Annotated in this window: 118 protein-coding genes, 2 tRNA genes and 1 pseudogene (2 of these 121 only partly in view); 45 read left to right on the top strand and 76 right to left on the bottom strand. The window is 55.6% G+C overall.

All coding sequences use genetic code 11. The features are described 5' to 3' along the window. A pseudogene (gene codB, locus GM154_RS15125) lies at window positions 1–823 on the bottom strand (cytosine permease) (it extends 452 nt beyond the left edge of the window). A 349-nt stretch (window positions 824–1172) separates the two neighbouring features. On the opposite strand from codB, the gene GM154_RS15120 reads away from it, so the two are divergent. Next, a complete protein-coding gene (locus tag GM154_RS15120) occupies window positions 1173–1397 on the top strand; it encodes a hypothetical protein (protein WP_010795154.1) in 225 nt (74 codons plus the stop codon). A 174-nt stretch (window positions 1398–1571) separates the two neighbouring features. On the opposite strand, the gene GM154_RS15115 is transcribed toward GM154_RS15120, so the two are convergent. From GM154_RS15115 to GM154_RS15080, 8 genes are all read right to left on the bottom strand, one after another. Then, complete coding sequence (locus tag GM154_RS15115) at window positions 1572–2318, bottom strand: TerC family protein (protein WP_010795155.1); 747 nt, start codon at window positions 2316–2318, stop codon at window positions 1572–1574. Window positions 2319–2455: 137 nt separating this feature from the next. Beyond that, complete coding sequence (locus tag GM154_RS15110; protein WP_219652655.1) at window positions 2456–3286, bottom strand: glycine betaine/L-proline ABC transporter ATP-binding protein; 831 nt, start codon at window positions 3284–3286, stop codon at window positions 2456–2458. Next, window positions 3283–4134, bottom strand: a complete 852-nt coding sequence (locus GM154_RS15105; protein ID WP_010795157.1) for a proline/glycine betaine ABC transporter permease — start codon at window positions 4132–4134, stop codon at window positions 3283–3285. Before GM154_RS15105 ends, GM154_RS15110 begins: the two co-directional genes overlap by 4 nt. A 66-nt stretch (window positions 4135–4200) precedes the next feature. Continuing rightward, complete coding sequence (locus tag GM154_RS15100; RefSeq protein WP_219652654.1) at window positions 4201–5148, bottom strand: ABC transporter substrate-binding protein; 948 nt, start codon at window positions 5146–5148, stop codon at window positions 4201–4203. Between the two features lie 135 nt (window positions 5149–5283). Continuing rightward, entirely contained in the window at window positions 5284–6072 is a 789-nt protein-coding gene (locus tag GM154_RS15095) for a phosphate/phosphite/phosphonate ABC transporter substrate-binding protein (protein ID WP_219652653.1), read from the bottom strand. Window positions 6073–6082: 10 nt separating this feature from the next. Next, complete coding sequence (locus GM154_RS15090; RefSeq protein WP_219652652.1) at window positions 6083–7111, bottom strand: ABC transporter substrate-binding protein; 1029 nt, start codon at window positions 7109–7111, stop codon at window positions 6083–6085. Window positions 7112–7222: 111 nt separating this feature from the next. Beyond that, window positions 7223–7975: a carbon-nitrogen hydrolase family protein gene (locus GM154_RS15085; protein WP_219652651.1), complete on the bottom strand. Its 753-nt coding sequence runs from the start codon at window positions 7973–7975 to the stop codon at window positions 7223–7225. 123 nt (window positions 7976–8098) lie between these two features. Next, on the bottom strand, window positions 8099–8410 hold the full coding sequence (locus GM154_RS15080) for a hypothetical protein (RefSeq protein WP_019367186.1): 312 nt from the start codon (window positions 8408–8410) through the stop codon (window positions 8099–8101). A gap of 222 nt (window positions 8411–8632) precedes the next feature. On the opposite strand from GM154_RS15080, the gene treA reads away from it, so the two are divergent. Both treA and GM154_RS15070 read left to right on the top strand, forming a co-directional pair. Beyond that, window positions 8633–10288: an alpha,alpha-trehalase TreA gene (treA, locus tag GM154_RS15075; RefSeq protein ID WP_219652650.1), complete on the top strand. Its 1656-nt coding sequence runs from the start codon at window positions 8633–8635 to the stop codon at window positions 10286–10288. Between the two features lie 129 nt (window positions 10289–10417). Beyond that, window positions 10418–10654 carry a hypothetical protein gene (locus tag GM154_RS15070; RefSeq protein WP_010795164.1) on the top strand — a complete coding sequence of 79 codons (237 nt, stop codon included), beginning with the start codon at window positions 10418–10420 and terminating at the stop codon, window positions 10652–10654. A gap of 51 nt (window positions 10655–10705) precedes the next feature. On the opposite strand, the gene GM154_RS15065 is transcribed toward GM154_RS15070, so the two are convergent. From GM154_RS15065 to dapA, 5 genes are all read right to left on the bottom strand, one after another. Then, window positions 10706–10795 (bottom strand) — tRNA-Ser (locus tag GM154_RS15065). 96 nt (window positions 10796–10891) lie between these two features. After that, window positions 10892–11602 (bottom strand): phosphoribosylaminoimidazolesuccinocarboxamide synthase, encoded by a 711-nt coding sequence (purC, locus tag GM154_RS15060; RefSeq protein WP_219652649.1) that lies wholly within the window; start codon window positions 11600–11602, stop codon window positions 10892–10894. 29 nt (window positions 11603–11631) lie between these two features. Then, window positions 11632–12390 (bottom strand): MBL fold metallo-hydrolase, encoded by a 759-nt coding sequence (locus GM154_RS15055; RefSeq protein WP_010795166.1) that lies wholly within the window; start codon window positions 12388–12390, stop codon window positions 11632–11634. Further along, the gene (gene bamC, locus GM154_RS15050) at window positions 12329–13510 is read right to left on the bottom strand and encodes an outer membrane protein assembly factor BamC (RefSeq protein WP_219652648.1); all 1182 of its coding nucleotides are present in this window, start codon (window positions 13508–13510) and stop codon (window positions 12329–12331) included. Before bamC ends, GM154_RS15055 begins: the two co-directional genes overlap by 62 nt. 14 nt (window positions 13511–13524) lie before the next feature. Further along, the gene (dapA, locus tag GM154_RS15045) at window positions 13525–14403 is read right to left on the bottom strand and encodes a 4-hydroxy-tetrahydrodipicolinate synthase (protein ID WP_010795168.1); all 879 of its coding nucleotides are present in this window, start codon (window positions 14401–14403) and stop codon (window positions 13525–13527) included. A gap of 153 nt (window positions 14404–14556) precedes the next feature. Between dapA and GM154_RS15040 the strand changes: the two genes are divergently transcribed. Then, window positions 14557–15117: a glycine cleavage system protein R gene (locus GM154_RS15040; protein WP_010795170.1), complete on the top strand. Its 561-nt coding sequence runs from the start codon at window positions 14557–14559 to the stop codon at window positions 15115–15117. Window positions 15118–15144: 27 nt separating this feature from the next. Next, window positions 15145–15615, top strand: coding sequence for a peroxiredoxin (locus GM154_RS15035; RefSeq protein WP_010795171.1), 471 nt, complete (start codon window positions 15145–15147; stop codon window positions 15613–15615). Between the two features lie 31 nt (window positions 15616–15646). On the opposite strand, the gene GM154_RS15030 is transcribed toward GM154_RS15035, so the two are convergent. Beyond that, complete coding sequence (locus GM154_RS15030; RefSeq protein ID WP_010795172.1) at window positions 15647–15898, bottom strand: sulfurtransferase TusA family protein; 252 nt, start codon at window positions 15896–15898, stop codon at window positions 15647–15649. A gap of 104 nt (window positions 15899–16002) precedes the next feature. Here GM154_RS15030 and GM154_RS15025 point away from each other — a divergent pair, with 104 nt between their 5' ends. Then, the gene (locus GM154_RS15025) at window positions 16003–17436 is read left to right on the top strand and encodes a M48 family metalloprotease (protein ID WP_219652647.1); all 1434 of its coding nucleotides are present in this window, start codon (window positions 16003–16005) and stop codon (window positions 17434–17436) included. Window positions 17437–17461: 25 nt separating this feature from the next. On the opposite strand, the gene nadA is transcribed toward GM154_RS15025, so the two are convergent. The 16 genes from nadA to aspS form a co-directional block, all read right to left on the bottom strand. Further along, window positions 17462–18520, bottom strand: a complete 1059-nt coding sequence (gene nadA / locus GM154_RS15020; RefSeq protein ID WP_219652646.1) for a quinolinate synthase NadA — start codon at window positions 18518–18520, stop codon at window positions 17462–17464. Window positions 18521–18604: 84 nt separating this feature from the next. Further along, window positions 18605–18680: transfer RNA gene (locus GM154_RS15015), tRNA-Lys, on the bottom strand. Window positions 18681–18740: 60 nt separating this feature from the next. After that, window positions 18741–19415 (bottom strand): 7-cyano-7-deazaguanine synthase QueC, encoded by a 675-nt coding sequence (queC, locus tag GM154_RS15010; RefSeq protein WP_219652645.1) that lies wholly within the window; start codon window positions 19413–19415, stop codon window positions 18741–18743. Between the two features lies 1 nt (window position 19416). Beyond that, on the bottom strand, window positions 19417–20067 hold the full coding sequence (queE, locus tag GM154_RS15005) for a 7-carboxy-7-deazaguanine synthase QueE (protein WP_219652644.1): 651 nt from the start codon (window positions 20065–20067) through the stop codon (window positions 19417–19419). Window positions 20068–20151: 84 nt separating this feature from the next. Then, window positions 20152–20973 (bottom strand): tol-pal system protein YbgF, encoded by an 822-nt coding sequence (ybgF, locus tag GM154_RS15000; protein ID WP_074824557.1) that lies wholly within the window; start codon window positions 20971–20973, stop codon window positions 20152–20154. Between the two features lie 5 nt (window positions 20974–20978). Then, window positions 20979–21494, bottom strand: coding sequence for a peptidoglycan-associated lipoprotein Pal (gene pal, locus GM154_RS14995; RefSeq protein WP_010795178.1), 516 nt, complete (start codon window positions 21492–21494; stop codon window positions 20979–20981). 54 nt (window positions 21495–21548) lie between these two features. Beyond that, window positions 21549–22847 carry a Tol-Pal system beta propeller repeat protein TolB gene (tolB, locus tag GM154_RS14990; protein WP_019366311.1) on the bottom strand — a complete coding sequence of 433 codons (1299 nt, stop codon included), beginning with the start codon at window positions 22845–22847 and terminating at the stop codon, window positions 21549–21551. Beyond that, window positions 22844–23953 (bottom strand): cell envelope integrity protein TolA, encoded by a 1110-nt coding sequence (tolA, locus tag GM154_RS14985; RefSeq protein ID WP_026004016.1) that lies wholly within the window; start codon window positions 23951–23953, stop codon window positions 22844–22846. The genes tolB and tolA overlap by 4 nt, the downstream gene beginning before the upstream one ends. Then, a complete protein-coding gene (gene tolR / locus GM154_RS14980) occupies window positions 23950–24399 on the bottom strand; it encodes a protein TolR (protein ID WP_010795181.1) in 450 nt (149 codons plus the stop codon). The genes tolA and tolR overlap by 4 nt, the downstream gene beginning before the upstream one ends. 12 nt (window positions 24400–24411) lie before the next feature. Beyond that, entirely contained in the window at window positions 24412–25104 is a 693-nt protein-coding gene (gene tolQ, locus GM154_RS14975; protein WP_010795182.1) for a protein TolQ, read from the bottom strand. A 14-nt stretch (window positions 25105–25118) separates the two neighbouring features. Continuing rightward, window positions 25119–25553, bottom strand: coding sequence for a tol-pal system-associated acyl-CoA thioesterase (ybgC, locus tag GM154_RS14970; protein WP_010795183.1), 435 nt, complete (start codon window positions 25551–25553; stop codon window positions 25119–25121). Between the two features lie 51 nt (window positions 25554–25604). Next, window positions 25605–26657, bottom strand: coding sequence for a Holliday junction branch migration DNA helicase RuvB (gene ruvB / locus GM154_RS14965; RefSeq protein WP_219652643.1), 1053 nt, complete (start codon window positions 26655–26657; stop codon window positions 25605–25607). 2 nt (window positions 26658–26659) lie between these two features. Continuing rightward, window positions 26660–27265 carry a Holliday junction branch migration protein RuvA gene (gene ruvA / locus GM154_RS14960; RefSeq protein ID WP_219652642.1) on the bottom strand — a complete coding sequence of 202 codons (606 nt, stop codon included), beginning with the start codon at window positions 27263–27265 and terminating at the stop codon, window positions 26660–26662. An 11-nt stretch (window positions 27266–27276) separates the two neighbouring features. Further along, window positions 27277–27801, bottom strand: coding sequence for a crossover junction endodeoxyribonuclease RuvC (gene ruvC / locus GM154_RS14955; protein WP_010795186.1), 525 nt, complete (start codon window positions 27799–27801; stop codon window positions 27277–27279). Window positions 27802–27915: 114 nt separating this feature from the next. Continuing rightward, a complete protein-coding gene (locus tag GM154_RS14950) occupies window positions 27916–28662 on the bottom strand; it encodes a YebC/PmpR family DNA-binding transcriptional regulator (protein ID WP_010795187.1) in 747 nt (248 codons plus the stop codon). Between the two features lie 58 nt (window positions 28663–28720). Then, window positions 28721–30496, bottom strand: a complete 1776-nt coding sequence (gene aspS / locus GM154_RS14945; protein ID WP_219652641.1) for an aspartate--tRNA ligase — start codon at window positions 30494–30496, stop codon at window positions 28721–28723. A 328-nt stretch (window positions 30497–30824) separates the two neighbouring features. Here aspS and GM154_RS14940 point away from each other — a divergent pair, with 328 nt between their 5' ends. After that, a complete protein-coding gene (locus GM154_RS14940) occupies window positions 30825–31295 on the top strand; it encodes a Dps family protein (RefSeq protein ID WP_219652640.1) in 471 nt (156 codons plus the stop codon). A 192-nt stretch (window positions 31296–31487) separates the two neighbouring features. Then, window positions 31488–32114, top strand: a complete 627-nt coding sequence (locus GM154_RS25990) for a cold shock domain-containing protein membrane protein (RefSeq protein ID WP_374940321.1) — start codon at window positions 31488–31490, stop codon at window positions 32112–32114. Window positions 32115–32156: 42 nt separating this feature from the next. Here GM154_RS25990 and GM154_RS14930 read toward each other — a convergent pair whose 3' ends face one another. Together GM154_RS14930 and GM154_RS14925 are read right to left on the bottom strand one after the other, a co-directional pair. Next, complete coding sequence (locus GM154_RS14930; RefSeq protein WP_010795191.1) at window positions 32157–32363, bottom strand: SlyX family protein; 207 nt, start codon at window positions 32361–32363, stop codon at window positions 32157–32159. After that, a complete protein-coding gene (locus GM154_RS14925) occupies window positions 32353–32784 on the bottom strand; it encodes an HIT domain-containing protein (protein WP_219652639.1) in 432 nt (143 codons plus the stop codon). Before GM154_RS14925 ends, GM154_RS14930 begins: the two co-directional genes overlap by 11 nt. A gap of 382 nt (window positions 32785–33166) precedes the next feature. Between GM154_RS14925 and GM154_RS14920 the strand changes: the two genes are divergently transcribed. From GM154_RS14920 to GM154_RS14910, 3 genes are all read left to right on the top strand, one after another. Next, on the top strand, window positions 33167–34468 hold the full coding sequence (locus tag GM154_RS14920) for an OprD family porin (RefSeq protein WP_219652638.1): 1302 nt from the start codon (window positions 33167–33169) through the stop codon (window positions 34466–34468). Window positions 34469–34627: 159 nt separating this feature from the next. Beyond that, complete coding sequence (locus tag GM154_RS14915) at window positions 34628–36343, top strand: proline--tRNA ligase (RefSeq protein WP_219652637.1); 1716 nt, start codon at window positions 34628–34630, stop codon at window positions 36341–36343. A gap of 8 nt (window positions 36344–36351) precedes the next feature. After that, a complete protein-coding gene (locus tag GM154_RS14910) occupies window positions 36352–37299 on the top strand; it encodes a hypothetical protein (RefSeq protein WP_219652636.1) in 948 nt (315 codons plus the stop codon). Between the two features lie 15 nt (window positions 37300–37314). Here the strand turns inward: GM154_RS14910 and GM154_RS14905 are convergent, their stop codons facing one another. From GM154_RS14905 to GM154_RS14895, 3 genes are read right to left on the bottom strand one after another with little or no spacing between them, the layout of a single operon-like run. Further along, a complete protein-coding gene (locus tag GM154_RS14905) occupies window positions 37315–37590 on the bottom strand; it encodes an acylphosphatase (protein WP_074824588.1) in 276 nt (91 codons plus the stop codon). After that, window positions 37587–38051: a TlpA disulfide reductase family protein gene (locus GM154_RS14900; RefSeq protein ID WP_010795197.1), complete on the bottom strand. Its 465-nt coding sequence runs from the start codon at window positions 38049–38051 to the stop codon at window positions 37587–37589. Before GM154_RS14900 ends, GM154_RS14905 begins: the two co-directional genes overlap by 4 nt. Then, complete coding sequence (locus tag GM154_RS14895) at window positions 38048–39298, bottom strand: YihY family inner membrane protein (RefSeq protein WP_219652635.1); 1251 nt, start codon at window positions 39296–39298, stop codon at window positions 38048–38050. The genes GM154_RS14900 and GM154_RS14895 overlap by 4 nt, the downstream gene beginning before the upstream one ends. Before the next feature lie 118 nt (window positions 39299–39416). Between GM154_RS14895 and arsC the strand changes: the two genes are divergently transcribed. Together arsC and wrbA are read left to right on the top strand one after the other, a co-directional pair. Continuing rightward, complete coding sequence (gene arsC / locus GM154_RS14890) at window positions 39417–39770, top strand: arsenate reductase (glutaredoxin) (protein ID WP_150346916.1); 354 nt, start codon at window positions 39417–39419, stop codon at window positions 39768–39770. Beyond that, window positions 39767–40369 (top strand): NAD(P)H:quinone oxidoreductase, encoded by a 603-nt coding sequence (gene wrbA, locus GM154_RS14885; RefSeq protein WP_197871052.1) that lies wholly within the window; start codon window positions 39767–39769, stop codon window positions 40367–40369. Before arsC ends, wrbA begins: the two co-directional genes overlap by 4 nt. Before the next feature lie 35 nt (window positions 40370–40404). On the opposite strand, the gene hda is transcribed toward wrbA, so the two are convergent. The 3 genes from hda to GM154_RS14870 form a co-directional block, all read right to left on the bottom strand. Then, on the bottom strand, window positions 40405–41109 hold the full coding sequence (gene hda, locus GM154_RS14880) for a DnaA regulatory inactivator Hda (protein ID WP_010795201.1): 705 nt from the start codon (window positions 41107–41109) through the stop codon (window positions 40405–40407). Continuing rightward, window positions 41106–42197 (bottom strand): AI-2E family transporter, encoded by a 1092-nt coding sequence (locus tag GM154_RS14875; RefSeq protein ID WP_074824598.1) that lies wholly within the window; start codon window positions 42195–42197, stop codon window positions 41106–41108. The genes hda and GM154_RS14875 overlap by 4 nt, the downstream gene beginning before the upstream one ends. 113 nt (window positions 42198–42310) lie before the next feature. Next, complete coding sequence (locus tag GM154_RS14870) at window positions 42311–43375, bottom strand: DUF2066 domain-containing protein (protein ID WP_219652634.1); 1065 nt, start codon at window positions 43373–43375, stop codon at window positions 42311–42313. Between the two features lie 293 nt (window positions 43376–43668). Between GM154_RS14870 and purM the strand changes: the two genes are divergently transcribed. From purM to GM154_RS14850, 4 genes are all read left to right on the top strand, one after another. Continuing rightward, complete coding sequence (gene purM, locus GM154_RS14865; protein ID WP_019366330.1) at window positions 43669–44727, top strand: phosphoribosylformylglycinamidine cyclo-ligase; 1059 nt, start codon at window positions 43669–43671, stop codon at window positions 44725–44727. Beyond that, a complete protein-coding gene (purN, locus tag GM154_RS14860) occupies window positions 44727–45377 on the top strand; it encodes a phosphoribosylglycinamide formyltransferase (RefSeq protein ID WP_219652633.1) in 651 nt (216 codons plus the stop codon). The genes purM and purN overlap by 1 nt, the downstream gene beginning before the upstream one ends. 12 nt (window positions 45378–45389) lie before the next feature. Then, complete coding sequence (locus tag GM154_RS14855) at window positions 45390–46106, top strand: DUF3108 domain-containing protein (RefSeq protein ID WP_010795206.1); 717 nt, start codon at window positions 45390–45392, stop codon at window positions 46104–46106. A gap of 220 nt (window positions 46107–46326) precedes the next feature. Further along, on the top strand, window positions 46327–46497 hold the full coding sequence (locus tag GM154_RS14850) for a hypothetical protein (protein ID WP_019366332.1): 171 nt from the start codon (window positions 46327–46329) through the stop codon (window positions 46495–46497). A gap of 61 nt (window positions 46498–46558) precedes the next feature. Here the strand turns inward: GM154_RS14850 and GM154_RS14845 are convergent, their stop codons facing one another. Genes GM154_RS14845 through GM154_RS14835 form a run of 3 tightly spaced genes read right to left on the bottom strand, consistent with a single transcriptional unit; the run spans window position 46559 to window position 50276 of the window. Then, window positions 46559–48766, bottom strand: a complete 2208-nt coding sequence (locus GM154_RS14845) for a xanthine dehydrogenase family protein molybdopterin-binding subunit (RefSeq protein ID WP_219652632.1) — start codon at window positions 48764–48766, stop codon at window positions 46559–46561. After that, on the bottom strand, window positions 48763–49752 hold the full coding sequence (locus GM154_RS14840) for a xanthine dehydrogenase family protein subunit M (protein ID WP_219652631.1): 990 nt from the start codon (window positions 49750–49752) through the stop codon (window positions 48763–48765). The genes GM154_RS14845 and GM154_RS14840 overlap by 4 nt, the downstream gene beginning before the upstream one ends. Then, window positions 49749–50276: a (2Fe-2S)-binding protein gene (locus GM154_RS14835; protein WP_010795210.1), complete on the bottom strand. Its 528-nt coding sequence runs from the start codon at window positions 50274–50276 to the stop codon at window positions 49749–49751. The genes GM154_RS14840 and GM154_RS14835 overlap by 4 nt, the downstream gene beginning before the upstream one ends. 270 nt (window positions 50277–50546) lie before the next feature. Between GM154_RS14835 and GM154_RS14830 the strand changes: the two genes are divergently transcribed. Then, window positions 50547–50867, top strand: coding sequence for a DUF3509 domain-containing protein (locus GM154_RS14830; protein WP_219652630.1), 321 nt, complete (start codon window positions 50547–50549; stop codon window positions 50865–50867). Window positions 50868–50905: 38 nt separating this feature from the next. Here GM154_RS14830 and GM154_RS14825 read toward each other — a convergent pair whose 3' ends face one another. Then, window positions 50906–51460, bottom strand: a complete 555-nt coding sequence (locus GM154_RS14825) for a DJ-1 family glyoxalase III (protein WP_219652629.1) — start codon at window positions 51458–51460, stop codon at window positions 50906–50908. Window positions 51461–51849: 389 nt separating this feature from the next. Continuing rightward, window positions 51850–52083, bottom strand: coding sequence for a hypothetical protein (locus GM154_RS14820; RefSeq protein ID WP_010795213.1), 234 nt, complete (start codon window positions 52081–52083; stop codon window positions 51850–51852). Window positions 52084–52422: 339 nt separating this feature from the next. Here GM154_RS14820 and GM154_RS14815 point away from each other — a divergent pair, with 339 nt between their 5' ends. Beyond that, the gene (locus GM154_RS14815; RefSeq protein ID WP_219652628.1) at window positions 52423–53832 is read left to right on the top strand and encodes a DHA2 family efflux MFS transporter permease subunit; all 1410 of its coding nucleotides are present in this window, start codon (window positions 52423–52425) and stop codon (window positions 53830–53832) included. A gap of 7 nt (window positions 53833–53839) precedes the next feature. Here the strand turns inward: GM154_RS14815 and GM154_RS14810 are convergent, their stop codons facing one another. From GM154_RS14810 to GM154_RS14800, 3 genes are read right to left on the bottom strand one after another with little or no spacing between them, the layout of a single operon-like run. Beyond that, window positions 53840–54520 (bottom strand): Fe2+-dependent dioxygenase, encoded by a 681-nt coding sequence (locus GM154_RS14810; protein WP_219652627.1) that lies wholly within the window; start codon window positions 54518–54520, stop codon window positions 53840–53842. A gap of 11 nt (window positions 54521–54531) precedes the next feature. After that, a complete protein-coding gene (locus GM154_RS14805; protein WP_258019853.1) occupies window positions 54532–55320 on the bottom strand; it encodes a tetratricopeptide repeat protein in 789 nt (262 codons plus the stop codon). A 17-nt stretch (window positions 55321–55337) separates the two neighbouring features. Next, window positions 55338–57635, bottom strand: a complete 2298-nt coding sequence (locus GM154_RS14800) for a TonB-dependent siderophore receptor (protein ID WP_219652625.1) — start codon at window positions 57633–57635, stop codon at window positions 55338–55340. A gap of 191 nt (window positions 57636–57826) precedes the next feature. Here GM154_RS14800 and GM154_RS14795 point away from each other — a divergent pair, with 191 nt between their 5' ends. After that, window positions 57827–59122 (top strand): NCS2 family permease, encoded by a 1296-nt coding sequence (locus GM154_RS14795; protein WP_219652624.1) that lies wholly within the window; start codon window positions 57827–57829, stop codon window positions 59120–59122. Window positions 59123–59337: 215 nt separating this feature from the next. Continuing rightward, complete coding sequence (gene trmA, locus GM154_RS14790; protein ID WP_219652623.1) at window positions 59338–60426, top strand: tRNA (uridine(54)-C5)-methyltransferase TrmA; 1089 nt, start codon at window positions 59338–59340, stop codon at window positions 60424–60426. A 34-nt stretch (window positions 60427–60460) separates the two neighbouring features. Here the strand turns inward: trmA and GM154_RS14785 are convergent, their stop codons facing one another. After that, window positions 60461–61390 carry a Gfo/Idh/MocA family protein gene (locus GM154_RS14785; RefSeq protein ID WP_074824634.1) on the bottom strand — a complete coding sequence of 310 codons (930 nt, stop codon included), beginning with the start codon at window positions 61388–61390 and terminating at the stop codon, window positions 60461–60463. Window positions 61391–61483: 93 nt separating this feature from the next. Further along, entirely contained in the window at window positions 61484–62368 is an 885-nt protein-coding gene (locus GM154_RS14780; RefSeq protein ID WP_010795221.1) for a LysR family transcriptional regulator, read from the bottom strand. Window positions 62369–62475: 107 nt separating this feature from the next. Here GM154_RS14780 and GM154_RS14775 point away from each other — a divergent pair, with 107 nt between their 5' ends. Next, window positions 62476–63621, top strand: coding sequence for a YbfB/YjiJ family MFS transporter (locus GM154_RS14775; protein ID WP_074824637.1), 1146 nt, complete (start codon window positions 62476–62478; stop codon window positions 63619–63621). Between the two features lie 3 nt (window positions 63622–63624). Here the strand turns inward: GM154_RS14775 and GM154_RS14770 are convergent, their stop codons facing one another. After that, window positions 63625–64062, bottom strand: coding sequence for a DUF4345 family protein (locus GM154_RS14770; RefSeq protein WP_010795223.1), 438 nt, complete (start codon window positions 64060–64062; stop codon window positions 63625–63627). Between the two features lie 195 nt (window positions 64063–64257). Here GM154_RS14770 and GM154_RS14765 point away from each other — a divergent pair, with 195 nt between their 5' ends. Together GM154_RS14765 and pdxY are read left to right on the top strand one after the other, a co-directional pair. Continuing rightward, window positions 64258–64683, top strand: coding sequence for a DUF411 domain-containing protein (locus GM154_RS14765; protein WP_219652622.1), 426 nt, complete (start codon window positions 64258–64260; stop codon window positions 64681–64683). Window positions 64684–64746: 63 nt separating this feature from the next. Further along, entirely contained in the window at window positions 64747–65643 is an 897-nt protein-coding gene (gene pdxY, locus GM154_RS14760) for a pyridoxal kinase PdxY (protein WP_219652621.1), read from the top strand. 54 nt (window positions 65644–65697) lie between these two features. Here pdxY and GM154_RS14755 read toward each other — a convergent pair whose 3' ends face one another. Continuing rightward, complete coding sequence (locus GM154_RS14755; protein WP_219652620.1) at window positions 65698–66081, bottom strand: hypothetical protein; 384 nt, start codon at window positions 66079–66081, stop codon at window positions 65698–65700. A gap of 82 nt (window positions 66082–66163) precedes the next feature. After that, complete coding sequence (locus tag GM154_RS14750) at window positions 66164–67222, bottom strand: SDR family oxidoreductase (RefSeq protein WP_219652664.1); 1059 nt, start codon at window positions 67220–67222, stop codon at window positions 66164–66166. A 133-nt stretch (window positions 67223–67355) separates the two neighbouring features. Here GM154_RS14750 and GM154_RS14745 point away from each other — a divergent pair, with 133 nt between their 5' ends. Both GM154_RS14745 and GM154_RS14740 read left to right on the top strand, forming a co-directional pair. Continuing rightward, window positions 67356–68261 (top strand): PhzF family phenazine biosynthesis protein, encoded by a 906-nt coding sequence (locus GM154_RS14745; protein ID WP_219652663.1) that lies wholly within the window; start codon window positions 67356–67358, stop codon window positions 68259–68261. Between the two features lie 65 nt (window positions 68262–68326). Continuing rightward, a complete protein-coding gene (locus GM154_RS14740) occupies window positions 68327–69193 on the top strand; it encodes a neutral zinc metallopeptidase (protein WP_073449416.1) in 867 nt (288 codons plus the stop codon). 45 nt (window positions 69194–69238) lie between these two features. Here the strand turns inward: GM154_RS14740 and GM154_RS14735 are convergent, their stop codons facing one another. Further along, window positions 69239–69835 (bottom strand): HAD family hydrolase, encoded by a 597-nt coding sequence (locus tag GM154_RS14735; RefSeq protein ID WP_219652619.1) that lies wholly within the window; start codon window positions 69833–69835, stop codon window positions 69239–69241. A gap of 86 nt (window positions 69836–69921) precedes the next feature. Here GM154_RS14735 and GM154_RS14730 point away from each other — a divergent pair, with 86 nt between their 5' ends. Together GM154_RS14730 and GM154_RS14725 are read left to right on the top strand one after the other, a co-directional pair. Further along, entirely contained in the window at window positions 69922–70659 is a 738-nt protein-coding gene (locus tag GM154_RS14730; RefSeq protein ID WP_197871027.1) for a haloacid dehalogenase type II, read from the top strand. Continuing rightward, window positions 70656–71495, top strand: coding sequence for an NAD(P)-dependent oxidoreductase (locus GM154_RS14725; protein WP_122041995.1), 840 nt, complete (start codon window positions 70656–70658; stop codon window positions 71493–71495). Before GM154_RS14730 ends, GM154_RS14725 begins: the two co-directional genes overlap by 4 nt. Window positions 71496–71526: 31 nt before the next feature. Here the strand turns inward: GM154_RS14725 and GM154_RS14720 are convergent, their stop codons facing one another. The 8 genes from GM154_RS14720 to GM154_RS14685 form a co-directional block, all read right to left on the bottom strand. After that, complete coding sequence (locus GM154_RS14720; protein ID WP_219652618.1) at window positions 71527–71967, bottom strand: S24 family peptidase; 441 nt, start codon at window positions 71965–71967, stop codon at window positions 71527–71529. A gap of 68 nt (window positions 71968–72035) precedes the next feature. Next, complete coding sequence (locus GM154_RS14715; RefSeq protein WP_219652617.1) at window positions 72036–73766, bottom strand: ABC transporter ATP-binding protein; 1731 nt, start codon at window positions 73764–73766, stop codon at window positions 72036–72038. 9 nt (window positions 73767–73775) lie between these two features. Then, window positions 73776–74723, bottom strand: coding sequence for an acetamidase/formamidase family protein (locus tag GM154_RS14710; protein WP_197871023.1), 948 nt, complete (start codon window positions 74721–74723; stop codon window positions 73776–73778). Continuing rightward, window positions 74724–76331: an ABC transporter substrate-binding protein gene (locus GM154_RS14705; RefSeq protein WP_219652616.1), complete on the bottom strand. Its 1608-nt coding sequence runs from the start codon at window positions 76329–76331 to the stop codon at window positions 74724–74726. 24 nt (window positions 76332–76355) lie between these two features. Next, on the bottom strand, window positions 76356–77282 hold the full coding sequence (locus tag GM154_RS14700) for an ABC transporter permease (protein ID WP_258019851.1): 927 nt from the start codon (window positions 77280–77282) through the stop codon (window positions 76356–76358). Continuing rightward, window positions 77282–78130, bottom strand: coding sequence for an ABC transporter permease (locus GM154_RS14695; RefSeq protein WP_122041989.1), 849 nt, complete (start codon window positions 78128–78130; stop codon window positions 77282–77284). Before GM154_RS14695 ends, GM154_RS14700 begins: the two co-directional genes overlap by 1 nt. Continuing rightward, entirely contained in the window at window positions 78127–78723 is a 597-nt protein-coding gene (locus GM154_RS14690) for an ANTAR domain-containing protein (protein ID WP_219652615.1), read from the bottom strand. The genes GM154_RS14695 and GM154_RS14690 overlap by 4 nt, the downstream gene beginning before the upstream one ends. Next, entirely contained in the window at window positions 78720–79862 is a 1143-nt protein-coding gene (locus GM154_RS14685; RefSeq protein WP_219652614.1) for a transporter substrate-binding protein, read from the bottom strand. The genes GM154_RS14690 and GM154_RS14685 overlap by 4 nt, the downstream gene beginning before the upstream one ends. A 496-nt stretch (window positions 79863–80358) precedes the next feature. On the opposite strand from GM154_RS14685, the gene GM154_RS14680 reads away from it, so the two are divergent. Continuing rightward, window positions 80359–80580, top strand: coding sequence for a hypothetical protein (locus tag GM154_RS14680; protein ID WP_037029664.1), 222 nt, complete (start codon window positions 80359–80361; stop codon window positions 80578–80580). A 222-nt stretch (window positions 80581–80802) separates the two neighbouring features. Here GM154_RS14680 and GM154_RS14675 read toward each other — a convergent pair whose 3' ends face one another. Next, a complete protein-coding gene (locus GM154_RS14675) occupies window positions 80803–81273 on the bottom strand; it encodes a copper chaperone PCu(A)C (protein ID WP_074824681.1) in 471 nt (156 codons plus the stop codon). An 82-nt stretch (window positions 81274–81355) separates the two neighbouring features. After that, on the bottom strand, window positions 81356–81751 hold the full coding sequence (locus GM154_RS14670) for a DUF2946 domain-containing protein (RefSeq protein WP_219652613.1): 396 nt from the start codon (window positions 81749–81751) through the stop codon (window positions 81356–81358). A 418-nt stretch (window positions 81752–82169) separates the two neighbouring features. Here GM154_RS14670 and leuA point away from each other — a divergent pair, with 418 nt between their 5' ends. The 5 genes from leuA to GM154_RS14645 all read left to right on the top strand — a co-directional run bounded on the left by leuA (window position 82170) and on the right by GM154_RS14645 (window position 88082). Next, window positions 82170–83828: a 2-isopropylmalate synthase gene (gene leuA / locus GM154_RS14665; RefSeq protein WP_219652612.1), complete on the top strand. Its 1659-nt coding sequence runs from the start codon at window positions 82170–82172 to the stop codon at window positions 83826–83828. Window positions 83829–83987: 159 nt separating this feature from the next. Next, a complete protein-coding gene (locus GM154_RS14660) occupies window positions 83988–84935 on the top strand; it encodes an aldo/keto reductase (protein ID WP_125887678.1) in 948 nt (315 codons plus the stop codon). Window positions 84936–85217: 282 nt separating this feature from the next. Further along, window positions 85218–86333, top strand: coding sequence for a glycosyltransferase family 1 protein (locus GM154_RS14655; protein WP_010795246.1), 1116 nt, complete (start codon window positions 85218–85220; stop codon window positions 86331–86333). Continuing rightward, window positions 86326–87090 carry a DUF2334 domain-containing protein gene (locus GM154_RS14650; RefSeq protein ID WP_219652611.1) on the top strand — a complete coding sequence of 255 codons (765 nt, stop codon included), beginning with the start codon at window positions 86326–86328 and terminating at the stop codon, window positions 87088–87090. The genes GM154_RS14655 and GM154_RS14650 overlap by 8 nt, the downstream gene beginning before the upstream one ends. Then, window positions 87087–88082 (top strand): lysylphosphatidylglycerol synthase transmembrane domain-containing protein, encoded by a 996-nt coding sequence (locus GM154_RS14645; RefSeq protein ID WP_125887680.1) that lies wholly within the window; start codon window positions 87087–87089, stop codon window positions 88080–88082. Before GM154_RS14650 ends, GM154_RS14645 begins: the two co-directional genes overlap by 4 nt. Here the strand turns inward: GM154_RS14645 and GM154_RS14640 are convergent. Together GM154_RS14640 and purU are read right to left on the bottom strand one after the other, a co-directional pair. Further along, window positions 88051–88233: a hypothetical protein gene (locus GM154_RS14640; RefSeq protein ID WP_219652610.1), complete on the bottom strand. Its 183-nt coding sequence runs from the start codon at window positions 88231–88233 to the stop codon at window positions 88051–88053. The two genes, GM154_RS14645 and GM154_RS14640, sit on opposite strands and share 32 nt — an antisense overlap. 16 nt (window positions 88234–88249) lie before the next feature. Next, complete coding sequence (gene purU, locus GM154_RS14635) at window positions 88250–89101, bottom strand: formyltetrahydrofolate deformylase (protein ID WP_010795250.1); 852 nt, start codon at window positions 89099–89101, stop codon at window positions 88250–88252. A gap of 227 nt (window positions 89102–89328) precedes the next feature. On the opposite strand from purU, the gene mvaT reads away from it, so the two are divergent. Further along, a complete protein-coding gene (mvaT, locus tag GM154_RS14630) occupies window positions 89329–89715 on the top strand; it encodes a histone-like nucleoid-structuring protein MvaT (RefSeq protein ID WP_010795251.1) in 387 nt (128 codons plus the stop codon). A gap of 62 nt (window positions 89716–89777) precedes the next feature. Here mvaT and sbcB read toward each other — a convergent pair whose 3' ends face one another. Further along, a complete protein-coding gene (sbcB, locus tag GM154_RS14625) occupies window positions 89778–91211 on the bottom strand; it encodes an exodeoxyribonuclease I (RefSeq protein ID WP_074824695.1) in 1434 nt (477 codons plus the stop codon). A gap of 363 nt (window positions 91212–91574) precedes the next feature. On the opposite strand from sbcB, the gene GM154_RS14620 reads away from it, so the two are divergent. Genes GM154_RS14620 through GM154_RS14595 form a run of 6 tightly spaced genes read left to right on the top strand, consistent with a single transcriptional unit; the run spans window position 91575 to window position 98362 of the window. Further along, window positions 91575–92267: an RDD family protein gene (locus GM154_RS14620; RefSeq protein ID WP_074824698.1), complete on the top strand. Its 693-nt coding sequence runs from the start codon at window positions 91575–91577 to the stop codon at window positions 92265–92267. Next, a complete protein-coding gene (locus tag GM154_RS14615; protein ID WP_074824701.1) occupies window positions 92264–93250 on the top strand; it encodes a stage II sporulation protein M in 987 nt (328 codons plus the stop codon). Before GM154_RS14620 ends, GM154_RS14615 begins: the two co-directional genes overlap by 4 nt. Continuing rightward, a complete protein-coding gene (locus GM154_RS14610; RefSeq protein WP_219652609.1) occupies window positions 93237–94799 on the top strand; it encodes a DUF4129 domain-containing protein in 1563 nt (520 codons plus the stop codon). Before GM154_RS14615 ends, GM154_RS14610 begins: the two co-directional genes overlap by 14 nt. Then, a complete protein-coding gene (locus tag GM154_RS14605) occupies window positions 94796–95974 on the top strand; it encodes a DUF4350 domain-containing protein (protein ID WP_219652608.1) in 1179 nt (392 codons plus the stop codon). The genes GM154_RS14610 and GM154_RS14605 overlap by 4 nt, the downstream gene beginning before the upstream one ends. A 43-nt stretch (window positions 95975–96017) precedes the next feature. Then, a complete protein-coding gene (locus GM154_RS14600; protein ID WP_219652607.1) occupies window positions 96018–97019 on the top strand; it encodes a MoxR family ATPase in 1002 nt (333 codons plus the stop codon). Between the two features lie 11 nt (window positions 97020–97030). After that, window positions 97031–98362, top strand: coding sequence for a DUF58 domain-containing protein (locus GM154_RS14595; protein ID WP_219652606.1), 1332 nt, complete (start codon window positions 97031–97033; stop codon window positions 98360–98362). Between the two features lie 24 nt (window positions 98363–98386). On the opposite strand, the gene GM154_RS14590 is transcribed toward GM154_RS14595, so the two are convergent. Together GM154_RS14590 and GM154_RS14585 are read right to left on the bottom strand one after the other, a co-directional pair. Next, complete coding sequence (locus GM154_RS14590; RefSeq protein WP_010795259.1) at window positions 98387–98746, bottom strand: PilZ domain-containing protein; 360 nt, start codon at window positions 98744–98746, stop codon at window positions 98387–98389. A 92-nt stretch (window positions 98747–98838) separates the two neighbouring features. After that, window positions 98839–99228 (bottom strand): tol-pal system YbgF family protein, encoded by a 390-nt coding sequence (locus GM154_RS14585; RefSeq protein ID WP_010795260.1) that lies wholly within the window; start codon window positions 99226–99228, stop codon window positions 98839–98841. 227 nt (window positions 99229–99455) lie between these two features. Between GM154_RS14585 and pyk the strand changes: the two genes are divergently transcribed. Beyond that, entirely contained in the window at window positions 99456–100907 is a 1452-nt protein-coding gene (gene pyk / locus GM154_RS14580; RefSeq protein WP_010795261.1) for a pyruvate kinase, read from the top strand. A 43-nt stretch (window positions 100908–100950) separates the two neighbouring features. Here pyk and GM154_RS14575 read toward each other — a convergent pair whose 3' ends face one another. Continuing rightward, window positions 100951–101889, bottom strand: coding sequence for an iron-sulfur-binding ferredoxin reductase (locus GM154_RS14575; RefSeq protein WP_219652605.1), 939 nt, complete (start codon window positions 101887–101889; stop codon window positions 100951–100953). 1 nt (window position 101890) lies between these two features. Beyond that, window positions 101891–103000 carry a GGDEF domain-containing protein gene (locus GM154_RS14570; RefSeq protein ID WP_219652604.1) on the bottom strand — a complete coding sequence of 370 codons (1110 nt, stop codon included), beginning with the start codon at window positions 102998–103000 and terminating at the stop codon, window positions 101891–101893. A gap of 303 nt (window positions 103001–103303) precedes the next feature. On the opposite strand from GM154_RS14570, the gene GM154_RS14565 reads away from it, so the two are divergent. Beyond that, window positions 103304–104827 (top strand): fumarate hydratase, encoded by a 1524-nt coding sequence (locus GM154_RS14565; RefSeq protein ID WP_010795264.1) that lies wholly within the window; start codon window positions 103304–103306, stop codon window positions 104825–104827. 61 nt (window positions 104828–104888) lie between these two features. On the opposite strand, the gene GM154_RS14560 is transcribed toward GM154_RS14565, so the two are convergent. The 6 genes from GM154_RS14560 to GM154_RS14535 all read right to left on the bottom strand — a co-directional run bounded on the left by GM154_RS14560 (window position 104889) and on the right by GM154_RS14535 (window position 111894). Continuing rightward, window positions 104889–105473: a DJ-1/PfpI family protein gene (locus tag GM154_RS14560; RefSeq protein ID WP_010795265.1), complete on the bottom strand. Its 585-nt coding sequence runs from the start codon at window positions 105471–105473 to the stop codon at window positions 104889–104891. 96 nt (window positions 105474–105569) lie between these two features. Continuing rightward, window positions 105570–106847, bottom strand: a complete 1278-nt coding sequence (locus GM154_RS14555) for an acyltransferase (protein WP_219652603.1) — start codon at window positions 106845–106847, stop codon at window positions 105570–105572. 65 nt (window positions 106848–106912) lie between these two features. Beyond that, entirely contained in the window at window positions 106913–108073 is a 1161-nt protein-coding gene (locus GM154_RS14550; RefSeq protein ID WP_219652602.1) for a phosphatidylserine/phosphatidylglycerophosphate/cardiolipin synthase family protein, read from the bottom strand. Between the two features lie 26 nt (window positions 108074–108099). After that, window positions 108100–108684 carry a YceI family protein gene (locus GM154_RS14545; RefSeq protein WP_219652601.1) on the bottom strand — a complete coding sequence of 195 codons (585 nt, stop codon included), beginning with the start codon at window positions 108682–108684 and terminating at the stop codon, window positions 108100–108102. A gap of 190 nt (window positions 108685–108874) precedes the next feature. Beyond that, window positions 108875–111040 carry a putative bifunctional diguanylate cyclase/phosphodiesterase gene (locus GM154_RS14540; protein ID WP_374940320.1) on the bottom strand — a complete coding sequence of 722 codons (2166 nt, stop codon included), beginning with the start codon at window positions 111038–111040 and terminating at the stop codon, window positions 108875–108877. 173 nt (window positions 111041–111213) lie between these two features. After that, the gene (locus GM154_RS14535) at window positions 111214–111894 is read right to left on the bottom strand and encodes an OmpA family protein (RefSeq protein WP_010795270.1); all 681 of its coding nucleotides are present in this window, start codon (window positions 111892–111894) and stop codon (window positions 111214–111216) included. 361 nt (window positions 111895–112255) lie between these two features. On the opposite strand from GM154_RS14535, the gene GM154_RS14530 reads away from it, so the two are divergent. Together GM154_RS14530 and GM154_RS14525 are read left to right on the top strand one after the other, a co-directional pair. Continuing rightward, window positions 112256–112552, top strand: a complete 297-nt coding sequence (locus GM154_RS14530; RefSeq protein WP_219652600.1) for a helix-turn-helix transcriptional regulator — start codon at window positions 112256–112258, stop codon at window positions 112550–112552. A gap of 28 nt (window positions 112553–112580) precedes the next feature. Next, a protein-coding gene (locus tag GM154_RS14525) for an MFS transporter (RefSeq protein ID WP_219652599.1) crosses the window boundary here: on the top strand, window positions 112581–113315 show its 5' portion. 429 nt of this gene lie beyond the right edge of the window; only the first 735 of its 1164 coding nucleotides appear in the window; the start codon lies at window positions 112581–112583; the stop codon falls past the right edge of the window.

The raw sequence follows: 113315 nt of genomic DNA, 5'->3' as shown, positions 1-113315 counted from the left end.
CTGCCAGCGAGAAACCCTGAAGCAGCAAGACCTCCACCACGTCCGGTTGCTGGTACACAATGGCGCCATAGGCGCCGATCAGCACCATCAGGCCATTGCCGATAAAAAAACCAGCCAGGCTGGCCAGAATGGCAACTCTCCCAGTCCGAGCAAAACGTGTCCAATTGGTAGCCTGTGTCGCCCCGCTGACAAATGTGCCAAACACTAATGTCAGCGCTGTGCTATACTCCATCGTGTTGACTGGTTGTATGGCCAGCAGGCCTTCCAGCCCACCAATCTTTCGTGTTGCAACCCACATGGATAATGCCAGTAGGCCACACATGGCGGGTACAGCAACATAAGACAGGATCTCCAAGCCTCGGTAGCCAATATAGGCTGTGGCACAAAAGCCAAAACCGAAGATCACCATCAGCAACAGCACAATGCCTTCGGGCAATCCCAGAAACTTACCCAGCACGACTGCCGCCGTCGCCGTGCCCCAGGCATACCAGCCAATCTGCGTGAATCCCAACACCAGATCAGACAACTTGCTTCCTACTTCGCCAAAGCAGAACCGGCCCATCAGAACAGAATTAAGGCCGCTTCGATACGCGATATATCCCAGCAAGGCGGCATAAAGACCAAGCAGCAGATTACCTACCATAATCACGCTCAGCAGGGTCTTGAAATCGAACGCCGTGCCGATCTTACCGCCTGCAAACATCGTCGCGGTAAAGAAGGTAAAGCCCAGCAGCACCAACGTTGTCGACCAGATGCCCCGACGGGCTGACATAGGCACTTCACTTAACGGATAGTCGTTCGCGCTTGCGTTCGTCTCGCTCATTTCGCTATTCCCGCTTGGTCATGGACCTGAGAGCAAGTGCGAAGCGCATGCCAAACGCTGTAACGCTCTGGTGCAACCCAATGACTGCGGCAGGAAGGTGCTAAACAAGAGGCCAACGCACAAAAGCGGCTCATTGTCCTTTAGCTTTGCCTTGAAATGGTTCACTGCAGCGGCAAACACAACACTGTGCTGAAGCAATTTGAAGCACATGAAAAAGAGACATTTCCTATTCAGCGACTTAGCTTAATGGGAAAAGTTGGCAAAAAACTTGCTAAAGCAGGTTATCAATGCAGCAAATTGACGCCGCTGCTGTCATAAGCGCGTCACGTGATTCAACTAAAAGAAGATTATGAATACACATCAGCAAACTCAAACCGCAATCCAAATGCTTTCCTCTGCTTTCGCTCCGTTCGATTGTGTAATCGCTGCGCCCAGCAAGAAAGGCTTTTCATTCATCATCGTTAATGAATTCGGCGTTGCGCGCCATACTCAGCGACTTTACCGTGAGGAATACAGTTGCCCGACTCGTCTGCAGTCCGTTATCGAACGTGCACGCAAAGCCATCAGCGCCTGATTCATTCCCGCCTTACTTTTCCTAATACGATGCCCGACACGCGCCTGACAGGCAGCGTGCAACGGTGCATGCGTGCCAGCGGAATCCTCCCCTTTCCGGCAGGCACAAAAAACCCGTAGCGGTCACAGACGCACTACGGGAAGACGAGGAAACTCTCGCGCGGTTCTACAGGATCTAACGCTTGCGCTTTGCGCGGCGAGCCAGCATGTTCAGGCCTTCGATAACGGCCGAGAATGCCATGGCAGCATAGATATATCCCTTGGGCACATGAGCGCCAAAGCCTTCAGCGATCAGGGTCATGCCGATCATGATCAGAAAGCCCAGCGCCAGCATGACAACCGTGGGATTGTTATTGATGAAGCGCGCCAGCGGATCAGCGGCGACCAACATGACGGTCACCGCGACGATAACGGCGATGATCATAATGGGCACATGCTCGGTCATCCCGACAGCCGTAATAATGCTGTCGATGGAGAAAACCAGATCGAGCATGAGAATCTGGACGATGGCCGAGGTAAACCCGAGGGTAACGGCCTTTTCGCCGCTTTTACCTTCGAATAGGTCGCCTTCTGGGTCAGGATCCACGTTGTGATGGATCTCCTTGGTTGCTTTCCAGAGCAGGAAGAGACCACCTGCTATCAGGATGATATCTTTCCATGAGAAGCCCTTGCCAAAGAGTTCGATCACCGGCTCGGTGAGCTGAACGATCCAGGCAACCGTTCCCAAAAGGCCCAGTCGCATGACCAGCGCCAGGCCTATTCCAATACGCCTGGCCTTTTGCCGATGCTGCTCGGGCAGCTTGTTGGTCAGAATGGAAATAAAGATAAGGTTATCAATACCAAGCACCACTTCCATGGCGATCAGCGTTGCCAAGGCAACCCAGGCGGTAGGATCCGAAATCAACTGCTGGAGGTAATCCATGAACCTTTTTCTCAGAAATAGGAGAGTTAAGGCGCCTATGAGTTACCAAAGGCACCCGGTTACCCTGAACTATAGCCAAAAGAAAGATGTGAAATTTTTGTCGTATCGCTGATTTGTTTTTGTTTCAAATCATTGAGCTAGACATTTGCCCCGGAGATACTCCGGTTTCGATATCGTCGAACGAAACGATCAACATATTCGTCTGCCGGTTCGTTGAGAATGTGCTGCGAGCTTCCCACTTGAATCAGCTGGCCGTCCCGCATGATTGCAATCCGGTTTCCCAGCCTGACCGCCTCGTCCAGATCGTGGGTAATGAACACGATGGTCTTGTGCAGGCGCTGCTGTAACTCCAGCAACTGATCTTGCATCTCGGCACGAATCAGTGGATCGAGCGCCGAGAACGCTTCGTCCATGAGGATGATTTCTGTGTCAGCTGCTAACGCCCTGGCCAGCCCGACTCGCTGGCGCATACCGCCTGACAGCTGATGGGGACATTTGCGCTCATACCCTTTGAGCCCTACCGCTTCAATCCAGTGCTGTGCATGCGTTTCTCGTGCAGTCCGGCTTTCGCCACGCAGTTTCAAGCCGTAGGCCACATTACCCAGTACGGTTTTATGGGGTAACAGCCCGAAGCCCTGGAAAACCATGCTGATCTTGTGGCGCCGGAAATGCCTGAGCTGCTGCATGTCATAGGCCAGTATGTTCTCGCCATCGACTCGGATAGAACCGCTGGTGGGATCAATCAGGCGATTCAAATGCCGAACCAGCGTTGATTTGCCCGAGCCTGACAGCCCCATAATCACAAATATTTCGCCCGCTTCGATGGACAGCGATAGCCCATTGACTCCGACGACACACCCGGTTTCCGCCAGCACCTGATCCTTATCCCGGCCCTGGCGGACCAGCTCAAGCGCTGCGGCTTCGCGACGGCCGAATATCTTATAGACGTTATCGAGCTGAATTTTCATCGCTCGCCCTCATAGCGTGAACGACCATACGCCTGAGTAATGCGATCAATCACGACCGCCAAGATAACAATCGCCAGACCTGCTTCGAGCCCCTTGCCTACGTTGAGCGTCTGGATACCGACCAGCACTTCTTCACCCAAGCCACGTGCACCGATCATCGAAGCGATTACAACCATAGACAATGCCATCATAGTGGTCTGGTTGATACCTGCCATGATGCTAGGCAAGGCCAATGGGAGCTGTACGCCAAACAGCTGTTGCCAGCGATTGGCACCAAAAGCATTGACGGCCTCCATGATTTCCTTGTCGACCTGTCGGATTCCCAGATCGGTCAGACGAATCAGCGGTGGCGCTGCATAAATGACAGTGGCAAAGATAGCCGGCACTTTACCCAAACCAAACAGCATTAGGACAGGAATGAGATACACAAAGCTAGGCATGGTCTGCATGATGTCCAGCAGTGGCAGCAACACCGTACGCAGCCGGTTACTGCGTGCACACAGAATGCCCAAGGGAATGCCGATCAGTACCGCAATCAGTGTCGCGACCAGCATCAGCGCCAAGGTCTGCATGAGCTTGTCCCATAACCCCATGGCGCCCACGAGAAATAGCAGCCCGGTAATGACCGCAGCCGGTATCACACGTCGCGTGGCGTGGTAGGACACAACGGCCACGACCAGCAGAATCAACCACCACGGTGTTGTCCGGAGAGCGCCTTCAAGCCGGACGATTGCCAGTAGAAGCACATCGGAGATCTGGCGGAACATATCGCCATAATTGGCGACCAGAGCGTCTACCCAGCCATTGACCCAGTCAGCAATAGAAAACGTGAGATTGTCAGGAAACATAGACATGCCCGTTTGGTAAAGGTAGGCCCTTCAAACAGGGCCTACCCTCACATGACCTGCGAAAGCCTACAAAGAGGCCTCGATTTCTTGTGCAGCGGCAGCATCAACCCATTCATGCCAGACATCGGGGTGCGCCTTCAGAAAAGCTCTGGCAGCGGTAGGCGCGTCCTGCTTATGCTCGGCCTGTTCTGCCAACGCCTTGTTCAACAGGTCAATCGGTACGTTGACCTTTTCCAGAACGGCAACAAGCTCCGGGGCGTTTTCATAAAAGGGTTTGGACAATCCAGCCTGCACCGTTATGGCTTTTTCATCTTCCGGCTTGCTGGCTAACTTAATGAGATCCGCTCGCCCCAATAGTGGCGTAGGCGACCAGTAATAAGTCAGGATGGGCTGCTTGCGCTTCACGGCCGATAGGATTGCGGCATCCAGTGCCGGCCCTGTGCCCGGACGAAAATTAGTAAACATGTCGGCCAAGCCATAGCGTTCGAGCATCTCGGTATTTTCCAGCTCGCATGTCCAGCCGGCTGGGCAATTATAAAACCGTCCTTTCCCAGGCTCCTCTGGATCGCGAAACAGCATGGCATATTTAGGCAGATCACTGATGGACTTGAGATCTGGAGCATTGGCATTCTTGCCCTCCACCAGATAGCGCGGCACGTACCAGCCTTCCGTCGCACCTTTGATGGGTGTACCAACGCCTACTACCTTGCCTGCATCAGCAGCTTTATTCCAGACGTCACTACGACCGATCCACTCTTCAGCAAAAACCTGAATATCATTAGAGGAAAGTGCAGCCTCTAACGTAATCGAGTTACCTGGAATACTATCGGTCTTACAGTCGTAGCCTTCCCTCAAGACTGTCGACATCAGCTCGGTGAGAAGCATCCCGCTTTCCCAGTTCACACCGGCGAACTTGACTGGCTTACCAGACTCACACCAACCGGCTGCCTGCGCGTTGCCTATAACCAGCCCCAGCGCCAAAAGGCCTACCGCCAGGCCATTTCTTGCGTTCATGATCTGCGTCCTTAGCATCCATACGCCTGCCCGGCGCGAAAAGTCGTTACCTATCGAAGCGGCTGTTTTGAGCCTGGATGCCCTTTGCAGTTTCATAAAAACTACAGCGAAACAGGAAAAAGCCTGTCCGGCTACTCATGCGATAATGGGATATCCAGCGGCCATTGCTCGATCACGCTGGGCAAGAATCATTCGATAATCGTCAAGGGAGGCCGGTACAAACGAGCGAATAGCCAGTGTTTCAGCCAGCGCAGGCTGCTCCTGCAGGATTTCGTTCAGCACGTGCTGCATCTGCTGTACCTCTTCCAGACTACGTGACGCTGCGGTAATGATCGGCAACGCAGGCGTCAGCTCCGTGCGGGCAAGAACTCGTGTGCGAGCTAACGTGTCAGGCGCATAACGCTCAAGGTACCCCCAGGTGACGCAATCAATAGCTGTCAATTCCGTCTCGCCGCGGCTGAGTAACTCCAGGCTTGTCACATGGGCACCGCTGGCCTTGACCTCACCAAAGAATCGCCCCTTTTCAGCCATGGGCGCGACTGTCACCCTTAATAAATTCATGCCGCTATTAGAGTCCAGCGCGTTGATGACCACACGCGCACCTCGAAAGGCCTCCAGGGTACTGCGCTCATCATCTGCGTGGACCACGATAAAACTGCGGTGCTGAGCACCTTCACAGCCGCTCAGCTCATAACAAGGCGTTGCTACGATCTGAACCTTATCGCGCAGGCGCGTCATCACCGGATAGCCGCAGCTCTGAGATAACAACAGGCTCGGTGATGACCATTGCGCCATGAGATCAGCGGGCGCTTCCTCACATTGTTGAATACCCAGATGCGCCAGGACCCGCTCGATAAAGATCTGACCGGCCTCGCGTACCGGTTCAGGCGTAACGTACATGGGCCATGCAGCTAACAATGTCACGGATAAATACTCACTGTGCGTTCAAGGCGGCATCCACCCGCGCCGCGGCATCAGCCGAAAGCCAGGCAGACCATATATCGCGATGTTCCTTGAAGAACGCTAGGCTCATCGCATCGGCATCCTTATGTTTCTCCGCCATTTCGGCCAATATGTTGTTGAATAATGGAAGCGGTATTTGCACCTTTTCAAACAGCTGTACAAGCTCAGGTGCCTGGTCATGCAGATCTTTCGAGATGCCGATCGTAATCTTCGCAGGGAGCGAGCGGGACGGTAGAGGACTGGGATTCTTGGAGTCGGAAAGTGTTTCCCAGGCTTGCTGACTGAACGGTGGCTCCTCAAGCTGTATCAGCTTGAAGCGGCCCATCAACGGCGTAGGCGACCAGTAGTAAAACACGATCGGCTCGCCTCTGCGGATAGCCGTACTGATGGCTGCGTCCAGGGCTGGACCGGTTCCAGTACGGAAATTCGTAAAACTGTCAGTTAACTTGTAGGCCTTGAGCTTTTGCGTATTGACGATTTCACAGGTCCAGCCAGTCGGGCAATTATAGAAACGGCCTTTGTCGGGTGATTCAGGATCCTTGAACAGATCCTTGTATCGCGACAAATCCGTTACAGACCTCAGCTCAGGCGCCTTGGCCTCAATCCCACGAGCCGAATCGCCCTTAACCAGATATTCTGGAACCCACCATCCCTCCGTAGCACCCTTGACCGTTTCTCCAACCGAGAACACCTTGCCGGCCTTCTCCGCCTCACGCCAAAATGGGCTACGGCCAGCCCACTGCTCGCCTGTTACCTGAATATCGTTTTGCGCCAGCGCATTTTCCATCGTTACTGTATTGCCGGGAATCGCATCGGTCTTGCAGCCATAGCCCTTTTCCACCAGAAAGCGCAGCACTTCAGTGGCGAACATGCCGCTCTCCCAGTTGAGACCTGCAAATATCACAGGCTTATCATAGGGACATTTCACCTCATCAGCGTAGGTGTAATGTGTCATACCCAGGCTTGTGACAATCGCAAGAATGGACAAAGAGATACGCATGGAAGCTCCTTCATGCTTGGCAACAAGGTCTTCGCCTGTCGCTAAATTGCTCATGCAGCTCGTACTGAGCGGCTACCTCACAGTATTTCAACAATCCGTAACGGTGTAGTCTCAACTCAGCAGTACCACCCGCCCCTGCCAGGTAGAACCATTACGGGACGCGATTACGAGCGCTTCACGGTCATGTGGCGCCTGGATAACAATTTCACCATCAGGCAGCCAGAACGTACTACGTCCGGTCGCAAGCCAGCCACCGGTTTCGCCTACATGGTTAGCCAACAGGACAGGAAAGCCATGAATCTGCGCATATGACCTTAGCTGCGCAGTATCAGCTTCAAAACCACCTGGCGTAATCAGAGCGCTGGTGACATAAAGAGAAGCACCCGCCTGAGCCGCACTTACAGCATGCTCGGGGTGACTTGTGTCGGCACATATGGCCAAGGCTATGCGCTCGTTCTCAAGAAGTAGCAGTGGCCCACCGCTTCCCGCCTGAAATGCCTGGTCTTCACCTTCGTGCAGGTATCGCTTGGTATATAGCACGTCGTCCCGCCCCGCACCTATTACCAGCGCCGCAATAAGCGGCTTCCCTGTCGAACTTAACGGCATGCCTGCCAGGATTGATATGCCTGTCTGAGCAGTAGCCTTACGCAACGGCACCAAGCGAGAGTCATTGGGCAACAACGCATTCTGGCTAGCCGTCTTCCGCTCATACCCTGTCAGTGACAGTTCAGGAAAGACAAGAAAGTCGACGCCTTGCCGAGCAGCCTGTTCGATTACACAGACATGGCGCTCGACATTGGCTTGAATGTCATGACCAACCGGCGTGATCTGTGCAGCAGCGATTACTATACCTGTAGAGCTCATCGGCACATCCTGGCAAGGTTGGTAGGCCAGAGGATGCCATATAACAAACCCATGACGTCAACATAACGTCCGAGCCATACCCGACAAGACAGGTAGTAGAGGGGTAGAAAATGATGGGTGCAGTCAGTCCCTAGGCAAGGGCAACAGAATGACTTCTACCCAGTTTTCATAATCCATGCAGATTTCAAGTGTCTCGATAGTTGAGACCATATGAGTCGTCTTGATCTCAGGATCGAAGCGCTTGTTCTGGATAACAGCCTTCCCACCATTGTTGAGCATCATGGCCACAATGATTGGTTCGCTTTCAAAATTGACCAAATGACGAAAAACAGCCTCGTAAATATCCTGAGTGCGACCAGAAGCAGGCGAGTCAATTTCTACCTGGTAAATAGTACCGGCCTTCAAATAGCGATAACTCACAGTAGAGAAATGCATCGGTCAAGCACACCGAAAGACAAGGTTTCTTATCTTACCTGATAGCAATTGGCCATTTATCAAAAAAGCGTAAATCTCCGCAAAAGAAAAAGGCTATTGCGGGCAAAACTTTAAAATGAACCTGACCGTTTTCAATAGCCGAACAAAAAACAAAGCTTGACTGGACGAACTTGCCGGATAATCAGCTGGTCGATGGTTGAGAATGATCAGAATGGGTTTTCCATGACATTTCCTCTCGTCCGCCACGCTTATCGATCCACTCGGCTTCTGGCCTTTTCCGCTTCGGTTGTTCTGTTGGGTGCCTGTGCCACTGCTACAGACAGATCCGAGATGTGGAGCTATCAAAATGCCCAACAGCATCAGGCACTCCCACCAGACCAGGCGTACCCGGAATTATTTGCAGCCGTACAGCAGCAATGGTTGTTCGACGATCAAAAGCATTTTGTCGATGCCCTACCGCTAAGGCCTCCCGCCACTATCCGGGCGGACTACTTGGCGAAACGAGCCAACCCTGGCTTTGATCTCAGACGCTTTGTGGCGGACAACTTCGAACCATCAGGAGCTGCTGAAACCCAAAAGCCTCAGACAGGTACCGATATTCGTGAACATATCGATAACCTCTGGCCTGTACTCACACGACATTATGAGAAGGTACCGGCATATAGCAGTATGCTGCCGCTACCCTACCCCTATGTTGTTCCGGGGGGTCGCTTTCGCGAGCTGTACTATTGGGACTCCTACTTCACCATGCTTGGCCTGGTAGAGAGTGGACAAACGAAGTTGGCGCGTCAGATGCTGGATAACTTCGCCTACCTGATCGATACCTATGGCCATATCCCCAATGGCAATCGCACCTACTATCTGAGCCGCTCCCAGCCACCCTTCTTCTCTTATATGGTTGAACTGGAGGCAAAGACGGAGGGGGATGAAGTCTATCGCCGTTACCTTCCGCAATTGCAAAAGGAATACGCTTATTGGATGGAAGGTTCGCAAACGCTAAAGCCTGGCGAGGCTGCCCAGCACGTTGTTCGTCTGGCTGACGGTACGCTATTCAACCGCTACTGGGATGCCAGCGATACACCTCGCCAGGAATCCTACATGCAAGACAAGGAAACGGCAGCCAAGGCTGCTAATCGCCCGGTCAATGAGGTTTACCGAGACCTGCGAGCCGGGGCAGAAAGTGGCTGGGACTACACGTCACGCTGGCTGGGTGATGGGAAAACTCTCGCGACTATCCGTACAACCGCTATCGTTCCGGTAGACCTCAACAGCCTTCTCCATCATCTGGAAACCACAATTGCACTTGCTTGTGAAAAGAACGCCATGTCGACTTGTACGCAACGCTACAGCCAGCGTGCAGAAGCGCGAAAGGCTGCCATAGAGAAACACCTGTGGAACAACAAGGGCTATTACGCTGACTACGATTGGCAGAAGAATCAACTCAGCGATCAGATCACAGCCGCTTCGCTCTATCCTCTTTATGCAGGGATCGCCAATTCCGATAGAGCCCGGCAAACCGCATTGACTGTTGAAAAGAATCTGGTCAAAACCGGTGGGCTTGTCACTACGCAAATCCATAACGGACAGCAGTGGGACTCTCCCAATGGCTGGGCTCCGCTTCAATGGATCGCCGTAGAAGGCTTGCGCCGCTATGACCAGCAGGATCTAGCCAGAACCATCGGCCAGGGTTTCCTTGATCAGGTGCAGACGCTGTTCACTAAAGAGCACAAACTGGTCGAGAAATATGATGTGGAGGGTTCAAGCCAGGGAGGTGGCGGTGGTGAGTACAAACTGCAGGATGGCTTTGGCTGGACCAACGGTGTCACGCTGAAACTACTCGACCTCTATCAGCAACCACCAGCTAATGCGCAACCCTGACACCATTAACCAAAGGGCAAGTCTATCTCTTTGCCCTTTGGTTGCCTCGCTAGGCATGGACGTCCTAGCTTTTCACAGCTTTCGTTCCTATCGCCTAGGCTGAGCAATACACCCGTTACCGGAGCGCCCATGATCGACACGACTTCCCACAATATCGCTGACCTGAAACAACACCTTTCTAATGCGTTGGACGAAGGTGTAAATGAAATCAAAGCGCATCAGGAGGAAGGTCTCGATATCCCGGAGGCCATGCATGAGCGCCTGATCCGTATCCGCTCAATGCAAGAATCCCTTGAAAAAGGAGAAGACATACGTCTTGAGCTCGAACACTTCGAGGCGTGGAAAAAAGAAAATAATTTGATTTGAGCTGTATAGAAATTAAAAAGCCCCGCAGCATAACTGCGGGGCTTTTTAATATGGCGGAGAGATAGGGATTTGAACCCTAGGAGCCATTGCTGACTCAACGGATTTCGAATCCGTCCCGTTCGGCCACTCCGGCACCTCTCCAATGCAGCGCATGATAACAGCTGAAATGCGTCAGGCGAAGCCTTGAATGCAAAATTTCTACCATTATCAGGCGTTTGCAAAAGCCGCCTGCCAACCTTAGAGCGGTACGCCTAAGCGGTTAGCCACTTCTTCATAGGCCTCGATAACGTCACCCAGCCCTTGGCGAAAGCGATCCTTGTCCATCTTCTTACGGGTTTCCTTATCCCATAGACGGCAGCCATCAGGGCTGAACTCATCGCCCAGCACAATCTGGCCATGATGCACACCAAACTCCAGCTTGAAATCCACCAGCAGCAGCCCTGCGTCATCGAACAGCTCTTTCAGCACGTCGTTCACCTGGAACGTCAGCTCTTTCATGCGAGACAGCTGTTCAGGCGTAGCCCAACCAAACGCATAGACATGGGTTTCGTTGATAAAGGGATCGTGCAATGCATCATTCTTGAGGAACAGTTCAAACGTAGGCGGGGAAAGCTCCAGCCCTTCCTCAACACCCAGGCGACGCACTAGGCTACCAGCAGCATAGTTACGAACCACACACTCCACAGGAATCATGTCGAGCTTTTTAACCAGACATTCATTGTCCGCAAGCAACGCATCGAATTGGGTTGGAATCCCTGCTGCCTCAAGCTTTTGCATGATGAAGGCGTTGAACTTGTTGTTCACCATGCCTTTACGATCAAGCTGCTCTACCTTTTGACCGTCGAACGCAGACGTATCATTGCGAAAGAGAAGAATGAGACGATCCGGGTTGTCCGTCGTGAACACAGACTTGGCTTTGCCGCGGTAGAGTTCGGTGCGTTTTTCCATGATGGCTCCGCTTTTAAATAATCGAAGGTTCAGGCAATGAGCTGCCAACCAAGACCTTCGTGCTGATCGGCGACCTGCAGCCAGTCCGCATCGCACCCCAGGGTGTCGACGAACGTTTGCCGAGCCAGATGCGGCCGATTGTTCTTTTCACTCAGATGCGCCAACACAAGATGCTGCAGGGCATCGCATTGCAAGCGGCAAACCAGCGAGGCCGCCTGTTGATTACTTAAATGACCGTGTGATCCACTGACCCGCGCTTTCAGAAAATAGGGGTACAAACCTTCATCTAGCATCTGCCGGTCGTGGTTCGCCTCGATCACCAGGGCGTCCAGATCACGATAACACTCCAGTACTGTCGTTGTAGCCTCGCCCAGATCGGTAAGCACACCCAAGCGACGCCGGCCATCAAAGAAGACGAACTGTGTCGGATCGTATGCATCATGAGACACAGGAACGCTTTTGATCTCAATGGCTTCTAACTCTAGCGTATCGCCTGCTGCCAGTACCGTTGTAGCAGCAATAGGCTTGCGTAAGCCGCGCACTGTACCCTCGGTCAGATAAACCGGAATCCCATAACGACGCGATAACAGCTCGACCCCATGAACATGGTCGGAATGCTCATGGGTAACGAGAATGGCATCGAGTTGTGTAGGTTCGACGCCCAGGCGAGCCAGGCGTCTTATCGTTTCACGTAGCGGAAAACCGCAATCGATCAGTATGTAGGTGTTATGGCTGTGAACCAGGGTTGAATTCCCCCGGCTCCCGCTGCCCAGGACCGCGAAGCGCATATTGCATGCTCGTCTGTAGCTTTTTCAGCACCGTCTCGGCCATATCGGCTGGCGCTACGGTGTTGATGTCTTTATCCAGCGTGACTTGAACAGCATCGCCTACATTGGTCAGACGAACCTGATAACGCTCGGCACGAGCGTTTTCTTCTTCCTTGGAGGGCTCATGACCAAACAGGCGCTTGAAGAACCCAGGCTTGTCCTCGTTGGGCTTGCGTGCACCCTCAGCCAGATTGATGTAGTACACCCCCAAGCTACGGTCCATATCGTCAACGCGTATGTTAGCGCCTTCCAGGGCACGACCGACACTGGACCAGGCACGATCAAAGTCGCTCGTCAGGCTCAGCATCGGGTCGCCATTGCCATCTCTCGTATAGGAGACCCGCTCAGGCGTATCGTAGGAACCAGCAGCCAACAGAGATACTGAACCACCTTGGGTATCGGCACTTGCCAGACTGGTTACCATTTCATTCAGCAGGGCTGCATCGAAGGCCGATGTATCCGAACGAGAAGACCAGTTCGGCTCACTGCTGCTGCCAGTCCTGCGCGTCTGGCTTTGTACAAAGATTTCACTGGTGTTGCTGGAAACCCCTGGCTCGATCCGCACCCGAATACGTGTTTCGGAGCCCGGCTCGATATCACCACCTGTGCTCAAGCTGCGAGCCAACGGTGTCGTCAGGTCGGTCAAAGGTTGCCAGCGTGTCGTGAACTCACCGGTCTGCGGACGTGCCTCACCAATCACGAAGCCATTATCGGTAAAGAACTGATTGGCCACCGGCCAGATCTCGGCAGGCTGCTTTTGAGCGACGATCCAGCGAGCCTTACCATTGCGCTGCAGGCTATAGCTACCCGTATCAGCCTGGACAGCCAATGCTTGAGGCCGTGGAGCCTCGAACTCTGCAGGATGATCCTGGGTATCCGCTACGTTAGCGGGAATGGGTAGCAGGGGCTGCAAGGACTTGGCCTGAACATCAGTCGGAACCTGCATCGGAGCCGTTTGACGCGACTCCAGATAATCATTACTGCGATCACGAAAATACCCGTGCTCGCCCCATAGCCAGCCACACCCACTGGTCGTGCTGATTACTACGGCAAGGGTTGTTAGTCCAGCCAGTCGCTTCATGCGTAAATTCTCCATCAGGCCAGCACACCGGACTGACGCATTGCCTGGCGAAGCGGCTCATGACAGCGCGGACTCAACCAGGTCAGAGGAAGACGGATACCCTCAGGCATCATTCCCATTTCATGCAACGCCCACTTGACCGGGATCGGATTGGACTCGATGAACAGGTTCTTGTGCAGAGGCATCAATTTTTCATTAAGCGCACGAGCAGTCTCGGCGTCGCCACGCAGGGCAGCCGCGCAAAGTTCGCTCATGTCACGGGGCGCCACGTTGGCTGTAACAGAAATATTGCCTTTGCCGCCCATCAACATCAGTTCAACAGCCGTGGCATCATCTCCGGAGTACAGCATGAAATCGCTGCTCACACGATCCAGAATGTCACGGGCGCGCTGCAAATCGCCTGTCGCTTCCTTGATACCAACGATATTCGGCACTGTCGAAAGCCGTTCCACCGTCTCGGCCAACATGTCACAGGCCGTACGACCGGGCACATTGTAAAGGATCTGAGGAATCGCTACGGATTCGGCGATATGCCGGAAATGCTGATACAGGCCTTCCTGGGTTGGCTTGTTGTAGTAAGGCGTAACCAGCAGGCAAGCGTCCGCACCTGCATCCTTGGCCGCCTGCGTTAGATCAACCGCCTCACGCGTGGAATTGCCGCCCGTCCCTGCAATGACGGGAATACGGCCAGCCACCTGTTTGACTACACGGCGAATGACCTCGGTGTGTTCTTCTACATCCAGAGTGGCGGACTCGCCAGTTGTTCCGACCGCAACGATGGCATTGGTGCCTTCGGTCAGATGAAAATCAACCAGCTTGGTCAGGCTGGACCAGTCCAGATGCCCCTGTGCATCCATGGGCGTGACCAGCGCCACCATACTGCCTGTGATCATGCAACCGCTCCTGCCGAGAAAAGAGACCCGTAATGGTACTGACGCTACCAGCCTTGCACAAGCCAAGCTCCGGTAAGGCATTCCCCAACAACGCGCTTTTCGCTACCCTTCGGTTTTGGCCGGTCTACCGGTTTCATCATCAGGAAACACTGAATGTCTGCTACACCACCGCCTCGTGAGCAATTTCTAGTTATCAGCGCGCTGGGCTCCAACCCTATGGAGCTAACCAATGTGCTCTATCGCACGTGTTTGGAAAGCCGCTGCGCGGTCGTCAGCAGCCGCCTGAGCCGACACGGCGAATTCAGCGCACTGATCCTTCAAGTGTCCGGCAACTGGGACGGCCTGGCTCGACTGGAGTCCAGTTTACCTGCTCTGGCAAAGCGACAAGGTTTCACGATTGGTGTAACACGTAGCGCAGCGTTGGAAAACCGAGCGCAAGCCCTACCGTACGTCGTTTATGTCAGTGCGGCCTATCGCTCGGATATTCTCAATGAACTCTGCCAGTTCTTTACCGACCATCGCATAGAGGTAGAAAGCCTGGTTTGCGATACTTATCAGGCGCCCCAGACAGGCGGCACCATGCTGACAGCGACCATTACGGTCATTCTGCCAGCCGGTACTCAGATCAGTTGGCTACGGGATCAATTCCTGGACTTTGCGGACGCACTGAACCTTGACGCGCTGATCGAGCCCTGGCGACCTCAGAACCCGTAATCCAGTAAGCTAAGTGAAGAAACGAACATGACAGTTACCGTTGATCAACCCGTTCCCGATTTCATAGCGGCTGCTACTGGCGGAAAGGACCTGTCGCTCGACACGTTCAGGGGTCGGCAGGTTGTATTGTATTTTTATCCCAAAGACAGCACGCCGGGCTGCACAACCCAAGGCCAGGGGTTTCGCGATCATTACGAGGCATTCCAGGCTGCCAATACCGTAATAATTGGTGTCTCCCGCGACGGCATCAAGTCCCATGAAAACTTCAAAGCCAAGCAGGCATTTCCATTTGATCTGATCAGTGACAAATCAGAAGCGCTGTGTACGCTGTTTGATGTGATCAAATTGAAGAAGCTGTACGGCAAGGAGTATATGGGAGTTGACCGCAGTACCTTCCTGATCGACAAGGAAGGGATTCTTCGCCGGGAATGGCGTGGGGTAAAGGTCCCGGGACACGTGGAAGACGTTCTAGCAGAGGCCCAGGCCCTGAACAGTTGATTTCCAAGGGAGGCTTCTGCCTCCCTGCACTTCATGCCTTGCGCAACCAATAATGAAATACGTTTTCCTGTGCCTGCTCGCCGATCAATGCATGCCCTGACAACTGGGCAAAGGTCCTGAAATCACGCTGCGAGCCGGCATCCGTTGCCGTGACCTTCAATACCGAGCCAGAGGCCAAGCGGTTCAGTTCCATTTTGGCTTTCAGCAATGGCAGTGGGCAACTTAATCCACTGGCATCCAGCTCCGCATCACACGGCCCTGTATAAGTACTGGATTCACTCATAAGAAAACTCCATAAATTCCAAGGATAACGTTCACAGCCTTTCATCGCTAGGCAGCAGCTGTGGGGACAGATAAAGTAAGGGTTTTGCAGTCATGAGCGCCCCTATGAAATTTTTGCGCCCTGCCCTTCTTGGTCTGTCCTGCCTGATAGCTGTACCCGCTCCCGCAGCCACTGATCTACCGTCGCTAGGGGATGCAAGCTCTTCAGTTGTCTCTCCTGAACAGGAGTTTCAGCTTGGCCGCACTTGGTTGAGTATGCTCAGGGGGCAAGTCACGACACTGACCGACCCACAACTCAAGCAGTTCGTGGAAAGCAGTGTTTATAGACTGGCCGAGACGAGCCAGATTCAAGATCATCGCCTCGTATTCATCCTGATCAAAGACCCACAAATTAACGCATTTGCTGCCCCCGGTGGGGTCGTAGGCGTCAATGGGGGGCTATTCCTGTATGCCCAGACCGAAGCTGAGTATGCAGGCGTCCTCGCGCACGAATTAGCCCACCTGAGCCAGCGGCACTTTGCACGAGGCGTCGAAAATCAGAAGCGCATGCAACTACCGTTGATGGCAGCCATGCTGGCCGGCATTGTAGCCGCTGCTGCTGGCGGTGGTGATGCCGGTATCGCAGCGATTGCCTCTACACAGGCAGCCGCCATACAAAGTCAGCTCCGCTTCTCTCGTCAGAACGAGCAGGAAGCGGACCGGGTAGGCCTGATCAACTTGGCTAAGGCTGGCTATGACCCACGAGGCATGCCCAATATGTTTAGCCGATTGGCTAGGCAATACCGTTACGATCAGCGACCACCCGAATTTCTCCTTACCCACCCGGTAACAGAGGATCGCGTTGCAGATACTCGTAACCGTGCAGATCAGTATCCCGCAGGAGGACGAGAAGACAGCCTGCAGTATCAACTGATGCGCGCAAGGGTTCAGCTGCTTTTCGAGGAAACTCCAGGCATAGCCGTCAAGCGCTTTCGTGCCATGTTGGATGAAAACCCAAAGTTGGAAGCAGCACGTTATGGCCTTGCTGTTGGCTTGACTCGCCTCGGCCAACTTAATGAAGCACGCGAAACGCTTAAGCCTTTACTGGATGCCTCTCCAAACGATGTCACGTACAACCTGGCCCAGATCGAGCTCGACATTACCAATAACCGGCTGCCTGACGCACAAAAGCGCGTAGCGAGAATGATGGAAATGTATCCCGATAACTTCGCGGTCAACATGCTACAAGCCGATCTACTGGTTAAGCTCGATAAGCCCAAGGATGCCAGCGCTTTACTGGACAAGGTAATCAAAGCGCGCCCACTGGACCCTGATGTATGGTACCGGGCTGCAGAGGTGCGCGGCCAAGCGGGTCAGCTGATAGAGGTCCATCAGGCCCGTGCCGAATACTTTGCCCTGACAGGTGATTATGATCAGGCCATACAGCAGCTGGGATTTGCAAAACAGCGTGCTTCAAATAATTTTCAGTTAGCGGCGCGGATAGATGCACGTCAGCAGGAAATGATTACGCAAAAGCGAACTGCTGAAGAAATCCTGTGACAGGAAACAGGACAGGAAACGCCCATCAGGCGTTTCCTGTCTGCCTTAATCTTGCTGCCTGGGTAAAGTCCAGCATGCGCTTGAGTGGTTTTACTGCCCTAGGTATCAGGGAAGGATCAACCAGAACCTCACCGCTACCCTCCTGCAAACAGGCCAGCGTACGCTCCAAGGTATTCATGGCCATCCAAGGGCAATGCGCACAACTACGACAAGCAGCACCATTACCCGCCGTAGGCGCCTCAATGAATACTTTGTCAGGACACAACTGCTGCATTTTATAAAAGATGCCTTTATCCGTTGCGACAATAAACGTCGAGTTAGGCATCGTCTGTGCAGCCTTGATCATTTGACTGGTCGAGCCAACCATGTCCGCCAGCTCGATCACCGCCTCAGGAGATTCGGGATGCACCAGAACCGCAGCATCAGGATAGAGCGATTTGATATCAGTCAGCTGAGAAGACTTGAACTCCTCATGAACGATGCAAGCGCCATCCCAAAGCAGCATATCGGCACCTGTTTCCCGCTGAATGTAGCGGCCTAGATGACGGTCCGGCGCCCAAAGAATAGGTTCGCCGTTATCCATCAGGTGCTCAACGATATCTAGGGCACAGCCAGAGGTTACAACCCAATCTGCCCTGGCTTTTACGGCAGCTGAAGTATTGGCATAAACCACTACCGTCCGCTCGGGATGCTTATCGCAGAACGCAGCGAACTCCTGAGCTCCGCATCCGATATCCAGTGAACAAGTAGCCTCCAGCGTAGGCATGAGCACTCGCTTCTCGGGATTCAGAATCTTGGCAGTTTCTCCCATGAAACGCACCCCAGCCACCACGACTGTAGAGGCCTTATGCTGGTTACCAAAGCGTGCCATTTCGAGCGAGTCTGCCACGCACCCGCCCGTTCCCTCGGCAAGCGCTTGCAGAATGGGATCGGTATAGTAATGCGCAAGTAGAACAGCGTCACGCGCTTTGAGCTCAGCCGCAATGGCATGGCTAAAATGCTCTGTTTCAGCTGCACTTAAAATTTTAGGCTGCTTAGCCGCGAGATGGGCTTGAACCAGAAGTCGTTCCGAGATTTGCGACATGCTCGCTACACCCAAACGCTAAAGGGACAGAAGGAGTGTATCGCCAGGAAGCGGCGATCTAACGAAACAACAAGGGGAGGAAAATGGTGGGTCGTGTAGGATTCGAACCTACGACCAATTGGTTAAAAGCCAACTGCTCTACCGACTGAGCTAACGACCCCGAAAGCGAGTGCTATAATAATGATTTCTTCTGGATAATCAATACCCTAGCGCAACTTTTTTAAAAATATCGCGTTGGATCCTCAAGGTGTGCCGCACGGAAACCCTCTGCACGCAAGCGGCAACTGTCACATCGCCTACAGGCACGCCCTTCGTCGTCAGCCTTGTAGCAGGAGACGGTTAGGGAGTAGTCCACCCCATTCGCGACGCCCCACTGGATAATCTCAGCCTTTGACATGAACTGGAGCGGTGCAATGATTTTAAAGCCATTGCCCTCAACGCCCGCCTTGGTGGCAAGATTAGCCATACGCTCAAAGGACTCGACAAATTCAGGGCGGCAATCTGGATAGCCTGAGTAATCCACCGCATTAACACCAATAAAGATATGCTGAGCCTCGAGCACCTCAGCCCAACCCAAGGCAAGCGAAAGAAAAACGGTATTACGGGCAGGTACATAGGTGACAGGAATACCCTCGGTAGGTGCTTCCGGCACATCGATAGCGCTATCGGTCAACGCCGAGCCGCCAATACCATTCAGGTTCAAACCAATCACTTTGTGTTCGACCACACCCAATTGAGTTGCCACACGTTCAGCGGCCTTGAGCTCGGCTCTATGACGTTGCCCATAATCAAAGCTCATGGTGTAGCAGGCAAAGCCCTCAGCCCGAGCCATGGCGACAACCGTGGCAGAATCCAGGCCACCAGACAGCAAGATAACGGCTTTTTTCTGGTTCATATCAATGTCCTGGCTCGTCATTCCAAAGAATTTTATGCAGCTGCAGCTGAAAGCGTACCGGCAGGTTGTCTTCTACAATCCACTTAGCCAACTGACGCGGGGTAACCTGCTGATGGCTAGGGGAAAACAACACCTCATCCACCCGCTCATCAAGGCGATACTGAATCAGCTTAAACACAGCCCACTCGTAATCTTCACGTGAGCAAATTACGAACTTCACCTGATCGTTTGGCGTAAGATGATCAATGTTGTCGTACAGATTGCGAGAGACTTCAGCAGAGCCGGGCGTCTTCAGATCGACGACCTTGACGACTCGCCGATCTACAGGCGCGACGTCGAGCGCACCACTGGTTTCAAGTGACACCTCATAGCCAGCGTCACATAGGCGCTCTAGCAGGGGTAAGCAGTTTGGCTGGGCAAGCGGCTCGCCTCCTGTTACACACACATAGCGAGGCTTATACTGAGCGACACGCTCAACGATTTCGTCCAGCGACATGATCTGGCCGCCGCTGAAGGCATAAGCCGTATCGCAATATTGGCAACGCAAGGGACAGCCTGTAAGGCGCACGAAAACAGTTGGCAAGCCAGCTGTTCGTGTTTCCCCCTGCAGCGAGTAGAAAATCTCGGTAATACGCAGAGTGTTTTGTTGCATGTAGGCCACGGGCGTGACAGCGATACAGGCCGTCCGCCTCCGTTGCGAAAAAAGGGAGGCGAATTCTAACGAAAAAACCTGCCGTTAGGGCAGGTTTTTGAGATCACGCTGGGCTAATTGTGCGGCAGACGATCCAGGATACTGCGCAATGACCTGTTGGTACATTGCTTTAGCCTTGTCTCGATTTCCAAGCCGCTGCTCAACACCAGCCAGCTTGTAAAGAGAGTCTGGAACCTTGGGATGATTTGGGTAAGCCTGACTTACGCGTGCAAACGCCTGTCCTGCGGCTTGTAAATCCCCGGAAGCCATATTGACTTCGCCTAACCAATATTGGGCATTTCCCGCATACTGGCTATTGGGATACTTACGCAGAAACGCTGTAAAGGCTTGGCTTGCCTTGGCAAAATCCTTTGCCTTGATCAGATCAAAGGCCGCATCGTAATACAGCTTTTCCTTTGCGGGATCACCAGGCTCGCTGTTGGCCTGAGAAGCTGGCGGAACAGGTGCGGCGTTCGCATTGATAGCCCCTGCAGACGAACCAGCATCATTACCACCAGTGGCATTCGCTGGCGCTCCAGAAGAAGCACTTGCAGAAATTCGGCGATCAAGGTCCTGGTAACGTTCCAGTCCTTGCTGTTTTAGCTGATTGATTTCATTTTGCTGCTCTTCAACCTGACCACGCAGGCGCGCTATATCATCCTGCATCTGCTGCAATTGCATGAAGAGCTGCCCCTGTGCAGAGACAGGGGCGCTAGCGCCCCCATCCCCTGCATAGGCAGCGCCTTGGGTGCTATAGCCGGGAGTAGAACCGCTCCCACCATATCCCCCTTCCTGAACCGGTACCTGTGCCCATACAACGGAAGTGCACAGAGCCAACGATGTCAGTACAAACAGGCGCTTCGGCATAGATCTTACTTCTTCAGCTCAACGCGACGGTTCTGAGCCCAGGACTGCTCGTCATGACCGATAGCAGCAGGACGCTCTTTACCATAGGAAACGAGTTCCAGCTGAGCCGGAGAAACGCCCTGCAGTACGAGGTAACGCTGAACAGCCTTGGCACGACGCTCGCCCAGAGCCAGGTTGTACTCACGAGTACCGCGCTCGTCAGTATGGCCTTCCAGTACAACGCGCTGACCACTAGTCTTCAGATCACGAGCATGAACGTCCAGAGCGCGCATGGCTTCCGGCTTTAGATCGGAGCTGTCGTATTCGAAATAGAATGTAGTGATAGCACGCAGAGCAGCTTCGTCGCTCATGCTGCCATCAACGGCACCGGCGTTAGCGCCATAGCCTGCGTTTGGATCGACAGCACCGGCGCCAGCGCCAGCACCTTCACCAGAAGCATCACCACCCTTGGAAGAACAACCTACTGCAACGGCCATGGCCAAAGCCAGAGCAGCGAACTTGCCGAATTTCAGCATTTCCATCGTTAACTCCTAAAGAACCGCAAAGTGTTTTGTATAGAACAGATTATATTGCCGTCAGTTCAGGTAAGGGGACCAAGAAGGCTCGCGAACATCGCCTTGGGTGGTGGGTAGCGTAATACGCACACGTCCGTTGATGGATACAAGCATCAGTACGCCTCGGTCCTGCTGGCGGGACGCGTAGATTACCATGGTGCCATTTGGCGCAACAGTAGGCGAATCGTTAAGACTGGTGTTGGAGAGCACCCGGACGCTGCCACGCTGAAGATCCTGGGCACCAATCTGGAAGTTGGTGAAACCTTCCTGACGATGCACCATTACCAGCGTTTTTTCATCGGCAGACAGTTTAGGGTTCGCATTGTAGTTGCCTACGAATGTAACGCGCTCTGCCCCACCGCCGCTAACATTGGTTTTATAGATCTGTGGTTTTCCGGAACGGTCTGAAGTGAAATAGATAGTCTGCCCATCACGCCCCCAGAACGGCTCGGTATCAATCGCAGAGTCGTTGGTAACGCGACGAATCTGACGCGAATTCAGGTCCATCACATAAATCTCAGGGTTTCCATCGCGCGACAGCACGAACGCCAGGCGGTTACCGTCCGGAGAAAAAGCCGGAGCGCCATTCAATCCTTCGAAATTGGTGAGCTGCTCACGACGACCTGTATCTACGTACTGCAGAAAGATACGTGGACGCTGCTGTTCAAAGGAAACATAGGCGATACGCTTGCCATCAGGAGCAAAACGAGGCGACAGGATTGGTTCACGAGACTGTAGGAGTGTCACGGAACGAGCACCGTCATAGTCTGCACGCTGCAGGGTATAACGAGTGTTGTTCTGGGAAAAACGCTCGGCAGTGACGTACAGGAGCTTCGTAGAGAACGCGCCCTTGATACCGGTCAGCTTTTCGAATGACTGATCGGAAATATAGTGAGCCATGTCGCGCAGCTGATCAGTACCCCCGCCTACGCTACCCGTCATGACCTGCTGCTGTGTAGCGATGTTAAACAGTGCATATTGGATTTGCAGACGACCACCACTGGGCACGATATTGCCGATCAGCACATAGCTGACCCCTAGTGCCTGCCAATCCTTGTAGGACACTTCGCTTGCCTGAGTCGGCAGGCTAAGCATGTTCTGCCGGTCGATGGGAGCAAAAGAGCCGGAATTACGCAGATCGTTACCAATGATATTGGCCATATCATCAGGCAGTGGTTGACCACCCTGCCAGCCAAAAGGCACGACTGCAATCGGGATGGCTTTGTCATTGCCACTGGATACCACCAGGGGGTCGGCAGCATGGGCAGCGCCTACCAGGAACATGAATCCCAGCAGAACGATACGAATCAGGTTATTCACAGACTCAAATCCTCCGGTTTGAAGATAATGCGACGCTTGCGATAAAGCTGGTCGAACGTCGCGCGATCAAGCTGTTGCATTTCAGGTATGCGTCCTACGTTGCGCACGGCAGCCACTGCCGAGCTATCGAAAGCAGAATCACCGCTAGACCGGGTCACACTGGCATTGGTTACCGTTCCGTCAGGTAGCATTTCAATTTGCACTTCCACACTCATACCGTTGCGGGCAGATGGCGGGCGGCGCCATTGCTCACTGACCAGACGCACGATAAGGTCATCAAAGTTCGACGCTACCTCATCGCCTACCTCATCAGCCATTGCCTGCTGTCGCTGCGTGTCATCGGAAAGAAGCTCAGCCAACGCCTGTGCTTTCTTATCCTCTGCTGCCTTGCGTGCGGCAGCCTGAGCTGCCTTTTTCTTGGCGTCCTCAGCAGCTTTGGCTTTCGCCTGCTCGGCCGCTTTTTTCTTGGCCTCTTCAGCTGCTTTCTTTTTAGCTTCTTCAGCGGCTGCTTTTTTCTCTGCCGCTTCAGCCGCTTTCTTTTGTGCGTCTTCCGCTGCTTTCTTCTTAGCTTCTTCAGCGGCTGCCTTTTTCTGAGCAGCCTCCTCAGCCTGTTTTTTTGCCAATTCAGATTTGCGCTGCTGCTCTGCGGCGGCTTTTTCCTGAGCTGCCTTTTCAGCCTTTGCTGCGGCCTCAGCTTTTGCCGCTTCGGCCTTGGCTTCAGCGGCTTTCTGGGCAGCTTCTACCTGCTGCGCCTTTCGAGCGTCCTCAGCTTTCTTTTGTTCCGCAGCTTTGGCGGCTGCCGCCGCCGCAGCAGCGGCCTGGGCCTGCTGCTCTGCTTTCTTCTGCTCCATCTGCTCGACTTCATACTGGCGAGAAGACGTTTTTTTGGCCTCTCCAGCCAGCTTCTGCTCTGTCTGCACCTGAGCAGGGCTTTTGGATTTCAACTGGACCAGAGTCGCCTGAACAATTGGCTTGGACTGTGGCAGCTCCGGTGCCATTGCCCAGCTCACAAACAGAGCGGCAAAAATGACAACATGGAGAGCCACAGCCCAAACGATAGGCCAGAAATAGCTCTCTGAAGGAGAACGCTCACGGTCTTGCATCAAGGCGCCTCGGTGATCAACCCGACATTGGGTACACCTGCCTGCTGCAGGCCGCCCATGGCTGCTGCCACTATCCCATAGTTAACAGCCTTGTCACCCCGGATGAAAACCTGGGTATCAGGTCTTGCACGCATGATCTTGGTAACCTGCTCCGTCAACTGAGGCAGGGCAACAGCGCTGGCACTGTCACGCTGCTGGTCCGTCTCGACTTCCTTACCTGTATTCCAGTAGTAAGTACCGTCCGCCTTGATAGAAATAGTCAGGATCTGCTTGTTGTTATCCTGCGGCATGGGCTGGCTGTCCGCATTAGGCAAGTCGACCTTGACCCCTTGATTGATCATTGGCGCAGTTACCATGAAAATGACCAGCAGTACCAGCATCACATCGATGTAAGGTACGACGTTCATTTCGGCAACCGGCTTACGCTTATGTCTACCCCTGGAGGACATGGTTGATACCTATTACTCGTCGCTGGTGTGGACTTTGCGATGCAGGATGGACTGGAACTCATCAGCAAAGGTGTAATAACGTCCGATCAGTGTCTCTGAGCGCGCAGCAAACCGGTTGTACGCCACTACGGCCGGAATCGCTGCAAACAAACCGATCGCGGTTGCAATCAATGCTTCTGCAATACCAGGCGCAACGGTAGCCAGCGTAGCCTGCTGTACCGTAGCCAGACCGCGGAATGAGTTCATGATGCCCCATACGGTACCGAACAGACCTACATACGGACTGGTGGAGCCGACGGTAGCCAGGAACGGCAGGCTTTGCTCAAGCTTCTCTTCTTCGCGAGAAATGGCGACCCGCATGGCACGCTGAACGCCTTCCATCACCGCGTCAGGGTCTACCCCCGCCTGCTGACGCAGCCTGGAAAACTCTTTGAAGCCAGCACGGAAGATCTGCTCGACACCTGAATCGGGGTCAGGATTGCTGCCTGCCTGACGGTAAAGCTTGGACAGGTCGATACCCGACCAGAAACGCTCCTCGAAAGTCTCCAGTGCACGTTTGGCTGCACGGATGGCATTGGCACGCTGGATAATCATGACCCATGATGTTACCGAAGCCGCTACCAGCGTCAGCATGACCAGCTGAACTACCAGGCTGGCATTGCTCACAAGGCTCCACATGGAGGAATGGTCGACAGTTGGTTCCACGCTAAATCTCCTGCTTAAATTGAGTCCGAATCGCTCGCGAATACTGTTCGCATGGCCTCAGGAATGGCCCTGGGCCTGAAGTTGTCTGAACGTACACACGCAACCGTCACATACCCTTCGCATAACAGAACACCATCGTCTCGCCGAGTCACCTGCTGATGAAAGCGCAGGCTGGCCCGGTTCAGTTCAATAACCCGAGCGCTGACCTCCAACTCGTCATCCAACCGAGCCGGTGCATGGTAACGTGCCTCACATGAATGCACGACAAATAGGATGTTTTCTTCCGCCAGGCGAGATTGAACAAAGCCTAACGCCCGCAACCGTTCGGTACGAGCACGTTCCATGAATTTGAGATAGTTGACGTAGTAGACGATGCCTCCTGCGTCGGTGTCTTCGTAATACACTCGACACCGCAGCGAATACGGCTGAGTCACATGTTGCGCGCGCATACTCTAGAACCAAGCCTTCAATTTGCCAATCAGAAATACTTGCAGTTGCAATTAATTATTATCTTCCTCAAAAAGATCAGGCACGGTTCCTGGCCCCATACGCTTGGGCACGTTCAAACCAAAGTGAAGATAAGCATGGCGGGTTACCATCCGACCCCTTGGCGTACGCATGATATAGCCCTGCTGAATCAAATACGGTTCCAAGACATCTTCAATGGTGTGACGCTCCTCACTGATTGCAGCAGCCAGACTATCTACCCCTACCGGCCCGCCGTCGAACTTGTCGATGAGCGTCAGTAGAAGTCTTCGGTCCAGGTGATCAAAGCCGCGTGCATCCACATCCAGCAGATCCAGAGCCTGGCTTGCAATCGTATGACTGATTCGTCCCTGCCCTCTCACCTCTGCAAAATCGCGTACACGTCTTAACAACCGGTTCGCAATACGAGGAGTACCGCGGGCACGGCGAGCGATTTCCACAGCGCCTTCGGCCTCAATTATCAGATTCAGGATTTTGGCAGAACGCGTAACGATGCTGGCAAGGTCCTCTACGCTATAAAACTCAAGCCGCTGAATAATTCCGAATCGGTCCCTTAATGGGTTCGTCAGCATTCCGGCACGCGTAGTGGCTCCCACCAATGTAAACGGTGGCAAATCCAGCTTGATTGATCGCGCGGCAGGGCCTTCGCCGATCATAATATCGAGCTGATAGTCCTCCATCGCTGGATAGAGGACCTCTTCTACAACCGGCGAAAGGCGATGGATTTCGTCTACGAAAAGAACGTCTCCAGCCTCGAGACTAGTCAGCAGAGCAGCAAGATCTCCTGGCCGCTCAATTACCGGCCCAGATGTGCTTTTGATGGCAACACCCATTTCCTCGGCAATGATATTGGCGAGCGTGGTTTTGCCTAGCCCTGGCGGCCCGAAAATAAGCGTATGGTCTAGTGCCTCGCCCCGCCCCTTTGCCGCCTGAATGAAAAGACTCATCTGCTCGCGCACGACCGGCTGACCAATGTACTCGGTCAGTCTCAGAGGACGGATAGCACGATCCTGCTGTTCTTCACGATCTCGGCCCGCGGCAGAAATCAAACGATCCGGTTCAATCATGGTTACACCATGCCTTTAAGGGCACGACGAATAAGGTCTTCACTGCTGAGGCCTTCTTCAGCGATGGCAGATACTGCACGACTGGCTTCCTGCGGCTTGAATCCGAGCGACACTAACGCACTGACCGCATCAGTTTCAGCTGTTACGACAGGCTTGCCGGCAGCCGTTTCCATCATGAGCGGTGCGATAGACGGAAGGCTTTCCCATGCCTTAAAGCGATCCTTGAGCTCGACCAGCAGACGTTCAGCCGTCTTTTTGCCGACGCCGGGAATCTTGACCAGCGCAGACGCATCCTGGGCCTGTACGCAGCGCACCAGCTCGTCCACCTCAAAGCCAGACATCAGCGCCAGCGCCAGCTTTGGCCCTACTCCATTCAAGCGAATCAACTCACGGAAGAGTTCTCGCTCGCGCTTTTCAAAAAAGCCGTAAAGCAGATGAGCATCCTCACGCACGACCAGATGCGTATGCAAGGTAACTGGCTCACCCAACGACGGAAGGCGATACAACGTTGTCATGGGGACTTCCAGCTCGTAGCCCACGCCATTGACATCGATGATTACATGCGGCGGCTGTTTTTCAGCCAGAGAACCGTGGAGACGTCCAATCACAGAAATACCTATTAAAGACGCAGGCGACCACCGCGCCGGCGAGCCCCTAGAAGCCCATGAGGGGTCAGACTTTGCCGCGTATGCGCATGACAAATAGCAATCCCGAGGGCATCGGAAGCATCTATCTGGGGCTTCTCCTTTAGTTTCAACAAGTGCATGACCATCATCATGACCTGTTGCTTATCGGCAGCACCTGAGCCCACGATGGCTTGTTTGACCTGGGTAGCTGTGTATTCAGCTATTTCAAGCCCCGCTTCGGCACAGGCCACAATGGCCGCACCTCGAGCTTGTCCCAGCTTTAAAGCAGAATCGGCATTGCGCGCCATGAATACCTGTTCAATGCCCATGGTGACTGGCTCATAAAGCCCAATGACTTCCCGCACCCCTCTGTAGACGATTTGCAAACGCTCATACAAAGGGCCATTACCTGTACGAATACAGCCAGAGGCTACGTATTCGCACCCTTTACCCGTGTCCCGGATTACGCCGAATCCAGTGATTCGCGAGCCAGGGTCAATGCCTAGTACCAGGGTCATCTCTATATCCTTCCCAGACCAGGCGGGAGAAAGGTGACTGCTTTAAGGAGGCCTGTACCTTTCCAGTAGCAGCCACCCCTGTTGCGCGCTGACACTATAGGGGTATCAGGCCCTTTAGCCTAGCTGCGCCATGACATCATCTGGAATTTCCGCATTGGAGTACACATTCTGGACATCATCCAGATCCTCCAGCATATCGATAAGCTTGAGCACTTTCTGGGCCGTATCCAGATCCAGCGGCGTTGTAGTAGACGGAATCATGGAAATCTCGGCAGCTTCGGATTTGAAGCCAGCTTCCGTCAATGCCTCGTTTACGGCAATAAAGTCGCTAAATGAGGTAAAGACGTCAACAGACCCATCATCATTGGTGACTACATCATCAGCACCTGCTTCAAGCGCCGCTTCCATGAGTGCATCTTCGTCGACGCCCGGTGCAAAGCTGATCTGTCCCTTGCGCTCGAACATGTACGCTACCGAGCCATCAGTACCCAGGTTACCGCCACACTTGCTAAAGGCATGACGCACCTCAGCGGCCGTACGGTTGCGGTTATCCGTCATGGCCTCTACGATCAAGGCGACACCACTCGGGGCATAGCCCTCATAGGTCAGCTCTTCAACGTTATCCCCTTCGTTGGCGCCTGCCCCTCGTGCAATGGCGCGATCGATGGTGTCACGTGTCATATTGGCAGTAAGCGCTTTATCCACTGCCAGGCGAAGACGCGGGTTATCCGCCGGAACGCCACCACCCTGACGGGCAGCTACGGTCAGCTCACGGATGATCTTGGTAAAGATCTTACCCTTCTTGGCGTCCTGTCGCTCTTTGCGGTGCTTAATGTTGGCCCATTTGGAATGACCCGCCATAACGAACTCCAAATCACTTTTTGACAAAGGGCAACCTTGCGGCTGCCCGGTTGATCAATTACTCAGCTTTTGGCTGCTCACGCAAACGAATGTGCAGCTCGCGCAACGCCTTGGCATCCACTGCGCCAGGTGCCTGAGTCATGACATCGGCAGCGCTCTGGGTTTTCGGGAAGGCAATAACTTCACGAATAGACTGCGCGCCGGTCATCAGCATTACCAGACGATCCAGGCCGAAGGCCAAACCACCGTGCGGTGGCGCGCCAAACTTGAGTGCGTCGAGCAGGAAGCCGAACTTCTCTTCCTGTTCCGCCGCGTCAATGCCCAGCAAGCGGAACACAGCCTGCTGCATTTCCTTGCGGTGGATACGGATGGAACCACCACCCAGCTCGGTGCCGTTGAGGACCATGTCATAGGCGCGAGACAATGCATTCGCCGGACTCGCCTCGAGCTCTTCCGGTGTGCACTTGGGCGATGTGAAGGGGTGATGCAGTGCAGAGAAACTGCCATCATCGTTTTCTTCGAACATCGGGAAGTCAACGACCCAGAGCGGCGCCCACTCACAGGTCAGCAGGTTCAGATCGTGCCCCAGCTTGATACGCAGACCGCCCAACGCATCACTGACGATCTTGGCCTTGTCTGCGCCAAAGAAGACGATATCGCCGTCTACCGCACCCACGCGATCAAGAATGGCGTTGAGGTTCGGCTCAGCAATGTTTTTGACGATAGGTGACTGCAAGCCTTCAACACCCTGGGCGCGGTTGTTGACCTTGATATAGGCCAGGCCCTTAGCGCCAAAGATACCCACATACTTGGTGTAATCATCGATCTGCTTACGGGGCATGCTGGCACCACCCGGTACGCGCAGTGCAGTTACACGGCACTTGGGATCGTTAGCCGGGCCGGCAAACACCTTGAAATCGACATCCTTGAGCAGATCAGCTACATCCACCAGCTCCAGCGGAATGCGCAGGTCCGGCTTGTCTGAACCATAACGGCGCATGGCCTCCTCGAAGGTCATGTGCGGGAACTCGCCGAACTCTAGATCCAGCACTTCCTTGAACAAGGAACGGATCATGCCCTCGGTGATACCCATGATGTCTTTCTCATCGAGGAAGCTGGTCTCGATGTCAATCTGGGTAAATTCGGGCTGACGGTCTGCACGCAGGTCTTCGTCGCGGAAGCACTTGGCAATTTGGTAATAGCGATCAAAGCCCGCCACCATCAACAGCTGCTTGAACAGCTGAGGTGACTGCGGCAGAGCAAAAAAGCTGCCAGGATGGGTACGGCTAGGCACCAGATAGTCACGAGCGCCCTCGGGTGTCGCACGGGTCAGGATAGGCGTTTCCACATCCATGAAGCCCTGCTCGTCCAGATAACGGCGAATGCTGGAAGTTATGCGCGAACGCAGCTTGAGCTTGGCAGCCATCTCGGGGCGGCGCAAATCAATGAAACGGTAGCGCAGGCGTGTTTCTTCGCCCACATCGGAATATTCGTCCAGCGGGAACGGCGGCGTCTCGGCCTGGTTCAGCACTTCAAGGTCATAACCCAGCACCTCGATAGCTCCTGAGGCCATATTCGGGTTGACCGCACCCGCAGGACGCAAACGGACCTTACCCGTTACCTTGACGACATATTCACTGCGTACACGGTCGGCCTTGGCAAACGTCTCTGCCCGATCCGGGTCGAACACGACCTGAGCGAGACCTTCACGGTCGCGTATATCCAGGAAGATAACGCCTCCATGGTCGCGACGGCGGTGAACCCAGCCGCAAAGGGTGATTTCCTGGCCGTCCAGGCTCTCGTTCAATTGGCCGCAATAATGGCTGCGCATCATGGTTGTGTTTCGCTTCTCTTGAGTCCGGAATTAAGAGATGGGGAGCAAGCATCATTCACAGGCACGTCTCGCAGAACTGCTGCAACGTAAAGCCAGCCAAAGACTGTATTCCCATCTGGTTTCTCTTGGTCAGTGGGCGATTCTATAACAATTACCAAGCCTGACGCAGCCGACCTATGACAAGCCGGCTGCCTTTTAAGAGCCTAGACTGACTTTTATAGAACCCAAGCGATCAGGCCCTCCTTGACCGGTGCTTGCGAACATTCCATTTCCAAGGGCCTGTGTTAGGCTCCGTTTCAAATAAACATCACTGCCAAAGGAGAGCGGTATGGAAATCAATATCGGAATTGCTGAACAAGATCGTGCGGTCATTGCAGATGGGCTTTCTCGTCTGCTTGCAGATACCTACACGCTGTATCTGAAGACCCATAACTTTCACTGGAACGTGACAGGGCCGATGTTCAACACCCTGCATACCATGTTCGAAACCCAGTACACCGAACTGGCTACCGCAGTTGATGATATTGCCGAGCGCATCCGCGCATTGGGATTCGCTGCACCAGGCACCTATTCGGCCTATGCCAAGCTGTCCAGTATCAAGGAAGAGGAAGGCATTCCAGAGGCGCAGGAGATGATTCGCCTGCTCGTACAAGGCCAGGAAGCAGTCGTTCGTACCGCTCGTGGAATTTTCCCGATTGTAGATAAGGTCAGCGACGAGCCGACAGCCGACCTGCTGACTCAACGTATGCAAACGCATGAGAAGACAGCCTGGATGCTACGCAGCCTTCTGGCCAACTGATAGAAGCCCGGCAGACGCCGGGCTTTTTCATTTTCCCTCTCATTCTGATGGCATCATCGGGCCATTGATTGAGTAGCCTTCACCTTTACGGTTAAATAACGCTGTGCGTATCTGCGCATAGGTCGATCATTCATAGCCACGCGTTTCAGGCAACAACAGCGATCGACTTGCTATTTCTCCAAGGTGACATCATTGAATACGCTTACACTTGTTCACATCGCGTCTGGTGCGATTGCACTTTCGATAGCCGTGGTTTCCTCTCTACAAGCAGATAAACCCAGCTTTTTTCATCATCATGAAGCCTTGCACATGGCTTTTCTTGGTCTTCTCTTGCTGATTACGACCCCTTCCGTCAGCAGCAAAAATAAGGGAGCTACGCAAACCATCACCTCAACGCTGCTGATAGCAGCTGCATGCCTTCAAGCCCTGGAACTCTTGGTTCCTGATGCCTTTCCTGGCCTACCGCCCCTGGTCAGCATCAGCCTGCCGATTGCAATGATTGCAACGCTGGTCAAGCTGTTTGCAGCCTTTAAATCGTCCAAGACAGGCAGCTACAACAAGCACAGGAAGACACGACACAACGTACAGGATGCACTTCCTGCAGAGGGCCGTGAAATAGGCACTGTAAAGTGGTTCAACACCTCGAAGGGATTCGGGTTCATTTCACGCGATCAGGGGGACGATATTTTCGTTCACTTTCGAGCTATTCGGGGCGAAGGTCATCGCGTCCTGGTAGAGGGCCAGCGTGTCGAGTTTTCCGTTATTCAGCGTGACAAGGGGCTTCAGGCAGAAGACGTGACAGTATCGTTTGCACGTTGACCCGCTCAAAGGCGGCTCCTTTGGGAGCCGCCTTTATCAACATCAATAATGAGGTGGCGGAGCATCGTCCTCGACCGCTCCTTGCGAAACCGCGATTTCAGCCTGCCTTCTCGCAAGCTCTTCGATCTGCAGCTTCATTCGATCCAGCACTCTCTGCTGCTCGACAATAATATCGTTCAAGGTCTGGATCAGATCATCCTGAAACGCTTGTCGCATTTCCAACTCGTTGATTCGTTCTTCAACCGTCATGCTTATCACCCTCCCACTTTTCGGCAAAAAGGGACTTGAGGTCACTCAGGCATTTTTCAAGTTCGCTTTTACTATAGGCTTTTGCAGGTCCTTTACCCCATACAGGACCCGGCCACGCTAAATCCTCTTCAAAACGAGCCACTACATGAATATGAAGTTGCTTAACTATGTTTCCCAATGTGGCGACATTTATCTTTGCCGCCTGGGTGTAGTCTTTTAAACGCTGTGCAACGTATGACGATTCCTTCGTCAGTTGCATCTGATCCTCTAACGACAACTCAAATACTTCGCTGATATTGGATCGCCGGGGAACAAGTATCAGCCATGGATAGTTGGCATCCTTCATTAAAAGCAACTTGCACAACGGTAAATCGCTTACCTCTACAGTATCCGCCCCAAGGCGCTCATCAAGATCAAACATAGTTACCTTCCTAACTAAAAACGGGACGGACATTGACGCCCTTGCACCAAAGCAGTTCAGCTACGCCTTTCATCTGAAAGAGCGCGCCTCAAAAGTGTGCATGTACCGAGTGCAAGTCATTGATTATCTACCCGATAACGTGCTGATGGCACTTTGTGCACACTCTTTGCTTAGCGTTCGAGCATCTTATCAGGGGGAACTCTTATCAATCCGGATGAGGTTGATAAGGCATCTTTCTGATTCTAAAAAATTATAGAAAGCGCCCATAAAAACTCGATGGGAACTTTCAAGCCTGACACTAGAGTGCTATAAGTTGGCACCAACAAGAACAACCAGTCACGTTTAACGATGACTGATATTTCAATCCAAAGGAGCAATCATAATGCAAGTGATGAAGTGGAGCGTCATCGCCCTCGCCGTAGCGGCAGGGACGACCCAGATGGCATTCGCCAGTCAGCAGTCAGAATCCAAAGGCTTTATTGAAGACAGCAGCCTGACGCTGACCAACCGCAACTACTACTTCAATCATGACGGCAAGAACGGCGCGGGTGATGGCCGTGACTGGTCACATGCACTTTTGACCAACTTCCAATCTGGCTTTACACAGGGTACAGTCGGCTTTGGTGTCGATCTCTTCGCCAATATTGGTTTGAAACTCGACAAGCGCTTTGGTGGTGCAGGTAACGTTCCGGTTCACGACGACGGTAAATCGCCTGACGATTGGGAGCACGTAGGCGGGGCGGTTAAGCTGCGTGTATCCAACACCGTATTGAAATATGGCCAGATGGCACCGACCGCTCCGGTATTTGCTATCGGCGGCTCTAGGATTTTCCCGCAAACAGCCACAGGCTTTAACCTGCTGAGCAGTGAAATCGAAGGTCTTAAGCTTGAAGCGGGACACTTTACTTCAGGTACAGGTCCTCGAGGACAAAGCAACCGTGAGCCTCTAAGAACGGCTTATACAGGTCTTGATGCTAATAGCGTCGACTATCTTGGCGGCAGCTATGATTTAGCTGACGGGCTAACCCTCAGCCTGTATGGTTCTGAATTTGAAGATATCTGGCGCCAGTATTACGGTAACGTAAACTATGCTCTTCCGCTAAGCGATCAACAGGCGCTGACGTTTGACTTCAATATCTATCGAACCCTGGATGAAGGTCGCGCTGACGCCGGCGCTATTAACAACACCACATGGTCATTGGCTGCCGCCTATTCACTAGGCGCTCATACATTCACTCTAGCCTATCAAAAAGTCCATGGTGACACTCCATTTGACTATGTAGGTGTTGGCGAAGAGAACAGCGGCGGTGACTCGATTTTCCTGGCAAACTCGATTCATGTTTCTGACTTCAACGGCCCTGGCGAAAAATCTTGGCAGGCTCGCTATGATATCAACATGGCATCCTATGGCGTTCCCGGCCTGAGCTTTATGACTCGTTATGCCAAAGGTTATGATGCTGATGGCACCAATACTGGCAACGGCTCCGCCTACGCAGGCCAGTACGGGGAAGATGGTAAGCACCACGAGTGGGATCTGGAAGCCAAATATGTTGTTCAAAGCGGCCCCGCTAAAGATCTTTCCATCCGTGCGCGTCAGGCCTTCCATCGTGGCAACAGCGATTATGCTGACGGTGATACCAACCAGTTCCGCCTGATGGTGGAGTACCCGCTGAGCATTCTGTAATACAGAACTCATTAGTAATACCTAAAATGCCCGGCCATGCCGGGCATTTTACTTTTCCCGTCACACCCACTTCTCTCTAGTGCTTGCCCCTCTCGCCTGTACGGCTAAGAAAGCCCACCGTACAATGCAGTTTTCGCTGATCAGAAAAGACCTGCCCTCATGCGTACTAGTCAGTATCTTCTCTCTACCCTGAAAGAAACGCCTTCTGATGCCACTGTCATCAGTCATCAACTCCTGCTACGCGCCGGCATGATCCGCAAGCTGGCGTCCGGCCTCTATACCTGGCTGCCACTGGGCCTGCGTGTATTACGCAAGGTCGAGACTGTTGTACGCGAAGAGATGAATGCGGCCGGCGCTCTGGAAGTACTCATGCCAGCCATTCAGCCCGCCGAGCTGTGGCAGGAATCAGGCCGCTGGGAACAATATGGCCCCGAACTGCTCCGCCTCAAGGATCGTCATGAGCGCGACTTTTGCGTAGGCCCAACCCATGAGGAAGTGATTACAGATCTGGCGCGCAACGAGCTCAACAGCTATAAGCAGCTTCCGATCAACATGTACCAAATCCAGACCAAGTTTCGCGATGAGATTCGTCCTCGCTTTGGCCTGATGCGTGGGCGTGAATTCGTCATGAAGGATGCCTACTCCTTCCATATGACCCAGGAATCGCTGCAGGAAACCTATGATCGGATGTATCAGGCCTACTGCAACGTATTCACTCGACTCGGGTTGAACTTCCGTCCTGTTCAAGCTGATAACGGCTCCATTGGCGGCAGCGGCTCCCATGAATTCCATGTACTGGCCAGCTCCGGCGAAGACGATATCGTTTTCAGTGACAGCTCCGATTACGCAGCCAACATTGAAAAGGCTGAAGCGCTACCCCGTGAAACTTCACGCGGCGCGGCTATTGAAGAGCTTCGCTTGGTTGATACACCAGACACTAAAACTATCGCGGCACTGGTAGAGAACTTCAATCTGCCGATTGAGAAGACGATCAAGACATTGATCGTACATGGCGCAGAAGAAGGCACGCTCGTTGCGCTCATCATTCGTGGCGATCATGAGCTAAACGAAATCAAGGCCTCCAACCTCGAACTTGTTGCCTCCCCTCTCGAATTTGCTACTGAGGCGGAAGTTCGTGCAGCCATTGGCGCAGGCCCTGGCTCCCTAGGCCCGCTGAACCTTCCGATGCCTTGCGTCATCGATCGCTCGGTTGCCATGATGAGCGACTTCGCAGCAGGTGCAAATATTGATGACAAACACTATTTTGGAGTGAACTGGGAGCGTGACCTGCCGCTGCCTGAGGTCGCTGATCTGCGCAATGTGGTGGCAGGCGATCCCAGCCCCGACGGCAAGGGCAACCTGGTCATCAAACGCGGCATCGAGGTCGGTCATATTTTCCAGCTTGGCACCAAGTACAGTGAAGCAATGAACCTGACCGTCCTGAGCGAACAAGGAAAGCCCGTCAAGCTCACTATGGGCTGCTATGGCATCGGCGTGTCTCGTGTCGTCGCGGCAGCCATCGAGCAGAATCATGATGAACGCGGCATCCTATGGCCCGATGCGCTTACTCCCTTCCACATTGCGCTGGTTCCTCTGAAATATGAAAACGAGCGCGTACGGGAAGTAACGAATCAACTGTATCAGGCGCTAACTGCTGCCGGTTATGAAGTCCTGTTGGATGATCGTGACAAAAAGACAAGTCCCGGCGTCAAATTTGCAGATATGGAGTTGATCGGCATTCCTCACCGGATCGTAGTAGGTGATCGCGGCCTTGCTGAAGGTACTTACGAGTACAAAGGACGCCGCGAGCAGGACAACCAGAATGTGCCGATCAATGAATTGCTGCCATTTTTGGAAGCACGCATTAATCGTTGAGCCAAGCCATGCCTGTAAGAAGCCCTTTTTTTCTCCTTTCCGTCACGCTTGCCAGCGTGACGGTGCTTTCTGGTTGCGCCAATCATTTACCGCAGCGCAGCGAGCATGAGGAGCGTGTCGATCGCAAACTGATCGAACACAGCCTGCAGATCAATGCCGGTGAAAAAGAAGTGCTCGAACTGCCACAGCGACGAATCAAGGTACTCGATCAACATCGTTATGAAGTGACTGACTTTGAAGTAACACGTCATTACGATCGGTATACGCCTTACCAGCCCTGGCGGGAGCTTTATGAGGTTCCGCTGGGAGCTGTAACACTCGTGGCAGGCATAGGCGCCAATATTCTCAATGTGCCTCTTCTTGGCAGTCTTCCTGAAAGCGCAACACATGGACTGGTTGTCTATGGGCTGGACGGCCTTAACCCGTTCATGAACGTGGCGTCCAATGGGCGCTCCGAGCAGAACCTAGCCAGCATTGATGAAAAGCAGCTCGATAAACGCGTCGAATACACCAGCCTTCCCTGGGCTGAGCGCCCCGTTGAAGTCAAGGCGGGCAAGGCTCGACATGAGCTGCTGACCGACCAAAACGGCTTTTTGCGTCTGAACCTGCTGGAAGACCCTTTTGCAGGTCATGATATCAGCGGCGCTGGCAAGCTGGACATCACGGTTATCGACCCTGAAGACCAGACCAAAGCCGAGCGCACGTTAACGGTAAGCCGCAGCCTGCGTAGCAAACTTCTGGAGGCCCATGAGCTTATTTACGATGATCTTGAAGAGGACGATGTGACTCGCTGGGTTCATCGTGTAAAGCGCTTGTCTGAACTAGGCCTGGAGGAAGAATCCAGCGAACTGGAACAGAACCTGATCGAGCTGACCCACAATGATCCGGAGCTGCAAAATGAGTTTGTCACTGCATTAGCCAAAGCAACCGGAACACCCAAGACCATCAGCCAGTAAGCATCTATATGGCTGTTAGCGCCATACTGTAAAGTTACCAAGCCCCAATAGCGCATGATCCTGAACCAGGACTTGATTGACATTCGCCTGTGCGGGGCCATGACGAAGCCATGCCAGAAACTGCTCCAGCGCTTCTGGCTCGCCTTCACATTTTATCTCGACACGCCCATCGTCCAGGTTTCTTACCCACCCTGTGATACCTAGGCGCTCTGCCTCTTCCCGGGCACTTTCTCGATAACGGACGCCCTGTACCCGTCCGTCGACGTGGATATGCCTTGCCTGACTGCTCATGGTGACTGCTTCTCCAGCTCAGCGATACGTGCCTGTATGACCGCAGCCGTTTGCTCCCCTACAAGCTTTTCCCTGAAACGGCCTTGGGGGTCAACAAGATAGGTGGCTGGCAGGACGTTGCTGACCGGCAGATCGAAATGCTTGGCAGGATCCTTTTGGAAGACGGCGTATTGAATACCCATCGTTTCTGCACTCTTACGCAGTGCATCGTCCTGCTGGTGATCGTAGTTAACGCCTAGCACCCTTATCTCAGCATTGGCTTTGGCCAAGGCATTGAGCTGGGGGATTTCCTTGTGACAGGGTCCGCACCACTCTGCCCAATAATTAATGACCAACCACCGCCCGTCCAGCTGAGCGTTATCGATTTTATGGCCATACTGGTCATTTCCGTAATCCGGCGTACAGGCTGCCAACAAGAAACTGACGGCAAGCAGGCCGCCACGTAACGCTTTAGTAATCATGTTGACTCCATGGAAGATACTGGTTTGGCTTCAGGTTTCAGCCACTTGGCGAGACTGCCGCCCAGAAGTTGCTCACGTTGCTCATGAAGCTGTTTAAGCGCTTCAATCAGAGGAGGATACCAGTCACCTGTACAGCGCTCGACCTCAGGAAGACGATCGATTTCTGGTAGATGCCATGGGCTCTTTTCCATCAATTGCGTCAGGGTGAATGTGTTGAGATCCCGGCAGAGCACCCATCTTCCACTACTGGTGTGGCACACCAGTTTCTCTTTCTTGAGAAAGTCCAGAATGGGTTGCCATTGATCCTCAGGCAACTTCCAGCCGCTTTTCTGGAGCTCGACAAGATCGAGCGAGGCGCCTGTCTGTTGCCGATCCAGAAAGAAACGAAGCACGCCCAGCAAGACAAGAAACGTAGGGATTGGCTGTCGGCGCCACTGCTTGGAGGAAGAAAGGTTGCACACCAACTCAGCGCCAAAAAGAACGATCAGCCAGGAGACGTAAATCCAGACCAGAAAAAGCGGAATGGTCGCAAAAGCCCCATAGATCAGCTTGTAACCCGGAAAAAACATGACATACAAGCCAAACAGTGACTTGGCCGCTTCGAATAGCACTGACGTAAAGATACCCCCAACCAATGCATGCTTGAGCGGAACACGCGTGTTTGGTACCGCGGCATAGAGCAAGGTGAAGGCAGCCATGCTGAAGAGGAGCGGCATGAACTTGAGCAGCACGGCCGTTCCCATGACCGCATACCGACCTGACATCATGGACAGCGACGCGATATAGGTGCTGATCGCAAAGCCTGCGCCTAGCAAAAGAGGCCCCAGACTGAGGATTGCCCAATACAGGAGAAAACTGGACATGCCTCGACGAGGTTGGGAAACCCGCCAGATGTCATTGAAGGTTTTTTCAATGGTCACCAGCATGGTGAGGGACGTTACTGCCAGCAGCGCGACGCCTAGCCATGTCAAGTGGCGGGCCTGCTCGATAAATCCACGCAGGTGCTCCTCCAAGGTCTCGCCGGTCGAAGGGACGAAGTTATGGAAGATGAATATCTGAATCTGCTCTTCTGTTCCCTGAAAGGCGGGAATGGCAGAGAGCATGGCAAAGGTCACCGTCATGATGGGAACAACGGCAAACAGGGTGGTGTAGGTCAAGGCCGCCGCGTTGTTGGGCGCTCGATCGCCAAGAAAGCGTTTGACCAGGAAACGGCCCCATTCAAATGTGTCGCTCAGGCGCTGACGCATTCTATTTCCTCAACCATGCGTGAATCGTCTTGAATCCAATTACCCGGCACAATGCTCGTTCAGACCACCGGAGGCCCGTTAGAATAGCCGTCACCTCCACAACGATGCGACCTTTTCAATGAGCGAATCGATACTCTTCCACAATCCTCGTTGCTCCAAGTCCCGTAGCGCTCTCGAATTGCTGCAGGAAACAAAGCTGGACCTGCATGTGGTTCGCTACCTTGAAACGCCCCCTACTGCCGCAGACCTCAAGGGTATTCTGCTTAAACTGGGCATCCCGGCTCGTCAGCTTCTGCGTACCGGCGAAGAGGAATACAAAGCGCTAGGGCTGGCGGATGAAACTCTTTCTGAAGACAGACTGATTGAAGCCATGGCGAGTCATCCGAAACTGATTGAACGCCCCATTTTCATCGTAGGCGACAAGGCGGTCATTGGCCGTCCGCCAGAAAAGGTTCTGGAGATACTGCCATGAGTGCTTCCTATATCCTGGTGCTTTATTACAGCCGACATGGCGCTACAGCCCAGATGGCTCAGCAGATTGCCCGCGGAGTCGAAATGGGTGGCCTGGAGGCACGTATCAGGACCGTTCCGAGTGTGTCGACAGTATGTGAAGCAACCGCACCAGAAATCCCAGAGGAAGGCGCGCTATATGCCAGCCTTGATGATCTGCGGCATTGTAGCGGCCTGGCCTTGGGCAGCCCTACGCGGTACGGCAACATGGCGGCGGCGCTGAAGTACTTTTTGGATGGCACGAACAGCTTGTGGCTGACAGGCGAATTGGTAGGAAAGCCGGCCGCGGTCTTCACTTCCACTGCAAGTCTGCACGGTGGTCAGGAAAGCACGCTGCTCTCCATGCTGCTGCCTCTGCTCCATCACGGCATGCTGGTAACCGGATTGCCGTACAGCGAAAGCGCCCTGCTTGAAACCAAAGGCGGCGGCACACCTTATGGTGCCAGCCACTTTGCCGGAACCGATGGCAAGCGGGCCTTGGATGAACATGAGATCACGCTGTGCCGTGCGCTAGGCAAGCGCCTTGCAGCCACAGCCCTGCAACTGGAGTCGCGCCGCTGAAGTGCTTAGCTACAGCGCCGTAAACAGGTAGCGGCTCACCAATCCATGATTTCCTTGACGAACGGAATGGTGAGCTTGCGCCGGGCCTGCAGAGAGGCATGATCCAGGCGCTCCAGCACATCGAACAAGGAGTTCATGCTCCGAGAACCACGCGTCAGGATATAGCGTCCCACTTCTTCGTTCAGATGCAGCCCCCGTCGAGAGGCGCGCAGCTGCAGCGCGCGCAGCTTGTCTTCATCAGACAGCGGCTGAAGCTGGAAGACCAATGCCATGGTAAGCCGTGATTTGAGATCCGGAAGCTTGATAGGCAATGACCGTGGAGGCTTGGAGCCAGACAGCAAGAGCCGCTTTCCAGCATCCCGCACACGATTGAAGAGATGAAACATCGCCTCTTCCCATTCTCGCTTGCCTGCCAGGGCATCCAGATCATCCAGGCAAACCAGCTCGCACTGTTCGAGATTTTCAAACAGTGCGGTTCCATACCCGGAAAGCTCGGCCATTGGCAGATAAACGGCTTGCTCACCCATCTGATAAAACCGCAGGCAGGCAGCCTGCATCAAATGGCTACGCCCGGCGCCTTCCGTTCCCCAGAGGTAGATAAGGCTTTCAGCCCAACCTGCGTCCAGCTCGCATAGGCGCTCGACATAACCCAGCGCCGCCGCATTTGCGCCGGGATAATAATTGGCAAAGGTAGCGTCATCGCGTAGACGCACACCCAAGGGTAACTGTATCGGTTTCATGCCGTGTCTGGCGGCTCGCTGGATTCAGGTCGACCGGGTTTGGAGTAAAGGTCGGAAAGTTTATACAAATCATGGATATGACGCAGCAGAACCATCAAGACGGCGGCTACGGGTAATGCGAGAAGAATACCGCTGAAACCAAACAGTTGACCACCCGCCAGAACGGCAAAGATGACCGCAACGGGATGTAGGCCAATACGATCACCCACCAGAAGCGGTGTCAGCACCATGCCTTCGATCATTTGTCCGAAGACAAATACCGCGAGAATGCCCAGCAGCGGATACCAATCAAGGCCAAACTGGAAGAATCCAGCAGCCATGGCTGCCGTGATGCCAACCGCAAATCCCATATACGGGACAATGCTGGCCAGTCCCGCCAGCAGACCAATCAACAGGCCCAGCTCAAGCCCTACCAGCATCAGCCCACCGGCATAGATGATTCCAAGGCCAAGCATGACCATCAACTGCCCGCGCAGGAAGGCGCCCAGCACCTCATGACAGTCACCCAGCAGCCGAGCCACCAAACCTTCGTGTCGACGCGGGAGCAGGCCCCTGAGCTTGCCAACCATGACATCCCAGTCGCGTAACAGATAAAAGCTTACGACCGGGATCAACAACGTGTTTCCGATCCAGGCCAGTAAAGCAAGACTGGAAGACGTTGCCTGGGCAAGAACGATACCGACGATATCACCGGTACGATCCAGATGGCTGGTTAGCACCGCCTTGATACGATCGAAGCGCCAGAAGCTGTCTGCAAGACCGAATTTGATCTGAATCCATGGCAATGCGGTGAACTGAAGCCAGTCGAGTATGGCAGGCATCAACTCGTAGAGACGGATGAACTGCCTGACCAGCATGGGCACGATGACAAGCAGCATGCCCAGCAGAACCAGCAGGAAGGCCAGATATACCGTAAGCACAGCCAATGTGCGGGAGAGCCCCAGCCGCTCCAGCCGATCTACCAATGGATCACCCAGGTAGGCTAGTAACATGCTGATCAGAAAGGGAGACAGAATAGGCTGCACCGAGTGCAGCAGCCACAGCAAAACGGCCAGCCCGCCAATGACATACCAGCGGCGTGTCGTCATGTTCGTTTCTCGCTAAATAATTTGTGCATAAAGAAAGCCGCCAGGCGAAGGCCAGGCGGCTTGGGAGTGTCTGATGATCGGCCTGCGGTAAGGTCTCTCTTTAGCGGACCCGATCAATGCCAGCGATAATAGAGTACCTGTTGTGCTGGCGCAGGTGCGGGCGGCTGTGAAGCGCCTGGTGCAGCTTGGGTGTCCGGTGCCGCAACGGGCGCGGTGGCATCGACCGGTGCAGAAGATTGCTCCAGATCGGCCAGGCCTAACTGTGCATGAAGTTGATCCGGGTTAGCGGTCAGCTGATAGCGAAGCTGTCCATTCTCTGCCTTGAGCAACCGAGCACCCATGGGTTCCAGCAGCTTTTGCAGCTGAGAGTAGCGCTCGAAATTGGCCCCACCCACTACTAGTGTCAGTGCTTGTGTAGAACCTGGCTTGGTAATGAACTGCTTGGCCAGACGTGTACTTAGCTCATGCATGATAGTATTGGCCAGGGCATCCAGATCGGCTCCCTGCGCATTGCCCTGTGCCGAATTGGTCCCCTGCCACATCCGCCATTGAGCCTGCCAGGAACCACCCGATTGCCTGGCATGAACCGCCAGCAATACATCACTGCTATAACGCTTGGAAGCCTCACGCAGAGCGTCTGGCTTACCGGAATCAATATTTTCGGCAGTACCGACCAGCTGTTCACTGAGGTCTGCCAAGGGCAGGACGAGCGGCAGGCCACTGTCCTGAGCGGCCCTTTGCAAAGGAGCTGCCGCTGGCTGGCTGTCACCCACCAGGGCACTACCGCCATCAGAATCATTCAACCACCACGTCATCACGGAGGGGCGATTGGCTCCCCAGATAGGCAGCCCCGCCTGCGTTAGGGTACGGTTGACGGATGCAGGATCGAAATTGACGACCAGCACGGCTGGCGGGCCGGCATCGTAACTGTACTGGGTAATCAGTTGCTGAGGGCTTTTTACCGACTCGGATAAGGCAGGGCTCTGAGCGGCATTCGCATCGCCAGTCAAACGAACCACCAGATCCTGCAGGGCACGCCCCAGCGCAGCGTCGCGCTCTGAGGGCTGCTGGGAGGCAACGGGCTCGCGCACCTGATAAAGGCCTTCCACCAAGGCTGCTGAAGCAGACTGGCTCAGCAAGGGTAGGCAGAGCGTAAGCAGAAAGGCAAAACGACGCATGTAGAGTCTCGGCAAGCAGGAACGAAGAGGCATACCTTAAAAGGCGCCCTGCCCGGCGGCAAGCCTGAGGGCAGGTTATGTGCAGCATCACGGTGAAATCAGACCGCGCTTTATGCCAAAAGGCTCCTTTATGACTGAATAAAAGCTGAATAAGCCTGACAAGGCCATTCGATGACCAACAGTGCCTCGTCAGGAAGCGCCGTTTCCCGATTGCTTCTGGTAAAATCGCCGCCTCTCAAAAGCTGTGCCCGCGGCATAGCCTGTTTCGCAGCATTTTTAAAAGGCCTGGATTCATGAGCAAGCAACCCTCGTTGAGCTACAAGGACGCCGGAGTGGATATCGACGCAGGCGAAGCCCTGGTTGAACGTATCAAAGGCGTCGCCAAGCGTACTGCCCGCCCGGAAGTCATGGGCGGCCTCGGTGGTTTTGGCGCCCTCTGTGAAATCCCGGCCGGTTACAAGCAGCCGGTTCTGGTTTCAGGTACGGACGGTGTCGGCACCAAGCTTCGTCTGGCAATGAATCTGAAAAAGCATGACAGCATTGGTATCGACCTTGTTGCTATGTGTGTAAATGACCTGGTTGTCTGTGGCGCCGAGCCACTCTTCTTCCTGGACTACTATGCCACCGGCAAACTGAACGTTGATGTCGCGGCTCAGGTAGTGACCGGTATCGGCGAAGGCTGTGAGCAGGCCGGATGCTCGCTGGTAGGGGGTGAGACCGCCGAAATGCCCGGCATGTACGAGGGCGAAGACTACGATCTGGCTGGTTTCTGCGTAGGCGTGGTGGAAAAGGCCGAGATCATCGACGGCTCCAAGGTAGCGACCGGCGATGCGCTGATCGCGCTGCCCTCCTCCGGCCCGCACTCCAATGGTTACTCCCTGATCCGCAAGATCATCGAGGTTGCAGGCGCGGATATCGAAAGCATCCAGCTCGACGGCAAACCTTTGACCGACCTTCTGATGGCGCCGACGCGTATCTACGTCAAACCCCTGCTCAAGCTGATCAAGGACACCGGCGCCGTGAAAGCGATGGCCCACATTACTGGTGGCGGCCTGCTCGAAAACATTCCGCGCGTTCTGCCTGAAAACGCGCAGGCAGTCATCGACGTGGAGAGCTGGACACGTCCGGCTGTATTCGACTGGCTGCAACAGCAGGGCAACGTTGACGAGACAGAAATGCATCGCGTGCTGAATTGCGGTGTTGGCATGGTCATCTGCGTCGCGCAGGAGCACGTTGATAAAGCGCTGAGCACGTTGCGCGATGCGGGTGAACAGCCTTGGGTAATCGGTCAGATCGCCGCCTGCGATGAAAGCGCTCCTCGCGTTGTACTGAACAACCTGAAGACGCATTGATGCCTGCACATTGTAATGTCGTGGTATTGATCTCAGGTGCCGGTAGCAACTTGCAGGCACTGATCGATGCCTCGACCAGCCCGGAGGCGCCCATCCAGATCCGCGCGGTGGTTTCCAACCGTGCGGATGCCTACGGATTGGAGCGTGCTCGCCAAGCGGGCATCGAGGCGCAGGTTCTTGACCATACACAGTTCGCTGATCGGGAGGCGTTCGACGCTGCCCTCGTCGAGCTGGTTGATCGCTTTGAACCGGACCTCTTGGTCCTGGCCGGCTTCATGCGTATCCTGACGGAGCGCTTCGTGACCCATTACCGAGGCCGGCTGCTCAATATTCACCCTTCCCTGTTGCCACGCTATACCGGTCTGCGTACGCATCAACGTGCGCTGGATGCAGGCGATCTGGAGCATGGCTGCAGTGTTCACTTTGTTACGGAAGAGCTTGATGGCGGCCCGGTTGTTGTACAGGCCGTCGTTCCCATTCATCCTGGCGACACAGCGGAAACCCTGGCCCAGCGCGTTCACGGACAGGAACACGTAATTTATCCTCTGGCTATCAGCTGGTTCGCCCAAGGGCGCTTACGGCTGACTGAGCGAGGCGCTGAACTGGATGCCCAGCCGTTGCCGGCTACCGGACATGTCATTCGATCCTAGGAGAAATATCCCATGCGACGATTGTTGTGCCTGATCGCATTTGCGCTGGCCCTGCCCGCCCATGCGTTCGACCTTAAACCCTTTGATGCCAGCTACACCGCCGACTGGAAGCAGATGCCCATGAGTGGCTCAGCTGAGCGGCACCTGACAAAACAGCAGGATGGCAATTGGAAACTTGAATTCAGTGCCTCCATGCTGGTGGCGGGCCTGACCGAAGCCAGTACGTTCCGCTATGAAGGCGACACGTTCCTGCCCACGAGCTATAGCTATTCACGCCATGGCCTGGGTAAAAGCCGTGAAAGCAAGCTGACCTTTGACTGGACCGCGAAGAAAGTCACCGGCACTGAAAAAGGCGACTCGGTCAACCTGCCGCTGGACCGTGGTCTGGTGGACAAGTCCACTTACCAGCTGCTCTTGCAGCATGATGTGGCAGACGGCAAGAAAAGCATGAGCTACCAAGTGGTCGATGGTGATGAGATCGATACTTACGACTTTCGCGTAATTGGCGAGGAGCGCGTGCGCACCAAGGTGGGTCTGGTTGATGCCATCAAGGTCGAGCGCGTTCGAGATCCCACCAAGAGCAACCGTAAGACTGAACTGTGGTTTGCGAAGAACTGGGATTACCTGCTGGTCCGCCTGTATCAGATGGAAACCGATGGCAAGGAATACCAGATCATGCTGGAAGACGGCTCTGTTGATGGCAAGCCGGTAAAAGGTCAGCAAGGCTAAATCGCCTGGTACCTCTAAAAACGCGTCTTATCGAGAGGTAAGACGCGTTTTTTATTGCCTGTGTTTTTGCAAAAGAACGTGCCGCCTGTTGAACCTGCGACATATTGTCGCTATAAATGTAACAGATTATTGCAAACAATCAGCTTGGTCTCTTTTCCTGATTGATCAATGATCGAGTTGTTAGCTGCCTTGCGTGCCCTTTTAACCAAGGAGAAAGACAATGACCGTTACAGTGACTGAACGCGACGAAAACCATATGTCTCAAGAAGCCCGTTCACTGGGTTTATCTGTCTGGGACGTTCACCAGGAAGGCCATTTAGTCGGCATTTATCATTCCGAGGCCGATGCGGTCGCGTATAAAGCGCAGATCGAAGAAGAAAGTCAGCGTTGATTTAAAGCAGTATCCATAAAAAAGCCCGCCTGTCAGAGGCGGGCTTTTTTGATCAGTCGTTTTATTCGAAAACCTTATCCAGGGTAATTGGTAGATCGCGAATACGCTTGCCTGTTGCGTGATAAACCGCGTTGGCGATGGCCGCCGCAACCCCTACAATACCGATCTCGCCTATCCCTTTTGCGCCGAGCGGATTGACAATCTCGTCGTGCTCTTCGACAAAGATGACATCCAGATCATGCACATCGGCGTTTACCGGAAAATGGTATTCGGCAATGTTGTGGTTCATCCAGCGAGCCAGATCCTTATCAAGCATCCCCTCTTCCTGCATGGCCATGCCAATCCCCCAGACCATTCCGCCCAGGATCTGGTTTCGTCCTGGCTTGAGACTCAAGACGCGCCCCGCTGCAATGGCACTGACCATCCGGCTGACCTGAATCGTACCGAAGTCTTCGTCAACCTTGACCTCCACAAACACTGCAGAGTGGGTAGCCGTTGTGTAATCGTCCCGCTCCTTCTTAGGCGAGGCACTGGCGGAAGCCTCCATGCTTGGCGTCCCCCCCTTTTTCAAGAGATCGGTGATCTTGATTCGCTCGGCAGGTGCGGCCTTGATGCAAATTTCACCATTTTCGAAAACGACGTCGGTCAACTCAAGGTTGCTGAAGGGCGATTGATCCTCTTCCTTGGCTTGATCGAGCAGTTGCTGTTGAAGGGTTTCGCATGCCTGCTTAACGGCGGAGCCAACAGAAGAAACGGTAAACGATCCACCTTCCAGGGGCGCCTTGGGCAAAGTCGAGTCGCCCAATTTGAATGTGACCTTTTCCAGAGGCAGGCCGAAGAGTTCCGCTGCGATCTGGGTCATGACGGTATAGGTACCCGTACCGATATCAGCTGTAGCGCTGGAGACGACCAAGCTACCGTCGATGTTGATCACTGCCTTGGCACTGGCGGGATTCTGCATGGCCTCCCAGACACCGGTTGCCATCCCCCACCCTACCAGCTGCTTGCCATCGCGCATTGAGCGTGGTTCGTGACTACGCTTGGACCAGCCAAACCGTTCGGCACCCTGGCGGTAGCATTCGAGCAACTCCTTGCTTGAGTAAGGCTTGTTGGAGGCAGGATCGACATCCGTGAAGTTGCGGATACGAAACTCCAATGGATCAATGTTGGCCGCGTAGGCCAGCTCGTCCATCGCGGATTCAAGGCCATAGACACCTAGCACAGCGCCCGGTGCACGCATATCCAGCGGTGTATAGAGGTCAAGGGGAGCCAGCTTGTAATCCAGCCGCACATTGGGGCATCCATAGAGCGAAGCGGACCAGACCACGACCATCTCAGTGAAGTCCTCAAAGCTTGAAGTCTCGCCTACTACTTCGTGGATAGTCGAAACCAGCTTGCCTTCCTGATCACACGCCAGCCGGAAATGCTGGATGGTTTCCGGGCGATGACCGAACGAGAACATTTGCTCGCGGGACAGCACTACACGAACGGAACGCTTGAGCTTAAGCGCCGCCATGGTCGCCAGTACCAGTTGATACTGTGGACGCAAACCAGAACCAAAGGCGCCACCCACAAAGGGTGTTACGACACGTACATCTCCATCAGGCAGGCCGAAGATGTTGGAAATGAACTGAGCGCTGTTCTGTACGCCCTGCGTCTTGTCATGGACGGTCAACTTGCCATCCGTGTTGTAAATGACCGTAGAGGCATGCATCTCCATCGGATTATGAAACTCGGCGGCCGAATGGTATTCCGCCTCGATCTTCACTGGTGCACTCGCCCAGGCGCTATCGGCATCGCCGCGATCTGGCGGCATGGGCGTAGGCGCCTTATGGGCATTGCCACGCTGAGCGTAGATGTCAGCCTGATGCGGCTCGGCTTCGTAATCCACTCGAATCAGCGAAGCCGCATAGCGAGCAGTTTCGAAGCTTTCTGCCACCACCAGCGCAACCGGCTGCATGTTGAACAGGACTCGGTCGTTATAGAGAGGACGAAAGTGCTTGCCATCTGCGGCGTCCATATCGGTGTAGCTTTCGTTATACGATGCCACCTCGGGACGGTTTTCATGGGTAATGACATCCAGAACACCCGGAACATTGAGCGCTGCCTGGGTATCGATGCTCAGGATGCGGCCCTTGGCTACCGAGCTGTTGACGACATAGCCGGTGCAGAGGTCGGCTGTACCGAACTCACCGGCATAAAGGGCTTTGCCAGTTACCTTGAGTGGCCCATCGACCCGAGAAACGGCCTTTCCTAGATAAGCTGTCATTTGGCATTTACTCCTGAAGCAGCCTCGCTCAAGGCACGCACAATGGCGCGCTTGGCCAATTCGATCTTGAAGCTGTTGTGCTCGAACCCCTGGGCTCCCTGCATGAGCAATTCTGCAGCTGCCCGAAAGTTCTCTTCGGTAGCCGGCTTGCCTGCCAGCAATGCTTCAGCCTCAGGTTTACGCCAGGGTTTATGGGCCACACCTCCCAAGGCAATACGGGCTGTACCTACGTTGTCGCCGTTGAGTTCCAGCGCCGCTGCAACCGAGACAAGCGCAAAAGCATAGGACGCTCGGTCACGGATCTTGACGTAGGCGTAGTTCTCGGCAAATCCTCTGGGAGGCAGCTCAACAGCAGTAATGAGTTCATGCTGCCCCAGATTGGTGTCCAGATGCGGTGTATCACCAGGCAAACGGTGAAACTCGCTCATCGGAATCACGCGGTCACCCTCAGGCCCTGACACATGAACCGAGGCCTCCAACGCAGCCAACGCAACGGCCATGTCGGATGGATGGACGGCGATACACTGATCGCTGTGCCCCAGAACGGCATGGATGCGGTTCTGGCCATTGAGCGCCCCGCAGCCTGAGCCCGGCTCGCGCTTATTGCAGGGCGTGCCGATATCATAGAAGTAATAACAACGCGTGCGCTGGAGCAGATTGCCCCCGGTGGACGCCATGTTGCGCAGCTGGGCCGAGGCACCCGCCAGAATGGCTTGAGAAAGTAAGGGATACACCCGCTCGACATCAGGATGGTAGGCAACCGTCGAGTTCTTGACCAATGCCCCGATATGCAAGCCTCCGGCCTGCGTCGTTTCGATCTCGCGCAAGGGCAACGCATTGATATCGACCAGCTGGTCGGGGCGTGCCACGTTTTCCTTCATCAGGTCGAGCAGGTTGGTCCCACCGGCGATGAACCGCCCCGTGTCACTTAACTGCTGGATGGCATCGGTGACTTGCTGGGGTTTTGAATAACTGAAGCGATTCATTCCCGTGGCCCTCCCTTGCAGGCAGGCATGGCCTGCTCGATAGCCGCCAGAATGTTGTTGTAAGCACCGCAACGGCACAGGTTTCCGCTCATTTGCTCACGAATCTCATCACGCGTCTGCGCCTTGCCTTCCTTGATCATGCCAATGGCAGAACAGATCTGCCCCGGTGTGCAATAACCGCACTGGAAGGCATCTTGCTCAACGAAGGCTGCCTGCATGGGATGTAACTCATCGCCGTTGGCCAGGCCTTCGATAGTTGTGATTTCAGCGCCGTCCTGCATGACGGCCAGACTCAGGCAGGAGTTGATGCGGGTTCCGTTGACCAACACGGTACAGGCACCACACTGTCCATGGTCGCATCCTTTCTTCGTACCGGTCATGTCCAGGTGTTCGCGTAGCAGATCAAGCAATGTCGTCCACGGCTCGACGGCCAGCTCATGCTGTTTACCGTTGATGATCAGGGAAATCGTATGGGTATCAGCACCGGCGTCGGGCCGAAGCTGGCGAGCAGGAGTCGCATTCATAAAGGCCTCACGGTTGTAAAGGGGAGTGATCTGAAGTCACTCTTTTTTTCATGAAAAGCATCGATTGGATGTCTATTTCAGGAATACGACTGAAAGCTTCCGTCAAGGGTTCAGCACAAACCCATGGCAAGATGTGATGGAGGACTCAGTGCGATGCTCTACCAGAAACCGTTATTCACTACAGATATAAAAGGCTTCGCCTGAAGGCTCGGTTTTTGCACAGCCTTCATGGTGTTTGAGCGGTACGTGAAGGCAGTGAGGAAAAGCACTATGGCAATGAGTCCCTTGCAATCCATTGCACAAGCGTTCGAGGCGGATTTCAGTATCAATTTTCTGATCGAAAATCTGGAAGGCAGCGTCACGCTGGTACTGACCGACCAGAAAGGCTCGAAAATCCGCCGAATCATCACAGCGGAACAACTGGCAGACCCGGCAAGGGTTCAGCGCGTAATCGACACCATACGGTTTGGGCTGGCCATTGACGCAGGCCAAGGAATTTCGGTGATGAAAGCGCTTTCGGAGCCGGCCAATGATCAGACACTTACGCCATCAATTGGCCGGCAAGGTGCGGCTTCCGATGGCACTGCCTAGGTGCGCCGTTGACCCACGACGGCGCACGGAACGTGCTATCAAAAGGGTGTCAGCAACGCCTCTGCAACGGTGTCGCGCTGTTCCTTACCCACAAGCTGATTGACCAGTTCAAGAGCAAACAGCTGGGCTGTACCGGGGCCTTGGCTAGTGACACAACGGCCATCCACTACGACGGGCTCGTTGACATATTGCCCTTGCTCGAGTTGCTCGATAAAGCTTGGGTAGCAGGTTATACGCTTACCCTTGACCAACCCCCAGGGTTCGAGAATGACAGCAGGCGCAGCGCAAATCGCTCCGTAGAGTCTGCCCTGTTCTACATGCCGTCGCATGAAATGGCGCAGCGCCGTGCAGTCGGCCAACCGTTGAGCGCCTGGCATGCCACCAGGCAAGACAATAAGATCAAAGCTCATGGCCTGCACTTCCAGTAAGGTCACATCGCTCATCAAGCGGGTACCTCTGGCCAGCGTAATCTGGCGACGCGCCTCGATACTGGTTACCAGTACCTCGATGCCAGCACGACGCAGTACATCGATCAGCGTAACGGTTTCGATATCCTCATTACCGTCCGCAACGGCAAGCAAAGCGCGAATCATGGAACCTCCTGCTGTCAGACACGCATACCTTAGTGCAAAGCATAGGTTCTAAAAACAACAAACGGTTCAGTTTGTTACCTTCGTTGAGGAGATCAGCGGGAATAGGATTGATCGATGACATTGATAGTGCAGCTAAACTCGGCATTCCAGAGCGCCCGGCAAAAGTTGAGCCTTGTTTGTACTACTCGCAAGATAAATCGGCCCACTGCAACGACATACTCCTTCCTGCTCACCTGTCATAAGCAAAGTTTGTGAATATCATTGTGCCTTAATATTTTAGGCTGGTATTACTTTGCTTTAAGAGAAAAGGCGTCGCAGGCTCTGCCGTGACGCCCCAGCTCAACAGGTAGGTTGGTTATTTATGGTGACCCTGTAGGTTACAAGGTCACTTAAACGCCAGCTTGATGCAGCGTTCTGGATGTTTTACGACCACGCAAGCTGGGCGACCATAGCCCCAGACGCGCCTGAAGTTGCTCGATACGTGCCAGCGCCTCAGCGTATGACTCGTTCAGTCCTTCGATAGTGTGCTTCTGCTGCTCAAGCTCTTTACGCAGCAGTTCATTTTCCTGGCGCAGGTTCAGTTCAAGCAGGATTTCATCAGAGTGGAAAAGATCATTCTGCATTACGAACACCCTTGATACTGTACACGCATACAGTAACTCAAAACTCCTCCTTGACAAATCAAAACCCGACCAAATGCACCTGTTTTTGAAGGGCAAAACCTCAGCAATGGCGCGGCCTCCAGCCCTCCTGGCAACCCCAGTTGACTGAACGAGCAAACAAACCGAAAAAGAGGCATTTGAAATCAAGCAGATAGCTATATTTTCTCGGAATTTCATTAACACTTATCAGCCGCTTCGCTGAAAATAACCATTTTCTCTTCTTTTCCAACCTTATTGGCTATACCCCACCCTTAACGATATCTGTAGGATGCTGTTGATCCACTTCCTGATGTCTCTCTCATGTCTTATTCCAAACGCCAGTCGACTTCTGTAGCCCTGCTGGTAGCTGCCACCTTTTTCATGGAAAACCTGGACGCTACTGTGATCGCAACAGCACTTCCACAAATGGGAGAGTCCTTTCGGCGTTCGGCTGTCGATCTTAACGTTGGGATCAGTGCCTACATTCTGGCGCTTGCTGTGTTCATTCCTATCAGCGGATGGATTGCGGACCGCTTTGGTGCCCGCCGTGTCTTTGCGAGCGCTATAGGCTTCTTCACACTGGCCTCGCTGCTATGCGGCATTGCTCAGACACTTGAGCAATTCATTGCCGCCCGGGTGTTGCAAGGCATTGGCGGTGCCATGATGGTGCCCGTAGGCCGTCTGGTAGTGTTGCGCATCACTGAAAAGAAGGATCTGGTCAGAGCCATTGCCTTTATTACCTGGCCTGGCTTGATCGCACCTGTACTAGGCCCTCCGCTAGGTGGACTGATTACTACCTATACGTCTTGGCGCTGGATTTTCTACCTTAACCTGCCCCTGGGGCTGATTGCTCTTATTCTGGCCATGCGAATGATTCCGACCGGCACCGAAACGCGCCGGGCACCACTTGATTGGTTTGGCTTTCTATTAGTAAGCGGTGCCTGCCTTACGCTTATGTTCGGCATGGAGCAAATCGGTCAAGGTCACGATACGCTGGGTAGTAATCTGGTATGGATATTGGCAGGTCTCATGCTGGGTGGATTGGCCGTCTGGCATATGCGCCAGCAAGAACACCCACTGATCGACCTTTCGAACCTCGGTATTCAGACCTACCGCGTGTCGCTGTATGGCGGCACTCTGTTTCGTATCAGCATCAACACCGCACCCTTTCTACTGCCATTGATGTTCCAGCTGTGCTTTGGCTTCAATGCGTTTCATGCTGGTCTGATTCTACTAGCGCTGTTTGCCGGAAACCTGTTCATGAAGGTGTTTACCACACCGGTCATGCGTCTGTTCGGTCTGCGGCGAACCCTGATCGTCAACGGTCTGGTTTGCGCCGTGACGCTTCTGCTCTGCGCTCTGCTGTCCGAGCGCTGGCCCCTGCCCGCTATTTTGATTCTGCTATTCGTAAGCGGCATGGCACGCTCACTGCAATTTACCGCCAACAATACACTTACCTTTGCCGACGTCCCCAAGCCCAGGATGAGCGACGCCTCCACCCTGTTCAGTACGGTATTTCAACTCTCGACCGGTATTGGTGTGGCTATTGGCGCATTGGCGCTCAGGGCCTCCATGGAGTGGAACGATCATGCCACAGCGCAGCTTACCGATTTCCACACGGCCTTCATCGTCATTGGCATAATAGGCTTGTTAAGCGTGATAGACAGCCTTGGACTGGCCCGCAATGCAGGGGATGCCGTTACGGGACATCAACCACGCCACGTCCGCTGAACAGGCGTTAGACGTCAGCCCATTGCCGGAGCAGGTTGTGATAGGTTCCGGTCAGTGCAAGCAGGGCCTCGTGATCAGGCACATCGCGGGTAAGACGCTGTATGGCCTGATCCAGGTCATACAACAAGCGGCGATGACCATCATCACGCACTAGGCTTTGAGTCCAGAAAAAACTGGCGATACGTGCGCCGCGTGACACCGGCGCAACCCGATGAAGACTCGTAGCAGGATAGATGACCATGTCACCTGCAGGAAGCTTGACCTGCTGCTCGCCATAGGTGTCCTGAATAATCAGCTCACCGCCATCGTAGGTATCGGGCGAAGAGAAGAAAAGTGTCGCAGAGACATCCGTACGGACCCGCTCAGGATGCCCTTTCAATGCGCGGATGGCGTTATCGATATGAAATCCGAAAGACCCGCCTTCTCTATAACAGTTGAACAACGGAGGAAACACCTTTCGTGGCAAGACTGCCGACACGAAAACAGGATGGTGGCTTAGACGCTGAACGATCTGATTGCCCAGCTCGATAGAGACCGGGTCATCCTCGGGTAATTGAATATTGTGCTTGGCTCTGGCGGACTGATGACCTGCCGTTACCTTTCCGTCTCCCCATTTCGCCTGCCGCAACACATGTTCGATGTCACATGCCTCTTCGGGCGAAAATACGCCGGGGATATGTACGAGCATAAACGTTTCCTTTAGGTGTCAGGGCACAGCGAAAGTGATGATGAAAAGCCTTCCTTGCCGGAAGACATCGCTGGCAAGGGTTCTTGCATTCGGGCGTAGCGGCTATTGATTTCAGCTGCCAGCGCACGCAATGGCTCACTGTCGGAGACCGCCAGTGCCTCGGCTATTTTTTGTAGAAAGCCGGGTGTGGCCGTTCGCATGGCCTGCCTTAGCCACGATACCGCTTCATCCACCCGCCCCTGTCGGGTCAGTAGGGCTGCATGACTGCACTGTCCTCGAAAGTCGCCAGCCTGTGCGGCAGACAGATACCAGCGTGCAGCCTCTTCCATGTCCACGGGTACGCCCCAGCCTTCTTCATAAAAGCGTCCTACCAGGTTCATTGATTTGGCGTGGCCTTGTCTGGCTGCCTGGCGGTACAGCTCCAATGCGGCGGCGCGATCCCTGGGTACACCACGCCCCTGCGCCAGCAAGTTGGCATAATTGTAGAATCCCCAGTCGAGCCCAAGCTGCGCGGCTTGGGCATACGCCCGTGCGGCAGCTGCCAGATCTACAGCCGTCCCCCAGCCATTTTCCAGACAACGCCCCACCATGTTCATAGCATCCGCATGACCATGGTGGGCTGCAATACGGAACCACCGCAACGCCAACGCCTGGTCGCGCTGAATGCCGTTACCATCAAGCAGGATCTGCCCGAGACGCGCCTGCGCCTCGGGCAAACCACGTTCGGCCCCCTGCAGGAGGAACCGAGCAAGTCGCCGCGGATCCTCCAGCCCGTAACGCAGCAGGGAGTCAGTGCCCAACGAGGAGTGCCGCCCTGTCAAAAGCTGTACTCGGCTGTTAACTGAGCACCGCGTCCTTCACCTGGAACACCGAAGCCACGGCCGTTGTACTGACGCCAGTAGTGCTTGTCGAATAGGTTGACGATATTGAGGCGCAGGGCCAGATCAGAGGTCGCCTGCCAGTCCACCGCCGCATTGTGCACCACATAATCCGGCACCTTTACACGCTGTTCGCTGGTAATCGCCTGCGCACGGCCCAAGGCAATGTAGCGCTCCCCTACATAGTTGACGCCATAGCTGACCGTCACGTCATGCGGCAGAGCATAGCTGGTCCAGAGGCTGGCTGAATGGCGCGGCGTGTTGGGCAGCGAAATTCCCTCCTCACTGGCGTTGGGGTTGGCAAAGTCGGTGCTACTGTTAACCGAGCTGTAGCTGCGGATCTTGCTCTTCATATACGCGTATCCACCGAACACCGACCACTTGTCCGTGATGTTGCCGGAAGCACCCAGCTCAAGACCATCAACGCGATATTTTGAGCTGAAAGCATTACCCAGCTCGTCGTCACTGTCATATTGCGTGCTTTCCAGATCCGTACGGAACAGGGCAGCCGTCAGTGACAGTCGCTCGTGCATCAGATCCCACTTGGTCCCTACCTCATACGTCTTGCCCTTGGTAGGTGAAAGCCCCTCCTCTCCCAGGCTTCCAGTTGTGGCGATCTGAATAGAACCGGGCTGCTTGGCATTGCCATAGCTGACGTAGAACGTCCCGTTATCCACGGGCTTGTAGCTCAGGGCGCCACGGTAGCTGAAAAGCTTTTCCTTCTGGCTGACGTTTGCTGCGTCCGTCCAGTTGCTCAGCGTACCGGTAGTCGTGTTCAGGGTGCGAGTGCGGTCACGTGTGGTACGTGCCTTCCAGTGATCCTGACGGGCCGAGACATCCAACTGCCATTGCGGTGAGAACTTCAGGGTATCAATCAGGTAATAGGCTTTGGTTTCCGACTCGGCGTTGATCTCGCCGGTGTAGGCGATCTCACGAGAACCAACGAACTTGGACGGCGGGTTGGCCGGATCAACGGCAAAGATGTTGCCCTGGGCACCATAGCGCAGGCTGCCCGTCTTGTACCGAAGGTCTTCCCGCGTGTATTCCAGGCCTGTGACCAGAGTATGCTCGATACCCGCGGTATCGAAGCGCCAAGTCACGTTCGCCTGGTCACTCAGTGTCTGGTTGTCGGTATGCCGCGCCGGACCGCGCAAACGACGCAGGGAGCCATTTCCGCCAGCTTGAAGCGATAGGTCGCCTCCTGGAGTCGTTACCACGTAACTACGCTGGAGCTGGTTGAACGAGAGCTGGTTACTGAAGGAGACGTTGCTGTTGATGTCATGCTCGAATCGCCAGGTCGCGCGATCGATGCGGTTGTCTTCCTTATCCAGGTTGCGGTAGCCAAAATATCCATCCCACTTGACGCCCGGAACCCGGCTTGGGTGGCCGCCACTCTGCCGGGGGTTCTTTCCGTCGTGTAGCGTTGGAATTCCGTAATCGTAATTACCGGTGTCTTCCAGATGTTCATACGTGAAGATATTGCGCGTGTCGGTATTGAGACCAAAAGCAAGCGAAGGTGCAATCCCCCACCGATCCCGCTCGATCCAGTCACGCCCGTTGATACCTGACTCATGCCCAACCAGATTCAACCGGAACGCAGTGCCGTTCTCCTCGTCGAGTACATGGTTGGTATCTAGGGTAAGACGCTTGTAATCTGCGGTCCCTACACCCGCCGTTACGCGGTTGAACTCATGAAGGCTGGGGGTCTTGGTGACCATGTTGATCGCGCCCCCAATGACACCCGCGCCCCAGGCCGAGGAGCTGGAGCCCTTGACGACTTCAACCTGCTCGGTATTGAACATTTCGGAGCGGGTGTAAAAGGCAGAGTCACGCACGCCATCCAGATAGACGTTCGACCCACCGTAGTTGCCGCTATTGAAGCCGCGGATATTGATGCTGTCCCCTACGCCACCTGCGCCTTCACCGGAGCTGAACGTAATACCAGGCACATTGGAGAGCACCTGCTCAAGCGTTTGGGCGTTCTGCTGCTCGATAACCGCCTGCGGCACGACCGTGATGCTTTGTGGGACGTCACGCAAGGGTTGCGTGTACTTGTCGGAGGACAGCGTTTGCGTCTGGTACTCCCCTTCAGCATCAGCTGTGACGGTCAGACTGTCCAGCTCCTGCGGCGCCTGCTCTGCGGTTTGTCCATAAGTCAGCCCCGATAAGGACGCCAGGGCCAAGCCAATGGACGTCTTGTAGGGAAGGCCGATTACCGAAGTATCTCTTTCTCGCATGACGAGCCCTTTTTCACGTTATTTTCACAAATGTCAAAATTTCGTGAAATGATAATGATTATCAAGCGTTCACGCCAGTGCGGCTTCGTCTGCTTATCGCTTTCAGAAAGATTATGAACGGAAACATCGGCTTGGGGACCTGCTATCATGCGCGCCCTTCGCTGACTTCAACTTATTCGGAGCCTTTTCCCATGCTGGAAAAACTCTTCCAACTCAAGGCCCATGGCACGAATGTGCGTACGGAACTGCTGGCAGGGGTTACGACCTTTCTAGCCATGGCCTATATCCTGTTCGTCAACCCGAGCATCCTCGGCGAGACCGGCATGGATAAAGGCGCGGTATTTGTTGCGACCTGCCTGGCAGCCGCCATTGGCTCGGCCATCATGGGCATGATTGCCAACTATCCCATCGCCCTGGCGCCAGGGATGGGCCTCAACGCCTTCTTTACCTATACCGTCGTGCTTCACATGGGGCATACCTGGCAGGCAGCACTGGGGGCGGTATTCCTGTCTGCACTGATGTTTTTCATCCTGTCGGTCTTTCGCATCCGCGAATGGATCATCAACAGCATCCCGCTGGCGCTACGCTCAGGAATTGCAGCTGGTATTGGCCTGTTCCTGGCACTGATTGCCCTTCAAGGTGCGGGTATCGTTGTAGATAACCCTGCCACCCTGGTAGGCCTGGGTGATCTGACGAAACCCGGTCCGATCCTGGCGGTCCTGGGCTTCTTCCTGATCGTGGCGCTGGAAGCCCGTGGGGTCACAGGTGCCGTCCTTATCGGTATTCTGGCCGTCACGCTCGTGGCTATCGGTATTGGTGCTACGCCCTTTGGCGGCGTACTATCCATGCCGCCCTCGCTGGCGCCTACCTTCCTGCAGCTGGACATCAAGGGCGCGCTGGATATCGGTTTGGTGAGTGTAATCTTCGCCTTTCTGTTTGTGGATCTGTTCGATAACTCCGGCACGTTGATCGGGGTGGCCAAGCGCGCCGGGCTGATGGGCCCGGACGGTCACTTGCCCAAGATGGGACGTGCCCTGATTGCGGACAGCAGCGCGGCCATGTTTGGCTCGTTGCTGGGTACATCCACGACCACCAGTTACATCGAGTCGGCTGCAGGCGTCAGCGCTGGCGGCCGTACAGGACTGACGGCAGTCGTAGTAGCCGTTCTGTTCCTGCTGGCTCTGTTTTTTGCACCGCTGGCTGGCAGCGTTCCAGCCTTTGCGACTGCACCGGCGCTGTTCTTTATTGCTGTCCTGATGGCCTCGGGGCTGGCCGAAATCGAATGGGATGATCTGACCACGGCCGCGCCCGTTCTGATCACGGCCCTGGCCATGCCACTGACGTATTCCATTGCCAATGGCATCGCGTTCGGCTTCATCTCCTGGACAGTTATCAAGCTATTGTCGGGTCGCACACGTGACCTGAACATTGCCTTGGTCATCCTATCCATTCTCTTCGTCATCAAATTAGGCTGGTTCAACGCCTGATGTTGAGCATGAGGGTGGGCCTGGCCCACCCTTTTTTACGCTGTGAGGCAGTGGTACTGCCTGATCAGTCTGGACGATGCGTAGCGACAAGCCGTTGCCCTAGGATTTTTCCCTATGGTTTCGGCCCGAGAAAATTCTCAGACTAATGGCAATGGCTGAATAGCAGCCTTGCCTCCACCCTAGCTGAAAAGCCCACTACGTTCACTGAGCTGACCATGAATGTTCCCTCCTTCGAGCCTGCGGATTACGCAACGCAGTTAATGGCGAAAAAGAATCGCCTCATCGAGCTGCTGGCTCCATTCGATGCACCTGAACCTGAAGTATTCGACTCGCCCCTTGCGAATTACCGACTGCGCGCCGAGTTTCGTCTATGGCGTGAAGAAGGCGAACGGCACTACGCCATGTTCGAACAGGGCGACAAGCACACGCCTATCCTGATTGAAAACTTCCCTATCGCAAGCCTGCTCATCAATGAGCTTATGCCACGCCTTAAGGCTGCCTGGCAGGCGAGCGAGACGTTGTCGTTCAAGCTGTTTCAGGTGGAGTTCCTGACTACTCTGTCCGGGGAGGCGCTCATCACCCTGGCCTACCATCGGCCATTGGACGATGCCTGGGAAACTGCTGCGGAATGCCTGGCCGCCGAGCTGAACGTCAATATCGTCGGGCGTTCCCGTGGCAAACGGATCGTGGTCGGGCGGGATTACGTCAACGAAACGCTGACTATTGCAGGTCGCGAATATCACTATCGCCAGCCAGAGGGTGCCTTCACTCAACCCAATGGGACGGTGAATCAGAAGATGCTGGGCTGGGCCTACGATGTACTTGGCGAGCGGGACGATGATCTGCTTGAGCTGTACTGTGGGAACGGTAACTTCACCCTGCCGCTGTCTACCCGCGTTCGCAAGGTACTGGCCACCGAGATCAGCAAGTCATCGGTGAATGCTGCACTGGCAAACTTGGCAGATAATGGCATCGACAACGTGACCCTCGTGCGCCTGTCTGCCGAAGAGCTGACCCAGGCCCTCAATGAGGTGCGTCCGTTCCGTCGCTTGGCGGGTGTTGATCTTAAAAGCTACGCCTTTGGAAGCGTGTTTGTAGATCCGCCTCGTGCGGGGATGGACCCGGACACCTGCGAGCTAACACGTCGCTTCGACCGTATCCTCTATATCTCCTGCAATCCGGAAACGCTGGCTCAGAACATCGCCCAGCTACAGGATACTCACCGTATTGTGCATTGCGCCCTGTTCGATCAATTTCCCTGGACGCATCACATGGAAAGCGGCGTCCTGCTTGAGCGCCGCTAAGGTTTGACCGGGCGGTTACTCCGCCCGGCTACTATCACTGCTTATCTTCGTGGAACGGCTCGATGGTCTCACGTCGGCCGTACATGAATGCATCCGCCACATGCCGCAACGGCGCGACGTCCACATCGGACTGACCGCTTTTGACCAGCTCGGCAAAGCGGGCATACAGGCCGGGATACTCTTCATCCGGACCTTCTTTTTCAAGCTGATCGTCAATGTAGAGTTGGCTGCCACCCTTGGACAGGGTCAGTTTGCCTTGATCGGTCTCGACATGAATGTCCCATGTCTGCGGCCCCGTTTGCAGGAAGTCCAGGTCCGCCTGAATGGCTGCACCGCGCTCATAATTGAACTCCAGCTGCGCACGAATCGGCGTCTGGCAATTCTCTGGAACCTGCAGCGCTGCCTGTTTGAGAAAGAACGGCCTGGGCAGAATTTCGGTTACGATGGACAAGGCATTGATGGCCGGGTCAAAAATGCCCATACCACCCGGCTCCCAAATCCAGGTTTGCCCCGGGTGCCAGACGCGTACATCTTCTTTCCAGTTGACCTGCACGGCTTTGATGGTTTTGTCGGCCAGCCAGGCTTTGGCCGGTGCCACTCCTTGAGCATAACGGGAGTGCCAGCTGGCAAACAGGGTCTTACCCGCGGCCTTGGCCTGCTCCGACAGTGCCTCGACCTCACTGAGGGTTGCCCCTGGCGGCTTTTCAAGAAATACATGCTTGCCATGGGCAAGGGCCAGTTGAGCCTGTGCATAGCGTACGGCTGGCGGTGCGCAGAGGGAGACGGCGTCCAAATCCGGCACGGCGTCGAGCAGCTCTTCAAGGGTCTTGTAGTGAGCTACGCCATCAAGAGAAGCATTACGGCTGGCGACAGCAACGAGCTGATAGTCAGGATTTTTTTGCAAGGCAGGCAGGTGTTGATCCTGGGCAATCTTGCCGAATCCGACGATGGCGATTTTGATCATATGATTTTCTCAATCCTTTTTTCAAAGCGCATGAGAAAGCGCGCCTTTATTCTTGTTCACGGCCTGTGCAGTTTCGCATTCGTCATACGAATTTCAAGCACCAAAAGACTTAACCGCCACATTTGACACGTCACTCTGCAAGGCAATCCACGCTTTGAGATTTGCACCCTGGCGTCCCTTGCGCCACATGAGCCATGTAGTGGCCGTGGCGAAACGGGCCTCGAGCGGATGGCACGCAACGCGGTCGCGCCCGGGCAAGCTATCCAGCATGGCCTTGGGCATCATGGCAACGCCACCGGCAATCACGCAGGCCAGCATGCTGTGATAGGACTCGATTTCCATGATAGGCCCCATGGCACCGCCTGTCGCCGCAAACCAGGCCTCCAGCCTCAACCGGTAAGAGCAACCGGTTCGGAACGTAAATACAGGACGCCCGGCCACATCGGCTGCTGAATGTACCGGAGGATGATCAGCTCCGGTCACGAGCACCATGGGCTCCTCGAACAGCGGAACGCCTTCCAGGCCGTCATGCCGGGCAGGCCCGTCAACCAACGCAGCATCCAGCCGTCCTTGCAGCAATCCATCGATGAGCTCGCCGCTGGGACCCGTCTGCAGTTGCAGCTCTACACTGGGATACTGCTGATGGTAGGCCGCAATCATGGCCGGAAGATGAATAGCGGCAGTACTGTACATCGACCCCAACACAAAGGCGCCTGCCGGTGCACCATCCTGCACGGCCGCTCGGGCCTCGTCCGCCAAGGCGAATAATCGCTGGCTGTATCCCAACAGCACCGTACCTGCCGGAGACAAATGCAGCCGCTGACGCTCGCGCTCAAACAAATCCACGCCCAGCTTGTCTTCAAGCTGACGCAGGCGCGTCGACAGATTGGAAGGCACCCGATTTAACAGCTCTGCTGCACGGGCAATGGATCCTGTTTCAGCCACCGCCTGAAAAATGCGCAGTTCAGCCAGTTCCATAACCATTCTCTTTAAGTGAACAACCCATTCTTATTTATTCAGTTTTAGAGAAACTTAACAAGCCCTACCCTATATACATCAATCAAGAACCTACATAGGGACCACTCATGACCGCCCTGCACCGCCTGCTTGCCTGCCTGGTCGCTCTGTCCGTTGCGATGGGCATTGGCCGCTTCGCATTGACGCCTCAGCTTCCACACTTGATTGCGGAAGGCCAGATAGACCTGACAGCCGCAGGCCTACTGGCTGCTGCCAATTATCTGGGTTATCTGGTAGGTGCGCTGGACGCCTTCTTTGCTCGCCAGACCCGCTTTCGGCTCGTTGCCGGCCTGTGGTTATGTGTAGGGCTGACCCTTCTCTCGGTGTGGGCCGAAGGGTTCTGGCCCCATGCCCTGCTTCGCTTTGGCGCAGGCCTGGCCAGTGCCTGGGTGCTGGTGATGGTTACCGGGCTCAGCCAGGGCGTAGCGGCACAGGCAAACATGCCGAAACTGGGCGCACTGGTCTTTGCTGGTCCTGGCGTAGGGATCGTACTGAGCGGCCTGCTGGCCCTGGTCACCAATCTGAACGGCCAGGGTTCGGCAACCCTGTGGCTGATCTATGCAGCGGTGGCGCTGGTAATGACCATCGCTGTACTGCCAGCCCTGCCGCGGGCGACTACTGCTCATGCAGTTACATCAACCAAGCCGATCTCGCCACGCATGGTCCGCCTGACAGCCGCCTATGCCCTGGTTGGCATGGGCTATATCGTTCCGGCTACATTTCTTTCCCAGATGGCTACGGCGCGCTTCCACGGCGAATGGGTAGCTGATCTGTTCTGGCCTGCCTTCGGTTTGGCGGCCGCACTGGGTGTGGTGCTGGCCAGCTTTCGTCGCCAGCGGCCCGGTGCCACAAGACGTTGGCTCATCGCGACTCTGTGGCTGCAGGCCGCTGGCGTCTTGCTATGCCTGCTGCCCGGCATGAGCGCACTGTTTCTGGGTGTGCTGCTGTGTGGGGGACCGTTCCTGGCCTCCATGCAACTGGTGATGCAGCATAGCCGTGAGCTGGCTCCAGAAACGCCTCACCGCAATGCCGGTCTACTAACCGCTGCGTTCGCAGGCGGCCAACTATTGGGCCCTCTGCTGGCGGCTGTCAGCAGCCATTTCAGTGGTGGGCTTGGCCCGGCACTCTGGATGGCGGGTGCCGGACTGATCGTGGCCGGAGGGCTGATGCTGCAACCAGCCCCTCAGGCCGCAACGCAGCCTTCCGCCAGCTGAGTTTCAATCGTCTTCGTAATCTCCGTAGCGCTCGTCCAGCATGCGATTCCAGCGATCCAAAAGGCGCAGCGCTACAATCGCCAGGATGGCGATGACAATCTTGTAAAGCTGGCTGTACCAGTCGAAGTTGGCCTCGCCCGCATCTGCCAACAGGGCGCCAATAAGCCGAACGCTGGCAGTCGACAACTGCAAAAAGACGATTAACAGCAAGGCAGCCCGTACCAGTTGAGGGCGGAACACTGCAAAGCCGGTGAACAATGCCAGACCGAATTGCAGGCCGCCATAGAAGACCTGGGTTTCGGTAACCGAGGCGGAGTCCATGAGCAGCACTCCGCTGGCATTGGTCATTTCATAGGGCCTGAACCAATAGGCCAGCGCCAGACCGGCCCAGACCAGTGTCTGAACGATCAGAACCGCACGAGCAAAACGCGTGTAAAACATCCCCTGTTCTCCCTTGGGGTGTAGCCGCATGGGCCAAACCAGACAGATCCATTCAAAAAGCCAGAGAGCAACGAGCCTTTTGAACAGTCCTTAACAAGTGGAAGCACTTTGCACAGCGAAAGACCCAATGCCTCCTGCTCTTCGAGCGGCCGTGAGTTTATGCTGCCTGTATGCCAACCCGAAAGAGACCTTTACATGCGCCGCCTAGTTCTACTCGCCGCTTTGCTCGGCAGCACAGTTCACGCAGCCGAACCCTTGACGATTGACGTATACCGCGATCCCAACTGTGGCTGCTGTAGCCAGTGGATCAAGCATCTGGAGGCAAACGGCTTTGCCGTTCACGATCACATGGAGCCCAACATGAGCGAACTCAAGGCCCGGCTGGGTGTACCGCCACGATTTTCGTCCTGCCATACTGGTGCGATCGACGGAAAGTTTGTTGAAGGACACGTACCAGCCCACGACATTCTGACTCTTCGCCAGCGCCCTGAACTGCTTGGCGTAGCCGTACCCGGCATGCCCCTGGGTTCTCCCGGTATGGAGATGGGTAATCGGAAGGACGCCTATGAAGTGCTGGGGCTCAAAACGGATGGCAAGGATGAAGTGGTGTCACGGCACTAACGGCCCATGTCCCTTTCATAAACAGTACAACGCCTCCTTTATTGGATAAGGATCTGCAACCCTATGGCTTCTGAGACGCTCGGCTCTCCTCCTCTGGTACTTTCCATCCAGTCCCATGTTGCCTATGGCCATGTGGGCAATGCGGCGGCAACCCTGCCGCTACAATTGCTCGGCATTCAACCGGTCGTCGTCAACACCGTGCAGTTTTCCAACCATACGGGGTATGGCGAGTTCAAGGGACAGGTCTTTCCCCCTGAGCATATCCATGATGTGCTTGACGGGCTGAGAGCACGCGGCATTCTCGCGCGCTGTGATGCGGTCCTGTCGGGCTATCTGGGCGACGCCGCCATTGGTGAGGTTATCCTGTCCGTGGTACAGGAGATCCGAAAGAACAAGCCGGGCGTGCACTACCTTTGCGACCCGGTAATGGGCGACGTGGGCCGCGGCGTCTTCGTACGACCGGGGATTCCTGAGTTTTTGCGTCGACGGGCCATTGAGCAGGCCAGCCTGATTACACCCAACCATTACGAGTTCGAGCTGCTGTATGGATCATCGCTGGCGTCGACAGAACATGCTATCCAGGCCGCTCGCGAGTTACTCGGCACGCCTGAATGCCCAGGCCCGGACACCATTGTTATAACGAGTCTGCGAACGCCGGATCTTCCACTCGACAAGCTCAGCACACTGGCGGTGACCGCTCGAAGTGCATGGATGGTACAGACCCCCTACGTTGAGCTGCAGCCACTGCCTAATGGCATGGGCGATGTGTTTTCGTCCGTACTGCTGGGGCATCTGCTGGGTGGGGTCAGTACGCCTGAAGCCGTAGCCAATGCCGTTAGTACGCTTTATGCCCTGGTGGCCCGCACTACACCGGGTAGCCGCGACCTGCCCTTGATCGCAGCACACGATCAGATCATGTCCCCAAGCGAGCACTTTGAGGCAATACGCCTGACCACCTGAGCCCTCTTATGATAAAGCCCGCGTCAGGCGGGCTTTATCGGCGCAACGCTATCATCAGGGATTTTTGCCCGTGTTGGCAGCCGGCCCCATGCCCGGCGTTGAGCCTGCACCTGTGCCGTTAGTGTTGCTGTCCATTCCCATACCCGCCCCAGTGCCGGTATGGCTACCCTGGCTACGGTGCGTGCCATGATCCATGGTGTCAGGCCCTGTCTTCGAACCGGTGCTGTTATTCATGCCATCCGGTGTTGTGGTCCTCGCGCCTTTGCCATTGTTGGGTGAACTGCCTGAGTCGGCACCTGGCGTCACATCATTGCTGTTCACGCTAGGGCCGGGTGTTACCGGCTCGGTCGGGGATGTCGGATCGGTCGGGCCGGTTTGAGCAAAGGCAGACGTGGAAAGCAGACCTGCCAACGCTGCTATAGCGAGTTTCTTGTTCATCGGGCACCTCCTGGCTCTTGTATGTGTGTGTCTAGGGTTTGGCACCAGGAGACTCGGGAGGTGCAAGTGCAGCGACCAGCGGTCAGGGAATGATCCGCTCGGCCCGCAGGCGATTGAACAGGTCGATGAAGGATGCTCGGCTGTCGTGGTATCCCAGGAAGCCCAAATCTCGGCTCTTGGTCATGTCGTTCAGGCACTCGATTTCACGTCCCAGGTCTGCATCGCTGTGCCACCAGGAAGCCAACTTGCCTACGTCGGACTCAACGAGCTCATAGCGACGCGCCATCTCCTCCCATACCGGTCCAATGTCCTTCATCTGCTCTTCCAGCGGTTGACGCTCGTCCGGGCAGGGCGCGGCCTCCAGCCCGAAAAAGTCCGCGATCTGTGTCCACATCCAGCGCCAGCGGAATACATCGCCATTGACGGTATTGAGCGCCTGGTTCTGCCCGCTGGGCGACAACGCTGCCCACTCTATCTGGCGCGCCAAAAGGCCGGCATCGGTGATATCCGTCAGGCCATTCCATTGCACCTTCGAGCCTGGGAATACGAAGGGACGTCCGGTCTCTTTGCAGATGCTTGCATAGATAGCCAGGGTCACGCCCATGTTCATGGCATTACTGCCACGCGCCATGCCGATCATGCTGTGAGAACGGTGCACGCTCCAGCTGAAGCCGCGGCGCTCGGCATGTTCAAAAAGGATGTCTTCCAGCGTGTAATAAAAGTTCTCGCCCGGCAGACGCGGGTGCTCCTCGCGGAATGGCGTCTCGGCGGCATTCTGACCATAGCTTTCGAATGGGCCCAGGTAGTGCTTGGTTCCTGTTACCAGCGCCATATGCTGAAGAGGCGCGTTTTCCAACGCCTTGCAGAGGTTGCGCATCATGGCACCGTTGGCCTCGACATTCTCTTTCTCGGTGTCGCGGCGGGTCCATGTACAGAAGAAGGCATGGGTAATGGGGAGATCCTTCAACGCGGCGGTCAGCGACTGCTCATCCAGCAGATCACCGGTCACAGGAATGACACCTTCCTGGTTTGAGGGCTTGCGAGCCAGGCCATACACCGTCCAGCCACTGGATATCAACACATTGGCCAGGTTGTAGCCGGAAATCCCTGTCACACCAACAATGAGCGCTGTACCTTTCAACATGAATATTCTCCACGATGGGGATGCCGGGCATCCGCATGAAACAAAGATGAGTCGCGCCGATTACCGGCTTGGCATGAGCCGTTGCGTACACGTAGCCTTGTGGACTCACCAACCCTTGTTAGGAGCCCCTATGTCGCCATTGGTTTACTGGCATGTGGATGTTTTTGCGAATCGTCCGCTCGCGGGTAATGGGCTAGCCATCTTCCCGGATGCCTCGGGCCTGCCTGTCAGTACGCAGCAGAAACTGACCCAGGAGCTGCGCCAGTATGAATCCATCTTTCTTGAGCCACGGGCGCAGGCAAATACCTTTGGTGCACGTATTTTCACGATAGAGGAAGAGCTGCCTTTTGCCGGCCATCCGCTAATTGGGGCTGCCGCCCTGCTCCACCATCAGCACGGGCAGGCCGAGCAGGAGACCTGGCGGATCGAGCTTTCGGAAAAAACGGTCTCCCTGATGACTCACCGCGCCGCGACAGGCTATTACGCCGAGATGGATCAGGGCCTTGCCCAATGGGGATGCCAGTTGGATCAGGCGCAGAGCCAGTGGTTTGCCCACGCCTTTTCACTACGGTTGAGGGACCTTGATGCTGATTACCCACTTATGGTTGTCAGTACCGGGCTGCCCTATCTGATCCTGCCGGTCAAAGGCAGCCAACTGGGCCGTGCGCGGATTGTAGCGCAGGATCTGGAGGCGCGTTTGCACGATATTGGCGCGGCATTCGTGTATGTCTTGGATGTAGAACGTGGCGAAGGTCGCAGCTGGGATAATGCCGGCTTGGTAGAAGACATTGCGACAGGTAGCGCAGCGGGTGCAGCAGCGGCCTATCTGGTCCGCCACGGCTGCCAAAGCGCTGGAAAGCCCTTCGTTATTCATCAGGGCAGCTTTACCGGGCGCCCCAGCCAAATGGATGTCTCTGTAGATGAACAAGGTGCCGTACGGGTAGGTGGACATGTTCATCTGCTGTCTCGCTCCGAATGTGTGGTCGAACTGCGAGCTCGCCAAACGGCTGAGGGCTCGAGTCACCACGTTTCGTAACATTTTGGCGCACTCTGCCAAACGCCCGTGGTCTCACCCACAAAGCGTTCAAGCGAGGCGATGAGATGGATTGGGGTAAAGGGCGGCGTAGCGACAACGTTGAACAGGCCACCGGTGGCGGTGGCCGTGGGCTGCAAATCGGCGGTGGCCTCGGTGTTGGCGGGGTTCTGCTGGTCGTGGTGTTCAGCCTGGTGACAGGCCAGGACCCGCTCCAGGTCCTGAGCATGGTGACAGGTTCAGGCGGCGGAGCGCAGGTAGCCCAGCAAACCCAGGCGCCGGACGCCAACTCCAAACAGGTGGATTTTGTCCGCGCCATCCTGGGCGACACCGAAGACACATGGGGCGAAATCTTTGCGGCCCATGGAGAACACTATCAACAGCCCAAGCTGATTCTCTTCAACGGTCATGTGCAATCGGCCTGCGGCTCCGCCAGTGCCGCAACCGGCCCGTTCTATTGTCCGGCTGACCAGCAGGTTTATCTGGATCTTTCCTTCTTCGACGAGATGGAGCGCCGCTTCTCGGCAGCCGGGGATTTCGCCCGCGCCTATGTCATTGCCCATGAAATCGGTCACCACGTGCAGGACTTGGTCGGCACTACGGAAAAAATGCAGGCTGCTGAGCGCCGTGGCATGCCTGCCCAAGGTGCGCAGGGGTTATCCGTTCGCCTGGAACTGCAAGCCGACTGTTATGCTGGCGTTTGGGCAAATCATGCCCAGAAACGCCTACACTGGCTGGAGCCCGGTGATCTTGAAGAAGCCATCAACGCAGCCCATGCTATTGGTGACGACCGTCTCCAGGAGCAGGCTCAAGGGCGCGCCGTTCCCGACTCGTTTACCCACGGCACCTCCGAACAACGGGCCCGCTGGTTCAGGACCGGATTCGACAATGGTGCGGTAGAGCGCTGCGATACGTTTACAGCGTCTCGTTTATAACCTTGCAAAGGCGGGTACCCGATCGATCGGATCGGTACCCCTCTCTCAAGCCGGCGCGATGCGCTGCGCCAGGGCGAAACAGTCCACGGCATGATCATCAGCCAGCTCTGGCCAGGTATTCTCCGGTGCGTTGACCAATACCGTACGCGTACCGGCTGCGCGGCCACACTCCAGATCAATTCGATGATCGCCGACCATGACCACGTCGCTCGGCTGCACCTGCCAGCGCTCGATAAAATGCTGCAGCCCACCTGGATGCGGCTTGGGTGGCGCCTCGTCTCGCCCAAGCACTTCCGCCCGATTGAAACACTCCGCAATACCAATAGCTTCCAGCGTTACGTAGGCCAGCTCCTGAGCATTACGGGTCAGGATACCGATCCGGCAGTTGCGCGCGCATAACGCCCTGATCAGCTCAACCGCCCCCGGGGCAGGCTTGGAACCCATAGCCAGCTCCCGCTCATGCTCAAGCAGCCAGGCATGCTTGGCCTTGCGGTCCGCCTCGGGCAAGGCGGCCAGGTAATGGAGGATATCGGCCTCAGGTGGTATCTCCAGGGCACGCCGAATGGCTGCGAAATCATGCACGGCAACCGTCAAGGTACCGTCCATATCAAATACCCAATGGGTGTAGTCACAAAGGTTCATGGTCTTCCTAAATCAGATTGGGGAACTGCGCCGCACCTCTTTCCGTCAAGACAGTAGGTACTTCTTACGCAGGCGATGAGTTCGCAATGAAGACGACAGTACACGCACTTTTGTTCGATGTGTTCGGCACCGTAGTCGACTGGCGGGGTAGTTTGATCGCCTCACTTGAGTCCTTTGGGGAGAAAAACGGCCTTAAAGCCGACTGGCCTGCCCTTGTCGATGCCTGGCGAGCTGAGGCCTACGGCCCGCTGATGGATGAGATTCGCGAGCGAACGCTACCCTGGACGCCGCTTGACGACCTGCACCGTGTGGCGCTTGAGGAACTGCTGCCCCAATACGGACTGGTTGGCCTGACCAAGGCTGAAGTGGACTGGATTCATCGCCTCTGGCATCACCTCAATCCCTGGCCGGATGCCGTTCCCGGTCTGACTCGACTCAAGCAGGGCTATAGCATCAGCGCCTTGTCCAATGGCAACGTTGCCATGCTGGTCAATATGGCACGCCACGCCGGCCTTCCCTGGGATATGGTATTCGGCGCGGATCTGTTCAATCACTACAAGCCTGATGCCGAATGTTACCTCGGCGCCTGCACCCTGCTGGGCCTTGAACCTGAACGAGTCATGCTGTGTGCGGCCCATAACAATGACCTTCAGGCAGCCAGTGAGCTGGGTCTGCGGACGGCCTTTATTCAGCGCCCTCTGGAAAAAGGACCAAAAGGTCCGATCGAACAGCCAGCCGACGGCTGGGATCTGGTTGCCAGTGACTTGCAGGATCTGGCCGATCAGCTAGGAATGAAAACAACAACCCACGAGGATGAACCATGACGCTGACCGTTGCCCTGATCGCCCCAGGCTCCATGGGCGCTGCTGTGGGCCGCTATTTGCGCGATCACGGCCTGGATGTCTGCACCACCCTGGCTGGCCGCAGCGTGGCTACCCGCGAGCGCGCCGCAGCGGCAGGGTTGCGGGAGGTCGAACAGGAACAGCTGGGTGAAGCCGACATTCTACTCTCCATTGTGCCGCCGTCCGAAGCCTTACCGCTGGCGCAAGAGCTGGCCCCCATTCTGGGCCGCATGAAAAAGACCGTTTATGTAGACTGTAACGCTATTGCTCCAGCCACCGTCGAGCAGGTCGGTCAGACCCTTACCGATGCAGGATGCGCCTTCGTCGATGCGGCCATCTTTGGCACGCCTCCTTCGCCTGAACGAACGTGCCCCTCGTTCTATGCCTCAGGCGAGCATGCCGCGCGATTTGCCCAGCTCAACGACTATGGCCTTCCGGTGAAGGTACTGGAAGCACCCATCGGTGCCGCGTCAGGACTTAAGATGAGTTATGCCGGTATTACCAAGGGGCTGACCGGCCTTATCGCTGCCATGGTGCAGGCTGCCGAGCGCAGTGGTTCCGGCCAGGCATTGCGCGATGAACTCAAATGCAGCCAGCCGATGCTTTACGAGTGGGCTAACGAGAAACTGCCCGACATGTACCCCAAAGCCTACCGTTGGGTAGCAGAAATGGAAGAGATCGCTGCCTTTGCGCAAAAAGACCGTCCCAGCGAGGCACTGTACCTTGCCATGGCACAACTCTATTGGCGCCTGGCCGAAAACCGGGCAGCCGGCGCCGGAAACGATGTGGCAGAACTGGAAAAGTGGCTGGCGCGTTGAAGCAGTGGATTAACGGCAGCGCCGACGCTGATTACGTTGCCGGTTGTGCCACATAGCTAAGCACAAAGGTTACGACGCCACACGCATCCAGAGGCTCATCGCGACCGTAATTGATTGGGCGCGCCTGACGATGCCCACCCAACAGCAGGCGACCGCCCTGGTTATCATGCGTCAGTCGGCGTATTTCATACTGGCCGTTCACATCCATGATAACCAGATGCCCCGGTCGGCATTCTACTGCCCGATCGATAATTAGCCGATCTCCCGGATAGATCCTGAACTCAAGCAGGCTTTCATCATCCACCATCACCACCCAGATTGGTGACTCGCCCAACCCCACCAGCCTATCCAGCGAGATGGCGTTTTCTTCCCATTGACCCGCCGCAGACTGAAAGCCGCTGATCCGCAGAGAGTCCGCCTCGGGCAATAAATGGCGAAGCCGCTCGCTTCGCCCTAGTACGGTAATCGACATACCTGATGACCCAGATAACTGTATATGCGTACAGATACCAGAGCAGCAACCTCAGGTCAATCAAAGACTTAAACCGCAACCCAATGATCCAGATCTACCGCGCGATAACGTTGCAAGGGAGCCTGATAACCACGTGGCTTGATAGGGTCAGGCGTTTCGACTTCCTTGAGCAGGCTTTTAAAGTCCTTGCGGTGATCCACATCCGGCATGGGCACAGCAGCCAATAGCCGCCGCGTATAAGCATGTTGCGGATTTCCAAGCACCTGATCACGCTGACCGATTTCAACGATCTGACCGCAAAACATGACCGCCACACGATGACAGATACGCTCGACCACTGCCATGTCGTGGGAAATAAAGACGTAGCTCAGCTGATATTCCCTCTGCAAGCGCTCCAGCAGATCGAGCACCTGTGCTTGTACGGACACATCGAGCGCCGATACGGACTCATCCGCAATGATGACCTTGGGGTTGAGCGCCAGCGCACGGGCAATACAGATACGCTGCCGCTGTCCGCCCGAAAACATATGCGGGTAGCGCTCCATTGCCTCAGCCGGTAAGCCAACCTGATCCAGTAATTGGGCGACACGCCTCTTACGGGCCGCAAGATCGCCTTGTCCATGAATAAGCAAAGGCTCGCCTACGAGGTCCAGGATTGTCTTGCGCGGATTGAGGGAGGCGTACGGATCCTGAAAGATCATCTGGATATCTTGCCGCACCGGCTTGAGCGCATTGCCGACAAGCCCATTCAACTCCCGCCCCATGAGCTTCACGCTGCCCTGGTAACTCAGCATGTTCATGAGCGCTCTGCCGGTCGTGGACTTGCCGCAGCCGCTCTCCCCTACGATTCCCAAGGTTTCGCCCTGGTGCAGAGTGAGGCTTACGTTTTCCACCGCGTGAACGTTGCGAGCTTCCTCGAACCAGCCGCCCCGCAGCGGAAAACGCACGGTGAGGTCTTGAACCTCCAGCACTACTGGCTGCATTGCTCGCGATTCAGGTTTGGCGGCTGTTCCCAGTACCGGCACGGCCGCCAGAAGCTTTTGCGTATACGCTGCCTTGGGCGTCCTGAAAAGCTCGCGTACCGGTGCCCGCTCCTCCATCACGCCCTGATTCATCACCACGACCTCATCGGCCATTTCCGCCACCACGCCCATGTCATGGGTGATCATTAACAGCGTGGTGCCAAACTCGCCCTGTAACTCGCGCATGAGTTCAAGGATCTGGGCCTGAATGGTGACGTCCAGGGCTGTGGTAGGCTCATCAGCAATCAGCACCCGCGGACGGCAGAGCATCGCCATGGCGATCATTACCCGTTGCCGCATCCCGCCGGACAACTCGTGGGGATATTGCGTAAGGCGCTTTTCCACCTGGGGTACACGCACCGCGTCGAGCATTTCACGGGCACGCTGCCGCGCCTGACCACGACTCACCGCCTCGTGCCGACGTACCGTCTCCTCCAGTTGCTGGCCAACGGTCATCAATGGGTTGAGCGATGTCATGGGCTCCTGAAAGATCATGCCGATGTCCTTACCCCGGAGCGCCTGCATCTGCCGCTCGGGCAGATCCAGCAGATTCTGTCCCTCGAAAAGGATAACGCCGCTGGGCAATCGCGCTATCTTGGGCAGCAACCCCATGATGGCCAGCGAGGTGAGGGATTTACCACTGCCGGACTCTCCGGCGATACACAGGGTCTTGCCACTGTGCAGGGCAAAGCTGAGGTCATTCACGACGCGCCTGCTGCCAAACTCGATGGACAGGTGCTCGACCGACAGCAAAGGCCGGGGTGTCTCGGCAGTCATGGCATTACCTCAGTTGAAGACTACTTTGGGGAAGTAGAACGAGACCACCCAGTTCGGCATGTCCACCACTTCACTGATTCGCAGATCACCACAGACCGAGCACAGCATGTAGGCCTGTTCGGCAGGCATGCCGTGCTCACGGCAGAGCCAGTCGATCGTGCTGCTCACCGCCTGGCGGGCCGCGTCCATCAGGTCAGGCGCAACACCGGTAAAGGCCTCGTAGCCCATGGCATCCAGGTGACGGGTCACCGGCCCCGGCGTACTGAAGCGCGGCGCAGCCAAGGGAGTGGACTTGATAAGGTCCAGCTTCACCACCACGTCCATGGCGCTCTCGATGGCCGTCCCGCAGACCTCACCGTCACCTTGGGCTGCATGGGTATCCCCTATTGAAAACAACGCCCCCTCTACTTCCACGGGCAGGTACAGGGTAGTGCCGGCGGCCAGGTCGCGGATGTCCAGGTTGCCGCCCACGCGACGGGGCGGTACGATCGAATGCGGTCCTGGTGCAGCCGGAGCGACGCCAAGGGTGCCTGCGAACGGCTTGAGCGGAACTTTGCCAAACGCACCGAACGCGGCAGGTGCCAGGCTCTCCTTGTCGTAATGCCACAAGGCCAACGCCGGTTCCTTGAACTGATCGGCCAACAGGCCAAAGCCTGGAATATTCGCGGTCCAGCCAAAGCCGCAAGGCTTGAAGCTGTCGATCGTCACCTTGAGCACATCACCTGGCTGGGCCCCTTCGACAAAGATCGGCCCGGTAACCGGATTAATCTTGTCGAACGGCATCGTGGACACATCGGCGGCGACCGACTGTGCGTTGAAGTAGCCGTTGGAGGAGTCATGGCACTGAAACTCCAGTTCGGTTCCGGGCGCTACCCGAGCCGTTGGCTCGAAGCTGTTGTCCCAGCCAAAATGGCTGTTGATGCTATGGATCGTTTTAACCAAGCAGTTCTGGCACATTCACTTCACCCAGATGTAGTCGTAGTTGACAGGGACGTGGACAGGGTCGACATACAGCGCATCGTCACCTCCCATGCGAGCAGATCGCACGGTAAAGCGCTGCTCGTTGAAGATCGGCACCCACGGCGCATCGGCCATGACATCGGTAAAGATCTTTTTCCATAAGGCAATCCGCTCGGCCTGCTGCTCGGGTTTGGCCATCGAATCAGCCCTTTTCGCTTCGGCATCCAGCGCCTTGTTGCAGTACAAGGCCCAGTTCCAGCCACCCGCTACCGCCCCCTCGCACCCCAGGATCGGGCCGTAGAAATTTGATGGATCGGGGAAGTCGGCGATCCAGGCCATACCGCCCGACCACACCATAGGTGCCTTGTCTTTCTCGCTACCTGCCGCAATCACGTTGGCCTGCGCCAGGGACTTGATCTGTGCACGAATACCCACCTTGGCCAGGTCCTGTTGGATGGACTGGGCGATACGTGGCTGCGGGTCGGTATTCATCACATACAGCTCGGTATCGAAACCGTTGGGAAAGCCTGCATCGGCCAGGAGCTTCTTGGCGCCCTCCACATCGTAAGCATAGCCCTTGAACGCAGCGTCATACCCGGGCATGGCAGGCGGCAGTGGCTGGTTGGCCGGCTTGGCGCGACCATTAATGATGCGCACAATCCGGTCCTTGCTGATCGCCATGTTTACGGCCTTTCGAACCTCAAGTTTGTCGAACGGAGGCAGCGTGGTCTTCAGCGTGAGGTATCCCGTTTGTAACTGGTCACCGATGACCATCAGCTCCTTCTGCTGCGGGTTATTCTTGAATTGCAGGAATTGCGCGGGGGGCACACCATCCCCGGCAATGTCCACTTCACCCTTTTGCAGACGCATCAGGGAGACCGTCGGGTCCTGGCCGATCTCGAATTTGATGCTATCCAGATACGGTACGCCAGCATGGAAGTAGTTCGGGTTCTTCTTGAAGACCAGCTGCTGGCCGAGTTTCCACTCGGCCAGCTCGAAGGCACCGGAACCTACCGGATGCTTGCCGAAGTCAGCGCCCCACTGTTCGACCGCCTCTTTCGGAACGACCGAGGCGAAGTTGATCGCCATGATGTGCAGGAAGGTAGCGTTAGGCTGATTCAGCTTTATCTTGACGGTGTATTCATCAGGCGTCGTGACCCCGCTCAGCGTCTGGCTCTTGCCAGAGGTCATGTCTTCATAGCCCTGGATGGACGAGAAAAATCCGGCGCCCGGACTCTGGGTTTTCGGGTTGACGGCCCGCTCCAGGGAATATTTCATGTCGCTGGCCTTCAACTCGCGACCATTATGGAATTTGACGCCTTTCTTCAGCGTAAAGGTGTACTCGGTGCCGTCATCAGAGACGGTGTACTGCTCGGCCAGTGACGGGATCAGCTCCGTCGTGCCGGGCTTGTAGTCGACGAGCCTGTCAAACAGGCTTTTGATCATGGACCAGTTTTGCCAGTCGTAGCCAATAGCTGGATCCAGCGTCGCCACATCGTTCTGATAGGTGATGACCGCCTCGCCGCCCGTCTTGGGTTCGGCCGCCAGCAGGTTGCCAGCGAACAGCGTAGCCGCAATGGCCAGGGATAAAGCGTTCCTTCTCATGCTCCTGCCTCTTTTTAGATGTCGTTAGTGCTTTTTCACATCGATACGCGGATCAACCAGCGGAATCACCAGATCAGCCAGCAGATTGCCCACGACAATCGCCACGGCCGAGACGGTCGTAACGCCAACAATGACGGGAATGTCCACTTGCTGAATGGCCTGCCAGGCGAGCTGACCGATGCCAGGCCAGCCGAACACGGACTCCACGACCACCAGCCCACCCATAAAAATGCCGATATCGATTCCGATCATCGGAATGATTGGAACGATGGCGTTAGGCAGCACATGGCGGAACACCACACGCAGACGACTCAGCCCCTTGGCCCGCGCCGTCCGAATAAAGTCCTGATGTAAGGCCTCGATCATGGAGGACCGCACCATCCGCGAGTACCAACCGCTCCCCAGGAGCCCCAGTGTCAGAGCAGGCAACAGAATGTGGTGAAACTCGCCATACCCCCCCATGGGAAACCAGCCAAGCTTTACGGCAAAGAAGTACAGAAAAAGCATGGCGGCGATGAACTGGGGGGACGACACGCCTATGAAGGAAAAGGCCATGAGCAGGCGGTCGGCAAACGAATCCCGCTTGAGCGCGGCGATAATGCCCAGGCCGATCCCGATGATCAGCTCGAACAGGATGCCCATCCCCATGAGCTGCAGCGAAGGCACAAGACGTGAGCCGATCAGCTCAGAGACCTCCGAGCGCTGGATAAAGGAGCGCCCCAGGTCGCCGTGTAACAGCCCTTTCAGGTAGTTGAAGTATTGCTGGTAGAACGGTAGATCCAGCCCCAACTGATGGCGAATGTTCTCGACCACCTCGGGTGTCGCGCTGCGCCCGGCGATCTGTCGCGCCGGATCGGCCGGCAGCATGAACAGGAGCAGATAGGTAATCAGCGTAACCCCTAGCAGGATCAGCAATGCGTACGCCACTCGGCGGGTCATGAAGGTCAACATCAGCCTCTCCCCTTCAGCGTCGGATCAAGGGCATCGCGCAACGCGTCACCGACCAGATTGAACGACAGCGACAGCAGTACGATGGCCGCCCCGGGAAACAGCACCAGCCAGGGCGCTGACGTAAAGTAGGTCTGACTTTCAAAAATGATGTTGCCCCAGCTGGGTGTTGGCGGTTGAACCCCCACACCCAGAAACGACAACGTAGCTTCCAGCAATACGGTGGTGGAGATGCCCAGCGTGGCCCAGACCAGAATCGTAGGGACCAGATGCGGTAATAGGTGCGAGAAGAGAATGCGCATGGAGCTTGCGCCCAGGGTACGCTCGACCTCAACGAAATCCCGCGCTGACAAGGCCACGGTTTCCGAGTAGATCACCCGGGCGATCTGTACCCAGTTCACCATGGCGATCACCAACGCCACGATCCATACGCTGGGCTGAAAGATGGCTGCCAAGGCGATGGCCAGCAGCAACGCTGGAAAAGCCATCATAAGGTCGGTAAACCGCATCAGAATCGTTCCGAGCCAACCGCGTATGAAGCCCGCCGCAAGGCCGACCAGCGTGCCGATCAATACGGCAATCCCATTGGCCAGTACGCCGATGAATAAGGAGGTGCGTGCGCCATAGAGCAGGCGCGACAGCAGATCACGGCCTAGCAGATCCGTTCCCAGGTGATACGTCGCATCCGGCGGTAACGGCGCGCCCTCCAGGGTCAGTCCCTCGATGAACTGCTCGGAAGGATCGTAGGGCGCCACCCAGGGCGCCAGTACAGCCAGCAGCACGATTGCCACAATGAACAGCAATGCGATTACGACGGAGGGCCGACGATACAAGGTGGCTACGCCCGTCATGAGCGAGCCTCCCTTGCATCCTGCCGATGCGCCTGGGTCAGATCCAGGCAGATCTCTTCCAGGCTCCGGTTGGTTTGCATCGAAAGGTGACGGATACGCTCGTAGGCCTGCGTTTCCGTGACGTCCAGCTCGACCATCAGCCAGGCCAGCGCCTGAGCCACGAGGGGGCGGCTGTCCACCTTGTCTTGCAGACCTACGACTTTCTGCTGTTCATCACGCAGCCGGTCGCGCAGCCCGATGGCCATCATCAGCGTGGTGTAAACCGAGCCCTGCGTGATGGGCTTGTTCAACATCGCAGTTGCGCCTAACTCTAGCGCACGCTGAATTTGTGACAGCGTCTCGTGCTGGGTCAGTGCGATGATCGGCAGAGCGCGCCTATTCGCCTCGGCCAACAGCACGGGGCTGGCGAACTGATCCAGTTCCACGACCAGCGCCAATACATCATTCAGGCCGGTTTCGACATCCTGCGCCACGACCGACGCCGCAACACCCAGACGCTGCAGGCTTTTTTGCAGACTCGCCTGGGCGCGCTCATCACAATCCACCAGCAGCAAACGGGTATTCTCGAAATCGGGACGCTTAAGCAGAGTCACTTGACGATCCTCAAATGGCGGGACGGTACGGCATGCCGCCGGGTACGAAATACGCTGAGGTCAGTCGCCGTCAGGTACGGGTCCGCCTCACACAATGCGGGCTCGACATGCCGGATCACGAAGCGCTCGTCTTCAAGTTCGGCGATGTAGCACGGTAGGCTGGTGTGGTTATTGCGGGGCGATACCTGTAGGTCGCCCAACGCTGTTTTCACCGGTGCGGCATACAGGGCTTTGCATACCTCGACCGGTGTATCGTTGCCGCCTCTCTGGCAGGCCTCCGCCAGCAGATACACTCCGGCGTAGGTACAGGAGTAATAGTGTGAATAAGGGTGCGGCCCATGCCGACGGCGTTGACGCAGGCTGAATATCGGGTCCACCGCCTCGAAGTAAGGTCCGCAGGAAAACAGCCGCAAGGCCTGCATGCGTCCGAGCTCGACCAGCTCCCCTTCGGTAAAGTTGCAGCTGAGCACCGGCAGGCGCATATCACGCTCGACGCACACCTGGTCCAGCTGCTGCAAAAAGGCATAAGAAGATTCGCCAACCAGGTTGTTCAGTACGAACGTTGGCCGACTGGTGAGTAAACTTTCGATCACCTCGCCAAACGCAGTAATGCCTAAGTGAAAATACTTCTCACCGCAAGTGACGCCACCCGCTGCCTCCATGATCTCGCGGGCAATACGGTTGCTTTCCCAGCCCCATACGTAGTTGGAGCCAATCAGCATGGCTCGGCCGCCAAATGCCTCGATGGCAAAACGCAGCAGGGGAATCAACGTCTGGTTAGGACAGCCCCCGAGGTATAAGACGTTTTCGCTGCTTTCGAACCCTTCATAAGGGCATGGAAACCAGAGCAGACTGTTGCGCTGCTCAAGATCAGGGATGATGTCCTTACGGCTGGCCGAAGTGATAGGCCCGAAAATGTGTCGGACTCCACGTGCATGCAGCTCAGCCAGCCCCTCACTGTAGCGCTCTGGTCTACCTTCGGGGTTGAAATGATGCAGGCGAAGCTCAAAGTCCAGGTGACCGCTTCCATTAAGCTCGGCAATGGCATGCTCTGCACCCGCTAACGCATTTCGGCCCATACGCCGGTAAGTGCCGTCGGTAGAGAATAAAGCGCCAATCGATACCACCTTACCGTGCATTTTTTCGCTCCAAAAAAAAGCCCGAACAGGTGTCGTGAAACACGTGTTCAGGCTTCGTTACCCGGGCGCATCGGGGCGCATAAAGAGTCAAGGCTTACAGGCACATCGCCATGCTTTGTGAAATAGATAAGAAAAAATGATGCCAACTCTCCTTCTATCAGGGAACAAGGGCTCTAGCTCGTGCTCTAACCGCTTGCCTCCTCTGATGATGTGCACCACTTTCAGGCATGATCAGACGGGAAGGCCCTGTTTCGGAGCGTTTCCATACTTGGAAAGTGTTTCGAAAGGCCCCATTCATTGAGGCTGACAAATAACGCAATACATTAAGAATAGGTGACAAGACCGTTTAGGCCTTATATAAATAGGGCTTAGCCTGATGGCAGTTCAGTAATCTTTTCAACTTGGCCATCGACTCGTGCGGTCAGTAGCAATACACGCTCGCCCTGAGCTTGTATCAACCGCCTTGACTACAACAAATAGTGAAGATTTAAATAAAGTGACGAAAGAAGAACTTCGCGCCGAACTGGAACGCCAGGCCCAGCGCTTTCAAAACATCTATGGTGGTGAAATCACCACATACGCGGCTCAATCGACTCCTGACCGTAAACCCTGGCGGAAACGTCCCAGCGTCATGGACAAGGTCTACGAAGCGGAAGTGCAGAAGATCGCTGAACAAAAAGCTCATTCCGAGCAGGACGTTCACGAACAGGAAGCCTGACCGGCACCTGTTGTCTACCAAGACTACGAAGGCGCTCACCGTCAGGTGATCACCTCACTTAGTGACAAAAGAGGCATTGTCATGCCTCTTTTGTCACTGCCTTCACACTGATCCCTTTGCCGACACGCCAATGGAGCTGACGGCTACTCGACCTATTTCTATTTCCTTTAACCCGCCTGAACTCCCTATCAGGGCTATCCAGGCAGACTCGAAGGAAAAGAATCAGTGCTGATGATGATGCTCATGGGCGTCAGGCGCGTCATCCTGAACAGCTACCTGCACTTCAACATTACCTGCCTTCTCGAAATGCAGCGTCAGCGGAAAACGCTGCCCTGCAACCAGAGGCTGCTTGAGCCCGACCAACATCAGGTGATTACCCTGAGGCTCCAGGCGCAACTCGGCACCGGACACGATCTCGGCCCCCTGCTCCATATGGCGCATGCCCATCATCCCATCCTTGTTGATAGTGGTGTGCAGTTCAGCACTAGCCGCGACAGGCGAATCAGCGCTTAACAGCCGATCCGCCTGCTTACCGTGATTGTGCACGACAAAGTAAACCGCTCCGGTGGGCGCCCCGGGAGGCGTAGCGCGTGACCAGGGATGATCAATATGCAGCTGACCCGTTTCATACTCATGTGCCATGGCATAGGGCGTGAGAAGCAGTGCAGCAACAAGACTCAACAAAATACGCATAAAAATACCTTACAGGCGTCAGACGCCAGCGTGAACAAAACAGAATTACCGTGCCGTCGAGGCACCTAAAATATCGAGTTGCTCAAACACCTGCAGGCGGCGCCCGGGTCATGGCCCCTATAAAAACGGGCAGCCGCGCAAATCCCCGTGCAGCCAGGCCCAGGTATACCGGGCTGTCATACAGTGTGCGCGGCGGACGTATGAAGAATTCAGATGAAAGCGGCGGATTATTGAACAACAGATCGCAATAGCCGCATTTCTCCCAGACATACACCCAGTGTGGCGTCTGTGTAATCTGCAAGGTATTCGATACGGAGGGCTGCTTGTCCAGAGAATGGGTCATGCCATCGTGATGATGCTCATGCCTGTGGACGTGATGGGCTGCCAGAGCCTGGGACACCACCGGTGCGACAAAGGCCATGGCCATGGCAAACAAGCCAAGCCAGGCAAAACGTCGCGGGCGCCTCTGCGGTATCACGTATCAGCTTCCAGTCTCAGTGAGTCCTTATGGTCGCATGTTTGATATTCCCAGGCGACCAGACATCCGAACCATCGCTCGGACACCCTTTACGCGCATCAAAAATAATCCAACAAACCTCTATTTTTTAAATTTTTATTGCTTTAAAAAGCGTCTTACGATGATTTATACCAATTTTTTAAACATGCTTGCCATTCAAGGCATTCCTCACTAGTGTTGAGGGTATGACTACTTCACATACCCTCATCCTGCTACGGCAACACGCCTGCCTGCGTCTGGTCAGTCCGCGACTGCGACCCTGAACTCGACACACATCGAATTCACTTGCCGCAGTGCTTTCTAGCGCCATGACCGGCAATTCAACTATGGCGCCGCTCTTACAGTCGCGGAAAGAAACAAGAACTAAAGGATTATTCTCATGGCCATGCTCAAAGATCCGTCCAAGAAATACCGTGCATTTCCCACTATCGACCTGCCCAACCGCACCTGGCCGTCCAAGACCATTACCGAAGCGCCCATCTGGCTAAGTTCGGACCTGCGTGATGGAAACCAGTCTCTGATCGAGCCAATGGACAGCGAGAAGAAAATGCGTTTCTTCAAGACGCTGGTGCAGGTAGGCGTAAAGGAAATCGAGGTAGGCTTCCCATCAGCCTCGCAGACCGATTTTGATTTTGTCCGTGAGCTGATCGAAAACGGCCACATTCCGAATGACGTTACCATTCAGGTATTGACCCAGGCGCGGGAGGACTTGATCGAGCGCACCTTCGAGTCGTTGAAAGGTGCCAAGCAGGCAATCGTGCACTACTACAATGCCTGCGCGCCCAGCTTCCGTCGCATCGTCTTCAACCAGGACAAGGAAGGCGTCAAGGCGATTGCCGTCAATGCTGGTCGTGTCATCAAGCGCCTAGCTGATGCCAATCCGCAGACGCAATGGCGTTTCGAGTACTCACCTGAGGTATTCAGCTCCACGGAAACGGATTTTGCCGTCGAAGTATGCAATGCCGTGATCGACGTTTTCCAGCCGACCCCACAGAACCGCCTGATCCTCAACCTGCCCGCCACCATCGAGGCGGCCACGCCAAATGTCTATGCGGATCAGATCGAGTGGTTCTGCCGTCATGTCAATCGTCGCGACAGCGTGCTTGTCAGCCTCCATACTCATAACGACCGCGGTACTGGCGTTGCAGCCAGCGAGCTGGGCCTGATGGCAGGCGCTGATCGTGTCGAGGGCTGCCTGTTCGGCAATGGCGAGCGCACCGGCAACGTGGACCTTGTGACACTGGCTTTGAATCTTTATACCCAGGGAGTCGATCCCAAACTGGATTTCTCCGACATCGATGCCGTACGCAAGGTGGTCGAGGAATGCAATCAGTTGCCGGTTCATCCCCGCCATCCCTACGTGGGTGATCTGGTGCACACCGCGTTTTCGGGCTCACACCAGGATGCCATCCGCAAAGGTTTCGTCCAGCAGAAGCCGGACACCCTATGGGAAGTGCCCTACCTGCCGATCGACCCCGCCGACATTGGTCGCAGCTACGAGGCGGTCATCCGGGTTAACAGCCAGTCCGGCAAGGGTGGTATCACCTATCTGCTTGAGCAGGAATATGGCATTACCTTGCCGCGTCGGATGCAGATCGAATTCAGCCAGGTCGTTCAGAAGGAAACCGATCGCCTGGGGCTGGAAATGACGGCACAGCAGATTTACGACTTGCTTGATAACGAGTATCTGAAGGCCGTTTCGCCTTACCAGCTCAAGCGTCACCGTTTGCAGGAAGAGAACGGTATCAGCGCGGTCAACGTTGAAGTCATGGCCAAGGGTGAAACCCAGCATTGGCAAGGCACCGGCAATGGCTCACTGGAGGCGCTGGTGTCAGCTCTACCGGTCCAGATCGAAGTCATGGATTATCATGAGCACGCTATTGGTGCAGGCGCCAATGCCAAGGCGGCGGCTTATATCGAGGTTCGCCTGGACGGTGGCCGCCCGTTGCATGGCATCGGCATCGACGAAAACCTGACAACCGCCAGCTTCCGCGCACTCTTTAGTGCCCTGAACCGCGCCGTTTCCCAGACACAGTAACGCCTTTGGCCCCGGTCAATGACCGGGGCCCCAACCTTTCGCTCCTCCTTCCTTACGCCCGCGTCCAGAACGATCCCTGCTCACTCTAGTCACACCTCCTTTGAGGTCTGTTCGCCGCTTGGCAGCGGACGGTCCTATCGTCGTTAAAAGGAGAACACCATGAGCACACGTCAACTCGGTCAATCCGGCCTGCACGTTTCTCCACTTGCCTTGGGTGGGAACGTATTCGGCTGGACGCTTGATGAAGCCAAGTCGTTCACTCTACTTGATGGGCTGGTCGACCACGGGCTCAACTTCATCGATACGGCTGACGTCTACGAGCGTTGGGTACCCGGCAATCAGGGCGGTGAGTCGGAAACCATCATTGGCAACTGGTTGAAGAAGAGCGGTAAACGCGACCAGATCGTTCTGGCTACCAAGGTCGGTATGGATATGGGGGACGGTAAGAAAGGTTTACGCGCCGAGTATATTCAGCGGGCCGTAGAGGACTCCCTCAAGCGCCTGCAAACCGATCATATCGACCTGTATCAGGCCCATATCGACGATTCTGATACGCCTTTGGAAGAAACCCTGCAGGCCTTGGCCAAACTGGTCGAGCAAGGCAAGGTCCGCGCTATCGGCGCATCCAACTACAGTGCCGAGCGCCTACGCGAAGCGCATCAGATCGCCCAGCGTCTTGGGATTCCGGGTTATATAAGTCTTCAGCCTCACTACAACCTCTACGAGCGCGAGGACTATGAAAAGAATCTTGAGCCTGTGGTACAGGAATTGGGACTGGGTGTGATCAGCTACTACTCATTGGCCAGCGGCTTTCTGACCGGCAAGTACCGTACCAAGGATGATATCAAGGGTGCCCGCAGCGATTCCGTGAAGAAATACATGACCGAGCGAGGCGTTACGATTCTGTCGGCTCTGGACGAAGTGGCCGAGGAGTATGATGCGACCCCAGCTCGTGTGGCCCTTGCCTGGCTTATGGCACGTCCCAGCGTCACGGCCCCCATTGCCAGCGCCACCTCGCTTGACCAGCTCAAGGAGTTGGCAGAGGCCACCCGCCTTCAGTTGAGTGCCGAGGATATCAGCACGCTGGATCACGCCAGCGCGTACTGATATTTGGCGCTTCGAAAGACGTCGCGTTCTATTTCCTGGCTCAGGTCTCCCTGCGGTAGCGCCGCAGGGAGACCCTGTCGTATTTGTTCTTTAGCTAACGAAGCGAAAGCTTTCGCTCTAGAACAAGGTCTTAGCGAACGTCTTTTTACTGTAATGGTCCATTCATGGGCACAGGGAGAGAACATCTGAACGCATGAGCCTGCATTATCCTTTTTACCCACAATGCTCATGTCGGTGGTTTCAGACGGTTCTTATAAGAAGCCGAACGGAGGAAGCTCCATCGTGCATATTGCTGATATGACCATGTTTTATGCACCTGCCAGCGGCGGTGTGCGCACCTATATTGATGCCAAACACCGCCGTCTACGTCGTTATCCTGGAGTTCAGCACAGTGTGCTTGTTCCAGGAGAAAGCTATCGACAAAACGGCGGAATCTATGAGATTCCATCGCCCCCCCTACCCTTTGGAAAGGGCTACCGCTTTCCAGTCCGACGCGGTCCGTGGCGCAACGTACTGCACGAGCTGCAGCCTGATCTGATTGAAGTGGGCGATCCTTACATGACGGCCTGGGCAGCACTGGACGCAGGTCGCCGGCTGGACGTACCCGTTATCGGTTTTTATCACTCCGATCTTCCGCTTCTGGCCAGTAACCGGCTCGGCACCTGGTTCGGCAGCAACATGAGTACCTACATCGCGCGCCTGTACCGCAGCTTTGATCGTGTCCTGGCACCGAGCAAGGTCATGGTCGAAAAGCTTGAGCGCATGGGCGTGAGCAATGTATATGTGCAGCCGTTAGGGGTGGATCTTGAAACGTTCCATCCATCCTTGCGAGATCCACATCTCAAGCGCGAGCTCGGATTGGATGAGTCTACTCGTCTGATGGTGTTTGCCGGTCGCGGTTCACGGGAAAAGAATCTACCCATCCTGCTGGAAACTGCTCGTCAGTTGGGCAAGCCCTATCACCTGCTGTTAGTGGGCTCGAATATGCCCAGCCATGTACCGGACAACGTTACGGTCATGAATGGCTTTCGCCCGGCATCCGAAGTTGCACGCCTGGTCGCTAGTTGCGACGTGCTGCTGCACGCAGGGCATCAGGAGACGTTTGGCCTGGTGGCGCTCGAGGCCATGGCCTGTGGCATTCCGGTTGTTGCCGTCAAGGCAGGCGCCCTGGCGGAAATCGTTCCCTTCAATACCGGACGCCTTTGCCAACCCCATGATCCGGCTTCCATGGCGGCCACCGTACGCGAGCTCTTCGAGGACGACGCCCGTCTCGTGGGCCGTCAGGCCCGCCAACATGTAGAGGCCCATCATGCTTGGGATACAGTAGTCGCGGGTCTGCTCTCTCACTATCATGCCGTGCTGGGTACGTCTGAAATGCCGGTAGCTGCACATGGTTGAACGCAATGTCATGCTGGTGCTACATGATGTGGCACCAGAAACCTGGAAAGATTATCAGCCCTTTGTGGAGGCGGTAGACGCACTGGGCAGTGTGCCCATGACGCTGTTGGTCGTTCCCGATTTCCATCATCGTAACCCGATCGATCAGCATCCAGCCTTCATCAAAGTCATGGATCAGCGTCTGGCTCGCGGTGATGAACTGGCACTTCATGGCCACTTCCACTGTGATGATGCCCCAGCGCCCACGAATCCGCGTGACTGGTTCATGCGCAGGGTTTACACCTACGAGGGTGAGTTCTACACCCTCGATGAAGCACAGGCCCGTGAGCGTCTTGAGAAAGGCATTGCGCTGTTTGAGCGCTTTGGCTGGTCTCTGCATGGGTTTGTGGCGCCAGCCTGGTTGATGAGCGAAGGAACACGTCGTGCCCTGAGCCAGACCGACTTACGGTATACCAGCGATCCTCAGCATTTTTATCTGCTGCCTGACCATCGCCAGGTAGAAGCGCCTGGGTTGGTATGGAGTGCCAGAAGCCCATGGCGAAGAGGCATGTCCTGGCTTATGAGCGAGCAAGCCGCTCGCCGTCATCGGTCAGCGCCCCTGCTCCGCCTGGGCCTACACCCTGTCGATATGCGACATGAATTTTCCAGGGACTACTGGCTGGGGCTACTTAAACGCCTGATGGCAGAAGGACGCACCCCCATCAATAAAATCGAATGGCTCAACCGGCATTATTTCAACGAGCGTCTCGCGGCATGAGCCGTGGTGTATGGCTGCTGCTCAGTGCATTGCTGGCAGCAGCACTCATTCCCCTTCTATTAGGCGGCACCGGGCTACTAGGCAAGCTACGGGACTTTCCACTTGATCTGCTGCTGCTCATGCTGGGCATGATAGTGCTGTGCTGGAACGTCAATGCGGTTCGCCTGCGCCTGCTACTCAGACGCCTGCATCGCACCACTCACCTTCGCTCCCTGGGCATTGTGATGGCAACCGAATTTGCCATTTGCGCCACGCCTGGCGGTGCAGGCGGTCCGTTTACCATGATGGCGCTTCTTGCACGCCGCGGCGTACGACCGGCACAAGCCACCGCAGTCTTTGCAGTGGACCATATCAGCGATCTGCTGTTTTTCGTCTGTGCGCTGATCGGCATCCTGATTTATGCCCTCTTCCATGCGCTGAATCCCCACGTAGGTTTGCTGCTGGGAGGCACGGCTGCCCTGATGACAGGAATTATCGTCCTGCTGTTCGGATTGGCACGCTTTCATCGCGCCGTTTTGCGCAGCAATGGACGAATCATGAAGCGCCTGGGCGTAAAACAGTCACGACGCCTGCGCTGGGGACGCAAGGTACTGCGCTTTCGCAATGCCTTGAAGGAAAGCTTGCGGATGCCTCACTCCACTCTGGCGGCGGTGTTTGGCCTGACAGCCCTGCATTGGTTGCTACGTAACAGCATCTTGTATATCACGCTGGTCGGTCTGGGAGCCGTCATTCCCTGGGCGTGGACCTTTCTGATACAGATGCTGGCCCTGACCGCTGGACAGGCAAGCCTGCTGCCCGGCGGCGCTGGAGGTGCAGAGTTGGCATCAGGTGCGCTGCTTACACCCATGGTGGGCAAGTCGACAGCAGCGGCAGCTATTCTGATCTGGCGAGCAGTGACGTACTACTTCTATCTCATAGCAGGCGCCCCGGTGTTCATTCACCTGGCGGGACGTCCCTTGCTTAATCGCCTGATTCGCTTTCGCCAGGCGTAGAGCCAGTCAAGAGATTCTGCCAGAGCTCAGCGGCACCCGGAAAATCGGTGCCGCTGTCTTCATTGAGCGCATCCGGGTCGTAGCGCTGCGTACATCCCTCCCCCAGGACGGGAGGAGGAAAAGCCCCTGCACGCTCGAAAGGATCGCTCATAAGACCTCAGGACCTATCAGTTGAAGACGACCGTCTTGTTGCCATGTACCAGCACACGGTCTTCCAGGTGATAGCGCAGACCACGCGACAGCACCATCTTTTCAACATCCTTGCCCAGACGCACCATGTCCTCGACATTGTCACGATGGGTGATACGCACCACATCTTGCTCGATGATCGGACCAGCATCCAGCTCCTCGGTCACGAAGTGACAGGTTGCCCCGATCAGTTTTACGCCCCGCTTGGCGGCCTGGTGGTAAGGCTTGGCCCCCACGAAGGACGGCAGAAAGCTGTGATGGATATTGATGACCTGATGCGCATAGCGCTGGCAAAGATCCGGCGGCAGGATCTGCATGTAACGCGCCAGCACCACAGTATCGGCCTGATGCTCATCGATCAGCCGGGAGACCTCGGCAAAGGCGGGCTGCTTGTCAGTCGGGTCGACCGGCACATGGAAATAAGGAATACCATGCCATTCGACCATGCTGCGCAATGCATCATGATTGGAAATGACACAAGGAATTTCACAATCCAGTTCGCCACTGTGCCAGCGATGAAGCAAGTCCGCCAAACAATGGGATTCGCGGCTGGCCATTAGTACTACACGCTTTTTAACTGCAGAGTCAGTAATGCGCCACTGCATGGAGAACTCTTTGGCTATTGGCGCAAACGCCTGATAAAAACCCTTTAAATCGAAGGGTAAAGAATCGGCGCGTATTTCATGACGCATAAAGAACCAGCCACTTTCGGTATCGGAGTGGTGGCTGGCTTCACTGATCCAACCATTGTAAGTCGCCAGGAAGTTACTTACCTTGGCTACTATACCTACGCCGTCCGGGCAGGCAATCACCAGACGAAAAGTGCGCATAGAACAACCTCGAAAAAACGGAGGCCGCCATTCTAGCCTTGCGCACGGAAAACTTCAGCTTCCATCGACTTGCGGCGACGAATCTCGCGCCTGAGTTTTAATGTTAGTTGAACATTATCAACCTTATTAACTTGTTTTATGCTTGCAAAAAGTTAATAGTAGGTTTACTTGTTGTTACGCCAACACTATCATTAAAAAAGACCAGCCCTTGCATTGCAGGTAAATGTATGTCCCTTATCAATGAATACCGTGCCACTGAAGAAGCTATTAAAGAGCTGCAGGAGCGCCTGCGTAATCTTTCCCAAGACGATAAACTGAAAAAAGAACTGGAATTCGAAGAAAAGCTGCGCGCATTGATGGGTGAATACTCCAAGTCCCTGCGTGACATCATCGCTATTCTTGACACTGATGCCAAAAACACTCGTGGCACTCGCGGTAATGCCAAGAGCACTCAAGGCAGCGGCACCAAGCGTGCACGTAAAGTAAAGCAATACAAGAACCCGCATACAGGGGAAGTTATCGAAACCAAAGGCGGCAACCACAAAACTCTGAAAGAGTGGAAAGCCAAGTGGGGCGCCGATGATGTCGAGAGCTGGGCCACCCTGCTCGACTGATATCCGTCAGTTAGATAAAAAACGCCAGCATTGCTGGCGTTTTTTATGAGTAGTTAAAGGTTTTAAACTCCGAACCGAGTTCTCAACTGCTGCGCATGTACTCGCCATGTATTTAGCAGGGCTTGCTGTGATTCGCTGGCGGTCTGCACCAGTGCATGCAAGGCTTCCTCAAAAGAGAATAGTGTATTGGGTGCGCCCAATTCACTATTGATCAAACGATCACGGCAGAATGAATGCCAACGCCCTTGCTCCTCAGCCGTCAAAGTATGGGAAAAGTTACGGGCCCGATAACGGAAGTAAAGTTCAGGCAAACGTTCGTCTGTGAATAACCACCTTTTATCTACCAACTTAATAGGGTCACAGCTTCGAATCTCATCACATAAGCGTCTATCGCTCTCACATATAAAGCCATTGTACAGCTGCTGTTCAGGATCAAAGACTGCGTTCTCAGCCTTTATTTGATAAAGCTGCGACAATTTGTCTCGCCATATTTTTGCCTTACTTTGTAAAAGAGCCGCACGTTGCTTGTACATCTGCATATTTATTTGCAGTCTTTCCTGATCCTGCTCTCTTAGAACAGCCAAAGGTGCCAACACCGGGCATCGGTTTATCTGGATAAGTTTAAGCGGTACTGGCAGTTCGTCATTGGCTAACAAGTCCTCACGCCGGGTATAGAGTTTTTGATGTAGCGTTTGAACGTCCAGCTCTAATATAGGGCTTGGGTCAAAGTGAAGATCACAGACAACTAACGCATTACGGTTATGAGGATGCCAGCAAAGCGGCAGTACAATGGAAAGAAAATTACGCTCGGCTGAAAACCGTCCAGAAACATGGACTAGCGGTTTAAGTAACGTAATGTGCTCCAACACTGAACGTTTGTGTCTGAGCTGATACAAGAAATGATACAGCCGTGGCTGCCGGTCACGCACCAGCCGAGCGAGCTGTATTGTGGCGTGTACATCCGACAGAGCATCATGTGCTTGACCATGCTCCAGGTCGTTGGCCTGGGAAAGACGCTCAAGCTTCAAGGTCACCCGCCCCTCATCCTGAGGCCACTCAATGCCCTCCGGCCGCAAGGCATAAGCCGCACGTAGCAAATCGATCAGATCCCAGCGGGTATTCCCGCCCTGCCATTCCCGCGCATACGGATCGTAGAAATTTCGATACAGGCTATGCCGTGTCACTTCATCATCAAAGCGCAGCGTGTTGTAACCAGCCGTACATGTACCCGGCTGGCTTATATGAGCATGCAGGTGGGCCATGAAGGTGGCCTCGGGAAGCCCCTCGCGTTCGAGGCGCTCAGGCGTAATGCCGGTAATCAGGCAGGCAGCCGGATGCGGCAGGATATCGTCGCCCAAGCGGCAATACAGGTTGAGCGGCTCGCCAACAATGTTAAGGTCCTCATCCGTTCGCAAGCCGGCCACCTGTAGTGGGCGATCGCAGCGTGGATTGGTTCCTGTGGTTTCGAAGTCATACCAGAATATGGTGCGGCTCACGACAAAGCTCTCCTAGCTATCAGCGCCTCGAGTCGAGCACTCTGGATTTTTCAGTTGCCTATACGCCTGATGGGTCGCTAGGCTTATCATGTCGCAGGCTGCGACCGTATGTATGTCATTGAATTCATGATACCCATGGATTCCAAGCCGTGCGTCAGGATAGCCAAGCTGCGTTAACGTGCACAGACGCACCAGGCGTGGGTGATGACCTTATCAAAGGAGTGATAATGTGCTGAAGCGCTTGCCTGCCGACTGGTTATTTTTGTCGTTCCAGTCTGCGTAGGGGTTCTCATCCAATGACACCATGTGAACGCCGAGCAACCTCTTGTGCCGACCTACACTAGAGAAGGCTCATCTGTACCCATGCCACTTCCACTCGATACGCTGTTACGCGTCGAAACCCCGGAAGCCATCGACCTGATGTTGCGTCCAGCCAGCGTCATACCTCGCGCCCTGGCGTATGCCATCGACCTGGCTATTCGAGGCGCTATCATGGCGCTTGCCTACCTTGTGCTCGGCTTTCTGGGCCATGTCGGGGTTGGCTTGATCGCGCTGCTGACATTTCTGATCAGCTGGTGGTACATGGTGCTGTTTGAAGTGCTCAACCAGGGCCGCTCACCAGGCAAGCAGCTCATGAAATTGCGCGTTTTGAATGATGATGGCACCCCGGTGGGCTGGTCCGGCTCGCTGCTACGCAATCTGTTGCGCGTCGTGGATCTTCTCCCCTTCGGCTATGCCATGGGTATCCTGAGCAGCCTGTTACATCCCAGCTTCAAACGCTTGGGAGATCTGGTGGCAGGCACCCTGGTCGTTCACCAAGAGCAACCACACGAGCGCTTTACCTTACAGGACGTCATTCCATTGTCCCCCCCGTTTGCGCTGGGGTTAATAGAGCAGCAGGCCATTCTCTCGTTTGCCGAGCGTCAGAACGAGTTGTCTCTATCCCGTCGAGACGAGCTGGCCGCACTACTGGCAGAGCCTCTGGGGGTAGACCGCAGCGAAGCCACTGAGCGCCTGAACCGAATTGCACAAGCCCTGCTAGGGGCTCACGGATGAGGCAGGCGCCTTTCGAACAGCGCTACCAGGCTGAGTGGGCTCGCTTCAGTGAGCAGTTGTCTGCGCTGGAAAAACGCACCCCGACTTCAACGCTGGAACACAGCAAGGCATTTATTGCTAGCTACCGTCGTCTGTGCCAGCACTTGGCACTTGCTCAGGCACGTGGCTACAGCCCCCAGCTGATTGAGCACCTGCATCAACTGACGCTGCGTGGCCACCAGCTCATCTATCGCCATCCGGGCAATATTCGGCAGCGATTGCTCGGCTTCCTGCTGGCAGACTTTCCTCGACTGGTCCGGACAGAATGGCGCCTGGTCGCTGTAGCAAGCGCCCTCTTCTATGGCAGCCTTCTCATAATGGGTTTACTGGTCTATTACATACCTGATCTGGTCTACAGCCTCCTGGACCCCGCCCAGGTTGCCAACATGGAAAGTATGTACAGGCCGGATGCCGAGCGCATAGGAGCCTTGCCCGAGCGGGCCAGCAGTCAGGACTGGCAAATGTTCGGCTATTACATTCGCAACAATATAGGAATCGCCTTTCAGACATTTGCAGGCGGGTTGCTGTATGGCCTGGGGACACTGTTCTTTCTGCTGTTCAATGGACTTAACATCGGTGCGGTGGCAGGTTACCTGACGCAACTGGGCTCAGGCTCTACCTTCTGGCCCTTCGTGGTAGGGCACGGCGCATTTGAGCTGACAGCGATTACGCTGGCCGGCTCGGCAGGCCTGAAGCTGGGCTGGGCGCTGGTGGCGCCGGGCCGGCTGCGCCGCAGCGATGCCCTGCGACATGCTGCTAAACCCTGTGTTGGCATGATTGCCGGTGTCTTTGTACTGTTAACGTTGGCCGCCTTTGTCGAGGCCTATTGGTCCTCAAGCGCTGCACTCAGCCCTACCCTCAAGTACAGCGCAGGTGCGCTGTTGTGGCTGGCCGTTGGAGGTTATTTCGGGCTGGCAGGAAGAAATCGACATGCGCCTGAGTGAAAGCCAGGCGGTTATCCGCCCCCGTAGCCCTTGGGAAGCTCTGGATCTTGGCGTGAGACTCGCCCGTGAACACCTGCATATCTTGATGACCAGCTGGGCACTGCTCACCCTTCCTGTTCTGGCCCTGTTGAGCGCCGCCCTCTGGAATTATCCGTCTATCGTCATGCTGGTTTTCTGGTGGTTGAAGCCGCTGTTCGAGCGGCTACCCCTGCATATTCTGTCCCGTGCGCTCTTTGGTGAAACGATTACGGCCAGACAAGCGCTGATGGCTTATCCACGGTTACTGAGCGTACAGCTGCTGCCCAGCCTTCTATGGAGACGTTTTACGCCCAAGCGCAGCTTTCTATTACCCGTACAGCAGCTTGAAGGCCTGTCCGGCGCATTACGTCAGGCTCGTGTTCGGGTCCTGACGCAACAAGATACACAGGCCGCCTTCTGGTTGACCCTTACCGGCGCGCACATTGAAATAGCCCTTTATATCGGTCTTCTGGGCCTGATTTATCTCTTCATTCCCTCGCAGATCATCGAGCAACTCGATTGGCTCAAACTGATCGATGTCGAGGCTCATGGCCTGCTCTGGGTGGAGCACCTTACAAATTTGCTATATGCACTGGTTCTCCTTGTATGGGAGCCCGTGTATGTGGCGTGCGGCTTCAGTCTTTATCTGAACCGGCGTACAGCGCTGGAAGCTTGGGACATTGAGCTGGCCTTTCGACGCCTGCGCCAGCGCCTGACAGGTGCGATACCCATGCTGCTTGTGATCGGAGCCATGAGCGCTTTGCTTTCGCCGCCGCCCGTCCTGGCAGATGAGCCGTCAGCTGCAGCGATCTGCCCACTGCCACCTCAGGAAGCAGCCGGCCCGGATGCGCCTCGCCTGCTGAACCAGCCCTTGAACAGTCAGGTTGCCCGCCAGCACATCGGCGTCATACTGGCGAGCCCGCCCTTCAGGAATGAGCGCACCCAGCTGGAATGGCACGTCGGCCAGCAGGACAAGAACAAGGCCTCGGTGACGTCATCCAATGGCCTCCACTGGCGGGACCTCGAAACACTTATTGCCCATGCGGCCCGCTTCATTGAGATCCTGTTATGGACGTTACTGATTGCAGGCCTTGGCGTGCTGCTCTGGCGTTACCGTGTCTGGCTAACCCTCTTTACCCGGCGAATCGCCACCAAACCTGCCAGACCTGTCGACACGCCCCGTCAGCTGTTTGGTCTGGAAGTCGCCCCGACCAGTTTACCTTCCGATATCCCTGGCGAAGCCGAGCGCCTCTGGCAACACGACCCTCGCAGCGCACTGGGGTTGCTTTATCGAGGCCTGCTGAGCCGTCTTTTGCATGACTTTCATCTGCCCTTGAAGGAGGCGCATACCGAAGGCGAAATCCTTGAGCTTGGCAGATCAATACCCAACGCCGATGTGGTCGGTTATCTGCACGGTGTGACGACCCAATGGCAAGCGCTTGCCTATGGCCATCGCATGCCTTCCCAGGAAACGCTTCAGGCGCTCTGTCACCAATGGCGTCATCTGTTTGGTCCGCAGGTGTCTGCATGACGCGTCGGCATTCGCTGTGGATTATTCTGATGGTGGCCGTCCTGCTGCTGACAGGGTTGTGGGCCTGGAAGTACATCACCCTGACAGAGACCCTGAAAGATGCAGGGCCCAGTCCAGAGGCCCGGAACAACCCCTATCTGGCTGCCGAGCGCTTTCTGAAGGAGCGGTCCATTACCATTCAACACAGTGACTCTTTTGCGGTGCTGAATGGGCTGCCTTCGATAGGCCATACGTTGCTGCTGCTTGCAGAACGAGACCGTATGTCACCTGCCCAGAGTCAGCAGGTCCTGGGCTGGGCCAGCCGAGGTGGACATGTCGTCTTTGTAGCCGAGCAACTGTGGGATGAGCAGAGCAAGAAAAGTGGTGACTTCCTGCTTGACGCCATCGGAGTGCAGCAGTTGCTGACGCGCGACCTGGAGGATGAGGAGACGGATCAGCAGGACGCTGAACCCGCTCCTGCCGAAAAGTGGGCGCCGTTGACCAAGCTTTATCTGGAAAACGAACAGGAGCCAGCCTATATCGGTTTCGATGACGAGTTTCATCTGTACGACTCCAGGAATCTGGCCCAGTCCTGGGCCAACAGCGAAGCCGCTACGCACATGATGCAGCTGCCATGGGGCAACGGTTTGATTACCGTCATGACGGACCCCTGGATCTGGCAAAACGCCCATATAGGCGAATATGACAATGCCTGGCTGCTCTGGTATATCACCCAGGACAGTGACGTCACGCTGCTATACCGCGCCGACAAGGAAAGCCTTGTTACGCTCATGGCACGCTACTTTCCTGAAACGCTGGCCGCCGCAGCCCTGCTTCTGGCGCTCTGGCTGTGGCAGTCAGCGCAGCGCCTGGGACCCCAGCTACCAAGTCCCGCCATCGGGCGCCGTCAGCTGAGTGAGCACCTGCGAGCCAGCGCCGAATTCATTCGCCGACATACTGGGCTGGCCAGCCTGATCACGTTGTTGCAGAAAGATATTCAGCAGCACGCCCGACGCCGTCATCCCGGCTTCGAACGCCTCCCTGTTGCCGAGCAATGGCAGCTTCTAGGCCGCCTGGCTCGTTTGTCTGCGCATGAGATCAGCCAGAGCATGCGTCCGCTGGCATCAGAGAAACTGTCTCCAATCGACTTCACGCGCCGCGTTGCACATCTGCAACGCATCAGGAAGGCACTATGACTCGCGGTGCACTCCCCTCGCGGCCTACTCAAGGAAATACGCCATGACCGAGCCTACTGCGACTCCCACGCCCCCTGATCATACGGCACAGCGTCAACGCGCCAGCAGCCTCGCTCAATCGCTGCGGCAAGCCCTCAACAAGGCATTGATAGGCCAGAGCACAGTAATTGATGATGTCCTGACCGCCCTGCTGGCTGGGGGACATGTCTTGATCGAAGGTGCACCCGGACTGGGCAAAACCCTGCTGGTTCGCGCGCTGGCTCGCTGTTTCGAAGGCAGTTTTGCACGTATTCAGTTCACGCCGGACCTTATGCCCAGCGACATCACAGGTCATGCCATCTATGACCTGGCGACGGAGCAGTTCAAGCTGCGCAAGGGACCTGCCTTTACCAACCTTTTGCTGGCCGACGAGATCAACCGTGCGCCAGCAAAAACCCAGGCGGCACTGCTTGAAGTCATGCAGGAGCGGCAAATTACATTGGAAGGCCGAGCGCTGCCGGTTCCTCAACCCTTCATGGTATTAGCCACCCAAAACCCGATAGAACAGGAAGGCACTTATCCGCTGCCAGAGGCGGAACTGGACCGTTTCATGTTCAAGCTCTATATCGACTATCCCGGCGAAGAAGACGAACGTGCCCTGGTCAGACAGGTCACTCGCTCCACACGCAGCGACATGTTGGATGTCACGCCTCTGCGCCCAATACTGCAAGCCAAGGAAATCATGGCCATGCAAAAGATTGCAGCGGACCTGCCGGTGGACGACCAAGTGCTGGATTATGCCGTGCGGCTGGCGCGCTCAACCCGTAACTGGCCCGGCATCATGCTGGGCGCCGGGCCACGTGCCTCTATCGCCCTGCTCCGCGGCGCGCGTGCGCGAGCCCTGCTGCGGAGTGGCGAGTTCGTTCTGCCCGATGACGTGAAGCAGTGTGCCCTGCCCGTTTTGCGCCACCGGATTAGACTGTCGGCAGAACTTGAAATCGACGGCATTACGGTTGATCAGGTGCTGCGGCAGATCATTGATCAATCCCCAGCCCCTCGCCTCTGATTCGCGCCTTTATGAAGCCCTCCAGACGTTTTCTGCTGATCCTGACCGGACTGCTTGGGACAGCACTGATCCTAGGTACGCTCGAGGCGCTGGGCCTCTCCGTGGCTGACACGCTACATACCGTCTGGTGGGGCGCTTTGCTGGCGCTTTTGCTGATGGCCGGAGGCGATGCTGTCAGTACCTATCGACGCGCCCCTCCCATCCTGAAGCGTACGCTGCCCGGGCAGTTATCATTGGGACGCTGGAGCGACGTTCAGCTTACGCTGTATCATTCCTATCCCCGCGAATGCTCCGTCACGCTGTTCGACCATATTCCCGCCTCCGTGGCCCACGAGCATCTACCGCTGGAGATGACTCTAAAGCCCGGCCAGCAGACCGAGGCGCACTACCGAATCAGGCCTCTGGAGCGAGGGCATATCCGCTTTCCGGCCTGTGATTGTATCCTGCCCAGCCCACTGGGATTCTGGCAGCGCCGTTACCGGCTGGAGCACCCTGGAGACGCACGGGTCTACCCGGACTTTGCCCGTCTTTATAGCTCATCGCCTCTGGCGGGCGAGCAATGGCTAGGTCAACTGGGTGTCAGGCAGAAACCTCGACGAGGCCTGGGGCTCGAGTTTCATCAGCTGCGAGAGTTTCGCCAGGGCGATACGTTGCGGCAGATGGACTGGAAAGCCACGGCACGCAAGAAAATGCCCATCGCCCGCGAATATCAGGAGGAACGGGACCAGCAGATCCTGCTGCTCCTGGACTGCGGCAGGCGTATGCGTAGCCAGGACGGTGAGCTGTCGCATTTCGACCAGGCTCTGGATGCGTGCCTGCTTCTGGCCCACGTTGCCCTTCGCCAGGGCGATGCCGTAGGTATCAGCACCTTTGCTCATGAGCAACCACGGCACGTGGCGCCTGCCAAAGGCCATGGGCAGCTGGGCCGACTGCTCAATGCCGTTTATGATCTCAAGCCTACACTGACCCCTGCCGATTACAGTTCAGCCGCCCAGCAGCTTCTCAGCCGCCAGCGTCGCCGTGCACTGATCGTTCTGGTCACCAACCTGCGTGATGAAGACGACGATGATCTAAGGCTTGCCCTTGGCCATCTCGGTCGCCAGCACCGCATGCTGATTGCCAGCCTGCGTGAAGATATCCTGGATACGAAGATGCAGCAGGCGGTAGAAACCTACGAGGAGGCGCTGGAATATTGTGGGGCCATGGATTACCGCCAGGCCAGGGAGTCGCTGCACGAGCGCCTGTCGGCCCAGGGTGTTGCGCTCATCGATACACGTCCGGCCGCCCTGGGCCCTGAGCTGGTCAATCAGTATCTCACCTGGAAACGTGCCGGAACCCTCTGACTAAGCCTTGCAGCGTTCGTCTGCCTAAACGGACTGCTGCATGGGGTGAAAGCTGAAATAGTTACGCAGCGATTCCACCAGCTCGGTGAACTCATGCGGTGGCGCCGAGATCGAGAAGCCTGAATCGTAATACCCTGGCGTTACGTCTTCCCGGCTCCACTGACAGTTGGCATCAAAGTCAATGAAGTGCAACTGCCCGTCCTGACCCGGCACCTTCAAACGCAATTCGAATCTGGCCCCAACCAGCAGCGGTAGCTGGCTAATGAGCAACATCCCGTCCAGGGAAATATTACCCAGATAGCCCATGGGCCTGTCAGTGAAACGATTGAACACCTTCAGAAAGTACGGTAACTGATGGCGCTCGATATGACGATTCTGTTTCATGGACCCATCCCGGAAGTCACTGCAGTCTGATGCCGCTCCAGTCGGCACCCATCAGACCACAAGCATAACCAGAAGCATGCGAAAGGGCATCTTTACTTGGCCAGCACCGGCTTGAGCGGCTGTGGCTGAACGATTACCGGTCTGGAACCATCGAGCCCCAGTTGGGTGAGCGTATCGATTCTGGCCCGGGCCCGGTACGCATACTCGCTGCTGGGGTAACGCCTCTCGATGAAGCGATAGGTTTCCACCGCATCGACATACAAACGCTGCCGCTCAAGGCATTGACCACGCAGCATGGAAATCTCCGGCTGAACCCACGGGCGAGCCCGGCTCTTGCGTTCGGCCTGGGACAGCTCCAGCATAACCTGATCGCAGTCACCCTCAGTATAGGCATCGTAAGCCTTGTCCATGTGACGATTCATGGACGCACCCGTACAGCCGGCCAGCGACACGACGACGAGCGAAAATAAGATATGACGCATGATTGATCCTCCGTTGCCGGGTTATCGGCAGGCTCGTCCAGGCCTGAAGCGCAGCTCACCGGTTAATTCAAGCATTACTTTTTCAGGATTGCCGCACGGAGATGAAACCTTTCATGTGCCTGGACGCTCAGCAAGGCTACAATGCACAGTAGCCTTTGAAGCCAAACGTCAGATTCGGCCCGTTTCATTGCCGATCACGGTTGAAACCATCTGAAAGGAAAACCTGAATGATTTATCGCCGTACCAAAATCGTTGCCACCCTTGGCCCAGCCAGCAATTCGCCTGAGGTGCTCGAGCAGCTCATCATTGCCGGTATCGATGTGGCCCGCCTGAACTTTTCTCACGGAACCCCGGATGAACACCGTGCACGGGGTCAGCTGGTACGCGAACTGGCTGCCAAGCATGGCCGTCATGTGGCCTTGCTGGGCGATCTTCAGGGTCCCAAGATCCGTATCGCCAAATTCACTGACAAGCGCATTCAGCTCAAGGAAGGCGACACCTTCCGTCTGTCCACGGCCCATCCCCGTGATGCTGGCACCCAGGAGGTCGTTGGTATCGACTATCCGGGCCTTGTGACCGATTGCCATGTCGGCGATGAGCTGCTGCTCGATGACGGCCGCGTGGTACTACGCGTCGAAGGCGTAACGGCCAATGAACTGCATACCGTCGTTTTGATCGGCGGCCCGCTGTCGGACCACAAGGGCATCAACCGTCGCGGCGGCGGTCTGACCGCACCGGCCCTGACCGACAAGGATCGCGAAGACATCAAGCTTGCCAGCTCCATGGAAGTGGACTATCTGGCGGTGTCCTTCCCACGTGATGCGGCAGATATGCACGAAGCCCGTCGCCTGCTGGAAGAAGCCGGTGGCAAGGCTTGGCTGGTGGCCAAGATCGAGCGCGCCGAAGCTGTAGCCAATGACGAAGCACTGGACGGTCTGATTCAGGCCAGTGACGCAGTCATGGTGGCCCGTGGTGACCTGGGCGTCGAGATCGGCGATGCCGAACTCGTAGGCATCCAGAAACGCATCATTTCCCATGCGCGCCGCTTCAACAAAGCGGTTATCACGGCTACGCAAATGATGGAGTCGATGATTACCAACCCGATGCCGACACGCGCCGAAGTGTCTGACGTTGCCAACGCCGTACTCGACAACACCGACGCCGTGATGCTGTCCGCCGAGACGGCTGCCGGTGCGTACCCGGTTGAGGCCGTCAAGGCGATGGCCCGCATCTGTATCGGTGCTGAAAAGCAGCCTACCAGCAAGCTGTCCAGCCATCGCCTGGGGCAAACCTTTACCCGTTGGGACGAAAGTATCGCACTGGCGTCCATCTATGTGGCTAACCACTTCCCGGGCGTGAAGGCCATCATCAGCCTGACCGACAGCGGTTATACCCCGTTGATCATGTCTCGCCTACGATCCTCCGTTCCGATCTTCTCGTTTGCTTCATCCCGCATAACACAGGCGCGCACTGTACTATTCCGCAACGTCTACACCATTCCGTTCGATCCCAAGTCGATGCCGGCCGACAAAGTCAGCCAGAATGCCGTAGACGAACTGCTCAAGCGCGGCATCGTGGAGCGTGGCGACTGGGTCATCCTGACCAAGGGCGACAGCTACACCAAGCGTGACGGCACCAACACCATGAAGATGTACCGTGTCGGTGATCTGCTCGTCTGATTATTGCTCACAAAAAAGCCGCCTTCGGGCGGCTTTTTTAATGCTAGAGAGCCTTGGATGCAAAGGTCTCTGTCAGCAATTGTCCCCGCGGAAGCCCTGCCATGAATAATCGACGGGACACAGCCTCAACAAATGCGGGACTGCCACAAGCCAACGCGACCGTACGCCGACTGGATAGCCGCAACGCCTTGAGCCACGGCTCCCACCCCTTTTCATCCAAGTACTCGACATTCAGAGTGCGTTGCTCGGCGGCCAATCTATCCAATGCTGGCCTCAAGTAATGCCCAGACGCCTCACGCGCGCGGTGTACTACCGTGATCGGCCCAGCATGCTCCTGATCCAGCGCTTCACGAAGAATGCCCCAAAGCGGTGCCAATCCTGAGCCGGAGCCCAGCAGCAGCAACGGAGAATCGGGTTGTTCCGTCGGATAGTGCAGCGCACTGGGATTCAATACACCCAGGCACAATTGATCACCCGGCTTTATTACGCGTGCGGCATTGCTGAACTGGCCCGGACGGCTGCAATCGATGTGAAACTCAAGCCAAGGTGCCTCGCCAGGCAAACTGGCTATGGAGTAGGAGCGAGCAATACCGTTGAGCCAGAGCACTACGGACTGCCCCGGTCGATAACGTACGGAACGCTCCGGCTGCATACGTAAGCGAACCACATCTGCACCTAGCCAATCGACAGCCGTCAGCGTCGCAGAAATCCCATCTTCTTCAGGGTTGAAAATCGATACTCGAACATCACCTACAATGCGGCACTGGCAGGCCAGCCGCCATCCTTCGGCCCGTTTTTCAGCAGGCAGCGCTTCCGGCTGCGCGTCTGCAACATGCCCCTCAAGACACCGAACCAGACATGCATGGCAACTGCCCGCCCGACAGCTGAAAGGCACTGCCAGGCCTACGTCGAGCAGGCTGTCGAGCAGGTTGCGATCCGACTCGACTGTCCAGGCCGATGCTCCTACCTCAAGCTTAGGCACGTCAGCTCTCCCATGAAACCTCACAGCGATTACGCCCATTACGCTTGGCACGATACAACGCCTGATCGGCCAGCAGTAACGACTCCTCAAGGGTACGTCCGGTCATGATGAGGCTCATGCCGATCGAAACGGTCAGGGTGCCCAGATCAGCGTGCTCGAAAACCGTCCTTGAAAAGGCTTCACGTAAACGCTCACAGCAGACTACCAGCTGCTGCGGATCGCTAAAGGGCAGCAGGAGGACGAACTCTTCTCCGCCATAACGCGCCAGGACGTCCTGCTCTCGCAAGCAGGCCTCGCCTACCTCGGCAAACGTTTTAAGCACCAGATCGCCTATTCCGTGCCCAAACTGATCATTGATCTGCTTGAAAAAATCCATGTCGATCAATGCCAGCCCGTGCATTCGGCCATGCCCCAACCGATGAAGCGCCTCACTGGCTATTTGCAGAAAATAACGGCGATTACGCAGCCCCGTCAGCTCGTCCGTAATCACCTGAGCTTCCAACTGACGCATCACATGGCGCAGGTTGTCCTGATGCCGCTCCAGATCGTCCCGCCGAGCGTTGAGCTGGGAGCGGATACGGTGGTGGTAGCGTGCAAACAGCACCATGGAAACCAGAACAATGGCTAATATGATGCTCTGGACAATCATCATTCTGACGGTCCGGCTGTCCTGTGGCTCAAGGTTTATCCATAAGCACAACCCTACATAGGCACCGTAGGCCAGCAGCGCACAGCGTACAAACGCCCCCAGTCGTATCTGAAAAATACCCAGCATCAATACGAGTACATAAGACACCAGAAAGGTACCGCGCAAATGCACGATATGGGTCAGGGAATACGTCAGAAACAGAATCGAGACGATAATATAGGGCTCAAGCGGTAAGGCCTTCAGATGCTTGCCACCGCCCCAGACAATCACTCCCGTCATTACGGCGACCCCCGCCAGAAAGCCTAGCGTGTCGGCAAAAAACGAGGCAATGGAAGATGAATAGAATCCCACAGCCGTAGACAGCAGCAATGGGAGCAACGCCAGCACAACCACGGCTAGAGGCAATACCTGATGACCGATGGCAGACGCATTGATGCTGCGCGTGACAGTAAGATCCCGCATGGTGACGACACCTGATCCATGGCATAGCAATTAGCCAGCAGTTTACTCTGTTTCTGTGACGTATTTCCTTATCAGCTGGTCGGCTTCGCTCAAGCGTCTCATAGCGCTATACTGCCCCGCCTTTGTCGTGTCGGCTACACCCTAGACGTGGTGTCTGGACTTCTTTTCTCAGTGTTGGAAGCCGGACCTGCGCGCCCGGACGCTGCTTTTCGTGATCAGACGACTTTCGCCTGCTTCCAAAACGACGCCACGGACGAGACACGAGAACCGCGCAGTACTGATAGCCTAATAAGGAGCGCGTACATGACCGTGATCAAGCAGGATGACCTGATCCAGAGCGTTGCTGATGCCCTGCAGTTCATCTCCTATTACCATCCCGTGGATTTCATCCAGGCCATGCACGAGGCCTACCTGCGTGAGGAATCCCCTGCCGCACGCGACTCCATGGCCCAGATCCTGATCAACTCGCGCATGTGTGCGACCGGCCACCGTCCGATCTGCCAGGACACGGGTATCGTGACCGTATTCGTCAAGGTTGGCATGGACGTGCGCTGGGACGGCGCCACAATGAGCCTGGACGACATGATCAACGAAGGCGTTCGCCGCGCCTATAACCTGCCGGAAAACGTTCTGCGTGCATCCATCCTGGCCGACCCGGCCGGTGCGCGCAAAAACACCAAGGACAACACCCCAGCTGTCATCCACTACAGCATCGTTCCTGGTGACAAGGTTGAGGTTGATGTTGCAGCCAAGGGCGGCGGCTCCGAAAACAAGTCCAAGATGGCCATGCTCAACCCGTCCGACTCTATCGTCGACTGGGTTTTGAAAACCGTTCCGACCATGGGTGCAGGCTGGTGCCCGCCCGGCATGCTGGGTATCGGCATCGGTGGTACGGCCGAAAAGGCAGCGGTTCTGGCCAAGGAATCGCTCATGGAGGAAATCGATATCCATGAGCTGAAAGCCCGCGGCCCGCAGAACCGTATCGAAGAGCTGCGCCTGGAGCTATTCGAAAAGGTCAACCAGCTGGGTATTGGCGCTCAGGGCCTGGGCGGCTTGACCACAGTCCTGGACGTCAAGATCAAGGACTATCCGACTCACGCGGCCTCGCTGCCGGTGTGCATGATTCCGAACTGTGCAGCGACACGCCATGCCCATTTCATTCTGGATGGCTCTGGCCCCGCTGCCCTGGAAGCTCCGCCGCTGGATGCCTATCCGGAAATTGTCTGGGAAGCCGGCCCTTCTGCACGCCGCGTCAACCTGGATACGGTAACCCCTGAAGAAGTATTGACCTGGAAACCAGGCGAGACCCTGTTGCTCAACGGCAAGATGCTGACCGGCCGCGATGCTGCGCATAAGCGCATGGTCGATATGTTGAACAAAGGCGAGACGCTCCCCGTAGACCTCAAGGGTCGCTTCATTTACTACGTTGGCCCGGTCGACCCGGTTGGCGACGAAGTCGTAGGTCCGGCAGGCCCCACCACGGCTACCCGCATGGACAAGTTCACCCGTCAGATTCTTGAGCAAACGGGTCTACTCGGCATGATCGGCAAATCCGAGCGCGGCCCGATCGCCATTGAAGCGATCAAGGACAACAAGGCGGTTTACCTCATGGCCGTAGGCGGTGCAGCGTATCTGGTGGCCCAGGCGATCAAGGCCTCCAAGACCCTGGCGTTCCCGGAGCTGGGCATGGAAGCGATCTATGAGTTCGAGGTCAAGGACATGCCGGTCACCGTTGCGGTCGATAGCAATGGTGAGTCCGTGCATAACACCGGCCCGCAAATCTGGCAGAAGAAAATCGCTGAAAGTCTGGCGGTTGAGGTTTCCTAAGCCTGTAGGATGAACAATAAAGCCCGGTACAGCCGGGCTTTATTGCATCTGCACCACTGACTCAAGGCTCGATACGTGTACCGAGCACCTCCAGAAACTTGCGCAACCACTCCACATGAGCGGTCCACACCGGACCGGTTACCAGCTTGCCGCTGACATGAGCACCGTCCATGGGTAATTCAATATAGGTCCCACCGCCCCCTTTGACATCAGGCGCACACGCCGGATAGGCATTGCACTCAACGCCATCCCTGAGCACGCCGGCCGCTGCCAGGATCAGGGGACCATGGCACAGTGCAGCAACGGGCTTGTCGGCCTTGAAAAATCCTCTTACCAGCTCAAGCACCTGTTCGTTGACGCGCAAATACTCGGGTGCCCGCCCTCCAGGAATGACCAGAGCGTCATAGTCGTCTACACGTGCCTTGGCAAAGTCCCCATTGAGCGTAAAGCGATGGCCCGGCTTTTCACTGTAGGTCTGCTCACCGGTGAAGTCATGAATGGCGGTTTGCACAGTATCGCCGGGTGCCTTGCCTGGACAGACAGCATCCACTTGGTGTCCGGCAATCTGTAGCGCCTGGAAAGGCACCATCACTTCATAGTCTTCGATGAAGTCACCTACCAGCATGAGAATTTTCTTTGCCGCCATAGCAGTCTCCTTCCAAAGGTGGGTTCGACTGTTCTTCGAGCAGAGGGTCCACCTGCAGTTCCCTGGCAGACCCCTCGCCTGAAAGTTTCCTGTGCGCTATGTAGGCAGTTGCCTGGTCTTTTCTACCTTGGGCAACAAATGCCTGATCAACCATCGCCGGGTAGGTGCCACGGCCTGTTCCTGGAAAATCACACAGATGAAAATCACAAACAGCAGGAAGAGTCCGTAAACCTCGATGGCGTTCTCTACATGACCGGCAGCCTCGATACACGCGCTCCAGTTGCTAAAGCACAGCGGGAAGTCACCCATAATCCATTTCTCGAGCGTCATGAACAGTCCTGACAATGGCACATGCAGTGCGAACATGGACAATGACGCCGCACCCAGCCGGGGCGACCAGTGTTTAAGCCATTCGCTCTTGGGTTCCTGCGCCAATGCGCTGAGATAGACCAGTATCAATTGAGACGGCAGTAACAGACCGTTATGAAGCAAGAAGTACCAGAATTTAGGACCATGGGTAAACAGCGCGGTGGCCACTGCAAAACTCAATAGCAGATAGCCAGTCATCACCAGGCGGATGGCCCGGCTTGGCTGCGCGCCTCGCTCACTTTGCTGACGGAAGAGGCCATACGCCACGATGCCAGCCAGAAACTCCGGCAGGCGCAGCAACGGGACTCGTTGCAGCAAACCAGTATACGGCATGCCGTAATCCTGGCTCCAGATCACCAGAACAGGAGGAATCAGGTAGCACAGGCCTATGATGGCAAGCACACCCCATTTGTTGCGCGCACGCATCAGGCGCGGCGCCGCATAGGGAAAGACCAGATAAAAAAAGAATAACGCCGAGATGGACCAGAGCGGCGCATTGAAGGTGAGGTAGTAGGGATTCCAGGCCTGCAGCATCGTAATCTGCAGCAACCCATTGAATGCAAGCTCCAGATTGGTCATGTAGTGCTGGAACAGTTCCGGATTGGTTCGGGCCAGCACCTCGTTGGTGTCGTAAACCACGAACCGGACGCTGGCCTTGGCTCCATCAGGCGGTATGGCCATGAAGCCGATCCAGGTTACGACGACTATGGAAAACAGCAGCGCGAATATATGAATCGGATACAGATTGGAGAATCGCTTAACCCAGAAACTCTTGGCAGGCTCTCGCATCTGGTTATCAGTGAGATAGACGTGCGCCAGCAAGAACCCGGACAGAACAAAGAAGGTACTGGTCGCAAAAAAACCCATACTGGTCAGTTCGTCCAGCAACGGAACGGTTTTGCGTTCGGGATAAAAATGAATGGTGTGGTAGATGACCACATAAAGACCCATCAGGAAGCGAAGCCACTCAAGCCCAATGAATCGTTGTTTTTCTATTTTGAGCATTACGCTCACTCCTTACTGCAAGGCGCGTAGTGTATCGCCTTAAAAAAATGCAAGGCTTGCTTTACTCAAGACTTACGCTTGCTCAGAACGGTCAGCACCAGACGGTCAAGCGTACCCCAGAGACGCTCACGCAGGCGTTTCCACCAAGGGCGGTTGCGCCAATCCTTTAGCGTGATTTCGCGGCTTTGCTGGAAGTCCGCTAGAAAGCACTCACTGACGGCCTGACTCAGCGTCGGGTCAATGGCTTCCAGGTTGGCGTCAAGGTTGAACCGAAGATTCCAGTAATCAAAATTGCATGAGCCTACGCTGACCCAGTCATCGACCTGAACCATCTTGAGGTGGGAAAACCGCGGCTGATATTCATAGATCTTCACGCCTGCCCGGAGCAAGCGCGGATAATAGCGCTGCCCGGCAAAACGGACGGGGGGATTATCCGTATGCCGGCCCGTCAGAATCAGCCTCACGTCGACGCCTCGCTGAGCGGCCTTGCGCAAGGCTCGCCTGACCCGCCACGACGGTAGAAAATATGGCGTAGCAAACCAGATACGCTTCTTGGCAACAATCAGGGCTCGAACCAGGGACAGTACAATGTCCCGATGCTGGCGAGCATCAGCATAGGCCACCCGCCCAAGACCCGAAGTTGCCTGCGGCGGTCTTGGAACCAGAATACGACCACGGCTGGCCTCGGGCTTCCAAGCATGCCGCTGATGGCAGGCTTGCCATTGGCGCTGGAACAGGCTCATCCAGTCGGACACCAACGGCCCGCGCATGCTCACCATCACTTCATGCCACTGGCAAAGCTCCTCCCCTGGCGTCCAGAAGTCATTGGTTGCCCCGCTTCCACCTACAAAGGCCTGCGACTCGTCCACAATCAGGAGCTTGCGATGGTCACGGTATAGGTTGCGCCAGCCACGCCAGAGGCCTACCGGATTATAGATACGCACCTGGCCGCCCGCTTCGCTCAGCTGGGTCCGGTGCATGTCGTCCATCTTGAGCGTACCAAAACCATCGAAAAGACAACGCACCTGTATTCCCCGACGAGCCGCCTCAATCAAGGCCTCCATCAGGGCAGTTGCACACGAGCCCTTTTCTACCAGATAGAGTTCGATGTCGATGCTATACCGGGCTTTGGATATGGCTTCCAGCATGGCAGGAAAAAAACACCCGCCATCAACCAGCAGCTCATATTCATTTTGTTCGCGCCATGGATACACTGCACCTGGCATGATGACGCTCCTGGAAAGCCCGCCACTCAGGTAGGGGTAGGCACGTGGCGAAGGGTTAGCAGCACAGAAACGGGCACCTCAGGTGTAATCGAGGGGACACTGGCAATTTCCTTGAGCTTGTCCAGCCCTTCCAACAGGCTGAAATCAATCGCCTTGATCAACACCGGCTGCAAAGTACTGACCTGAACCAATGTTTCCCCGATTCGGGTAACCGAAACATCCGCTTTCAAGCGCTGCTTCTGGCCGTTGATTTCAAGCTCGAAGTCCAGCTTTTCCTGGCGAATGCTTCCTACCGGCATTTGCTCCCAGGTAGGCAGATCGATCTGACTGGTAATGACCGCTTCCGGATACTGATCTGCCTTGAACAGAGTTTCTCTCATCCGCTCGGTTTGTAGCGCCAGGGTGTTGTCCAGTGACTCGTATGGAAGCGCCAATCGAGCACTACCATGCTGATCGATCACGCCCGTTACGGTAGAAAAAAATTGAACGTCAGCCATGTTGCCGCGCTTCACGGTTACAAAGCTGACACGAGAGTAGCTTGACTCAACCTGCCAATCCGAGAAGACAAAAGGACTGAAGACCACTGTGAGGGCTAGGATAAATGCGCGCATGAGCTCTCCTGAGAGTTTGTCCGGCTCACCAGGACCTTACCGCACAGTATTGGCATGAGCGCTCTTGCGAGCGCCTTCCTTGCGCAGCGATAGACCCGGCCGGACCTGATCCAATCACGGTATGGCTTATACGGCACCCATCACAACGGCGAGTTCCCTCCCCACATGAGGAGTGTGAGCAAGGACACTTCTATAGCGGGTAGTCGGGACGACGACTGCTCCAGTCCACGCGATCAGGAAAATGCTGGGTCACATCGGAATTGAGCGGCTTGGAAACCAGAAAGCCCTGCATGATCTCGCAGCCGTGCTCAAGCAGCCACTCCCGCTGCTCAAGTGTTTCGACACCTTCTGCCACCACCTCAAGCCCCAGGTTACGTCCCAACTCAAGAATAGTGCTGACGATTGCAGCATCGCGTGGCGAGTCGAGCATATTGGCAATGAACAACTGGTCGATCTTCAAGGTATCGAGCTCGAAGTGACGCAGGTAGGCCAGTGAAGAATACCCCGTACCAAAATCATCCACGGCTGTTCGAACACCAAGCGCGCGCAGTTGTGCCAGTTGAGCGCGGGTATAATCAATGTCATGCATCAGAGCCGTCTCGGTTACCTCAATCTCGAGCTGATCGGGTCGCAAACCATAACTGTCGATGATCTGCCGAAGGCTTTCAGCCAACTGCGGCATGCCGAACTGGACAGGACTCAAATTGATGCTCAGCAAAAGCCCGTTGCCGTAGACTTCGGACAGGCTTTGCAGCTTCATAGCGCCTTCGCGAAAGATCCAATCACCGATGCGATTGATCAGCCGAGTCTCTTCCAGCAGCGGGATAAAGACGTTCGGTGAAACCTTGCCCGCCACGTTGTGCTCCCACCGCAACAAGGCCTCAAAGCCGCGCAGCTTGCCGTTTTTCAGGTATACCTGAGGCTGATAAGCCAGCACGAAATCCTTGTTATCGATGGCATTGCGGACGCTCTCCTCCAACATGAGGCGCGAGCGTGCACGGCCATTCATCTCCGGCGAGAAGAAGCGGTATTGCTGGCGTCCACCTCGCTTGGCTTCATACATGGCGATATCGGCCGAGCGCAGCAATCCGTCGACACTATGACCACACTCGGGATAGCTCGCGATCCCAATGCTTGCGCCCAAGCTGACCTCTACACCGTCAACAGTGTGCGTTTTGGTCATCAGCTCAAGCAGCTTTTCGGCGACCCGGGCGGCATCCTCGGGATGATCCAGGGTATCAAGCAACGCGGTGAATTCGTCACCGCCCATACGCGCCAGTACATCGTAAGAACGCATACAGGTTTTAAGCTGTTCGGCAATCATGCACAACACACGGTCGCCAGCCTCATGACCAAGCGAGTCGTTCACCTTCTTGAAGCCATCCAGATCAATGTAGAGAACGGCCATGCGCTTGCCGTTACGCCCCGTACGAGCCAGTGCTGCCTCCAGGGTCTGGTTGAAGCCCCGCCGGTTGAGCAAACCGGTCAAGGCATCGGTAACCGCCTGCGATTCCAGTTGATCCTGCAGCTCGCGCATCATGGACATGTCGAGTGCAATCATCACCATGGCGCGCTGCATCCGCGGCAGAGGCGCACAGGAAAGAGTCACCGGCAATATGCCGCCTCGGGATGTGCACAGACTGGCATCATGCAGGCGATAGGTTTCACGTCTTTCATAGTGCTCCATGAACGTCGAGTCGGCCCAGCTATCCCTTAAATCAGGATTGCTCAAGTGAGCCATGAACTCGGAATTCACGAGATCGCTGATATGACGCTTGAGCATGCGGGCAATCGCCGCATTGGCAAATGTGATCAGGCCATGCTCATTAACGACCAGAATGCCTTCTGCCGCATTATCGAGCAGGGAGTCACTGAATGCCTTGGCAAGCTCCAGTTGATGACTCAGCTGCAGGAGTTCGCGACGATTGCGCTCATGTTCGAGAAGGGAGCGCACCTTGTGCCGCAGAATGTTGGGATCGACCGGCTTGAGCAGGTAATCCACCGCACCGGTAGCATAGCCTCGTAGAACAGCCTCGTAAGAGTGAGCCTCGGCAGAGACGAATATGATTGGTGTAAAGCGGGTGCGCAGATTGCCGCGTATCATCCGAGCGACTTCGAAGCCGTCCATGATGGGCATTTGCACATCCAGCAGTACGAGATCTATAGGCTCATCGAGCAAGTATCTCAAGGCACGCTCACCCGAGTTGGCGGTCAAGACACGCCAGTCCTCTATTTCAAGCAGTGCCTGCATGGCCATGAGATTTTCTACCCGGTCATCGACAACGAGCAGTACAGGCCCCTGATTGATACTAGGAACTGGACTTTCCGTGTCGCCTCCTTTCAGTTCGTACTGCACTGAATACAACTCCTCCCTTCGAGCACTCGGCAAGGCTCTACTGCATGCCACTAATAGAACCGAGGTTTGGCGATAAGGTTATTATCCAGAACAACAAAAATACAGCGCCATTTTCTTGACCAAACCGTGACGCTACCAGATTCCGCTAAACGGTAGCATCACGGAGGGTGCATTTACTGGGTCACTGCACCAGGCAACGGCCTTAGATTGACCTCGACACGACGGTTCTGAGCACGACCATCAGCGGTCGCATTGGTCGCGATCGGTTGATCCGGCCCGGCACCACGCGTACTAACACGTGAAGCATCGACACCCTGAGCGACGAGGTAGTTCGCTACACTCTGGGCACGTCGATTGGACAGATCCATGTTGTGCGCACGGCTACCTGTACTATCGGTATAGCCCACAATTTCGACACTGTTCTGATCGAACTGCTTAAAGGATGTCGCCAGATCGTTCAACGGCTTGTAGAAATTGCCAGCGATATCGGCCGAATCCGTTGCAAACGTGATGTTGCCCGGCATGATCAGCTTGATGTCATCACCCTGGCGCTGTACTTCTACGCCAGTGTTCTGCATTTGACGACGCAGCTCGGCTTCCTGACGATCCGCATAGTAACCATAGCCCGCTGCCGCTGCGCCTACCGCCGCTGCGCCAATCAAAGCGCCCTTGCCGCGATGGTTATGATCAATGGCTGCGCCGGCGACAGCACCCGCCAATGCGCCCAGGCCGCCATAGGTCGCGGTACGGGATCCGCCACTACCGCCCTGGTTTTCGTAAGGATTACTGGATGCACACCCTGCAAGTAGCGCACCGGCCAGTGCCAGAATCAAAGGACGCTTCATAGACGCCATGAACTTCTCCAACTTCTAACGGACCTGTGAAAACTGCTCTTTTCACAGAAAGACTAGCCATGAGCAGTCATGCTTTCGCATGAAAGTCCTAATGAACCCATGGCGAAAGAGCGGTTTACCGGTATCAGGACGAATAATCAATTCGCTTCAGCGAAACGGCTGAACGACCGCACAAGACTAGTCGATAAACGTGCCCCTCTCTGGACGAAACCGCTAAACGGTAGTGTACGACCAGATGCCGACACACCTTCTTAAACAATCAGCGTATCTGCATCAGACATTAGATAGCTAAACAACATTGTATATCGTTTCATTTCGATATAAGGTTCGTCTTATCCCGATAAACCGATATGCGAACATTATGGATATCGATGATCTGATCAAGGCGATAGCCAACCCCGTCCGACGAGAGATTCTGGCCTGGCTGCGCGAACCGGGAAAACACTTCATCCAACAGGACCACCCGTTGGAGATTGGCGTGTGCGCAGGCCTTATCGATCAGAAAACGGGACTTTCCCAATCCACAGTCTCGGCTCATCTGGCCACGCTTCAGCGTGCCGGTCTCGTTACAACCCGGCGCGTTGGTCAGTGGGTTTTCTACAAGCGTAACGAAGCAGTGATCAATGCCTTCGTTGAGCAGCTGGGCCGAGAGCTCTGATTTTTCCGCCTTAACATAGAGAGATGCGATGCCCGCTTCATTGTTAGTGCTGGCGCTTAGCGCCTTTGCCATCGGCACCACCGAGTTTGTAATCATGGGGCTTTTGCCCAATGTAGCTAATGACCTTCATGTCAGCATCCCGTCTGCCGGCTGGCTCGTCAGCGGGTATGCATTGGGTGTTGCAATCGGTGCGCCCTTCATGGCGATGGTGACGGCTAACTGGCCGCGCAAGATGGCCCTGCTCGTGCTGATGGGCATCTTTATCATTGGCAATGTGCTCTGCGCCTTAGCCGGAGATTACAACGTCCTGATGCTGGCTCGCGTCATCACGGCGCTCTGCCACGGCGCCTTCTTTGGTATCGGCTCGGTGGTAGCGGCCAGTCTGGTGCCAGCGAACCGCCGAGCCTCTGCCGTCGCGCTCATGTTCACAGGCCTTACGCTGGCGAACGTTCTTGGCGTACCGCTAGGTACAGCACTAGGACAGGCAACCGGTTGGCGTTCAACCTTTGCGGCCGTCTCCCTCATTGGTGTCCTTGCGCTGGCAGGTCTCTGGCTTGTTCTGCCCGGCAAGGCGCCACAGGAAAAAACCGACCTGCGCCGTGAAATGGCGGCGCTGAAGGGGGCCGGTTTCTGGCTGTCCCTCTCGATGACAGTGATGTTCTCTGCCTCGATGTTTGCCCTCTTCACCTACATCACACCGCTGCTTACTGATGTAACAGGTCTGTCAGAGTACGGTGTAACCAGCACGCTGCTATTGATCGGT

The sequence above is a fragment of the Pseudomonas sp. MAG002Y genome (genome assembly GCF_019400845.1).
GTDB classification, from domain to species: Bacteria; Pseudomonadota; Gammaproteobacteria; order Pseudomonadales; family Pseudomonadaceae; genus Chryseomonas; species Chryseomonas luteola.
This window is presented reverse-complemented; position numbering and strand designations above follow the sequence as displayed.

What these genes read in the sequence shown, in the direction of transcription:
- GM154_RS15120 (WP_010795154.1), top strand. Translation starts at nt 1,173, where the DNA reads ATGAATACACATCAGCAAACTCAAACCGCAATCCAAATGCTTTCCTCT.
- GM154_RS15115 (WP_010795155.1), bottom strand. Translation starts at nt 2,318, where the DNA reads ATGGATTACCTCCAGCAGTTGATTTCGGATCCTACCGCCTGGGTTGCC.
- GM154_RS15110 (WP_219652655.1), bottom strand. Translation starts at nt 3,286, where the DNA reads ATGAAAATTCAGCTCGATAACGTCTATAAGATATTCGGCCGTCGCGAA.
- GM154_RS15105 (WP_010795157.1), bottom strand. Translation starts at nt 4,134, where the DNA reads ATGTTTCCTGACAATCTCACGTTTTCTATTGCTGACTGGGTCAATGGC.
- GM154_RS15100 (WP_219652654.1), bottom strand. Translation starts at nt 5,148, where the DNA reads ATGAACGCAAGAAATGGCCTGGCGGTAGGCCTTTTGGCGCTGGGGCTG.
- GM154_RS15090 (WP_219652652.1), bottom strand. Translation starts at nt 7,111, where the DNA reads ATGCGTATCTCTTTGTCCATTCTTGCGATTGTCACAAGCCTGGGTATG.
- GM154_RS15085 (WP_219652651.1), bottom strand. Translation starts at nt 7,975, where the DNA reads ATGAGCTCTACAGGTATAGTAATCGCTGCTGCACAGATCACGCCGGTT.
- GM154_RS15080 (WP_019367186.1), bottom strand. Translation starts at nt 8,410, where the DNA reads ATGCATTTCTCTACTGTGAGTTATCGCTATTTGAAGGCCGGTACTATT.
- treA (WP_219652650.1), top strand. Translation starts at nt 8,633, where the DNA reads ATGACATTTCCTCTCGTCCGCCACGCTTATCGATCCACTCGGCTTCTG.
- GM154_RS15070 (WP_010795164.1), top strand. Translation starts at nt 10,418, where the DNA reads ATGATCGACACGACTTCCCACAATATCGCTGACCTGAAACAACACCTT.
- purC (WP_219652649.1), bottom strand. Translation starts at nt 11,602, where the DNA reads ATGGAAAAACGCACCGAACTCTACCGCGGCAAAGCCAAGTCTGTGTTC.
- GM154_RS15055 (WP_010795166.1), bottom strand. Translation starts at nt 12,390, where the DNA reads ATGCGCTTCGCGGTCCTGGGCAGCGGGAGCCGGGGGAATTCAACCCTG.
- bamC (WP_219652648.1), bottom strand. Translation starts at nt 13,510, where the DNA reads ATGAAGCGACTGGCTGGACTAACAACCCTTGCCGTAGTAATCAGCACG.
- dapA (WP_010795168.1), bottom strand. Translation starts at nt 14,403, where the DNA reads ATGATCACAGGCAGTATGGTGGCGCTGGTCACGCCCATGGATGCACAG.
- GM154_RS15040 (WP_010795170.1), top strand. Translation starts at nt 14,557, where the DNA reads ATGTCTGCTACACCACCGCCTCGTGAGCAATTTCTAGTTATCAGCGCG.
- GM154_RS15035 (WP_010795171.1), top strand. Translation starts at nt 15,145, where the DNA reads ATGACAGTTACCGTTGATCAACCCGTTCCCGATTTCATAGCGGCTGCT.
- GM154_RS15030 (WP_010795172.1), bottom strand. Translation starts at nt 15,898, where the DNA reads ATGAGTGAATCCAGTACTTATACAGGGCCGTGTGATGCGGAGCTGGAT.
- GM154_RS15025 (WP_219652647.1), top strand. Translation starts at nt 16,003, where the DNA reads ATGAAATTTTTGCGCCCTGCCCTTCTTGGTCTGTCCTGCCTGATAGCT.
- nadA (WP_219652646.1), bottom strand. Translation starts at nt 18,520, where the DNA reads ATGTCGCAAATCTCGGAACGACTTCTGGTTCAAGCCCATCTCGCGGCT.
- queC (WP_219652645.1), bottom strand. Translation starts at nt 19,415, where the DNA reads ATGAACCAGAAAAAAGCCGTTATCTTGCTGTCTGGTGGCCTGGATTCT.
- queE (WP_219652644.1), bottom strand. Translation starts at nt 20,067, where the DNA reads ATGCAACAAAACACTCTGCGTATTACCGAGATTTTCTACTCGCTGCAG.
- ybgF (WP_074824557.1), bottom strand. Translation starts at nt 20,973, where the DNA reads ATGCCGAAGCGCCTGTTTGTACTGACATCGTTGGCTCTGTGCACTTCC.
- pal (WP_010795178.1), bottom strand. Translation starts at nt 21,494, where the DNA reads ATGGAAATGCTGAAATTCGGCAAGTTCGCTGCTCTGGCTTTGGCCATG.
- tolR (WP_010795181.1), bottom strand. Translation starts at nt 24,399, where the DNA reads ATGTCCTCCAGGGGTAGACATAAGCGTAAGCCGGTTGCCGAAATGAAC.
- ybgC (WP_010795183.1), bottom strand. Translation starts at nt 25,553, where the DNA reads ATGCGCGCGCAACATGTGACTCAGCCGTATTCGCTGCGGTGTCGAGTG.
- ruvB (WP_219652643.1), bottom strand. Translation starts at nt 26,657, where the DNA reads ATGATTGAACCGGATCGTTTGATTTCTGCCGCGGGCCGAGATCGTGAA.
- ruvC (WP_010795186.1), bottom strand. Translation starts at nt 27,801, where the DNA reads ATGACCCTGGTACTAGGCATTGACCCTGGCTCGCGAATCACTGGATTC.
- GM154_RS14950 (WP_010795187.1), bottom strand. Translation starts at nt 28,662, where the DNA reads ATGGCGGGTCATTCCAAATGGGCCAACATTAAGCACCGCAAAGAGCGA.
- aspS (WP_219652641.1), bottom strand. Translation starts at nt 30,496, where the DNA reads ATGATGCGCAGCCATTATTGCGGCCAATTGAACGAGAGCCTGGACGGC.
- GM154_RS14940 (WP_219652640.1), top strand. Translation starts at nt 30,825, where the DNA reads ATGGAAATCAATATCGGAATTGCTGAACAAGATCGTGCGGTCATTGCA.
- GM154_RS14930 (WP_010795191.1), bottom strand. Translation starts at nt 32,363, where the DNA reads ATGACGGTTGAAGAACGAATCAACGAGTTGGAAATGCGACAAGCGTTT.
- GM154_RS14925 (WP_219652639.1), bottom strand. Translation starts at nt 32,784, where the DNA reads ATGTTTGATCTTGATGAGCGCCTTGGGGCGGATACTGTAGAGGTAAGC.
- GM154_RS14920 (WP_219652638.1), top strand. Translation starts at nt 33,167, where the DNA reads ATGCAAGTGATGAAGTGGAGCGTCATCGCCCTCGCCGTAGCGGCAGGG.
- GM154_RS14915 (WP_219652637.1), top strand. Translation starts at nt 34,628, where the DNA reads ATGCGTACTAGTCAGTATCTTCTCTCTACCCTGAAAGAAACGCCTTCT.
- GM154_RS14910 (WP_219652636.1), top strand. Translation starts at nt 36,352, where the DNA reads ATGCCTGTAAGAAGCCCTTTTTTTCTCCTTTCCGTCACGCTTGCCAGC.
- GM154_RS14905 (WP_074824588.1), bottom strand. Translation starts at nt 37,590, where the DNA reads ATGAGCAGTCAGGCAAGGCATATCCACGTCGACGGACGGGTACAGGGC.
- GM154_RS14900 (WP_010795197.1), bottom strand. Translation starts at nt 38,051, where the DNA reads ATGATTACTAAAGCGTTACGTGGCGGCCTGCTTGCCGTCAGTTTCTTG.
- GM154_RS14895 (WP_219652635.1), bottom strand. Translation starts at nt 39,298, where the DNA reads ATGCGTCAGCGCCTGAGCGACACATTTGAATGGGGCCGTTTCCTGGTC.
- arsC (WP_150346916.1), top strand. Translation starts at nt 39,417, where the DNA reads ATGAGCGAATCGATACTCTTCCACAATCCTCGTTGCTCCAAGTCCCGT.
- wrbA (WP_197871052.1), top strand. Translation starts at nt 39,767, where the DNA reads ATGAGTGCTTCCTATATCCTGGTGCTTTATTACAGCCGACATGGCGCT.
- hda (WP_010795201.1), bottom strand. Translation starts at nt 41,109, where the DNA reads ATGAAACCGATACAGTTACCCTTGGGTGTGCGTCTACGCGATGACGCT.
- GM154_RS14875 (WP_074824598.1), bottom strand. Translation starts at nt 42,197, where the DNA reads ATGACGACACGCCGCTGGTATGTCATTGGCGGGCTGGCCGTTTTGCTG.
- GM154_RS14870 (WP_219652634.1), bottom strand. Translation starts at nt 43,375, where the DNA reads ATGCGTCGTTTTGCCTTTCTGCTTACGCTCTGCCTACCCTTGCTGAGC.
- purM (WP_019366330.1), top strand. Translation starts at nt 43,669, where the DNA reads ATGAGCAAGCAACCCTCGTTGAGCTACAAGGACGCCGGAGTGGATATC.
- purN (WP_219652633.1), top strand. Translation starts at nt 44,727, where the DNA reads ATGCCTGCACATTGTAATGTCGTGGTATTGATCTCAGGTGCCGGTAGC.
- GM154_RS14855 (WP_010795206.1), top strand. Translation starts at nt 45,390, where the DNA reads ATGCGACGATTGTTGTGCCTGATCGCATTTGCGCTGGCCCTGCCCGCC.
- GM154_RS14850 (WP_019366332.1), top strand. Translation starts at nt 46,327, where the DNA reads ATGACCGTTACAGTGACTGAACGCGACGAAAACCATATGTCTCAAGAA.
- GM154_RS14845 (WP_219652632.1), bottom strand. Translation starts at nt 48,766, where the DNA reads ATGACAGCTTATCTAGGAAAGGCCGTTTCTCGGGTCGATGGGCCACTC.
- GM154_RS14840 (WP_219652631.1), bottom strand. Translation starts at nt 49,752, where the DNA reads ATGAATCGCTTCAGTTATTCAAAACCCCAGCAAGTCACCGATGCCATC.
- GM154_RS14835 (WP_010795210.1), bottom strand. Translation starts at nt 50,276, where the DNA reads ATGAATGCGACTCCTGCTCGCCAGCTTCGGCCCGACGCCGGTGCTGAT.
- GM154_RS14830 (WP_219652630.1), top strand. Translation starts at nt 50,547, where the DNA reads ATGGCAATGAGTCCCTTGCAATCCATTGCACAAGCGTTCGAGGCGGAT.
- GM154_RS14825 (WP_219652629.1), bottom strand. Translation starts at nt 51,460, where the DNA reads ATGATTCGCGCTTTGCTTGCCGTTGCGGACGGTAATGAGGATATCGAA.
- GM154_RS14820 (WP_010795213.1), bottom strand. Translation starts at nt 52,083, where the DNA reads ATGCAGAATGATCTTTTCCACTCTGATGAAATCCTGCTTGAACTGAAC.
- GM154_RS14815 (WP_219652628.1), top strand. Translation starts at nt 52,423, where the DNA reads ATGTCTTATTCCAAACGCCAGTCGACTTCTGTAGCCCTGCTGGTAGCT.
- GM154_RS14810 (WP_219652627.1), bottom strand. Translation starts at nt 54,520, where the DNA reads ATGCTCGTACATATCCCCGGCGTATTTTCGCCCGAAGAGGCATGTGAC.
- GM154_RS14800 (WP_219652625.1), bottom strand. Translation starts at nt 57,635, where the DNA reads ATGCGAGAAAGAGATACTTCGGTAATCGGCCTTCCCTACAAGACGTCC.
- GM154_RS14795 (WP_219652624.1), top strand. Translation starts at nt 57,827, where the DNA reads ATGCTGGAAAAACTCTTCCAACTCAAGGCCCATGGCACGAATGTGCGT.
- trmA (WP_219652623.1), top strand. Translation starts at nt 59,338, where the DNA reads ATGAATGTTCCCTCCTTCGAGCCTGCGGATTACGCAACGCAGTTAATG.
- GM154_RS14785 (WP_074824634.1), bottom strand. Translation starts at nt 61,390, where the DNA reads ATGATCAAAATCGCCATCGTCGGATTCGGCAAGATTGCCCAGGATCAA.
- GM154_RS14780 (WP_010795221.1), bottom strand. Translation starts at nt 62,368, where the DNA reads ATGGAACTGGCTGAACTGCGCATTTTTCAGGCGGTGGCTGAAACAGGA.
- GM154_RS14775 (WP_074824637.1), top strand. Translation starts at nt 62,476, where the DNA reads ATGACCGCCCTGCACCGCCTGCTTGCCTGCCTGGTCGCTCTGTCCGTT.
- GM154_RS14770 (WP_010795223.1), bottom strand. Translation starts at nt 64,062, where the DNA reads ATGTTTTACACGCGTTTTGCTCGTGCGGTTCTGATCGTTCAGACACTG.
- GM154_RS14765 (WP_219652622.1), top strand. Translation starts at nt 64,258, where the DNA reads ATGCGCCGCCTAGTTCTACTCGCCGCTTTGCTCGGCAGCACAGTTCAC.
- pdxY (WP_219652621.1), top strand. Translation starts at nt 64,747, where the DNA reads ATGGCTTCTGAGACGCTCGGCTCTCCTCCTCTGGTACTTTCCATCCAG.
- GM154_RS14755 (WP_219652620.1), bottom strand. Translation starts at nt 66,081, where the DNA reads ATGAACAAGAAACTCGCTATAGCAGCGTTGGCAGGTCTGCTTTCCACG.
- GM154_RS14745 (WP_219652663.1), top strand. Translation starts at nt 67,356, where the DNA reads ATGTCGCCATTGGTTTACTGGCATGTGGATGTTTTTGCGAATCGTCCG.
- GM154_RS14740 (WP_073449416.1), top strand. Translation starts at nt 68,327, where the DNA reads ATGGATTGGGGTAAAGGGCGGCGTAGCGACAACGTTGAACAGGCCACC.
- GM154_RS14735 (WP_219652619.1), bottom strand. Translation starts at nt 69,835, where the DNA reads ATGAACCTTTGTGACTACACCCATTGGGTATTTGATATGGACGGTACC.
- GM154_RS14730 (WP_197871027.1), top strand. Translation starts at nt 69,922, where the DNA reads ATGAAGACGACAGTACACGCACTTTTGTTCGATGTGTTCGGCACCGTA.
- GM154_RS14725 (WP_122041995.1), top strand. Translation starts at nt 70,656, where the DNA reads ATGACGCTGACCGTTGCCCTGATCGCCCCAGGCTCCATGGGCGCTGCT.
- GM154_RS14720 (WP_219652618.1), bottom strand. Translation starts at nt 71,967, where the DNA reads ATGTCGATTACCGTACTAGGGCGAAGCGAGCGGCTTCGCCATTTATTG.
- GM154_RS14715 (WP_219652617.1), bottom strand. Translation starts at nt 73,766, where the DNA reads ATGACTGCCGAGACACCCCGGCCTTTGCTGTCGGTCGAGCACCTGTCC.
- GM154_RS14710 (WP_197871023.1), bottom strand. Translation starts at nt 74,723, where the DNA reads ATGTGCCAGAACTGCTTGGTTAAAACGATCCATAGCATCAACAGCCAT.
- GM154_RS14705 (WP_219652616.1), bottom strand. Translation starts at nt 76,331, where the DNA reads ATGAGAAGGAACGCTTTATCCCTGGCCATTGCGGCTACGCTGTTCGCT.
- GM154_RS14700 (WP_258019851.1), bottom strand. Translation starts at nt 77,282, where the DNA reads ATGTTGACCTTCATGACCCGCCGAGTGGCGTACGCATTGCTGATCCTG.
- GM154_RS14695 (WP_122041989.1), bottom strand. Translation starts at nt 78,130, where the DNA reads ATGACGGGCGTAGCCACCTTGTATCGTCGGCCCTCCGTCGTAATCGCA.
- GM154_RS14685 (WP_219652614.1), bottom strand. Translation starts at nt 79,862, where the DNA reads ATGCACGGTAAGGTGGTATCGATTGGCGCTTTATTCTCTACCGACGGC.
- GM154_RS14675 (WP_074824681.1), bottom strand. Translation starts at nt 81,273, where the DNA reads ATGCGTATTTTGTTGAGTCTTGTTGCTGCACTGCTTCTCACGCCCTAT.
- leuA (WP_219652612.1), top strand. Translation starts at nt 82,170, where the DNA reads ATGGCCATGCTCAAAGATCCGTCCAAGAAATACCGTGCATTTCCCACT.
- GM154_RS14660 (WP_125887678.1), top strand. Translation starts at nt 83,988, where the DNA reads ATGAGCACACGTCAACTCGGTCAATCCGGCCTGCACGTTTCTCCACTT.
- GM154_RS14650 (WP_219652611.1), top strand. Translation starts at nt 86,326, where the DNA reads ATGGTTGAACGCAATGTCATGCTGGTGCTACATGATGTGGCACCAGAA.
- GM154_RS14645 (WP_125887680.1), top strand. Translation starts at nt 87,087, where the DNA reads ATGAGCCGTGGTGTATGGCTGCTGCTCAGTGCATTGCTGGCAGCAGCA.
- GM154_RS14640 (WP_219652610.1), bottom strand. Translation starts at nt 88,233, where the DNA reads ATGAGCGATCCTTTCGAGCGTGCAGGGGCTTTTCCTCCTCCCGTCCTG.
- purU (WP_010795250.1), bottom strand. Translation starts at nt 89,101, where the DNA reads ATGCGCACTTTTCGTCTGGTGATTGCCTGCCCGGACGGCGTAGGTATA.
- mvaT (WP_010795251.1), top strand. Translation starts at nt 89,329, where the DNA reads ATGTCCCTTATCAATGAATACCGTGCCACTGAAGAAGCTATTAAAGAG.
- GM154_RS14620 (WP_074824698.1), top strand. Translation starts at nt 91,575, where the DNA reads ATGCCACTTCCACTCGATACGCTGTTACGCGTCGAAACCCCGGAAGCC.
- GM154_RS14615 (WP_074824701.1), top strand. Translation starts at nt 92,264, where the DNA reads ATGAGGCAGGCGCCTTTCGAACAGCGCTACCAGGCTGAGTGGGCTCGC.
- GM154_RS14610 (WP_219652609.1), top strand. Translation starts at nt 93,237, where the DNA reads ATGCGCCTGAGTGAAAGCCAGGCGGTTATCCGCCCCCGTAGCCCTTGG.
- GM154_RS14605 (WP_219652608.1), top strand. Translation starts at nt 94,796, where the DNA reads ATGACGCGTCGGCATTCGCTGTGGATTATTCTGATGGTGGCCGTCCTG.
- GM154_RS14600 (WP_219652607.1), top strand. Translation starts at nt 96,018, where the DNA reads ATGACCGAGCCTACTGCGACTCCCACGCCCCCTGATCATACGGCACAG.
- GM154_RS14595 (WP_219652606.1), top strand. Translation starts at nt 97,031, where the DNA reads ATGAAGCCCTCCAGACGTTTTCTGCTGATCCTGACCGGACTGCTTGGG.
- GM154_RS14590 (WP_010795259.1), bottom strand. Translation starts at nt 98,746, where the DNA reads ATGAAACAGAATCGTCATATCGAGCGCCATCAGTTACCGTACTTTCTG.
- GM154_RS14585 (WP_010795260.1), bottom strand. Translation starts at nt 99,228, where the DNA reads ATGCGTCATATCTTATTTTCGCTCGTCGTCGTGTCGCTGGCCGGCTGT.
- pyk (WP_010795261.1), top strand. Translation starts at nt 99,456, where the DNA reads ATGATTTATCGCCGTACCAAAATCGTTGCCACCCTTGGCCCAGCCAGC.
- GM154_RS14570 (WP_219652604.1), bottom strand. Translation starts at nt 103,000, where the DNA reads ATGCGGGATCTTACTGTCACGCGCAGCATCAATGCGTCTGCCATCGGT.
- GM154_RS14565 (WP_010795264.1), top strand. Translation starts at nt 103,304, where the DNA reads ATGACCGTGATCAAGCAGGATGACCTGATCCAGAGCGTTGCTGATGCC.
- GM154_RS14560 (WP_010795265.1), bottom strand. Translation starts at nt 105,473, where the DNA reads ATGGCGGCAAAGAAAATTCTCATGCTGGTAGGTGACTTCATCGAAGAC.
- GM154_RS14555 (WP_219652603.1), bottom strand. Translation starts at nt 106,847, where the DNA reads ATGCTCAAAATAGAAAAACAACGATTCATTGGGCTTGAGTGGCTTCGC.
- GM154_RS14550 (WP_219652602.1), bottom strand. Translation starts at nt 108,073, where the DNA reads ATGCCAGGTGCAGTGTATCCATGGCGCGAACAAAATGAATATGAGCTG.
- GM154_RS14545 (WP_219652601.1), bottom strand. Translation starts at nt 108,684, where the DNA reads ATGCGCGCATTTATCCTAGCCCTCACAGTGGTCTTCAGTCCTTTTGTC.
- GM154_RS14535 (WP_010795270.1), bottom strand. Translation starts at nt 111,894, where the DNA reads ATGGCGTCTATGAAGCGTCCTTTGATTCTGGCACTGGCCGGTGCGCTA.
- GM154_RS14530 (WP_219652600.1), top strand. Translation starts at nt 112,256, where the DNA reads ATGGATATCGATGATCTGATCAAGGCGATAGCCAACCCCGTCCGACGA.